This window comes from Glaciecola siphonariae (genome assembly GCF_042652645.1).
Taxonomy (GTDB): Bacteria; Pseudomonadota; Gammaproteobacteria; order Enterobacterales; family Alteromonadaceae; genus Glaciecola; species Glaciecola siphonariae.
In genome coordinates this window covers 1-115,343 of record NZ_JBHSGU010000019.1, presented here as the reverse complement: position 1 = coordinate 115,343, position 115,343 = coordinate 1, and the positions used below count along the sequence as shown (strand labels likewise).

The window sequence follows — 115,343 nt, the reverse complement described above, 5'->3', positions numbered from 1 at the left end:
TCGTATGTATGCGATTGTAAGCAGTTGCGCTATTTTGTACATCATGGTCGTAGTATACAGCGTGCTTCAAGCGGCTCTTTCGGCTACCGAGCAGATCTATAAGTCGACTCGCTTTGCCAAAAAAGCGCCCATTACTGGGTTTATTCAAGTCGGACGCCTGTTGATTACTCTTGCCTTAGTATTTTTAGTAATCTCTGAGCTGCTTGGCAAAAGTCCAATTTATTTATTATCGGGCTTAACGGCCATTGCAGCAGTGCTCTTATTGGTATTTAAAGACACGATTTTAGGCTTTGTAGCAGGGATACAAATCGCGGCAAACCGGATGTTCAATAACGGTGATTGGATCGAAATGCCTCGGTATGACGTAGACGGTGAAATCTTGGAGATTGGGCTTACCGTAGTTAAAGTACAAAACTGGGACAAGACCATTTCTACCCTCCCCTCCTATAGCTTGATAACCGAAGCGGTAAAAAATTGGCGCGGCATGAGTGAATCTGGGGGTCGTCGCATCAAACGCTCAATTCAAATAGACATGCAAAGCTTGGATTTTGCTAACGAAGACGACCTCAAAAAATGGCAAAAAATCGCAATACTGCAACCCTATTTAGAGAGTAAGAAGCTCGCGCTAGAAGAAGACAGCAAAGTGTTAACTGAACGCCAATTAGATATCATTAACGGACGCAAGCTTACCAATATAGGGACATTTAGGGCCTATATTCAAGCCTACCTAACACACCACAAAGATGTACATAAAGGTCTTACGTGTATGGTGCGTCAGCTAAAGCCAACCGACACTGGTCTTCCTTTAGAAATTTATTGCTTTAGTCGCATCCAAGATTGGGTACGTTATGAGGGGGTGCAGGCGGATATATTTGACCATGTGATATCAATGATGCCGGTATTCAACTTAAGAGCATATCAACGTATCACAAACGCTAAGGCCTTCACTACCGCTGATGCGGTGCTCGAAGCAAGCCACGAGCAGCCTTCTAATTCGCAGTAGCCCTTATTGGTAGTAATTATAATCTTGCAACTAATACGGTAGGCTGGTGCTCAGCTAATGGCATAAACCATCAGCAAGGTAATGACGAGACCCGACACTCCCATAAATCCGTATTCGATTCTTTCTTGTAATGCTTCCTGACCAGACTTATCGCTAATGATTGCCATAACGATACAGCTTATGCCCAATACAAACGCAATAAGCAAAAGTGCAAATTTGAAAAGATTAAGTATTTCGAGCATGCTAGACCTTTGTAAGTTAATGTATGTTCAATACGCGCGATATTATGCAACAGCGCCGATAAAATCGCTATGTTAGGAAGGTCTTTTTTAAGTGAATGATGATCTTGGTCAATTTTGCTAACTAATCGCCAAATGTGCCTGTAAGTGCATAAAACTCCGAATCAAAACCTTGCTATAATTTTTAAGCAATTGAAATTAAACGTATTTTAAATTGGCGCACTAGTTGCAACTAGTTGGTATAGCTAAATAGCTAAGAAATTCATTACTCATAATCAAATTGATTTAACAAACTTAATAAGGTTGAAGATATTTGAATACTTGCACAGGAACTTTTCTATGAAACCAGTACGTTTTGCCATACTCAGTTTTACTTTTATATTCTTAAGCCTTACAGCCCACGCTCACAATTTTCAAAACGAAGCCTGTGATGTCAACATCAACGGTGAAATTGTGCTCGCTAACAATCAAATAACCATTACTACCGAAGAAAGTGATGTAGTGCTGCTCACTAAAGCAGGCAGTGCGTCAGTCAATGGAAAAAACCTAAGCTTGAGTGCTGAAGAGAGTGCAAGCGTGAGTAATTACGTGGCCAGTTTAGAGGCTGCAGTGCCGCAAGCCATCGCGCTCGCTGCCAAAGCAATCGAGTTAACAAATACGGCATTGACAGACGTATTTACCGGTCTGTTGGGAGAGGATAGTCAGCTTCCTAAAATGCTTAATGACAAACTCAATGCGCTTCAGCAGAAGCTAGAGAGCCATATCTATCAACAGCCTGAGGCGGTAACATTCAATAGCGCATTTTTTACAGGCAATGAGCAAACACAAAGCGAGTTTGAGAGCGATTTTGATGCTGCCGTTGAAGAAGTCATGAGCACTGCAATGGGCGAACTGCTCGTAAGTTTTGGTCGCAGTATGTTGAGCGGTGGTAGCTCTATGCAGAATTTTGAGGAGAAAATGAGCGCACTCGGAGATACCATTGAAACGACTGTTGAAGAACAATCACAATCTCTTAAAGAAGATGCCTTGGCACTTTGCGAAACACTTGAGCGTGCTGACAAAGAAGAACAAAAGCTTCAACGCATTGATGGATTTAAAGATATTAACTTTCTGACGGTTAAGCCTAATAAAGCATAGGTAGATATGAAAACATGCATAATCGGCCTTGGTTGGCTTGGTGTTCCGTTAGCAAAACATATGCAGCAGCTTGGTCATACAACTAACGGAACGACTCGCAGTACGCAAAAAATAGCAGCACTAGCAAATGAGAATATAACGGCACATGAATTTGATTTATTTGCCGCACCGCCTCAAGCGCAGCTGGCTGAAGGTTTATTTAATGATGCTAACGTCATTATTAATATTGCACCGGGCAGGCGAGACATAGACGCCAGCATATTCACCGAAGCGATGCATACATTGGTCGATTATGTTTTTGCTTGCGGCGCCAAGCATCTCGTTTTTGTGAGCACAACGTCCGTATTCGGCAATCAGCAAGGCTGCCTGAATGAAGATGATACGCCTAATGCTGTTACGCCATCGGGCATCGCTCATCAATCTATCGAACGATATATTGTGAGCAACTATGCTTCTAAGGCAACTATTTTGCGTTTGGCAGGCTTAATCGGTCTCAATCCTGATGGTAGTCTGCGTCATCCTGTAAGTGCACTAGCGCGCAAAAGCAACATTAGGAATGGCCATCATCCTGTCAATCTACTGCATCAGCATGATGCCATTGCCTTCATATCGGCAATCATAAGTGTTAGACCTGAGCGCAAGATACTGCATGCATGTTCTTTGCTGCATCCGAGTCGCCGAGAGTACTACACATGGGCCGGCAAAAAGCTCGGTTTAGGAACGATTGATTTCACCCCACCTGAAGATGACAAGAGCAAGGAGGTAGGCAAGACGATAGACGCAAGCGCGAGTCTAAAAGCACTTAACCTAAGACTATACTACCCCTCTCCTTTTGACATGCTAGACGTTTAAGCGAATAAAGAAAAACCAAAGTATTTAAGCGCTACTGTATTTACAAATATCACGAGCAGAATAACGGGAATAAACGTACCTAATGAAAAGTTGACATAGCGCTCTAAGATACTGCCCTTAAAATGGGGGGCGCCTTGGTCTAGCTCTTCATTAAACTTAATTTTTTTCCAGCGATAAATCACGAACAAACAGATTAATAGGCCGTTCAGAGGCAAAATTGTGTCATAAAACACATCGTAAACAACATCAAAAAACGATTTGCTTGAGCCCGCGTAGGTAACAAAATCTGTGAAAAACGCCACAAAACCAAACGATAGAGCACACATCACAGAAAATACAATTAACAGTACACCACACACTCTTAGCGAGGCTTTACGCTGCATGCCCTTTTCACTCATAAGCGCAGCAACAGGCACCTCAAAAATAGACACTAAAGATGTAATTGCTGCAAAAAACACCAGTAAAAAGAATAAACTCGCCACCGCACTTGCACCAAAATACCCAAGAGAGTTTTGTAGTTCCAAGAAAATTTGCGGAAGGTAGGAGAAGATCATCGAGATAGACGACTCACTTAGCTCATCAGGGTTTACATCTGGATTGAACGAAAAGATAGCGGGCAAAATCATTAAGCCTGCGGTGAATGCAACAGCGGTGTCTGTTAGCGCTACTAGCCTCGCGGACCCTGGTAGGTCTGCTCGCTTATTTATATAACTGCCGTAGGTAATCATAATGCCCATGCCTAGCGACAATGAGAAAAACGCCTGCGAAAGCGCTCCATTTACAACTGATGCATCTATTTTGTCTAGGTCTGGCACTAAGTAATATTCTACGCCAGCCATAGCGTTGTCGCGGGTAAGCACGAATATTACTAAGGCAAGCAGCATGAAGAATAAAGAGGGCATAAGAATTTTAGCGGCTTTTTCAATCCCCTCTTTTACCCCGCCTTGCAAGATGAGATAAACAACGGCGATTACCCCTGCCATGTAGATAAACAAATTATAGCTAGTAATGAAGTTACCGAAGGTATCTGCTTGGGCAAGTACGTCAAGATTTCCGATTACCGATTCAAACAAATAGCCGAATATCCATACCGTGATGACCAAATAAAATACGGCAATCATGAACGGAGTAATAATAGATAACCAACCAGCAAAGCGCCATCCCGCTTGATTATGAGACAAATTGGTGAGCGCACCTAGAGGGTCTTTTTGAGAGGCGCGGCCCACTGTCATTTCGGCTATCATAACAGGTAGGCAAATGAAGAAGACAAACAAAGCGTACATAATTAAAAACGCGCCACCGCCGTTTTTAGCCGCGCCAACTGGAAATCCTACCAGGTTGCCAATACCCACTGCAGAGCCTGCAGCCGCTAAGATAAATCCAAGTTTAGAACCAAACTGCTCCCTTGAATCAGCCATTTTTTGTCCTTTTTAATTATTGTTATTTGCCATCAAATGTTAACAGCCATTAACATAAAAGTCTTTATGCTGATGCACTTAATTTATTTCTTTTATATGGGTAATGAATTAATTACTTGGAATGAATAAAGGGCGCTTAAAAAGCGCCGTATTAATTGAGGCCGGGAAGGTAGAGCCATCATACGAACAAACAAGCGCGTTATTTACCAGTTGATTTTTTGGCCGTCCCAGTCAATGTAATAAGGTGATTGTTCAGGGTCTAGCGCCTGTGTATGGTTCATAAGCTGCTGCGCCGTGAAGGCAGGTGTAAACAGTTTTTCAGGTTTCACATTCGCTTGGAAGGGTTTAGAGAGCTCAGTGTCGACTGTTCCGGGGTGATAGCACACTAAAACGGTTTTTGGACTTCGTCGTTTATATTCAATTGCGGCTGTTTTTACCACCATATTGAGCGCGGCCTTCGAGGCACGATATCCGTACCATCCACCCAAACCATTTTCACTGATGCTGCCAACCCGAGCGCTGAACACAGTAATGGTAGCTCCGTCCTTTTCAACAATGTGTACTGCATGTTTAATCCACATCGCCGGAACGACAGTGTTAACCCGAAAATACTCAGCAAATTGCTCGCCGCTCATATCTTCTGAGCGTTTTTCAGGCTTCAAGGTTTTGCCATCAGAGCTGTGTAAAATACCTGTACAACAAATGATGTGGGTGAAATGAAATTGCCGTTTTTGCTCGTTCACAAAGGCTTTTATCTGCGATTCATCGGTAGAATCTAGCTGAACGTGCCTCTGTTTTGAAGAGGTCTCGGCAACCGCTTGCCTCGACACGGTCACTACATCATCTACTGACGTATCGTCGTTGAGCTGTTTTATTAAAGCTTGTGCGATCCCGCCGCTTGCGCCAATCACAAGTACTTTCGACTGCATATATTCTCCTTTTTTGCTTTGCCTTGGCTCTATAGCGTTGTGTTGATAGTACTTAGGCTTTTCTTCTCAGTACTTTATAGAGTGCCTAATATTTAGTAATTCATATTAAGTAGTTTCTATTTAATACTTAATGCCGCAATTACTCTCACAGCGTTTTTTGCCGGTAAGCCAGTACGAAATGGTATTGCGATGTTTTGCAAAAATCAGGTATGCCCTGTCTGCAAAGAACCGAATCACCGGCCAGCGAAGAGGTGCATACAGCCATTTGTACCCTACTAAACTCCACGCCCTGTGCGTCACATCAAGACCAATCAATAATGTACCGTCGGCCTCCATTCCGTGAATTCTATTATTTAAGGCCTGCCAGTCTAATTGTGGAAAGCGCACTGAAAAATCATCTGCATTGATGTCTTCAAAAGCAAGCTGCCTCGCAGTGTTGCGTTTTTTAAGATGCCGCATTTCAATATCACACAAAGGACACTGGCCATCGTAAAAGATGGTAAACGCCATAAAATGCTCTCTCTTTTTTATTTCGATGCCATTAGTTACGCGAGTTTTAATTTAAAAGATGACTTGAAAACACAATTGAGCGTATACACTTACTAACTATTGTGTAAACGGAGCAAAACAAATGGCAAATGAAACAATTACTCTCGCCGGAGGATGCTTTTGGTGTATCGAATCCGCATTTAATAGCGTGCAGGGCGTGGTAAGTGCCTATTCGGGCTATGCCAACGGACAAACAGACAACCCAAGCTATGAAGCGGTATGCTCTGGCACTACGGGTTATACAGAAGCGGTGCAGGTTACGTTTGATGATGAGGTCATATCTCGGCGCGAAATTTTAGAGATATTTTTTGCCCTTCACGACCCAACGCAGCTGAATCGCCAAGGCAATGATAAGGGCACACAATATCGGGGGGGTATTTATTATGTGTCTGAGGCACAAAAAAACGACGCCTTAGCCATTATCGATGAAATTCGTGAAGCCGCCATATGGCCCGGCGAGATTGTCACCGAAGTCGAACCTTTAGAAAAATATTTCCAAGCAGAGGATTACCATCAAGACTACTTCAGCAATAACCCTCAAAATGTATATTGCAACATGGTAGTAGCCCCTAAACTGGCTAAGTTTAAGGCGACTTTCGCGAAACGCTTGAAAAGCTGATTTACCATGTGATCGGTAGAGAAAATATAAGCGGTGACATCCGTTCGTACTTTTCTCTATCCGCTTCACACTGAACGTTTTTCAAATAGTTTTCTTTCCATGGGTCGTTAATCAGAATCAAGGTATTCCCATCAACCGCTACACCCTCGATTGAAGCGTTATTCATCTGATGATACTCAGCACAGGAACCCGCGTCACTGGGCGCATAAAATACCAAAGGAAGAATGCGTGTTGCTTGTTTTCCTGCTAAGTCAATTAGCCAAAGCTCATTATCATTGCGCGCGGCGGCAATCAAAATACCTTTTGCGCTGTCATTGGGATAATAAATATCCATGCCATTGATGGGGTGATTACCTTCAGCAAAAGTGGGTAAGTTAAGCTTAGCGTCTCTTGCTTTTAAAAAGTCTCTTGGGCTAGAGAAGGTATCGGGCGTTAAATCAACATAAAATATGCGAGGCTGGCCCTTTGCATCTTTTTCAAGGCCAAGATACAAACGATTTTCGCGGTCGATACTCAGCCCCTCAATACCGTCGTTTGGAAAATTCCCTACGTCGTCATCTTGCGAAAACTGCACTGCACGGACGCCGCTAACAATCATCTGCCCATCTCTAAGCATTACCTCTACAATCAAACTTGGGTAATTGGTTGAACCGGTTTGGGCAAACCTTTGCTGACATGCTTTACTCAAGGCACCAGTGCGGGAAGCATCTTCAGTAACCAATATCCATGCATCATATTTAAAGGGATGGGCAACAAGTGCTTCATAATCAGGCTCTCCGGCTAAGTAATCGGCAAAACATGAGTTTTCAACTCGTGGCGCTAATACAAAGGGTCCAAGCTTTTGCGTAACGTGTTTAGTGGTTTTATCGATAAGATGCAGGCGCTGAATTTGACTACTGTGAGCACTTGCATCTGAAACAGTCCACCACCCCTTTTCTGATGCGGTTAGGCCTGAACTCTGTGGATTTAACATGGTATTAGGTTCGCCATCACCTTCTGTAATCCAATGTCCTTTTAGCGCCATGCTGGGCATCATTTCTATTAACATATTTCGAGTGCTGCTTTGTTCGTCGTAAGCCCCAGCAACAGCCGTTTCACCACTAGCCGTTGAGCCTGAGATTGCCGCGCTTTGCATCAGTAATAGGCCAACAAAAACCCATGCATACAAAAGGCGATGCAAGGGCAAATATATTATTCCGGCGACACTATTTTTTATCATTGATTTTACTACCCGACTTTAATCTGGTTTTTCACGTGATATGCTAGGCACATTATACAAAAAATATGGACTTTAGTGACGAAAATGTCGAATCTGACAGTTCCCACACTCATTGCCGGTCCTATGCTGCGCCATGTTGCTTGCGATATCGTAACGGTATGGTTGGTGACATCTACGCCAATGGCGATTCGCTTGCATTTGCACGACTCAAAAGGGCACGGCATTGCGTTAAATGAGAGCGACAGTGAGCACCTTCAATTTTGCGTGGGCCAGCGTTGCTATATCCATCTCATTCGGGCTGTTCCGCAGCACTCTCTCACAGAAGATGCGTTTTACTCATACAATCTAAGCTTTGATGAAAAAACAAAGCCACAAGCAACGGAAAGTCAGGCTTGTTCGTTGAGCTTGAACGAACTATCTCCCTCGCTGTTTAATGAAAACGAGACTAACATTTGTTTTTTTCTTGCACGTTCATTGCGCAATATTGCCCATGGCAGTTGCAGAAAAGCACACTTTCACAAAGCCGATGCGTTGCCGACATTAGATGACTTTATTAAGGTGGATAAAGACACTGGCGGAACCAATAGTAATTATCCAGACTTGCTGCTTCTCACAGGCGATCAAGTGTATGTGGATGATGTCGCCGGCCCAATGCTGCACGCTATTGGTCAGGTCATTGAACACTTAGGCCTGTTCGGGGAAAATTTTGACGCCAGTGTAGTTAAAGATACTGATGAGCTTTTTTCGCATGAACACTCATTTTATGAGCGCGAACTGCTATTTCCTGAAATAAATGCAAATGAAGACCTCACAAAAGTGTTTATAAAGGCGAAGCGCAAACCCGTTTTCACGTCTGTTAATGCGCATAATCATCTAATTGCGTTAAATGAGATTATTGCGCTGTATCTGCTGTCTTGGTCATCGAAGTTATGGCCGCTTATTACACTCGATAAACCGAATCTTGCAGCTCAATACGTGCAGCGATATGCCGATGAGCGAGTGCATATTGAACACTTTGCTGAAGGACTTGAAAAGGTAGAGCGAGTCTTTGCGCATGTCCCTACCTATATGATTTTTGATGACCACGATGTCACTGATGATTGGAATCTCACGCGCGGTTGGGAGGAGCAAGTATATGCCAACCCCTTTTCAAGGCGGATCGTGGGCAATGCACTGAGCGCATACTTTTTATGTCAAGGACTGGGCAACCCTATTGATAAAATCCGCCCCTTAGTGGAAAAAGCGAAGCTGAGCTTTAACGACACATCAAGCACGCATGAATCGTTTATCGACGCTGTATTTGAATTCAGTGAATGGCATTATCATCTCGATACTAGCCCTCCCATACACGTGTTAGATACTCGCACTCAGCGCTGGCGCAGTGAATCAAATAAAAATAAACCTTCTGGACTCATGGACTGGGAGGGCTTATGCGAGCTTCAGCAAAATATTATTGGCAATGACTCTGTTATCATGGTGTCTGCTGCACCTGTATATGGCGTTAAGTTTATTGAAGCAATTCAACGAATTTTCACCACCTTTGGCGGTGCGCTCATGGTTGATGCAGAAAACTGGATGGCGCATCGGGGCACGGCAAGCGTGATGCTTAATATTTTTCGGCATATTAAAACACCGCCTAATTTTATTATTCTTTCAGGCGATGTGCATTATTCTTTTGTTTACGATGTTAGCTTGAGGTTCAGGCGCAATAGCCCGAAGATTTTGCAATTTACGTGTTCAGGATTGCACAATGAGTTTCCCGACGCCCTGCTCACATGGTTCGAGCGTTTCAATCGCTGGCTTTATGGTCATCGCTCACCCCTGAATTGGTTAACAAAACGTCGCAATATGTCGGTCAAGCAACGCCATCCTCAAGGCAGCGAGCGCGATGTAGTAAATGCCTGCAGTTTTGGACTGTTACAGCTCGGTGAAGATGGGCAAGAAACAGCGTGTAAGGTGATCTGTAGTGATGGACGAGAAGTAATCTTTAAGCCCAGTCGTTAATATTTGATATGCAAAAACGACCTTATCAGCAATAGTGAGTTTATGACAGAACATCCCCGCATCGGCATATTTTTTGGCTCCAGCACCTGCTATACCGAAATGGCCGCAGAAAAAATCCAAGCGTGTCTAGAGCAGTCAACGCAATCGAAGGTAGATGTTTTTGACATTAAAGATACGTCGCTCAGTAAGTCTTGCGACTACGATTTTATTTTATACGGTATTTCCACCTGGGATTTTGGCGAGTTACAAGAAGACTGGGAATCAAGCTGGGACGATATTTCCACACTTTCATTAGAAGGCAAGACCGTGGCCTTATTCGGACTCGGTGACCAGGCTGGGTATGCCGATTGGTTTCAGGATGCACTTGGTATGCTACATGACGAAGTCATTGTACTTGGCTGCAACATCGTTGGGTATTGGCCTAATGTAGGCTATGAATTCATTGCTTCCAAAGGCTTGAGCGAGGACGGTGAGTACTTTGTTGGCTTAAGCCTAGACGATGAAAACCAGTTCGACTTAACTGACGAGCGCATTGAGAAGTGGTGTGAACAAATTCTCAGTGAATGGGTACGATAGTTTCCGTCCAAGCCTTATCTTTTGCATAAACATTTTATATTTGGGGCCAGATTTTAATGTTTTTGCAAAAAAATGTTAACGAAAGTGGCTTGATCCCCTATTCATTTTTATACGAATAGATATACTATACAGTCACCAGAGCAACAAGAGCTGTCAAAAAATGAAGAGAAAAAAGCACACAGCGGCGGATGACGACGCACAGATTGACATGACACCGATGCTAGACATCGTGTTTATCATGTTAATATTTTTTATTGTTACTACAACCTTCTCCTCAGAGAAGGGATTGAGTGCGAATCGTCCAAAAGACAATCAAGAGACTAATCAGCCGAGTAAAGCCCTATCTATTCGTATAGACGAAACCGGTCAAATTATGATGGGTGGTCGAATCGTTGATGTTCGCCGAGTGGTAGCAAACACCCAAACCTTTCTCGCCGAAAATGCGACCGACACTGCTGCAATTCAGGCGCATGAAAATACCGAGCACGGCATAGTAGTTGAAGTAATGGACCAAGTAAAATTGGCCGGGATCAACAACGTTTCAGTGCTAGTTAAAAAAGGTAAATAGCTTATTTTTACGAACATTTGCTAATGCATGATTTGTAAACATAAAACTTAAAAAAGCCAGCGACAGCTGGCTTTTTTTATGGGTGCTGCTTGTGAAAACGAGCGCTAAGTAGACTTATGCATAAACCGATAATTAACCTGCATCCTGATTAATAAAACGTTCTTTCAGCGATTACTCTTTTATATTCGTTTTCTTAGTTTCTGCTAATGTAGCTTTTTTATCGCGGAGCAAAATATAAAAGATGCTGCAGAGGTTACTGATGTTGAAGATGGTGCCAAAAATACTTCCCACCATAATCGCGTAAACAAGCCCTAGCGATTCGGCCAAGATAAACCATCGACGTATTTGCACAGCATTTGTGAATACGATTGAGCCAACGGTGAAAATCATCGACGAGGCATATGCAATAATGATAATCCACGGGCTATCGAGTATGGCCCATTCGTAACAAAAAAACGCAATATTCAAAACAACAAACAGGGCGAGTATGCCGTTTGACCGATAATACATGGCTACGAGGTTTCGAATACAAGCTAGCGCGGTTCCGATGCCAGCAGCAAGTGCACCGAGCATAAAGAAGTGAGTGCTAACAGCGGCCAGAGCAATGGCCGAAATGAAGCGATATCGATTAATGTCTTGCTGTCGATAGCCAATAAAATTAAACACTACCGCTATAGCGCCAAAAGCCTCAGCAATAATAATATGAGTATCCAATTAGTCCTCGCGGGGCTAAAAATAAGGAGGCGTATTATGCGTTTTTAGAAGCAGAATACTAGGGCAGAACGCAAATTAAATGCAGCCTAGCTTATTTTCTGACGGGCAAACCATTCATCATAAGAAATACTGTAGGCTTCATCCATACAGTCTGCAGGGTAGGCATATAAACCGAATTTATCGCCTTCTTGATGAGTCAGCACCACTGCAAATTTGGGCATAGTTTTAAGCTCTTTATGCATAGGGTCCCAAATTGGCACTTGATAATTACCAAGGTTAAGCACCGGTACATTCAAACCGTTTATCTTTGCATAATGATCGGCCACTGGGTTTGGAATAACGGCATACACACAATGAAACGGAATATTAACCTGCACGCCGTCCCACCAAAATTTTTCCACTTTTACGCGGTCAAATAATGCCTTAATTGAAGCGGGGAGCGTGTTTTTCATTAACATTACCTAATTGAATTAAATGGTCTCTACCTATATATCCACCGAAAAGGCGCTTAACTTTAGCTTTAAAAAAAAATTGCTTAAAATACCTGCAAACCAATCATCTGATGGGCCACTTGAGCGGGCCTTACGGGGCGGTATTTTTCAAGTGGGCCTTTCATAATTGGCCCTAGTATTTTAAGTACTTTAAGTGCAAAAGCTTCACCCGGACGATGCTCCTTACGCACGCCGTCTAAGAGTGGAGGGCGCACTGCTGCTGCGTTGCTAAGTTGCGGCATAGTTAAAATAGCATTTTCAAGTTCACCCTTCACCCGCAAATAAAAGTTTTTACTTTTGGCATCTGCACCTAAAGAGGATATCCAAACAAAGCTTTTGGCGCGCTGTGCCCGCGCCAGTTGTGCACAAACATGAACAAACTCAAAGTCGACCCTGCGAAACGCTCGCTTACTACCTGCTGATTTAAGCGTAGTGCCAAGACAACAATAAACATGGTCTACACTAAAATAACCTTGATAGTCTTGTAATGCATCGAAATCAATAACCAATGCTTTTATCTTTTGCATCGGATCGTGATAATCCACGTTCGCCAAAGGTGCCCGAACTAAGCACGTAATCGACTCATAGCGCTCATCTTGACATAGCTGATTAACCAGTGCTTTACCCACCAGCCCAGTTGAACCAATTACAATAGCCTGATATTTTTTTTGCATTTGCCCTTCGTTGTCGTTTACAAAAAACACGCTTAACCCTAAGCTATTGTTCAATCGCACAAATATGCGTGCAAGAAGTGACAATAATCGTGGTTTCGCTGTTCAAGTAATTACCAATAAATAAGTATACGGACAGACCGACCAACACGCTCACTCGCATTGCAACTCACAGGGCAAAATTGAATGGTAAGTTTCGCCGATATTCAACAAGCACAAGACCTCATCGCTCCCTACATTAAACGCACGCCAGTTGTGCAGTCGAGTTTATTGAATGCCGCTTTAGGACATGAAATATTCTTCAAGGCGGAATGTATGCAAACCACCGGCGCATTTAAACTCAGAGGCGCGACGCACTTTTTATGTCAGCTAAAAAAGCACGATGCCCTCCCCGAGCATATTGTCGCCAATTCTTCAGGCAATCACGCACAGGCTGTTGCTTACGCAGGCGCCTTGTTTAATGTACCGGTCACGATTTACAGTGCTAACAATATTTCGCCCGTTAAGGCAGCAGCGACTCGCGGCTACGGTGCTACCCTGCTAACCTTTGATACGCGCCTAGAGGCTGACGCAGCAGTGGAACAAGCTAGTAAAGCACACTCTACAGTGTGGATACCGCCCTTTAATCACCCTTACATCATTGCTGGACAAGGCACCGCTGCACTTGAGGCACTAAAACAAAGCGATGATATTGATATGATTGCAACGCCTTGCGGTGGTGGAGGTTTATTAGGCGGCACGCTGGTGGCGGCGCGTGCTATCAATAAGCACATGCAAGTGGTAGGCGCAGAGCCACTGGCCGCTAATGATGCTGCGCAATCGTTAAGAGCAGGTCGCATTATTCCCCTGTCGGGCCCGGCCATCACGCTTGCAGATGGCGCGGCTACTCCGAGCGTGGGTGAGCATACCTTTGAACTTCTTAAATCGATTGATGATTTTTATGAAGTCAGTGAAGACGATATTATTTATTGGACGCAGTGGTTGCAGCATCTGCTTAAACTCCACATAGAGCCAACCTGCGCCATGACCATGCAAGCTGTGGTTAACTGGTTAGCGAAACAAACAAGCAAAAAACGCGTCATGGTAGTGATATCGGGCGGCAACATCAGCCAAGCCAGTATGCAAAAAGTTTGGCAACACGATAGACTGTCCACCTTTCCCAGTCTGTCACTTGCAAAGGAACTTCCACAATGATGATTAATGCCCGTCGTCCTAACGCTGCTACAAGGTTTAAAATCTGTACTGTTATGCGCTTTTTACCCGCTGTTAAATTAAGTGCGTTGGCCAGCCTTTTACTATGTTTCCAAGCCCTTTCGAGCGCTCATTATTTTACCAATGTGAATGGATACACACTGAACAGCAAAGGTGATTTGCTGCGTTTTTCAGAAATATACATAGTAGATGACCGCATTAGTGCAATTGGGAATGACCTTAAACTTGATGAGGGCATTGATGCTATCGACATGCAGCAAGCCGTTATGCTGCCGGGCATTATTGATGCTCATGGTCATATTTTAGGCTTGGGTGAAAATCTTATACAGGTCGATTTGCGAGGTACAAAAAGCGAGGCAGACGCTGTTGCTAGAATTAAAGCCCATGTAAGCAGTAAAGGCGAGCTAGACAATGGTTGGATAATTGGGCGAGGATGGAATCAGGTGCTCTGGCCTGAGCAAAAGTTTCCAAGCAAAGAAAGCCTAGACAGAGCCTTTCCTGATACGCCTGTTATGCTAAGCCGTGTCGATGGTCATGCTGATTGGGTAAATTCAGCCGCACTTAAGCTTGCAGGTATTGATATAAACACACCGTCGCCGGCCGGTGGTGAAATTGTAAAAGACGAACAAGGTCAAGTAAGCGGCCTATTAATCGACAACGCGAGCTATTTGGTAACGTCTGTTATTCCGCCGGCCAATACTGAAGACCTCATTGCAAGACTCAATATAGCAAGTGAACACTTACTTACGCTTGGAATAACCAGTGCCCATGATGCTGGTATTAGCGAACAGGTGAAGGAGCTCTATACAAAGCAAGCAGAAGAACAAGCCTTAGCATTAAGAATTTATGCCATGCTGTCGGCAAGCGATCCGAATATTGAAGACATGCTCAAGGCAGGTCATGTGGCAGATGACCACGGTTTTTTATCCATTCGTAGCGTTAAAGCATATGGCGATGGGGCTTTAGGCTCAAGAGGTGCGGCTTTACTCGCACCATATTCAGATGACCCACATAATTCGGGCCTGTTGGTCACGCCAGAAGAAAATTTGCCTATGCTGTTTAACACCGTTATTGGCGCTAACTTTCAACTTAATTTTCACGCCATTGGTGACAGAGCAAATCGCTTAGCCTTAAAACAGTTTGCACGTAGTTTTGAGACCTTTGAGCAAAATACCCAACGCCATCGCATTGAACATGCACAAGTCATTGCCGTAGATGATATCCCTCTTTTTAAAGAGTATGGCATTATCCCATCAATGCAGCCTACTCATGCAACTAGCGATATGAATATGGCTGAGGATAGAATTGGCAAAGCAAGGCTGAAAGGTGCCTATGCTTGGCAAACTTTTTTAGAGCAAGGTTCACCCATTGCTTTTGGAAGCGATTTTCCAGTGGAATTAGCTAATCCTTTTCATGGTCTTCATGCTGCGGTAACGCGTCAAAATGCAAACAATCAACCTGAGGGTGGATGGATTCAAGCGGAGTCTGTGACGCTGAAACAGGCGTTTAGAGGCTTTACGCTCGATGCCGCCTACGCAGCGTTTCAAGAAAACATGATAGGGTCGCTTGAGGTAGGTAAAAAAGCTGATTTTATTATTGTTGACCGCGACATTTTTGCCATAGACCCGAGCTCAATAAGAGACACAAAGGTTGAGCAAACGTGGGTAAATGGTAAGCGAATGTACTAGGGCCGTGCGCCCTAATAATCGAGTGTCATGAAACTGCAGCCTTCAACAAATGTGACTTCTTTGGGATAGGCGCTGGGCACAAAGCCAAGGTTTTGATAACTGGTAACGGCTGGCAGGTTATCTTTGTACACAAACAAAGAAACGCTGGTGATGTTATGCTGGGCTGCTGCCTTCTCAATCAAAAGATTCACCAAAATGTAAGATAAGCCGCGCCCTCTGTATTGAGGCGCAATAATAAGCCTACCTAAATGGGCTCTGCTTGACCAAATTTGGATTTGACCAAAACCCAATATCTCGGGCGTGTCACCACTAGCATTGATGAGAGTATAACTTTGGTAGTTGCCCACTACTAATGAAGCCTCAAAGCTTGCGGCATCTTCGGGGTAGTCTAACGATGGTCCGGCCCAGCGAACAAATGCCTCCCCCTTTGGTAACCAAGTAAGCAAATGTTCGTAATGAGCCGACATAGAAAAGACAAGTTCGATATTATCAAACTCATCTTGCGTGTTTATTGATACAGTGTTTTTATCCATCTTTCCTCAGTGATGAAGCGCCATGCCCAGCTATCCCATTGCTCAGGTAGACCAGCATCTAATACGGCTTGCTCACTTAGACCTTCTGCTTTTTTCGACTGCACAAAGGCATGGGTCTCTTTAATCATGTTTACAAAGCGCTGTAAGTCGGCTTTATTTGCCAAACTGCCGTGCCCTGGAATGACCTTAGTGTCATCATCGATTTTACTCAACAGGGTCTCGACAGACTGAATATACCCTGAAACAGTTCCGCCCGCACCTAAATCAATATAAGGAAACATGTCTTTAAAGAACAAATCACCGGTGTGTAACACGTCAGGCTGTTCAAACCAGACGGCACTATCGCCATCAGTATGACCATCAGCAAGATGGAAAACATGTATCGTTTCATTGTTTAAATGGAACTTAACGCCGTCTTGATAAGTAACCACCGGCAGCATTGCTTTATTTACATCTTCACCCGAGGCTAAGCGAATACGCACGTTTTCATGTGCAAATATTGTAACGCCTTCATTTTCTGCAAAAAAAGCATTAGAACCGGTGTGGTCGCCATGATAATGAGTGTTGATGACAAAACGTTTTGGCGCGTCGGTCAACTCACTTATCGCGTTGGTGATTTTTTGCGCAAGCGGCGCATATTGATCGTCGATCATAAGCACGCCATCGGCACCGGCCGATACGCCGATATTGCCGCCCGCACCTACTAGCATGTGGACTGAGCCGCCTACGTGCTCACTGCTGATTTGCACATCAGAAAAGCGGTCTTGAGCGACAGTTGCGCTCGAAAGTACCGCCAAAGTAGCCCCTAAAAATAATTTTCTCATCATGTTCCCTTCCTCGTGTTATTAGTGTTTTTACTTAAGTCTTATTCGCTGCTTTTTACTCAACGTCACTTACGTTTTAGCCAACATAGGCAAACCGTGGACGCATAATTCCATTGATGTTTACTTGCTCAAAAAACATCGTCTTTGGTCGCACCCATAAATTGCTAGCTTTACCGCTATCTGATTTATACAGGGGTTTATAGAGAACCAACTCTTCCTCTGTTTCGCTGTGACGAACAATATCAATCAGTTCGTAAAATTGCCCTTTATAGTGCTGATATTTACCCTTCTTAATGCTCATTTTCTGCACTCGAAGAAGTATGTATACGAGGCAGAATATAGCTTGCCACAAAAGCAGACACGCTTGCTGCCGTCGGTTTGCCGTGCTGCCAATCCAAATTCTCAACCGCCGAGCCGGCAATATCCACGTGCGTATATGGCAATGGCAAATGACTGCGTGCATCATGCTTATCGAGACCTGATGCAATGCTCAAATAGGCCATCGGAAACTGATGTCCTCTCACGGTGCTCACCGAAGGCGCATTGTTAGACGACAATACATCGTCTGCTTTAGTCCTTGGTTTTATAAAATCATAGTCTTCACGCCTTACTAACGACTGCTCACTGGGGTCTGACCAAAGATGTCCAGCCTCAATAATGTTTTGACTCACATTTTCTAAAAGCGCTGGTTTATTTTCCATCAAAGCCGTATAGGGACCAAAGGCAACCGCAGCATGACCGGTTAAGGTTGCAAACGAGAATAGTTGCGGCGAAACGCTCATTTGTGCTTGTTCACGCATATGCGACAATATATCGGTCAGTACCATCCTGCCTTCAGCATCGGTGTTACCGACCCGCACTCTTATGCCGGCGTGGGAGGTAATAATTTCATCTGGCACATAAGCATCTGCCCCTATGCTATTACGTACAGCCGCGATACTTGCATACACTCTCAGACCTTTCGGCTTTAACAACTGCACCGCTTTTAAAATACCTGCCACCGCAGCAGCACCGCCTTTATCACGACTCATGCCCGCCATGTGACCGCCCACTTTTAAATCGGCACCTCCGGTGTCGTATGTTATTCCCTTGCCTGCGAGAAAGAGGGTTTGTTCTATCGGCCCCTCACCTTCGTAGGTCAAGTTAATCACTCTAGGATGATGACGGGATACATCTAACGATGCTCTTGCGACAGCGTATAAACATGGATATTCAGCGCGCATTGCCTCGATATCATCAATAATTTCGACTTTTACCTGACTGTCTGCAAAAGTGTCTTGGCAATACGAGGCAAAGCCAATAGGCGCCATTCGCTCTGGCTCAGTGCCGCATAGGTCTCGCGTTAGGCGTTTGGCCTCCTCCATGGCGCGCAGCATCATCACATCTGAATCTTTTAATCCATATAGGCCAACAGACTGCACTGGCTCTATATCGTCCTCATTGAGCGCTTGGCGGGCCTCTAGCGGTTGCCAAAGCTGCTGACACATACCCAAATAAACATTTTCCAAAGCATAACGGTACTGCGCATCATGCAATAGGTTTTCCTCATCAAGCTCAAGCACCACAAGTGGATTCAGCGCATCAATATGGACAAGCTGTTTTGCGATAGCCTTACCTATATCAAAAAAGCGCCGAACATCGTCATAGTCTCTATCAAGCTCGCCGCTCGGAACAAACAAACACCTGCCTCCGGGTAATGTATCAGCGGGCATCAAAACAGGCTCAATACCCACACGCGGATCGTATTGTTTTACGTCGAGTAATATTGGCGTGAGCGCTGGAAAGACTTTACTGCTCAAAGACTGACCAATAATTATGCTCAGGTCGTGTTGTGTATCTGATGCTTGAATTGCTTTAACAGCAATGGGTAAGGGAAATGCCATACTTCTCCTGCAATGAAACGCGCTTTTCGCTAAGTATAGCGGGATACGAATAAGTCACCAATAAAGTACAAAAAAGATAGCATGACCGATTTATTCCCAGTCAAAGGCCATTTGTGCCTGCTCCTGTGCAGGGGGGCGTAAACCTACTTGTAAGCCTAATAACCTTACTTGCTTACCAACGCCGCGCTTAAGCGCCTCATGTAACAAATCGAGCAAAACGTTCGCATCTATTGTGTGATGTTTAATTTCTTTAGTCGTTTGCTGAAAGTCATGGAACTTTACTTTTACACCAATTTTATCAATGCCTCGGCTAGTCAGATACTTTTCAGCTCTTCGCGTTAGTTCCGGCAATAATTTATCAAGTAAATAACTAGCAAGCTCATCTTCGCTGACCTGATTGGTATTGAAGGTGCGTTCAACACCCACCGACTTTCGAATGCGCGAGGTCTCTACGGCACGCGGGTCGTTGCCTTGACATTTTTGCCAGAGTGAGCGACCAAATTTACCAAACTTATCCACCAGCTCGCTTTCAGGTAATGCCTTTATATCGGCACCGGTCAGTAGCCCTAGCTGCTGAAGTTTCTCAAAGGTCACTTTGCCCACGCCGGGTATTTTATTAAGCGGTAGCGCTTCAATAAACGCATCAAGTTCATCGGGAGTGACCACGTACTGGCCGTTTGGCTTGTTGAGATCAGACGCGACTTTCGCAACAAACTTAATCGGCGCAACGCCTGCTGACGCTGTGAGATTCAGCTCCTGTTCAATGGTACGTCGAATATCTTGCGCAATAAGGGTTGCAGAGCCCTTGAAGAGCTCACAGTGGGTAACGTCTAAAAAAGCTTCATCTAATGAAAGAGGTTCAATGAGCTCAGTATAACGCGAGAATATCTCTCTAATATGCTGACTCACCTGCTGGTACACCTGCATCCGCCCGGGTACTATAATCAGCTTAGGGCATTTTCTAAGTGCTAATGCAGCCGGCATGGCGCTGCGTACACCAAACTCTCTAGCAATATAATTGCACGTCGTTAAAACGCCTCTATTCGCTGTTTTACCGCCTACAGCGACTGGAAACCCTGCTAATTCGGGCTTATCTCTAATTTCTACAGATACATAAAATGCATCCATGTCGACATGAATGATTTTACGCATACGCCCTATTTGACGAGTGTAAACAAGTTCATAAGTGGCTCCGGTTTATGAGCAACAAACCCTTGATAATAGTCCACTCCCATATTGTTAATAATGTTTAAGGCTGCCTCTGATTCAACGCACTCAGCAATCACCTTAATTTGTTTTGCTCGAGCTATACCGCTAATAGATTCGACCATTTTTCGACTGATCTCATCATTTTCTATATCTCTTACAAACATCCCGTCAATTTTCACAAAATCTACTGGCAGTTGTTTGAGATACTCATAAGATGATGTGCCTGTGCCAAAATCATCTAAGGAAAACAAACAGCCGGTTTCGTTCAATTCAAGCATAAAGCGATGAGTGGCACCAATATTAGAAATGGCAGATGTTTCGGTAATTTCAAAACAGATGCGGCTTGGCTGCACTTTGTGTTGCAAGAGTAAGTCGCGAATCAATTCTACGGCATTACTCTTGATAATAAACTCACCCGACAAATTAATAGATACTATTATATTTTCAGGGAGAGAGGATATCGCCTTGAAGGTATTTTTAAGCACCCATTTATCAATTTCAGTAATCAGATGAAAACGCTCCGCCACGGGAATAAAGTGTCCGGGTGGTTTTATCTTGCCGCTCTCATCCTGCAAGCGCAGCAAAACCTCAATCTTCTGTAGCTTACTGTCATTATTGGCGCAAATATGTTGGAAATACAGAATGAACTGGTTGTCTTCAATGGCTTGATGAATCAGCGGGATAATCTTCATCTGCTGCTGAGTTTTATCGATATAGTCTTTACTGTAGTTGTATATAGAGACTTCACCGCCACCTTTTCGCTTACTTTCAAAACACGTTCGTTCCGCAATACTTAGGAGGTGTGATACTGAATCGATGCCCTCGTCGATTTCAACCACGGCCATACTAATGGAATGTTTAAACACCTCTTCGTTCCATTCAAACCTATGGTTCTCAATATTGTCCTTTATCAAGTGCGCTCTTTTAATTGCATCGTCTAAATTCAAACTTTGCGATAAGACAGCAAACTCATCGCCGCCCATACGTGCGCAAATACTGGCAAATTCGAAACCTCCCCGCAACAGCTCTGCTATTTGTCGCAACAACTCATCACCGGCAACATGCCCACAGGTATCATTGATGATTTTAAATTGGTCTAGGTCGATGTAATACAAGAACGACCTGGCATCAGCATCGCTCTGCGTTTCCATTACCACCTTAAGCTCCTGCTCCATGGAATTACGATTAAACATTCGCGTCACAAAATCGTAATTCGACAAATAGCTGATTTTGTCTTGCAGGCGACGGCGTTCGTCAATTTCTATGCGCAAGTTTTTATTGACCGTTACCAACTCCAAAGTGCGTTCCTGCACTTTCATTTCCAAGCTTTCATTCACACTCTCGAGCAAGAGGTTGGCCTTATCTAGGGATTTTACTAGTTGGCTTAACCTGATGTGAGTGCTCACTCTGGCCAGTAGTTCTTCTGAACGTACGGGTTTGACAATATAATCGACACCGCCTACAGCGAATGCCTCTGATACATCTTTAACACTGCCGGTCAAAAATAAAACAGGGACTTGTTCGAGTCGGGTGTCTTGTTTTATTTTACGGCAGACCTCAATGCCAGATTGCCCCGGCATGTTGATGTCCAAAATGATTAAGTCAGGGATGTTCTGCGCTAAAACCTCCAAGGCTTTTTCACCTGAGTTAGCCACCAAAAGTTTAGCCCCATGGGGCTGCAAATAACCGGCAACCGCATGAATATTTGTAGGGTCGTCATCGACGGCTAAAATAGTGCGGGTATTTAAAATTTTATCTATCATTTTGACGAACCTAAAATAGTAGTGAAGCTAGAATAATCAAAGTGTTCGAGTGCATCAATCATGTTTTTAAGTTGAAGGTCGTCAGGTTTATTTGATGCGATGGTTTTTAGTTCATTTAGCAGCGCAAATGGCACCAGCTCATTATTATTGGTATAAGCCTCAATATCCAACAGAATATCTGACTGCGAGCGCTTCGTGTCTTGTTCGCTGGCATTTTGCACAGAGCGTATGTTTACTTCTAACATTGCTTTTGCATCATGGACAGACGAAGACAACAAGTAGTCAATTTGCGCTAAATCAGCGTCGTTGCTAACGCCATCCTCTAGGCGTTTTTCAATCTCTATACAGGCAGAAAACAGCTTAACAAAGCCCAAATTACCGCTTCCCCCCTTAAGCGTATGTATGTCTTGGCGCAGTTGCGTATCAGGCGCATTGGCCGCTTCGATTTTGTTGTTTGCCTCATTGTTTGCAAAGCTGAAATGCTCATACTGCTTGATGTAAAGCGCTAAACTTTTCACATAAAAGTCAGGCTGTGCCGCTAAGCTCGGAGGATTTTCATCCCAGTTCATCGTTAATAAAGGCGCCTGTGGCATGTTAATTCCCATCTGCATCGTTTGATCTGCCTTTTGCTGTGCTCCGGCCGTATCGTCTGAGCGCATGGTATATCCGGTAAGGTGGGCCGGGCATTGCGCAAACCCTTCTATCAGTGCCTTTTTCAAGGTACCGGTATCAATGGGTTTGGGCACATGATCATTCATGCCTGCCTCTAGACATTTCTCTCTGTCGCCTTTTAGGGCATTTGCGGTCATGGCAATGATAGGAATGTTTGAATAACGCTCAGAGGCTGCCGCAGAGCGAATCTTGCGGGTGGCTGAGTAGCCGTCTAACACCGGCATCTGACAATCCATGAGCACGAGCGTGAAAGGCTGGTCATCAGGACTGTTAAGCAGCGTATCAATGGCTTGCTGACCGTCTTCGGCTAAACTATAACGCAGTGAAAATTGCTGCATTAAGCCCTCTGCAACCATTCGATTTACGGCATTATCTTCAACAATGAGTATTCGATGATAATCGGGCCACGTGTCTTCTTTTGCAGGTAATTTAGCACTTAAGCCCACTAAGCTCTGTTCAGTGATAGCATGAGAGCGCTTTGACTGCGGGTCGTTGCCCGCAACTAATTTGATTGTATTGAACAGGTCAATCGTCGAAACCGGTTTAAGCAAACAGCCATCTAAACCCATTTCATTAAGTTCGCTACTGCTTACATTAAACGACATAGAGCTTAACATGAGGATTTTTATGTGGTCGGTGTCAGGCCTCTGCCGAAGTGTTCTGGTAAGCGCTAATCCGTCCATAACGGGCATATTCATATCGGTGATAACTAAGTCAAACGCTCGCTCAGTGTGCTCAATTTCAAAAAGCGCCGACTTAGCGCTTATGGCGCTGTGACTAGAGATGCCCATTTTTGCTAACTGATTGCTCAAGATATCCAAATTTGTCTGGTTATCGTCCACTATTAACACATGCCAATTACTTAAGTCTAAATCAGGCAGCTTTTGAGGTTTTAACGAGCTTGGCATACAGCGCACTGAGAATTCAAAACAGCTGCCCTGGCCGAGTTCGCTAGACACGCTAATACTCCCGCCCATTAATTCGCAAAGACGCTTCGAAATAGCCAACCCCAAACCACTACCGCCGTAAACGCGCGTGGTTGATGAGTCAACCTGCGAAAACGATTCAAAGAGGCCCTTAAGCTTTTCAGACGGGATCCCAATGCCCGAATCAGACACCGCGCAGGTGAGCTTTATCGACCCGTCGCTGTCGAGCTGCGTTTCTGCCCGCAAAACAACCTGACCTTCTGCCGTGAACTTAATCGCGTTGTTTAGCAGATTAGTCACAATTTGACGCAGTCTCATCGGGTCGCCAATCAACATGGCATGCTCAATTTTAGTCACATCAACTAGTAGCTCTAAGCTCTTCTCTTCGGCTTTAATGGCCAGCGCTTTAGCAGCATCCTCTAGCTGCTGAATGGGACTGAAATCTAACTGTTCCAGCTCCATTTTTCCGGCTTCCACACGCGAAAAATCAAGGATATCGTTGATGATCCCCAAAAGACTGGCGGCACTAGTTTTCGCTACGTTTAACTTATTCGATTGGTCGGCGGTAAGCGAACTTGCGAGCACTAAATCGAGCATGCCCAATACGCCGTTCATTGGCGTTCTAATTTCATGGGACATACGCGCTAGAAATTCGCTCTTAGCTTTATTAGCAGCTTGCGCATCAATCGATGCTTGAATCAGCCTGTCTTCGTTTTTACGCTGTGCAGTAATATCTCTCGATATGCCTAAGATACCCGGCGCTTTTTTATCCGCGAATGGAAGCAAAGACTTTTTGGTCTCAAATACACGGTTAGTGCCATCCTCGTGATTACCGACTCTCTCCATCACCAAAGGCTTGCCGCTGCGCAACACTTCATCATCGGTTTGTGAGAAGATATCTTGGTCTTGCTGATGCGTAATCTCCTTGTCGGTGCGGCCAATGACTTCTTCGGGCGCTTTATCAAAAATATCAAAAAATGCATGATTACCCTTGATGTATCGCTTCTCGTTATCTTTACAGAAAATAGGGTCTGGGATGGCATCAAACAAACCTTGCAAGACGGCTTGTTCGTCTCGTAATTCTTGCATAGCTCGCTCTAACTGTGCCGTTCGCTCTTTAACTTGGTCTTCTAAGGTACGAGCAGCTTGACTTAATTTGCGATTCGCACGACTTAATTTGCTAAATAAAAAAGCGGCTAAAATTAAAACAACTGACAAACAAGCCAATAACAGTATGATAATGACCGTTCGAGCACTGTAATAGCTCGATAGCGCTTCCTCTAGGTCGATTTCAGTCGTGATCCCCATGTTAAGGGCGTCAGACCATCTCCATGCGCCAATAACAGTAACGCCGCGATAATCTCTATATCCTTGCGTATTTTTAGCACTTTGTCCTGCTATGGCTGAGCGCGCCATTAACGTTAACCTGTCCATCGCTCTTTCGGCGTCGGTGTTATAAATAAGATTAACACCTGGGTCATAAAGACGAATATTCATGATGGCTGACTGCGCAGGTTCAATCAGTGAAATTTTTTCTAAAGTGGAGTTGAAGCGCGAGTCTGTGCTCATTATTCCTTTACGGTCAAACAGGTAGGTTTCACCTGACTCACCGATGCGTCCTAAAAGCGCAATATCCGACAACTCCTGATGCGCAAAATAAATGCCTGCCAATACGGCAAGCACTTCACCGTTTACGCGAACAGGCGCGGTAATAAGAAGGATAGATCTTTGCGCGGTATTGTGGTGTTGAAGTTTAATTGGAGGAATGAGTGTGGTCGTGCTTAGTGCCCGCGTAAAGGCCTGATCATGCTCTTGTCTAATATTAAAGTCTTGCGGGATAAGTTGCTCGTCTGTTGAAACAATTACCTGCCCTTGAGCAGACAGCACAAGAAATCCTTGGTTATTTTTAATGCCTTGAAGTAACACAAGTTCGTCTTTGATGCGAGACATCACCTCTGAGCCTGATTGATAGGAGGAAGAACTCTGTTGACGATTAACATGCTCAGCGATAATGCTGCTGTTAAGTCGAGCAAAACTGTCACTGAGGGAGATTTGCGTGAGCGCACTTTGCTGACGCCCTACCCACTGCAGTACCGCATTTTCGGTAGTATCAAGAACAACTTCAAGAGAGTCACCATAATCGCTTAGCACTTGCTGTTTAACTTGTTTTAAGGCAAAAGCAGTAGCGAACATGGCCAAAACAATAAAGACAATAACAAGTACAAAAACAGTGATAAATGAAGTAGAGCCTATCTGCGAAGGTCTCGCTGCATTTGTGGTGTGGAGCATCGCGTATCCGATGACAATAAAATCAATAACTTAATGTAGCTTTTCTTTGAACAAAAGTTAAGCAAGTCTTGTAAATTTATGCGCGTAACCAAGCCTTCGCTTACCAAAGGCGGTTTAAAGAAAGGGGCTGTATAAACACTAAAGACTAAGTTCTGACGAAGATATGTAGGACAAAACCATGCGCTTAATACGTGACCTACAGCAGGATTAGTCTGAAAACGTCAAAATCATCGAGGATTTAACCGAGCGCCCAAGGATGGGTCCACAGCGTTTTTCAGACTAAGTTTTTCTTTTTCGTCACGTACTCAAGCCATCGTGCTGACCCGACCCACCAACTTCATGGAAACATAAGCTAGCTAAATGATTTGATTGTCTTTCCATTCCTTTAGCTTTTGCTCACGCAGAGCTTCTTTTTCAAGACGGGCCTTTTTTCGGTCGCAGGGTTCTGGGCAATCGCAGGCTTTTGAAACACCCAGCGCACCTAATCCTCCGCAAGAGCCAGAAATGGTTTTCTTCTGAAAAATATAACCAACGCCCATTGCTAAAACCATTAGCAAGAAAAAGCCAAATGCCAGTATAAATGTGCTCACAAAAACCTCTTATTTAAAAATATCACTCAAATGCTCAAAATGCCTTACTGCACCACTTTTACATGGCGTTCAAAAGCAGTAGACCGGTATTCAACAAATTCATCACCTTCTTTAGTAATAAATAGTGCCGATATGCCCGCACGCTCGGCAAGGGCTCTTCCCTCTTCTGCTCCCATAACAATAAGCGCCGTAGCCAAGCCATCGGCCTCAATACACGTAGGCGCAATCACACTCACCGCTACTAAGTTATGCTGAATGGGGTAGGCAGTTTTTGGGTCAATGAGGTGCGAAAATCTTACGCCTGCTTCCTCAAAATAATTACGATAGTCACCAGATGACGCTATTGCGTTATCGCCAATAGAGAGTATACGCTGAATTGCTCGCTCGCTCGTAATCGGTTTTTCTATGGCAACTAGCCAGTCTTGCTGCCCTGGCTTTTTGCCGGCAACGCGCATTTCACCGCCTATTTCTACTAAATAGTCAGCTATCCCTTTATCGCTAAGAATCGACGCTAATTCGTCCACTGCGTAACCTTTCGCAATGGTAGATAAATCAATATACACCTTGTGGTGTGCTTTGATTATCTTACCGCCATCGAGCACAAATTTGTCTGTGCCCACAAATGGCTCAAGTTCACTTATTTGCTCAGGCCTTGGTACAGTTTCTGGCTTTTGGTCAGGTCCAAAACCCCAAAGGTTTACCAGTGGGCCTACGGTTATATCAAGCGCACCGTTGCTCATATTACCTATGCGAAGCGCCTCGTTAATGACACGCTGGGTTTCATCACTTATGGGAAAAGGTTCGTTGGCTATCGCTTGGTTCAAAAGCGATAGTTCTGAATCGGGTATGTAAGTAGACATTAGCTGATTAATTTCAATTAGTCGTTGGTCCAATTCAGCTTGCAAAGCTTGAACATCAACATTCTGCGACTGCTCCGACAAATAGAATTTCACATTGTAGGTGGTTCCCATTGTTTTGCCGTTTAGGGCATATGCATGGTCAAGTGGCTCACTACAACTACTAATAAATAAAAGCGTCAGGATGATAAATACACCTGATATATATTTTGATGGTTGACGCATCACTAGATTCAATCTCCTGATTTGTTAATACACCTGAATTAGTTCTCACCAATAACAAGTGAACAATCGTGCGTGAGCATTAATAAAGACAAAAAAGGGGCGCGATGCCCCTTTTATTAATATCAGTCAATTAGAAAAAATTAACCACCGAAATCATCAAGCATGATGTTTTCGTCTTCAACACCCATATCTTTTAGCATGTTGATGACCGCTGCGTTCATCATAGGTGGTCCACACATATAGAACTCGCAGTCTTCTGGCGCTGGGTGATCCTTCAAATAGTTTTCAAGCAACACATTGTGAATGAAGCCTGTATAACCATCCCAGTTATCTTCTGGTTGAGGGTCCGATAGGGCCACGTACCAATTGAAGTTTTCGTTCTCTTCTTGAAGCATATCGAAATCTTCGACATAAAACATTTCGCGTAAAGAACGAGCACCATACCAAAAGGTAATTTTACGATCGGTTTTAATGCGACGAAGTTGGTCAAAAATGTGCGAACGCATAGGCGCCATTCCGGCACCGCCGCCCACAAATACCATTTCGGCATCAGTGTCTTTTGCAAAGAATTCACCAAATGGCCCAGAAATCGTAACCTTATCGCCCTTAGTTAAAGACCATATAAACGATGACATTTTACCTGCCGGCAGGCTAAGGTTATTAGGCGGCGGCGTAGCAATACGCACGTTCAACATAATAATGCCTTCTTCTTCAGGGTAGTTTGCCATGGAGTAAGCTCGAATGGTTTCTTCGTCAACCTTTGACTCAACATCAAAAAATCCGAAACGCTCCCAATCTGGACGATATTCTTCTGGGATCTCAAAATCTTTATACTTAACATGATGCGGCGGCGCTTCAATCTGAATATAACCACCTGCACGGAACGGCACACTCTCGCCGTCAGGAATTTGAAGCTTAAGCTCTTTAATGAAGGTTGCTTCATTGTTATTTGAAATAACTTCGCAATCCCATTTTTTGATGCCGAATACTTCTTCTGGTAGCTCAATTTTCATGTCTTGCTTAATCGCAACCTGACACGACAAACGGCACCCTTCTTTTGCTTCACGTTTGGTGATGTGATCAAGCTCGGTTGGAAGAATCTCACCGCCGCCTTCTTTGATGTCTACGCGGCACTGACCGCAAGAACCACCACCACCACAAGCAGATGATACAAAAATGCCTGATTCGGCTAACGCGCCCAGTAACTTACCGCCGGGTGCGGCAGTAATAACCTTGTCTGGATCATCATTAATCATTATTTGTACGTCGCCACTGGCAACGAGCTTTGACTTGGCAAAGGTGATTATTAACACCAGCACCAATACAATCGCTATAAACATCCCTACGCCGAGATATATCTCTATCTGATTCATTTATATGCTCCTAATCACTTTACAGTGAAATACCTACGAACGACTGGAAACCTAACGCCATTAAGCCTGCAATCATAAATACCGAACCTAGTCCACGTATGCCGTCGGGCATATCTGCATACTTCAGTTTTTCACGAACCGCCGCTAATAATACAATAGCCAGAGCCCAACCCATACCAGAGCCAACACCATAAACAATACCTTCTGTAACGGTATATTCACGCTGCACGGCAAAGGCAACGCCACCAAAAATGGCGCAGTTCACAGTAATCAAAGGTAAAAATATACCCAATGCGTTATACAAAGCAGGAAAGAACTTATCCAAGGTCATTTCTAAGATTTGCACTAGCGCAGCAATTACGCCTATAAACGTTAGAAAGTTCAAGAAGCTCAAATCAGCATCTGGAAAGCCGGCCCAAGCTAAAGCGCCTGGCGCAAGCACATTTGTGTATATGATTTGGTTAACAGGTACCGATATACCCAGCACAACGATAACCGCAACACCTAAGCCCATTGAGGTTTTTACTTTTTTAGATACTGCCAAAAAGGTGCACATACCTAAGAATAATGAAAGCGCCATGTTCTCGATAAAAATGGCTTTTATTGCAAGTGATAAATAATGTTCCATTGCGATTATTCCTTAGGCTCTACTTGCTCTGGGCGTACGGTACGGATTGCCCAAATCATTAAACCAATTAAGATAAACGAGCTAAACGGTAAAATTAGCAAGCCGTTACCTTGATACCAACCACCGTTTTGGACCAAAGGCAGAATTTCAAAGCCTAAAATGGTGCCAAAGCCAAACAGCTCTTTTACAGTACCAATAACAATCAGGATAAACGCATAACCCATGCCGTTGCCAATCCCGTCTAGGAAACTCATCAATGGAGGAGACTTCATTGCATAAGCTTCTGCACGGCCCATCACGATACAGTTGGTGATGATTAAGCCAACAAATACCGACAGCTGCTTCGATATCTCATAAGAATAAGCTTTCAGTATCTGGTCAACCACAATAACCAAAGACGCAATAATCGTCATTTGGATAATTATGCGAACGCTAGATGGGATCTGATTGCGTATCATTGAAATAAACAGGTTAGAAAACGCGAGTACCGAAATAACGGCCATCGACATTACTAATGCAGTCTCGAGTTTAGTGGTAATTGCAAGCGCTGAACAAATGCCCAACACGTGCAGAGCGATAGGGTTACTATCGACTATCGGCCCGAAGAGGGCTTTTTTCATTTCTTTAGTATCAGCCATGTTCGTGCCTTATGAAGATTTCCAAGATTGACGTTTTAGGTAAGTGCCAAAGCCATTCTCACCCGCCCAGTATTGCAAAGTATTTTCAACACCGTTGCTCGTTAGCGTTGCGCCAGACAATGCATCAACTGCATACTGATTGCCGTCGCCAACGTTTTTATCCACGCTGATAGCGACTTCGCCGTCTTTAAACAACTGCTTACCGTCCCACTTTTCTTGCCATGCTGGGTTTTGAATTTCAGCGCCCAGCCCGGGTGTTTCCTTGTGCTGATAATAAATCAATTCGCGTATTGTTTGCCCGTCATCATCGATGGCCAAAAGACCATACATCAAATCCCAAAGGCCAGAGCCATGCACAGGTAGAATAATGCGAGTTACTTTGCCCGACTCATCCTTCACATGATAAACGCTAGCGATACTAGAGCGATTCAAAAAGCCTACATTGCTGCCCTCAACCTTGACTGAAAACTCAGGTTGCTTTGCCGCTTTGTACATATCAAAGTCAGGTGATGGTTTTTCCACATATTGACCGTTTGATAAGTCAACAAATTTTTCTTCCACTCGCTTGTCATATATTTTTGCAATCTCTTCTTTTGACGAGGCATTGCCTAGCAAACCTGCAGCGTTAAGTATGTTAGATTTTTTATCTAATGCGGCATTTGTTTCTTGCAAGGAGCGTAAGCCAACAGCAGAACCAGCCACAACAATAGAGCACACCAAACAGACAGCAATAACAACAAGTAATGTTTTGCCTAAAGTTTCTTTCTTAGCCGACACGTGCAATCCTCCGCTTGATATTGCTCTGGGCAACGAAATAATCGAATAAAGGCGCCCATAAGTTTGCGAATAATATAGCTAGCATGATGCCTTCTGGGAACGCCGGGTTTAGTACCCGAATTAACACCGTCATCAAGCCAATAAAGAAGCCGTACATCCATTTACCTTGATTGGTAAAAGAGGCGGAGACCGGGTCGGTAGCCATGAAAAACATACCAAAAGCCAATCCACCAATGACCATGTGCCAGTAAAAAGGCATCGCCATGATTGAACTAGGGTCGGTCGCAAACAAGTTGAGCAAAGTGGCAAAAAATGCAACGCCTAAGCCCACACCAGCAACAATACGCCAGCTAGCAATCCCTAAATAAATAATGAATAAACCACCTAACATGATCATCAATGTCGACACTTCACCCACAGAGCCTGGGATATTGCCTAAGAAAGAATTCATGAATAAAGTCATGTCGCTGTAGTCCATTTGACCATTAGCAGCATTACTTAACCATGTTGCGCCTGAGTAGCCATCGGCCATTGAAGCCGCAACCCACGGTTGGTCACCTGATATTTGAGCAGGATACGCAAAGTATAAGAAGGCTCTGCCAGATAAGGCAGGATTTAAGAAATTACGGCCTGTACCGCCAAAAATTTCTTTCGCGATAACGATACCGAAGGTGATACCCAAGGCAACTTGCCATAGCGGAATCGTTGCAGGCAGTGTTAGCGAGAACAGTACTGAGGTTACGAAGAACCCTTCGTTTATCTCGTGTTTACGCACAGAGGCGAACAAGACTTCCCAAAAACCACCTACGATAAACGTAGTTGCATAAATCGGTACAAAAAAGCATGCGCCGTAAAAGAGCATACTAAACCAACCGGAATCAGCAGTAAGCGTACCACCAAGAGCGGTAAACAAACCTGCTTGCCAACCGTCGTAGAGCGCCCCGCCTGCTTGAATCGCGTACGATGCTTGTAAACCTACGTTGTACATACCGTAGAACATCGCAGGGAAGGTAGCCATCCATACCATGATCATGATGCGCTTAAGGTCAATACTATCCTTAACGTGCGTGCTCGCCTTGTTTACTTTGCCAGGCGTATAAAAGATGGTTGCTGCTGCTTCGTAAAGCGCATAGAACTTTTCGTATTTACCACCTGTTTCAAAATCAGGCTCGATTTTTTCTAAATATGCTTTTAAACCCATGACTTAACCCTCAGCTTCAATTATGGTTAAACAGTCACGCAAAATAGGACCGTAGTCGTATTTGCCTGGACATACATAAGTACACAAGGCCAAATCTTCTTCATCTAGCTCCAATGCACCCATGGTTTGTGCGCTATCGGTATCACCCGATATGATATCGCGCAGCAGTAATGTTGGAATAACGTCTAATGGCATGATGCGTTCATAGTTGCCAATGGGTACCATTGAGCGGTCTGAACCATTAGTTGTAGAAGTCATATCAAATTTCTTTTTACCCGCTAGGTGACCTAGATAGGCACGCGTCACAGAGTGTTGATTTGAGCCGGGCATAATCCAGCCAAAAAACTTCTTCTCGGAGTCTTCTTTAATCAGCGAAACCTGATTGTGATAACGGCCTAAATACGCATGGGGACCTGATGCTTTGGTGCCGTTTAGCACTGAACCGGATATTACGCGCACCGGATCATTCGATAATTGACCTTCAATAAGCTCATTAACGCTTGCGCCAACTTGCGTTCGAACAATCTTCGGTGACTTCGCCATTGGACCAGCAATAGACACAACTTTAGTTTGGTCGAGCTGTCCGCTTTGAAAGGTTGAACCGATTGAAATTACGTCTTGGTAATTTACATACCATACGCGTTTTTTCTGACCAACGGGGTCAAGGAAATGAATGTGCGTACCTGCCAAACCCGCTGGATGCGGCCCAGCAAATTCGTTTACCTCTACACGCTCACCTTGGGCTGGGATATCGGCACCAGGCGCTTTGTTGACGTAAATTTTACCTTCGGTCAGTTTTGCAAGTACTTTCAAACCAAATGCAAATTCTTCTTTGCGTTCAGCCAACACGATTTGCGGGTCGACCGCTAAAGGGTTGGTATCGATTGCAGTTACGAAAATTGAATGCGGAGTGCTTTCAACCGCGGGTACCTTGCTGTAAGGGCGCGTGCGAAGGGTTGTCCAAAGAGCCGAATCAATCATGGCATCAACAATAGCTTGGCGGTCAGCACTTGCTAGGCCAGCATCATCGAATTTTGGAAACTCTATCGCTTCATCGCCTTTTACGCTTATCACAACAGATTGTAATACACGTTTAGCGCCACGATTTACTTCAACAACTTCACCCGCTGCTGGCGCAACAAACTTAACGCCCGGATTCTTCTTGTCTTCAAACAGCATTTGACCCTTTTTCACCACATCGCCCACTTGGACGTGCATAGTGGGTCGCATACCAATATATTCCTCACCAAGGATAGCCACTTTAGAAGCACTTATCGTATCAACGATAGTTTGCTCGGGCTCTCCTTTGATGGGAAGGTCTAGACCTTTCTTTATCTTTATCATATGCAATTGACTACTCTTAATTTAGAAACCAATTTAAATGTGCCTGTTTTTATTACTTTTTTGCAGTTCAAACAAGCAAGTTTGAATTACTTCCTATTCGCCTATGTATCATAAAACACACGTGACTAATTATTCGAAAAAGCGTTTGCTTTTAGCGAATCCCTTGGTAACTCATTATTATTATTATGTTTTTTTGCAAGCGGTATTGATATCTAACCATCTAATTGTGCATTAGAAGCATGTACCAACCCTGAATGGCGGCGATTTTAGCATTAACTGCCCTAAAAAGGCTATGGCAATTATACCAAAAGCGTATTTAATCAAGCAAAGTCGTGCAAAAATAATTCCACCAAAGATGTCAGCTAAACGCTGGCCTTTGGTGGATATTTTCAGACGTTTTCGCGACTGCGTGAACGCACTAAGTCCATTTCACCATAGGGTCAACATCGGCCTCATAATCAACACCTTGAATGTCAAAGCCAAATAAGTTCAAAAAATCTTTGTGATATCCTGCATAATCAGACAATTCGTGGAAGTTATTTTGGTCAATTTGATCCCACAATGCTTTGATTTTGGCCTGCGTAGCATCGTTCGTCTCGACGGTGTCCATGCGATAGCGGTTCATCTCATCGGTCGGTGGATTTTCGGTAAACAGACGCTCATTGAACAGGCCAGCAATTTGTTCAATACACCCCTGATGCGAGCCTTCTTCTTTCATTACTTTATAAATCAAAGAAATGTACAGAGGCATTACAGGAATTGCTGAACTCGCCTGCGTCACAAGCGCCTTTAACGAGGATACGTTTGCTTGCACCGATATGTTTTTGAGATTATTGATAATTGAGTTAGCTGCTCTGTCTAAATCTTCTTTTGCCAGTCCTATCGTGGCCTGACCGTAAATAGGCCATGTTAGTTCTTTGCCAATATACGTATACGCCGTAGTTTTGCAGCCTTTACTTAGAACATCAGCCTTTGCCAGTTGAAACAACCAACGCTCCCAATCCTCTCCGCCCATCACTTTGACCGTTTGTGCTATTTCATCGTCATTAGCTGGCTCTAAAGTGACCTCATGTACCAAGTCTTTATCGGTGTCGTAGGTTTTAGTGGTGTATGACTGGCCAACTGGTTTAAGCGTGGATTTGAACACTTCGCCGGTGTCAGGGTCGGTTCTGCGTGGTGAGGCGAGGCTATATATCACAAGGTCAATCTTGCCCATGTCTTGTTTAATTTTGTCAATGCACGCTTGCTTTACTTCATCAGAAAACGCATCGCCATTTATACTTTGAGCATACAGTCCTTTAGCTTGTGCCTTTTGATGAAATGCTGCGGTATTGTAGAAACCGGCCGTCCCCGTTTTACGCTCAGTAGGTTCTTTTTCAAAGCATACGCCTAGGGTGTTCGCTCCATAGCCAAAAGCAGCGGTAATACGCGATGCTAGGCCATAGCCTGTACTGCATCCAATTACCAAAACGTTTTTGGGTCCATCTTGGGTAAAATCTTGCGCCTGAATATATTGGATTTGATTCTCAACGCTTTGTGCACAGCCCACAGGGTGGGCGTTTGTGCAAATGAAGCCTCTTACTTTTGGCTTAATAATCATGCTTGCTCCTTTTTACAAACGAAGGCTTTTATACTTCGTTTATTGCAATGTAAAACGTACGCTTAATACGAGTTTGAGTTCCCGAAGGCTAAGGGCGCGAATTCTATAGTGATGCGCGCCATAAACAAATCAGTCCAGCTGACAGCAAACTTTAGTCTCTATTGTTGTAATAAGCCTGCTCCGACAGAGCATGATAACGTTTTACATTTTGGTAAAACGCATCGTAAGACGAATATATTTTGTCAAAACTCGCATCTTCTGCACGTTTTTCCGCGATAACCTCTGCGGTGGCCGCCTTTAGTGCAGCTAAAACATCGTCAGGCAGGGGTCGAACATCAATGCCGTGATCGTTGATAAGTTGTTGAAGGGCCGTATGATTTTTTGCGGTATATTCATCTAGCATGTCTTGATTCACAGCTTTCGTCGCCACTTCAACAATTTTCTGCAAGTCGGCGGGCAGTTCATTAAATGCCTCGGCATTAACAATAAACTCCAAACTCGTACCCGGCTCATGCCAGCCACTGTGGTAGTAATATGGGGCAGCTTTGTGCAGACCAAATGATAAATCATTATACGGTCCCACCCACTCGGTCGCGTCTATTGCACCGGTTTGTAGTGAGGTAAACAATTCTCCACCTGTGAGGGTAACCGGTAAACCTCCAACCTTTTTGAATACTTCCCCGCCAAGTCCAGGAATACGCATTTTAAGGCCTTGAAAATCTGCCATAGAATTTATTTCTTTTTTAAACCAACCCGCCATTTGCACGCCTGTGCTACCCCCTACAAATGGAATAACGCCAAAGGGTTCGTATAGTTCACGCCATAATTCCATCCCTCCCCCGTAATGGAGCCATGCATTCATTTCCGTTACGTTCATACCAAATGGAATAGCTGAAAAAATTGGCGCTGCGGGGATTTTTCCCTTCCAGTAATATGCACCTGCATGCCCCATTTCAGCGCTGCCACCAGACACTGCATTAAACACCTCAAAGCCCGGCACTAGCTCTCCGGCGCCATATACAGTTACCTGTAAGCGACCGCCAGACATCTCATTCACATATGTTGCAAAGGTTTCTGGCGCTCGGCCTAAACCAGGGAAGTTTTTAGGCCAAGAAGTCACTAACTTCCACTTATATGTTTTAGCCGGCTTCACTTCCCCATCTGATTGAGTATTGTCGCCGCCGGAACATGCTTGTAAAAACATTAGAGCAATCACGCTCATCATGGTGAGGAACTTTTTCATAACTTTCCTTATTTATAAATGGTATGTGGTAGCCACGTGACAATCTGTGGCCATACAGCAAGCGCGACGAGCACTCCCAGTTGGATCAAAATAAACGGGATAACGCCTTTGTATATTTGCTCAGTACGCACTAAATCGCTTGCAACACCGCGCAAATAGAATAACGCAAAACCAAAAGGCGGCGTTAAAAACGAAGTTTGTAAGTTAACCGCAATCATTATGCCCAACCAAATAGGGTCGACACCCATCATGATTAAAATCGGTGCGACGATGGGCACCACTACAAACGTAATTTCAATAAAATCTAAAATAAAGCCCAGTAGAAACATCACCACCATCACCAGCAGCATTGCCGTAAACACACCGCCCGGAAGTGAGGTGAAAAATTCTTTTAGCAGCGTTTCGCCGCCAAAGCCTCTAAATACCAACGAAAATATAGAAGCGCCAATAAGAATCAGAAACACCATACAGGTGACTTTTGTAGTTTCTTGCACAACATAATTGATATTTGCACTGTTAAGCTGGCGTTTTATGCCTGCCAATAATAGCGCGCCAACCGCCCCTACCCCAGCAGCCTCGGTAGGCGTGGCAAATCCAAATAATATTGACCCCAAGACCGCAACGATGAGCAGCAGAGGTGGCAGCAGTGCCAAAAGAAGTGAGCCTAATGACGCGTGCTCGTTTTTCTGACCCTCGCTAGGTACCTGCGAGGGAGAAAAACGACTTACCCCCCACAAATAAAGCAAATAGCACACGACTAAGATCAGGCCGGGTATAATTGCCCCAACAAATAAGTCCCCCACCGACACACTCTCTGGCGAAAAGATCCCCATATCAAGCTGCGCTTTTTGGTAGGCGCTCGATAAAACATCTCCGAGAAGCACTAACGCAATAGAAGGCGGGATGATTTGACCAAGCGTGCCGGTTGCACAAATGGTTCCGGTTGCAAGCTCGGGCGAATATCCGCGTTTTAACATGGTAGGCAAAGATAATAAACCCATTGTCACCACCGTCGCGCCCACTATTCCAGTGCTGGCAGCAAGCAACATGCCTACCAAAATAACCGATACGCCCAAACCGCTACGAAAGCGCCCCAGCACCGACGACATCGCAACCAATAAGTCCTCTGCAATTTTTGAACGCTCGAGCACAACACCCATAAAAACGAATAGGGGCACTGCAATCAGCGTGGTATTGCTGACAATGCCAAATAGGCGCGACGGAGCCGTTAGCAAATAATTGGCATCAAACACGCCCAATAATGCGCCAATGCCAGCAAAAATTAATGAAACCCCGGCTAAAGTGAGCGCCACCGGATATCCCAACAACAATGTTGCGCATACCGCGGCAAATAGCACTAAAGATAACCACTCCATTAATCGTGCTCCCCACGCAAAAGCTTCAGGCTTTGTTGGGCAATATCAGAAATAGCCTGTAGGGCCATAGAAACCGCGAACACCAAAAGAAAAGATTTTAGAATATAGACGAAGGGCAAGCCGCCTGGCTCGCGGCTTCCCTCAAATAAGCGCCACGACTCCAGTACGTATTGATAGCATATAATGCCAATGTATAAACTCACTGGAAGCATGAATACCAAACTGCCAAAAAGATTAACCTGTGCTTTTTTTCGCTCAGAGAAACGACGATAAAAAACATCTACTCGCACATGCCCATTATGTTGAAAGGTAAACGCGCTGCCGAGCAAAAAAACTGCCGCATGTAGGTACATCACAGATTCTTGCATCGCAATCCAACCCACGTTGAATCCGTAGCGCAGTACTACTATCGCAAACATCACTAGCGCCATTGCGAAAGTCGCATAACTCACCGTTTTACCTAGGGCAGAATTGATAGAATCGATGACCTTGCAGGTTTTTTCGAGCATGACTGATATGTTGTTTTTATTTGCGTTTAATATGCTGGGTATTGTGACACAAGTTACTTATAACTCAAATGCTTGAATGCTGCTCCGCGTAGCAAAACGCACACGATGTAGGATGACCAACACAATTGGCCTGCTAGTGATTATTGATTAGAAATCCGCCAGAGCATTCGCGCTTCGTTTCATTTACACATCTTGGGCATAAAAAAACCGCTGCATGCAAGGCATGAGGCGGTTTTTAAATTCGTTACGTGTTTTTAAAGCTCGAATGCTGTCATCGGGTTTTCTACCCTTTTTAGCGCCTGAAATCAGTCCCAAAGAAAAGGCTTAAGACCTAGGCTCGAGCATAAAAAGCCTTTACGCGATGATGTCTAGCAGCTCAACATCAAACACTAAGGTAGAGTATGGGCCAATCGCACCGCCTGCTCCCTGCTCACCATAAGCAAGGTCATGTGGCACGTACAAACGCCATTTATCGCCTACATTCATAATCTGTAAGGCTTCGGTCCAGCCTTTTATAACGCCACCAACAGGGAACTCGGCAGGCTGACCGCGGTCGTAACTGCTGTCGAATACTGAGCCGTCTAATAAGGTACCGTGATAATGCACGCGCACGGTTGAGTCTGCGGTGGGCGACTTGTCTGCATCGGCCTTATTAATCACTTCATACTGCAAGCCAGAGGCAGTTACGTTTACTTCATCTCGCTTTGCATTGTCGGCCAAAAACAACTCGCCTTGCTCAACGACTGCTGCAAATTTTTCTTGTTTGGCGGCCTGCAAACGCTGATGAATCTCATTAAACGCTACGCGCAGTTCATCGTTGTTAACTGCCGGCTCTGCGCGATTAAAACCATCTGCAAGGCCTTTTGCAACGGTATCTAGCGATAAACCGTCGAAAGGGTTTGAGGCAAGCTGCTCACCCATTTGATAACCAATGCCATAGCTAGCCTGTTGCTCTACACCCGTAATTTTATCAGACACAATTTCTCCAAGTCATATATTTAAAGGCGCAAAGGCTATCATAAGCCCACCGAGTTTTACACCTTAGGCGTAAATTAGACCTCAACGCGCTCAAGGTGTTTATCTGATGAAAGTCGCATCAAAAGTTTTCAATAAATAAACATAATAGTTTATTCGATTTGAGGCATGGACTTCGATGATGCTTGTGCGTATGTTTATGCTTAGGAAATAGCTTTACGGAGAGTACCGTCTGTATGAATCAAGCGAATGACGCAAAAGATGCTTTGGCCTCACAGCTAAAAGAAACAATTAAATATTTAGGCGCCACATTGGGCGAGACCATTGAGGCCGAGCTTGGCAGCGATTGGCTTGCTCGCATTGAACAGGTGCGCCACGATGGCCGACACTCTTCTCGCGGTGAGCAGCAAAGCACCGAGCGCCTCGCGCACACCATTTCGAGCCTAGATAACCAATCTTTGCTGACTATTGGCAGAGCTTTTGCGCAATTTTTGAATCTAGCCAACATTGCCGAGCAAGAATTTAACAGTAAGGCACAAGAAGATCAGTCTTTGTCGCAATACTTTACCGACCTGTTGAACGCACAAAACCAAAGCGCCAAAAAAGAAGATATCCTGCGCGCTATTGAAACGCTCGATATTGACATGGTGCTTACAGCACACCCAACAGAGGTCACGCGGCGCACGCTTATTCACAAGCACAGAGCGCTAGCTTCGCAGTTGCAGCTTTTGCATAATCCCAATTTGACCTCTGTTGAACAGCGCAAAGTCAAAGCCCGTATCGGCGATTTAATAGCACAGGCATGGCACACAGAAGAAATACGCTCCGTGCGCCCCACCCCCGTAGATGAGGCCCGATGGGGATACTCGGTGATTGAAAGCTCTTTGTGGGAAGCAGTACCGGATTTTCTTCGTGACCTTGATGACCTGCTACAAACAAAATTTGACAGCCAACTGCCTCTAGATGCAAAGCCTGTGCAGTTTAGCTCGTGGATGGGCGGTGACAGAGACGGCAACCCTTTTGTTACATCCAGCGTAACCCAAGAAGTTTTACTGCGTGCGAGACGTCGTGCAGCCAAGCTATTTTTACAAGATTTAAATGAGCTTTATGTTGAGCTGTCGATGAACGCATGCAATCAAAGCGTTCGTGAATTGGTCGGTGATGTCAAAGAGCCTTACCGTGCTTTATTAAAACCCTTGGTGAAAAAGTTAGAAAAAACACGCGAAGGCCGAGTGCCGTATAAACAATGGCTACAAAGCAACGATGAACTATTAAACCCGCTCATACTTTGCTACCAGTCACTGTTAGAATGTGGGATGCAGGTAATCGCCAATGGCGCGCTGCTCAATACCATCCGCCGTGCGCATGCCTTTGGTATTCACTTACTCAAACTTGATATTAGACAAGACTCTCAGCGTCATGCCGACGTCTTTAGTGAACTCACTCGGTATTTGGGTTTAGGTGACTATAATCAGTGGTCAGAAGAAGACAAACAAGCTTTTTTACTGAGAGAATTAGGTTCAAGACGACCTTTAATTCCTAAAAACTGGACGCCATCTGAAGAGGTAAAAGAAGTACTTGATACCTGCAGAGTGATTGCAAAACATGGCCGCGCAGGCTTTGGTATATACATTATATCAATGGCCAGCGAACCATCAGATGTGCTTGCTGTGCAATTACTACTGAAAGAAAGTGGCGTTGATTGGCCGATGCCTGTGGCCCCTTTATTTGAAACCTTGGACGATTTGAACAACTCGCCCGATGTCATGAACGCCTTATTGAGCATTGATTGGTACCGTGGTTATATCAACGGACGTCAATATGTAATGATTGGGTATTCTGACTCAGCTAAAGACGCAGGCTCTCTAGCCGCTGGCTGGGCGCAGTACAGCTCGCAAGAGGCTTTGGTCAAAATCGCTGAAAAACAAAACATTACGCTTACGCTCTTTCATGGGCGCGGCGGCACGATTGGCCGCGGCGGCCTGCCAGCAAAAGCCGCTATCCATTCACAGCCTCCCGGTTCATTAGCAGGCGGCTTTAGGGTGACGGAACAAGGTGAAACCATTCGCTACAAATTTGGTATGCCGCAGTTGGCCAAGCGCAGTTTGTCTTTATATGCATCGGCAGTGGTTGAAGCAATTACCTCTCCACCGCCAGAGCCAAAGCAAAGGTGGCGAGAGTTAATCACGCAGATGGCCGAACTGGGTTGTGAAAACTACCGCAAGACCGTGCGCTACGACGAGGAATTTGTGCCTTATTTCAGGGTTGCAACGCCGGAACAAGAGCTTGGTAAGCTTCCTCTTGGTAGCCGTCCTGCTAAGCGAAAACCGTCAGGTGGTATCGAGAGTCTGCGCGCTATTCCTTGGATTTTTGCATGGGCACAAACACGATTGGTATTGCCATCATGGCTAGGCGTTATGCGCGCTATTGAAGCGGTGAACACAGAAGATAACCAAGCCGATGTTCAGCAAATGATTGAACAATGGCCTTTCTTCGCCTCGCGTTTGTCTATGTTAGACATGGTATTTAAAAAAGCCGACCCGGCTATTAGTGAAGCCTATGATAAACGCCTTGTTCCTGACAAGCTCGCCCACTTTGGTAAAGCCTTGCGCGAGGAATTGACCCAAAGTATGCAGTCGCTGCTCAGCATTACAGGACACGAGCACATGATGGAAGATGATCCCCTTGGAAGAGATTCAATGAATATCAGGGCGGGGTATCTACAGCCTCTGCATTACTTGCAAATTGAGCTTTTAGACCGCGTACGTAAGGCAGAAAGCGCGGGGCAAGAGGGTGAAGACGTGCAAACCCTGGAGCGAGCTATGATGGTGGCTATTACCGGGATTGCTGTCGGTATCCGAAACACCGGTTAAGAGGCCATGAAGAAAACCGTTAGTATTGGTCTTGTGAATCCAAAATCCGCCACTAATGTGGCGGTTATTTTGCGTGCAGCAGGCTGCTATGGGGTATCCTCGGTGTTTTATACCGGAGAGCGCTTTGCCAGAGCGAAAGAGTTCAATCAAGACACTAAGGGCATGCGCCACAAAATACCAACTATCGCCGTCAGTGATTTACTTGAAATGACGCCAATTGGCGCAGTACCCATTGCAATTGAGCTGTGCGAAGATGCACACCCCCTCCCTGCATTTGAGCATCCTGATAATGCTTATTATATTTTTGGTCCAGAAGATGGGTCTATACCCAAGCACATTGTTGAGGGGTGTACACACAAAATATACATTCCCACCTTCACCAGCATGAACTTAGCAGCAACGGCCAATGTTGTATTATATGACCGCCTTGCAAAAAGTGACTATCCTCATTCACGCGACTTTATTCGAAGCAGCCGAGACACAAACAATAACCTTTAAGTCTTCGACACAAAAAAAGCGCAACACTCTCGCATTACGCTTTTTGTCTGGTGCTTATACGCTTTATAATAAAGCGTTTTCTGACAACGCCAAGCTACAGTGGCAGTTTAGGCATTTACAAAATCAACGCCTAACTTGATATCGCCACGAAGGCCTTCAAGCATGTCATTTTTCGCTTTTTCTTCAAAGGCGCTTAACTCGCCATAAGGTAGTATTTCTTCTACCCCATTTTTACCCAATCTAACTGGGTGTGCAAAAAATGCAGCGTCATCAGAACCATCAACTTGAACGTAGGTGTACTCAGTGACGTCTTCGCCCTGCATTGCTTTTACTAAAGATAAACAGAAACGCGCTGCTGCTTGACCCATAGATAAGGTTGCACTGCCGCCGCCGGCTTTTGCTTCAACTACCTCAGTTCCCGCATTTTGAATACGCGTGGTTAGGCTTGCAACTTCTTCATCGCTAAAGCTAACGCCCTCTACTTGAGACAATAGCGGCAGGATGGTTGTGCCGGAGTGACCACCAATAACAGGTACGTGCACGTCAGATGTGCTCTTGCCCTTGAGCTCTGCAACAAAGGTTTCAGAACGAATAACGTCTAGCGTAGTAACGCCAAAGAGCTTGTTTTTGTCGTAAACACCTTTCGCTTTTAGGGTTTCTGCGGCAATGGCAACGGTTGTGTTAACTGGATTTGTAATCACACCGATGCATGCTTTAGGGCAGTTATCTGCACAGGCTTCGATAAGATTTTTAACGATGCCAGCGTTGATGTTAAACAAGTCCGAGCGGTCCATACCCGGTTTTCTTGGTACGCCTGCTGGGATCAACACGATATCACAGCCGCTTAAGGCATCTGCTAGGTCATCTTTACCAAAACCTTTTACCGCCACATCAGTAGGGATATGACTCAAATCTACAGCAACACCAGGGACGACGGGTGCAACGTCATACAAAGATAATTCAGAACCTGCTGGTAACTGAGTTTTAAGTAATAATGACAGTGCCTGTCCAATACCACCGGCTGCGCCGAGTACGGCTACTTTCATGTTCAATCTCCTAGTTGAGGGTATTAAATTCGAGCGTGAGAATAATCTATATAGGGCTATATCTCAATGACACAATAGTCTGATAGAGATAAATATCAAAATTAATCGACCTTCTGTTGGCAAGATAAATTGATAAAGCCACCGGCATATTGCACAATACTGAGCCTTATTGAGCTGTTTGCATATTGAGAGAAAGCGCTGCATGACTTCAAACAAACAAGACGCATTGGTTAAAGCGTTCAAAGAGCTTTTGACCACTGAAAGTTATGGCTCTCAGGGCGAAATTGTAAACGCACTTAAAACCTTGGGCTTTGACAATATCAGTCAGTCTAAGGTTTCTCGTATGTTAAGCAAATTTGGCGCGGTTAGAACGCGCGATGCCCGCGGTGATATGGTCTACTGCTTACCACCTGAGCTTGGAATGCCTACCGCCAAAAGCCCACTGAAACAGCTTGTGCTAGATATTGTGCATAACAACGTTATGGTGATTATTCGCACTAGCCCTGGCGCAGCGCAACTGATTGCTAGATTGCTCGATTCCCTTAGTCATACAGATGGTGTACTCGGAACGATTGCCGGTGATGACACCATCTTTATCGCGCCCGCAAACATCGAAAAAATTGAAGAGTTACGCCAGCGCGTTCAAGACCTCTTTGACAGCGTATAAGTCACTTGCTCTTAACAAGTACTTCGTATTGCACATTTGCTCATGGGTTTGGTGTTTATAGGGCGTGTTTGTAATTCATATAAGAAAGTCGTTGTAGTGATTCGATTTGGTAAATAAATGTTTTGACCGAATCGGCGCTACGAATTTTTCAGCGACAAACTCATCTCATACACTTGTTTTTTGTTCACGTCATAATGCTTCGCTACCACTGCCGCAGCTTGTTTAGGTGGCATCAATGGCAATAAATCGCTTAAAAGCGCGCTCGCACCCTCGGGTATGCCCTCAATCTGCTGACTTTTACAATACAGCAAAAGGACAAACTCGCCTTTTGCGTGAGCAGGGTCTTTGGCCAAATAGTCGAGCAAATCGTCAACACTGCCGGCGACAAAGGTTTCAAAGCTTTTGGTGAGTTCTTTGGCAAGCACATATTCAGTGTGCTCGCTCAAATTCGCCTTACATACCTTAAGCGTATCGGCAATTCGCCGTGGCGCTTCATAAAACACCGCTGTATGACCCATGCCGGCAGCGGCGAGTAATTTTTCGGCTTTCGCTTGTTGCTTAACGGGCAAAAATCCGAAAAAAGTAAAGGTATCTGTTGGCAGGCCAGATGCACTTAATGCAGTGGTGAGCGCACATGGACCTGGAAGCGCGATAACCTGCAGACCTTCGTTGCGGCAGCTATTAACCAAAGAGTAGCCAGGGTCGCTTATCAGGGGTGTACCTGCATCGGATATAAGTGCAATCGACATCCCTTCATTGAGTTTGTTGATAAGCAAGCCTGTGCGCTGTTGCTCATTGTGGGTGTGCATGCTTATGGTACGCGTTGCAATTTGATAGTGTCCCAGCAGTCTCGAGGAGTGTCTGGTATCTTCTGCCGCGATTAAATCTACCTTTGATAAAACCTCAAGCGCTCTGGCGGAGATATCAGATAAGTTTCCGATAGGGGTTGGAACAATATATAAACAACCGGGCAGCGACATATTTTTACTCATTAACGCAATGATATGATAACAAAGCTGACATTCTACATGACCTTTGGTATAGAATCTGTGGAACGCACTAGAAATATAAATTTAGCTGGATAGACTGTCTATCATTGTCTCCTTGTTAGTCAACTAAGTGTTAGTCAAATAAGTGTTAGCCAAATAAGTGTTTGGCAAATATGTGTTAGGAGAATAAGTGTGAGGCAAATAAGCGTTGGGCAAATAAGGAATACTGTGAATATTCATCGACTCATTGGGCTTTTCATAATCGTTACGCTGCTTTGTGCCTGTGCGGGTTCATCTCAACCCGAGCGCTTAACAAAGCTTCCTGAGCCTGTTTCAAAGCAGCCGGAGTCTTCGCCTAAGTCGGCGATTGAACGTATTAGCGAGCGCTTTGAGCGCTCTGGGGATGTTGTTGCGCTTGAAAAAGAGCTTGTTGATATGGCGCAAGCATTTCAAACACAAAACAACTGTACCTCAGCGCAAGTCGTGATTGCTCATGCGAGCGGACTACTGCAAGAGCAGACGTTGAAGCAGCAATCTAATATCATTATGGCTGAGTGTGCTGTTTTACAGGCCACCTCTTCTTTAAGCGACCTTGAGATAATTAAGCTTTTAGAAAATACACTGGGCTCAACAAATGTCGTGCTAGACAATCCATGGACCTCACGTGAGCGCGTCCTATTTGCCTACTTACAAGGCTTAGAGACTCGTTACGATGAAGCGCTCAATGCGCTTATGCAATCTGATGTTGAGCTATCACCGCTTGCAAGCATGCAAGACCAATGGGTATTTTATTGGCTCGCCAATTTATCCTTTGATGCGCGAATGGATTTAATTGAAAGCTATCCAAGACTTTTCAAATATCAAAAATTACTCAGCGTAATTGAACAGGCCGATATCAACGACATACAGCGACAGCAAAAGCTCAAAAATCTGATTGCAAACGCCAATACCAACTCTGAATTCAGGCAATTACCCGCCCAAGTCATTCGTTTTTTAAATTTGCCGGTCAACCCTAAACAAAATATTGCGGTTTTGCTGCCCCTGTCGGGACGTTTATCAAGTCAAGGAGAGGCCATCAAACAAGGCATTATTGCCGGCTATTACGATAAACTCATGCCTAAAACCGCTAGCGCCGATGAGACGATGGTAGACCGTTTTGGCGCTGCCGCACAAAGTTCGCTGCACTTCATAGACACGGGCTCTCAGAACGAACTACTTAGTAGCGTTAACACCGAAACATTGGCCCCCTATTCGGTGGTGATTGGCCCTCTATTGAAATCGCATATTGACGCAGTCTCACGTTTCGCTGCACCACACAGTCTGAAGATATTTTTAAATCAGAGTGAAACTGACGCAACAAACATCCCCCTGGGGGAAGACATAGAGGCAAGTATACCTGCTCAGTATTTCGCACTATCGCCTGAACAGGAAGCAACACAACTTGCCGAATATATATTTGAACAGGGGATTGCCCATCCGGTGATCATTCACGAAAACGCTGGAGTAAGCGAGCGTATGGCACTTGCTTTTTTAAGTGCGTGGAATGCCAAGCCTGACGCACAAACCACCAAACAGCCGAGTCAAGTCAGCTATTCAGACAACACATCAATGCGCGTGGGGATAACATCTGCACTGGACGTATTGCAAAGCCAACAGCGCATCAATCAATTATCGAGGCTCACTCCTGAGCAGGTCTATAGCGTGACTCGTAATAGGCGCGATGTTGATGCCTTTGTGGTTTTTGCTCGACCAAATGAACTCGAGTTAATAAACCCAATCATCGAAAGCAGCATGAGCTTATTTAGCGGCCAACAAACGCCGGTTTTCGCGACCTCTCTTAGCTACAATCATAAGCAAAATAAGAACACCTTACGTGACCTCAGAAACCTTGTGTTTTTAGACATGCCCTTTGTACTCCCTCAAGGTCGAGAAAGTAGCCTAGCGAACACGGTTGACACCCTGTTTAATGAGCCATCGAGCACTTATTTGAGACTTTTTGCGTTTGGTTACGACGCGATTAGCCTAACGCAACAGCTTGGCAAGTTATCAAGCTTTGATCAGTTAAAGATAGACGGGCTCACCGGCGCACTATCGCTCAATCAAGAGCAGCACATCCAGCGACAGCTCAGTACGCTAGCTATCGACGCCGGAGACTAGATGGCCATAAAGCAATGGATTGCAAGTGAAACAGGTTCTATTGCAGAGCAACGAGCCAAAGAGCATTTAATAGCGCAAGGGCTTGAGTTTGTTGCACAAAATTTTCGTGTAAAAAGTGGTGAAATAGATCTTATTTTCAAAGACATGCAACAATGGGTGTTTGTTGAAGTCAAATATCGTGCAAGTGACTCACATGGTCATGCGGCCGAAATGTTTACGCCCTCAAAGAGACGTAAATTGGAGCGGGCAATCATGTGCTATTTGCATGGACTTGATTTAAACTGCCATCACACCAGCATGAGAATCGACCTAGTCGCCATCGACGGCGATGCAATCAACTGGATAAAAAACGTGTAAGCAGCAACAGGAGCAAGACTTTACATGCTTGAGAATATTAAAAAAAGTTTTACCGAAAGCATTCAAACAAAAATTGCAGCCGCTGAAGAATTACCTGAATCTATCGAAAAAGCGGCGACCATGATGATCAATGCCCTAATCGGTGGACATAAAATTTTAACGTGCGGCAATGGTGGCTCAGCAGGAGATGCGCAACATTTTTCTTCTGAGTTGTTAAACCGCTATGAACGCGATCGTCCGCCTCTACCTGCCATCGCGCTTACCACCGACAGCTCTACTATTACCTCTATTGCCAACGATTTTTCATACGACGAGGTCTTTTCAAAGCAGGTAAAAGCACTTGGCAATCCTGGCGATATACTGCTTGCCATATCTACAAGCGGTAATTCAGCAAATGTAATTAACGCCATGCAGGCAGCTCTGACAAAAGACATGACGATTGTTGCTATCACCGGTAAGGATGGCGGCGAAATGGCCGGATTAATTGGTGAAAACGATGTCGAAATACGAGTACCTTCATCAAGAACTGCACGCATTCAAGAAGTACATTTGTTGGTCATCCACAACTTGTGTGAATGCATCGACAATACCCTTTTCCCCATTACTGACTCAGAGGACTAAGGCGATGCTTCGAGTATTGCTCATATTGTTAATTGCAGCCCAAATGAGTGGTTGCGTATCGGTTGTCGCTGTTGGCGCTGCGGGCACAGCGGCTGTTTCGGCGAGTGACCGTCGTACTGTGGGTACGCAAATCGACGATAAAACAACAGAAGCGCGTGTTAACGCAGCCATAAACGATATACCGAACTTAGATGAGAATGCAGCAATAAGCGTTCATGTATACAACGGACAGGTATTATTGACCGGGCAAGCTAACCAACAAACTCTTATTGATGCAGCCTCTCAGGCTGCGTCACAAGTCGCTCATGTAGACAAAGTACACAATCAGGTAAGGCTGGGTAAGCCAATACCGGCGACGGCGACAATGAATGACATATGGCTTGGCACTAAAATACGTACATTGATGACGGCAAATGAAGATGTGCCGCTGCTCAAGCTCGACTTAATTGTTGAAGATAGCGAAGTGTTTATTATGGGAAGACTTACAAAGCAAGAAGCTAGGGCGGCGGTGGAAATAGCCCGCAATGTTCAGGGAGTGGTTAAGGTAGTACGGGTAATGGAATTACTCGACTAAGGGCTATTTTACAACCCGTAAGCTTGCTTTCTTGCTGCTAGCTTTAGCGGTTTTTTTAGCCTCTTCTGAACCGCTTTTAGCTTGTTCATCTGACTCGTCTGCTTGGGCAAGCAACTCAGGTGTAAACACTGTGCCTGCGCCGTTTTCTTTTGCATATATAGCGGTAACTGCTCTGCAAGGAAAGCGAACGACCATAGGTTGTCCGCTAAACCGTGCCTGAAATGACACTTGGTCAATATCCATAAAAAAGTTAGCACACGCGCTAGGCGAGACGTTAAGTACGATCTGCCCGTCTCGAACAAAGTCTTGAGGCACCTCAACGTCTTGCGTGTTTGCATCAATTACCATGTAGGGGGTTAAGCCATTGTCGATTATCCAATCGTAAAAGGCTTTAAGTAAATATGGCTGATTAGATGTCATATTCTGCATAGCTACATCCCCCTGTGTTAACCGTTAGCAAGTTTGCTATAAAGGGTTATGGATTTCACGCTCTTGGTCGGTCAATGACGCTTTAAAAGAGCCACGCTCAAATATACGCTTCATATATGCATTTACTTCGCGCGAGCCTGCGCCGCTTAGCGAAATATCCAAGGCCGGCAAACGCCACAGTAAAGGCGCTAGGTAACAATCGACTAAACTAAATTCTTCGCTCATAAAAAACGGCGTTTCAGAAAATACTGGGGCAAGGCTTAAAATGGCTTCTTTAAGCTCATTACGCGCTTCATCTGCGCCCTCTTCTTTTCTAAATATACGTCCCGCTAAGCTATACCAATCTTGTTCTATTCTATGCATCATCAAGCGGCTGGTGCCGCGCGATACCGGATACACAGGCATAAGAGGTGGATGCGGGAAGCGCTCATCTAAGTACTCCATAATAATATGAGACTTATAAAGCACTAAATCGCGGTCAACTAAGGTAGGCACAGTCCCGTATGGATTTAATTCGAGGAGTTCTTCATTTAGCTGGGTTGGATCGGTAAAAATAATCTCTACGCCCACGCCCTTCTCAGCTAATACGATACGCACCTGGTGGCTGTAAATATCGATATTGTCTGAAAACAAGGTCATGATAGAACGTTTGTTTGTGGCTACTGCCATTAAAACCTCCGGGTTCTTTGCATCAAAGAATTGAACTTAAAACAAGCTTACGCATAAAAAGGGGCATTACGCCCCTTTAAAAAATGACTCGCGATTATAGTGTATTACTTCAGTCCCCGCCAGTACTCTTTCTTCAGAAGGTAGGCTAAAACAAAGAAGATAAGGATGAATACTAGGACTTTTTTACCAATAGATTCTGACTTAAGTCGCGTCGGTTCACCTGTATACTCCAAGAAGTTTACTAGGTCGCGAATAGCCTCGTCATATTCGTCATCTGACAATTTACCGTTGCCCGGCGTGACGATATCGAATACTTCGGTTTTTTGCATCGAGCCGTCAACCATCTTCTCTCGATATACCTTGGTAGGCGTACCTTGAAGAGGTTCGAGCACATGCGGCATACCTACGTTAGGGAATACCAAGTTGTTCACACCAAATGTTTTACTCTCGTCTACGTAAAAAGTGCGTAAATAAGTATAAATCCATTCAGGACTGCGAACACGAGCAACCAAAGTAAGGTCCGGTGGCGGCGCACCAAACCATGTTGCAGCATCTTCGGCCGGCATAGGCGTTGTGATGTAGTCAGACACCTTCTCACCCGTAAATTGCAAGTACTGCTGACCAAGGTCCTCAGGTATTCCCAAGTCATTGAAGGTGCGCTGATAGCGCTGGTATTGCATTTGGTGGCAACCCAAGCAATAGTTCATAAAGATTTTGGCACCATTTTGTAGCGATGCCTTATCAGTTAAGTCTATGTTCGGATCGTCAAGCGGATGATTAGAGCCCGCCGCAAAAGAGATACCCGGAACAAGTAGTAATAATGCTATCCATTTTCTCATTTAGGGATCCTCGTCGGAACAGGCTTAGTTTTTTCACTCTTCGAGTAAATAAACAGAAGTATAAAGAAGCCAAAATACATAACTGTTGCGATTTGAGACGCAGTAATCTTCCAGTTTTCCTGTGGTGTTCCGCCAAGGTAGCCTAAGAACACAAACACGGCTGCAAACACAAGCAAGTTTACTTTATGCAGTCCGCTTCTGTAGCGCCATGAGCGCACGTTGCTGCGATCAAACCAAGGCATTGCGAACAAGAATGCAATAGCGGCGAACATCGTCAATACACCAAAGAGCTTGTCGGGCACCGCTTTTAAAATGGCATAAAAAGGAGTGAAATACCAAACGGGGAAGATGTGCTCTGGTGTTTTCAATGGATTGGCAATCTCAAAGTTTGGATGCTCCAAGAATTTACCGTCCATTTCAGGGGCAAAGAACAAGATATAGCAAAATGCGAATAAAAATACCGCAAAGGCTACTAAGTCTTTGAGCACTATGTGCGGGAAGAATGGCACTACGTCGTCGGCAATGTCGTACTTGTCGGTGTAGTACTCATGGATTTTAAACTTCGTTTTTTCGCTTTCTGGCAGGCTGCCTTTTTTGTGCTTGATGTTGACGCCATCTGGGTTGTTAGAGCCCACTTCATGTAGCGCAACAATGTGCAAGAAAACCAGAATTACGATAACTAGCGGCAGCGCAATCACGTGCAGTGCAAAGAAGCGGTTAAGCGTAGCGCCCGATATTACGTAGTCGCCTTGAATCCACTCAACGAGGTCAGGACCAATAACAGGGATAGCCGAGAATAAGGACACGATAACCTGCGCGCCCCAATAGCTCATTTGTCCCCAAGGTAATACATAACCCATGAAAGCTTCAGCCATTAGCGCGAGGTAAATAAGCATTCCAAACACCCATAATAACTCACGGGGCTTTTGATATGAGCCATACATCATGCCACGGAACATATGCAAATATACCACAACGAAGAAGGCAGAAGCCCCCGTACTATGCATATAGCGTATTAGCCAGCCGTAATCGACTTCGCGCATAATATACTCAACCGAGGCAAACGCTCGCTCAGCCGACGGTTCAAAGTTCATCGTTAACCAGATACCTGTGATAATCTGATTAACTAGTACAATAGTGGCTAAAAAGCCAAATGCATACCACATGTTCATATTGCGTGGTGCAGGATATTGAATCGCGTGCATGTTCGCCACGCGCATCATTGGTATGCGTTGTTCAATCCAATTTAGAAAGCCGTTCATTATGCAGCCCCCTCGTCAGAACCAATTAAGATGGTGTTATCGTCAACAAAATAATAAGGCGGAACGACTAAGTTCAAGCCGGCTGGAACGTTCTTGAATACGCGACCTGCCATATCAAATTTCGAACCGTGACACGGGCAGAAAAAGCCGTTTTCGATACTTTCCTCATATTCAGTAAAGGCACCTTCGGCCAAAAACTGAGGAGAGCACCCTAGGTGAGTACAAATGCCCACCAATACGAGATATTCTTCTTTGATTGAGCGATATACATTTTGCGCATAGCTCGGCTGTTGCTCGGTATCAGAACCAGGGTCTTTTAGTTTGTCATCATGACCATCTAAAGCTGCCAGCACTTCTGGCGTTCTGCGCACAACCCAAACCGGCTTGCTTCGCCACATTACGCGAATCAACTGGCCTTCTTGAATACCACTGATATCTACTTCAACATCAGCACCTGCAGCCTTTGCTCTCGCGCTCGGTTGCCATGATGCAATAAAGGGCACCGCGGCACCTGCTACACCTACTGCGCCCACGACAGATGTCGCGACAGTTAGGAATTTCCGACGCCCATTATTAGGCGGGGTAGCGGGTGTTTGCGCTGAGTCATTGGCATCGATTGATACATCGCTCATCAACTGTTCTCCGGGGGTTAGACAGGTATTAAAACCTGCTATTCAGTCAGTTATTCAGGTTATATCGGCAAAATTAAACAAAACCACAACTTTGCGTTTTCAACCTTACTCACTTAAAGCTAAAAATTTTCACCGCGTATGGTAAAAGAAAACACTTAGTAAACACAAGGAATTACTGGCAAAAAAGCTATGTTCTTGTGCTTTGTAGTCAACTATTTTGCACAGCCCCAGTGATTTTACCATCAGACTTAAGTCCTTAGGTTTTCTTTAGGCTAATTTAGAAGGTGATAAGCGCGCTATATTTGCGTCGGCGATTGCTCAGGACCCTCGTGAGATGTGTTTACTAACACCAATATCAAAACAAACATACACAGTACGATATTAAACAAAGGAATTTGCAGGTCGCTTGGCATCGCGTATATCACCGACACCGCAGGTATCCACACGATCCAAGTGCTAATAAGTGTGGCTGGGAGTTGCTCGGTGATAATGGTGCGGTCAACACTGCGAAGCCATTCACGAACCTTGAAGTGCTTTTCTTTGAACAAAAGACATACAGTTAGAAATGGCGAAGCAATGAAGACGGTAAATACAAATTGGTCAAATAGTACTTTTTTTGCAATGGTGCCGATGTCGTTCCCTTCGCCAAATAACACCCCCTGAAAGGTATAGAAGCGGTCAATCATCCACCCCATAAAGGCCCATAACATGCAGTAAAAAACGAGTTGAGCAAGTGGTTTAAACGTGATTTGCTTAAGCAACAACATCAATAAATACGGCAATAAACCACCAAAAAGAGACGTTGATACTACGGCATACAGCACGCCGTAATTATTTTTAAGATTCGCCAGCGCTTCAAAATAGGGCTTTGCGACGGGTAGATAAAAATAGCTTAAGCCCAGCCCAAAAGCGATCAGCTGTAAATAAATAGCAGGCTTTATATTTTGCTTAAATGCAAACTTGATTTTGTTTAATAAAAGAGAGGCCACGTTTTTGCCGTGCGACGGAGTCTGTATGATATTAGAACCCGATTAGCGTCATGATCCAAGATAAGACCCAAAAATCGTAAGCTCAAAACCATATTTTCGAGCATATCGCTTTGGCAGTAGAGAAACAAAAAACCCCGCAAAAGCGGGGTTTTTTAACAATACAAAAAGTATTAACGTTTTGAGAACTGTGGACGCTTACGCGCTTTGTGTAGACCCACTTTCTTACGCTCAACTTTACGCGCATCACGAGTAACAAACCCTGCTTTACGAAGGGCAGGACGAAGTGCTTCGTCGTACTCCATGAGTGCACGAGTGATACCGTGGCGAATTGCGCCAGCTTGTCCTGAAATACCACCGCCAGAAACAGTGATGTAGAGGTCAAACTTATCAGTCATTTCAACTAGCTCTAACGGTTGCTTAACAATCATTTGAGCTGTTTCGCGACCAAAGAACACGTCTAATGGACGCTTGTTAACTACGATGTTACCGCTGCCTGGACGAAGGAAAACGCGAGCGGTAGAGCTTTTTCGACGGCCTGTGCCGTAATATTGTGTATCTGCCATGTTGCTCGCTCCTTATATATCCAATGCTTGAGGTTGCTGTGCTTGATGCGTGTGCTCTGGTCCAACGAAGACTTTCATCTTACGGAACATTGCACGGCCGAGAGGACCCTTAGGTAACATACCTTTAACTGCCTTCTCTAACACCATCTCAGGCTTCTTTTCGATCATTTTTTCAAATGTCGCTTCTTTCAAGCCGCCAGGGTAACCAGTGTGTGAGTAATAGATTTTGCCCTTGGCTTTATTGCCAGTTACAGTAATCTTCTCAGCATTCACAACTACGATGTAGTCACCAGTGTCCACGTGTGGTGTGTACTCTGGCTTGTGCTTACCACGCAGTCTTAGTGCGATTTCTGCCGCTAAGCGACCTAACGTTTTGTCTGCGGCGTCAACCACATACCAGTCGCGCTGTACGCTTTCCGGCTTTGCAACAAAAGTTTTCATTAATATTCACCCAAAATATAAAAAACAAAAATAAAGTATATGTATATCAATCATTTGACCCCTTCGAGCCGATTGATCTTCCACCGTCCCAACGGTGGGTGTAACTGGGCAGGTCGCGAATTATACAGACTCTGACGAAAAAACGAAGTCTTTTATATACTTAATTTGTAATTAAGCTCCGCTCTGGGTATTGGGTATTGGCTACTTTTTACTCTTTACCTCAAGCCAAATACGCTCGAGCGTGTCGATGTCGGCGAGTTTCATATTAATATTTCTTTGTTCCGCTATCGCTTTTACGGCGCCAAAACGTTGATTAAACTTTTGATTTGCAAGTTGTAGCGCATGCTCTGCTGGCACATCTAAATGCCGGGCAAGGTTCACCACCGCAAACAGTAAATCGCCCAGCTCCTCGATGACCTGCGCTTTGGTTTGATGCGCTACGGCTTCTTTGACCTCGTCGAGTTCTTCCAAGACTTTGGCAAAAACAGGCTGTACGTCAGGCCAATCAAAGCCAAGAGCCTTGGCATCGAGCTGTATTTGTTGTGCCGCGCTGAGCTGACTCTTCGCGTTACCTACAGACTCCTTAAAATCTAAGCCATCGACTTTGGTGCTTGTCATTTTATAGCCTCTTGATATTCGCTCTCGCGCTTAATGACGCTTGATGTCCAGCACGCCTTTGATATTTCGAAGACGAACAATAAGCTTACTCAAGACCGAGGCATTTGGCACTTCAACACTTAATTTGATAAGCGCCGTACCGTCTTTTTTGTTTGATATGCTATTGACCCCCAAAAGCGCAATTTTCTCATTCGACAGCTCGGTGGTCATATCGCGCAATATGCCATTGCGGTCAATGCTTTGCACATCGAGCGTTGTAGAAAAGGCGGTAGCATTGTTAAACGCCCAAGTGACCTCTATTTCTCGCTCTGGGTGGCTTTTTAATAAATTTTCAAGCTGGGGGCACCCGTCTTTATGCACGCTTACTCCCTTGCCTAAAGTTATATACCCAACAATGTCGTCTCCTGCCACCGGCTGACAACATTTTGCTAGCGTACTCAGTAAATTCCCAACGCCTTCGGCAATGATAGGCTGATTAGATTTCTTTGCCCGTGGTTTGACGGTTTTAGGTAGCTGTGATTCATCGGGCGGCGGCGCGTGCTTTTGTATAAGTGCATTGACCACCGCCATCACTCGCACATCGCCCGTACCGATGGCTGCATATAAATCATCTGCTGTTTTTACATTGTATTTATCCAGCAGATCATTCGCGCATTTAAGCGCTATGTTGACCTTATTAAGCTCGCGCTCTAAAAGCTCTTTCCCCGCTTCGCAGTTTTTGTCTTTATCTTGCTTTTTAAAATACGAATGCACCGTGGCCCGCGCCCGAGCAGTATGAACATAGCCTAAGCCTGGATGCATCCAATCGCGCGAGGGCGTTGCATTTTTACTCGTAAGTACGCTGACTTGGTCACCGGTTTGCAGCTTGTAGGTAAATGGCACAATGCGACCATTTATTTTTGCGCCGGTACATCTATGACCAATGTTGCTATGAATATAATAGGCAAAATCTAGCGGAGTCGCACCTTGCGGGAGGTCTATTACATCGCCTTTCGGTGTGAACACATACACACGGTCTTCAAATACTTGGCTTCTGAATTCTTCAACCAAATTACCCGATTCGGCCATTTCTTCTTGCCACTGCAATATCTTACGCAGCCAGTTCACACGTTCATCAGCACTTGCCTGCTTGGTGCTGCTTCCTTCTTTGTACTTCCAATGCGCGGCAACGCCGAGCTCAGCATCTTGATGCATTTTCTGGGTTCGAATTTGAATCTCAATCGACTTGCCTTGCGGCCCAACCACCACCGTATGAATGCTTTGGTACCCGTTTTGTTTAGGCGTTGCAATATAGTCATCAAATTCATTGGGAATATGTCTAAATTGCGCGTGCACCGTGCCTAAAGCGGCATAGCAATCTTGCAAGCGCTCGGCAATAATACGTAGCGCTCTTATATCGAATAGCTGCTCGAAATCGAGCTGTTTTTTCTGCATTTTTTTATAAATGCTGTAAATATGCTTAGGCCGCCCAATCACCTCGGCCTTGATGTTTTCTTTATCTAAGGTTTGCTGAAGATGAGTAACAAAATCGCTGATATAGCGCTCGCGGTCGCTACGCTTTTCTTTTAGCATGCTGGCAACGCGCTTATAGGTTTGCGGATGTAAATAACGAAACGAAAGGTCCTCTAGTTCCCATTTCAGTTGACCGATACCCAAGCGATTCGCCAAAGGCGCATAAATAGTGGCGCACTCGCGGGCAACAATTACCCGCGTTTCTTCATCTTTATCTTTGACTTGATGCAGCGTACAGATGCGTTCTGCCATTTTGATCACAACTGCGCGAACATCTTCAACCATCGTAAGGAGCATATTACGCAAATTCTCGACTTGTCCTGCATCAGAGGGATTGCGCGACTGCAAAGTACGTATTGCATCCATTTTACGCACACCTAATACCAGCTCGGCAATAGGTTTGCCAAACTTTGCTTCAATCGCAGGAGCGTCTAATTGATGAATATCGCAGTAGGGATAAACCAAAGCGGCCTGAAGGGTTTCGTCGTCCATATGCAGGTCGTGCAAAATTTCGACCATTTCCTGACCTATCAATAAGATGTCGGGCTGGTCTGATACGCGCTTTAGCTTTTCTTTGGTGCTATCTGATACCGGCAAGGCCTCGAGCCACTGCTCAAAGGGTGGTCGGGTCGACTGATGTACACTGCGGATAGAGACCATGCTTATAATCCTTCAGGAACGTTCCAACAGTGCCATCGTTTCGAGATGCTGTGTAAACGGGAACATATCAAGAGCCTTAATATACTTTACGGTGTAGCTTTGCTTTAGAATCTTTAAATCTCGCGCTAAGGTATCTGGATTGCACGATACATAAACTATTCGCCCCACCTGGCTGTGGTTTAACTTTTCACACAACGCTTGTGCGCCATCTCTCGCTGGGTCGAGTAAAACCGCATCTGTTGACTTAATATCAAGCGCGTCGAGCGCTATCTTATCACTTAAATTAGCCTGCTTAAATTGCGCATGCGCTGCACTATTTATTGCTGCATTACTGCGAGCTTGGGCCACCATGCTTTCACTGACTTCATACCCTACTATTGCTCGATGATGTTTAGCTAATGCTACGGTAAAGTTCCCCATACCGCAGAAAAAATCGTGTATGAGTGCGCCCTGTATGTCGTCAAACCATTCGATGACTTGCGTTAACATGAGTGTGTTTACCGACGCATTGACCTGAATAAAATGCTCAGGGGCTATGTTGAGCTTTACGTCTTGATAGTCTGATATGGCAAGACTAGCTGATTGCTCACCATAATCGGTAATTAATTTGTGTTTATATCGGCACATTATTCTTATTTGCAAACGCTCAGCTAAGGCTTGCAGCGGCAATAAGTCTGTAGCAAGCACTGACTTGGCCATATTAATAAGGACTATCACGCCATCTAAGCTGCGGGTTAGTTCCAGATGTCCAAGCTTTTGCACAAACGGCAGTGCCCGGAGCGCGGGAAGAAGTAATGTCAAGACACGCTGTAAATCGTGGTGTAAAACAGGGCAGTTTTCTATATCTACCACCTGATTAGACTGCGCCTTGCGGTAACCCATTTTTATATTTTGCTTATCTCGCGCGTCTATGGCTAATCGCACCTTACGCCGATATCCCATAGCTTGCCGCTGCTGTGAATAATCGATAGTCGATAAAATCGGAGCTTGCCACGCTTGCTCACTCACCCCCGCCATCTTGTATAAAAACCGCTTGAGTGAATCTTCTTTATAATAAAGGCCATGCTCTGCAGAGAGTGTTTGTAACTGACATCCTCCGCAGCTTTCATAAACATCGCAGAAGGGCTTTACTCGCTGTTCACTTGCCTGCTGTATGCTTATCACCTTAGCATGCTGCACGTTTTTGCCGAACGACTGCATTTGCATCGTGACTGTCTCGTTTGCCAACGCTCCAGCTACTATAGTGATAGGGCGCGTCGACAGCACTAAGGCCTGACCGTGATGGTCCATTGTGTCGACATGCACATCTTTAAACACTTGATTTGATGACGCTTGTGAGCGTTCTGATGGTTGTGCATCACTGCTCGGTAATGTAGCGCTTTGTATAGATTGGTTTTGCGATTGGTTTTGCGTCTGGTTTTGCGGCAAACGGTTCTGTGAAGGGGCTTTTTCTTTATTTATGGCCACTCGTTTCGCGCCACGCGTTTTACGGCGCGGTGAATGCTTAGAGCGAGGTTTTGCTTTGAAAAATTGCACCATTGTCAGAAAGTCCCTGAAGTACTTTGATTTAGCTGCGCTTCAATAATCACAAAGGCCGTCGCATAATCTTGTTCATCTGCGATGCTGATGTGCAAGCTGCTCACTTGATGCTCCCTACACCAAAGCTCAAAAGCGCCAAGCGCACGTAATATGGGCTTTCCTAATTCATCATGTATGACTTCGATATGCTGCCACGATATACCGTGCCCTATGCCGGTTCCGATAGCCTTCACCGCTGCCTCTTTGCTGGCGAACTTCTTGGCTAAATAACGCGCCTGCATGGAACAGTCTGTAAATTCTTGCCATTCGAACTCGGTGAGCACACGCTTGGCAAGCGCATCTCCCTTGCTTAAGGCTTTTTCAATGCGTTTAATATCAACAATATCAGTACCAATACCCAAAATCATGATTGGCCTAAGGAGCAGATGTGCGCGTCAATATTGCTTGCGTGCGCGCTTCTTGCATGAGCATGCGCATATCTTTCACTGCTTTTTCAAGGCCGTCAAAGGCCGCACGGGCTATTATTGCATGACCAATGTTAAGCTCAATAAGCTCTGTGATGGCCGCAACTGGCTTAACATTATGATAATGAAGTCCATGGCCAGCATTCACTTTTAACCCTAAACGATGCGCGTACTCAATGCCCACTTTTAGCTTCTCCAACTCAGCGGCGGCTGTATGCTCATTGCGTGCTTCGGCGTACTGTCCGGTATGAATTTCAATATACGGGGCACCAGCCTCAAGCGCTGCCTCAATTTGTACTTCATCGGCATCAATAAATAGCGACGCTTGTGTGCTTTGCTCAGACAACTGCTGGCAGGCGTCTTTCATTCGCGCAAGATTGCCAGCAACGTCTAAACCGCCTTCTGTGGTTAACTCTTCGCGTTTTTCAGGCACCAAACAACAAAATTCAGGCAACACTTTAGCAGCAATGGCCAGCATTTCATCGGTAACCGCCATTTCAAGATTCAGTCGGGTGTTAATGGTTTGCTTGAGCAAAAACACGTCTTGATCTTTGATATGTCGTCGATCTTCACGTAAATGCACGGTAATACCGTCGGCCCCTGCGCGCTCTGCAATGTCTGCGGCATGCACCGGGCATGGGTAATGTGTGCCTCTGGCATTGCGCAGTGTGGCGATGTGGTCAATATTAACGCCAAGTAAAATATCTTGCATATAACGGCCCTTGATAGATTTGCTTATGAGTATAGTACCAAACTTACCGGCAATTCGATTGCTAGCGCTTGATAAAAAGTTCGCGAGATTTAAGCGGCTTGTCACCAATGATAGGCAATAAGGCCTGCCGGCAAATATACTTTGCCGCTTTGCGGGCGCCAGATTCATAGCGTTTATGAGCAATAGCAATGAGGTCTTGCCCGAGGAGCGCAAATGGCTGCTGTGCAGGGCAAGCAACAAAGCCTTGTTCAGCAATAAAGGTGTAATGGCCCTCAGGATGAATGGCTTCACCCGTATCCGCACTATATTCAAAATCGGGCAGGTAACCGAGCTCTTGCAGCAACATCAGTTCAAAATCTCTCAGAATCGGCTCTACGTCGGGTCCGTTATTTGTGTTTGATATGTCTGCTTGGGTGCTCGCACTCTGTAAATGCAGCAAAGACTGTTGATATTGTTCAAACAGTAAGCTCATCGGCTCAGTCTCAGGCACGGCGCGAATGAGCAGTTCGTTCAAATAAAACGCACTGTAAAGACAGTTTCCATCAAGCTTTAACGGGCTATGTAGCGCCTCTGCCAGGCCTAGATTTTTTAATTGACTGCGTCCACTTAATTCAAACGACAGCAATTGCAAAGGCTGTATCAGGCTCTTTCTGTCTGATTTACCGGCTCCTCTGGCGCCCTTTACCACTGCACTGATACGACCATATTGGCGGGTAAAAAAATCCACCAACATGCTCGTTTCTCGATACGGGCGGCGATGAATAACATAGCCACTGGCCTGCAGTCTGCTCATAGCTAGGCAGAGCCAGTTTGGGCATTCAAAGGCAGAATTGGCTTGTGCTTATCTCGCCGATGCACTAGCGTACAGCCTCAATACCAGAAACTAGCAGCTGCACATTTATTTGCCCACGAAACTCATTAATATCCAAGCGATAGGCAAGGTGTACTCGATTCACTTCCAGATTTGGCCAACGTTCAAGATCAACATTAAAGGCAATCGCGTCAAACACCTGATCATCTTTTTGCACAACCATTTTAAGGTGTTTTTCTCCCACTATGCGCTGGTTAATCAATGTGAAATCATCATCAAATAAAGGCTCTTCAAACTGCTGCCCCCATGGTATCGACATTTTCAAAATTTCAGCTGTTTGCAATACCATTTCATCACATGCGAGGGCACCATCAGATAGCATGGTGTGGGCATTTGGTAAGTGAGCACTCACGCGCTCTACTTCCTCTTCAAATGCTTGTTTGAAGGCAGGTAATTTAGATTTATCAAGACTTAGTCCGGCGGCCATAGCGTGGCCACCGAACTTTGCAATGAGCCCCGGATTCTGGGTGTGAATTCGCTCGAGCACATCACGAATATGCACACCAGGAATGGAGCGGGCAGAACCTTTTAAGGCATGCTCGTTTTCATTGGCAAAGGCTATTGTGGGTTTGTAATGCTTTTCTTTTATCCGGCCTGCTAAAATACCCACGACGCCTTGGTGATATTCTTCATCATATAAAATGATGCCGGCAGGCATGCTGTTCTTGTCATCTTCGAACGCAGCGAGTGCGGTTTCAGCCAAATTCTGCATGCCTTGTTCAATGGTGCGGCGCTCGCGGTTAAGAGCATCGAGCTGGGCAGCTATTTTATAGGCCTGTTCATTGTCGTTAGTGAGGAGGCAGTGGATCCCTACGCTCATATCCTGCAGCCGTCCAGCCGCATTTAGCCTAGGCCCTAATACAAAGCCTAAATCAGTAGATGCTATGCGCCGTGGGTCCCGGCCGCCTATATCCAATAAGGCCAATATACCTGGGCGGGTCTTTCGTGCACGAATGCGTCCTATCCCCTGCTGCACTAAAATACGATTGTTGTGATCAAGCGCAACCACGTCAGCAACCGTACCAAGCGCGACGATGTCGAGATATTTGGCCAAGTTAGGGGCACAAAGGCCCTTTGCACTAAAATACTCGCTTTGCTCCAACCTAGCTTTTACCGCAGACATGACGTAAAACGCGACGCCCACCCCTGCGATATTTTTAGACGCAAATTCACAGCCCGGCTGATTAGGGTTCACGATAGCAGAGGCATCAGGCAAGTGACTGCCCGCCAAGTGATGGTCAGTCACTACTACCTTGATACCTAGGCTATTAGCGAGGGCAACGCCATCTACACTGGAAATACCGTTATCTACGGTAACAATTACATTGGCGCCCTGCTCGTGTGCCATATTGACCACGGGCGGCGTGAGGCCATAACCAAAATCAAAGCGGTTTGGTACAATAAATTGCGCATTTGAGTGGCCGAAGTCACGCAAACATAGCATGCATAAAGCCGTGCTGGTGGCTCCGTCTGCATCAAAGTCTCCCACAATACAAATGTTGTGACTTTCTTCAATGGCGCTGGCAATGATGTCAGCAGCACGGTCAATATCTTTAAGCGCACGGTAGTGCAACAAGTGCGCGGCCTTAGTGCTAATTTCGGCGGCATCTTTGAGTCCGCGTTGGCGCAGTATTTTATCTAGTATAGGGGGTAGAGAATCATCCAGAGGTTCTGATGAGCTTGGGCTTCGATGTTTAATCAGCACGGCTAGGTTCGTCTTCTTATCAAGATACAGTAAATGACTTCTCGTGCGTTGCAACAAACAACGAACGAGAGTATGGAATGCCATTAGGTTACCGCATTTTAACGGTTTAACGAAGCACAAGCGCACAATCTCCCAAAATGGACGTAGTGCAGTGAAAACTTTACACGCCCAAAACAACTCATTTTTGGAACTCCATTTTTACTTGTTAGAAATCAATTACTTAAACTTTGATTACAGTTGGCTTAACTTGTGCTTTACTGGTGGGTGAGATTCTTTCGACATTCAGGTCGATTATTATGAACAGCATAGGACGTATTCATGAACAAATTAAAGCCACTGGGCATTACGTATTTATCAATACTGGTAACCTACCTCATTGCCGACTTCATCTGGCTAGGCATCATCGCAAAAGCCGACTATAGCAACAGCATTGGTCATCTGATGCGCGACTCATACCCCATGTGGCCTTGGATTGCCTTTTATCTCATTTACAGCGCGTGTATTTTGCGCCTAGCCATATTCAATGGCGCCAAACCCACCTTTGCGAGGGTGTTCGCAAATGCATTTATTTTAGGATTGGCAAGTTATGGCGCATATAATTTAACCAACTACGCTATTTTGGCAGACTGGCCGTTATCCATCACATTCAAAGATTGGATATGGGGCACTAGTATTACGACAGCGTCGGCCTTGGTGGGCTTCTTTGCACTATCGTTCGCCACCCGCAGGCTCGAAAAAGCGCAAAGTGCCGTCTAATAAATAACCATGCCGCTAGCTCACCGCTTGCGGCTTTTCATTTATTTCAGTCAGTTGTACGTTTGGCATAAACGAATGGGCCGATGACTCAGCAACGTCAAGCTGATAGCGTTCGGGAATGTCACCTTTTAAAAAGCTCCCCGACTCTACCATCGGAAAAACTTGGTCGTAGCGTTTCACTTGCTCTTGGCTCACGCGCCGAAAAATATGTGTACGGTTAACTTCATGCGGAGAGCGAATACCCGCCGATGTTAGAATATCCACCGCAGCGTGCACTGTCTTTTGCTGGAAGTTAAACACCCGCTCATATTTGTCTTCTGGTACCAGCCCCTTAGATAGCTTGGGGTCTTGCGTTGCAACGCCTGTCGGGCATCGATTTGTGTTGCAACTAAGAGATTGCACGCAGCCGAGGGCTAGCATCATCCCGCGAGCGCTGTTGCAGATATCCGCGCCAATGGCTAAGTTTTTTACCAAATGAAAACCGGAAATAATCTTGCCGCTTGCAATCAGTTTTATCTCATCGCGTAAGCCAAAACCTCTGAGCGCATCGTCAACAAAAGCCAAAGCCTCACGCAGCGGTGAGCCAATTGAATTTGTATATTCTAAGGGCGCAGCTCCGGTGCCTCCCTCACCGCCATCTACGGTAATAAAATCCGGACCGTCGTCTAATTGTTTCATCGCCTTACATATGGCCATAAACTCACTCTTTCGACCAATCGCGAGTTTAAAGCCAATGGGCTTACCACCAGATAGCTTGCGTAAGCTCTGAATAAACTCAATCAGCTCAAGGGGGCTAGAAAATGCGCTATGAAAAGGCGGAGAATCGACTTCGACACCCGGCTCAACACCCCGTATTTCAGCGATTTCTATGGTGTTCTTACTGGCTGGCAAAATACCGCCATGGCCCGGTTTAGCGCCTTGAGAAAGTTTAATTTCAATCATTTTAACCTGCGGATCGCGAGCGGCTTTTTCAAAGGCAGCGGCGTCGAACTTACCGTCACTCGTTCTGCAGCCAAAGTAGCCGGTACCTACTTGCCACACCAAATCTGCGCCATGTTCGCGGTGATACGGGCTAATACCGCCCTCGCCAGTGTTGTGATAAAACTCACCAAGCTTCGCGCCTTTGTTTAAAGCAAGTAGCGCATTTTGACTAAGTGAGCCAAAACTCATAGCTGAGATATTGAGAATATTTGCTTCGTAAGGTTGCGTGCAGTGCCGAGACCCAATCTTGACTCTCGGTTTGCAGTTTACGTCGTTAAAATGCAGTGCAGATATTGAATGTCCTATCCACTCATAACCGGTTTTGTAGGTATCTACGCGCGTTCCAAAGGGGACGGTTTCTCGATTATTTTTAGCGCGCTGATACACAATATTCCGAAACATTCGATTAATAGGTGAACCGCCAGTTTCAGACTCAATTAAATACTGTTGTGCAAAAGGACGGATTTCTTCCATCAACCAACGCCCCCTTGCAAGCACGGGGTAATTGCGCCATAGAGCATGACGCGTTTGTTTCATATCGTGGATAACTAGCGCTAAGAGCGCAAGGGTGAATATACCAAGCCAGAGCAAGGGGCTATGAAAATAGGCAGCTATAAGCACCAAAGCGTTTAAACATATTGTCACCATTAAAATGGGAAATGCCATTTAGTTATCTTCCTTTTTAAGTGGCTACCTTGCTTTGATACGTAACTGAACAATAGCTGAACATGCACTAAACATGTAAGCAAACATACCAAAGGCCTATAAACTTTAAGTATAGGGCGCGTAGCCTTTTAAATGTGATATTTTGAGTATAATACTGCCTGTTGATACCAGCGCGTAAAAACTAAATCTTAAAATGTGACCCTAACCATAGCACAACATCTAGAAGTCTGAACTGCATCGCTAGGCTCAGCTTGTATTTACCTAAGTACACATGGTGAGGTCGCTCGCAACTGACCGCATTGAGCAATTCGCTTGTACTGACCGCTTTAGTATTCATCCTCTACTTTTCAGCTTTTACTATTCAGCCTGTACTATTCAGCTTTTAGAGAGCAGTTAAAGCTCATTAATACGATAACGCCGGTATGGTCCGGCAGGTTTTCTATGCTTAGTTTTCCGCCATGAAAGCTCACTATCATGTCAGCAATAAATAAACCTAAGCCCAAATGAGACGTTTGATTAGCGTTATTGCTACGCACTGATATCATCGATTCGAGCAGCTGGTGTTTCATATTGTCGGGCAGCAGAGGGCCTTTGTTTGTTACCGATAGCGCCAGCTTTTTATCTTTCTCAAATATTCTGATCACAATGGGCTGCCCAGATTCACTGAACTCCAAGGCGTTCATCATGACTTTATCGAGCATTTGTGCAAACAGCTCGGGAGAGCCACTTATCGTTGCCGTAGGCAAATTATTGTCAAACTGAATTTGATGCTCCGGATATGCCATTGCGTAACCATCGACGCAACCGGCCACTACCTCGGCGGGTTTAAAAACCTCTTTGTCGGTGCGCTTTATGGCCTCCTCTAAACGGGTTGCTTCGCTCATGCTGTTTAAAATTTTACTCAAACGCGATATCCCTTGCTTTGCACGCTCAACATAAACATGACGGTCTTGTGCATCAGGGTCTAACAATAAATTATCAAGGGAAGAATTAACTATCGCAACCGGCGTTCGCAGCTCATGCGACAGCCGTGAGGCCATGTTTTCAAGATAATGATTGTATTGAGATAACTTGTTTAACACTTGCTCAAAACTGCGCGACAAGTCGCCAATCTCATCGCCTGATGCAGAAGCGGGAATACGGCCAACAATTTTACCATTTACATCGATGGCAGCTTCGGTATTGTCTCTAAGTCTTCTAATACGGCTCGATATGCGACTGGCAATTAAAAACAATGAAACAATGCCTAACAACATCACCGCCAAAATGAAGTTAAACTGTTTTTCAAGCGCTTGATTACGTAAAGTGCGAATACCGTTGGTGGTTTGCTCCACCACCACTGCTCCCATGACCTCCCCGTCAATAAAGATTGGATGTGCTGCTGATAAGATCACAGCTTTATTGTCTGGGCTCAGGCGCCACAGCGTATCCGGCTGACCGGTAAGCGCATTTGCAATGTCTTTTCCTTTAAGTGCAAACGCGTCTTGTAGTTCATCCACAAATTCGCTCGGCGGCCTAGTCAGTATTTTATAGTATAAGGGCAACAGCAATTGCTGCTCTATGGATTGCCAAATAGAGCTTTGCTCTACAAGACTTGTGTTTTGCGAGCGCCGAGCATTAATTGAAGTATCGGCCACCCCATCACTCTGTTGTATATCGCCCGAGCGAGCGAGTACGCGCATGTGATTGTCGACCACCCATACTCTGGCATTTGAATACTGTAGGCCTTTTATTATTCGCTCGATATCGGGAGACGGGACCAACACTGTACCGAGCTCTTGTGAGCGCGAGGGATTGGCGCTGCCGATGATATATTTTATCTGTCTGCTGCGCGCATCATCTACGTCAGCAATCGCAAAGGCAATTGAGCTACCTAGCATCTCAAGCGGAAATCTTATTTCTAACTCGTAGCCAAAACTTACTTCCCGCCACTGCCCTTGAATTCTCGTTTCTAGACGAAGTGGCGTAAAGGTTGTTGCATCATCGTCTAACAAAAATGCGTTCACCCAGCCTTCTTGATAAGGTGCTATCACATAACGTTTAAATGCGCCTGTGTTATCAATCAGCGCAATCTGCACAAAATCATTGCGGTCTATGCGCAAACTGTTTTGAGGGCGATACAGCACCGCATCGTCGGTAACGCTGAACATCGCATATAAAAAATTATCGTACTGGCCTACCATATGGGTAAAATGCAGGCTGTCGCGGTTATACACGGTGCTTTGCTCGATTAAATTATTGGCACCATAGTCGATGGTAAGCTCTCGGTAGTCTTGCCAATCCTGCAGTTTACCGTCTAGCTGTATAGGATAGCGAATACGATGTGCGTAAAGGTCTTTGCCCGGCTGTACATTTGATAAAAACGCAGACTGATTGTCGAATAATGCTGGGCGCTCGTGCAGCGCTGTGGCAACCGCGCGAGCAGTGCCCACTAAGGTTTGCTCCTGACCAATGCGCAGATACGTTTCGAGCTCCCATACAAACTGGTAGCCTAAATAAGGAATTACGAACAAAAACGAGGAAAATAAAAGCAGTTTTGTTCTTAAGCCTATCGCCCAGCGTTTGCTCATTGAGACTTCCACCGATAGCCCATACCGTAGACCGTTTCAATTCGGTCAAAGCTAGGGTCAAGTTCAACAAACTTTTTTCGCACGCGTTTAATGTGCGAGGTAATAGTGGTGTCATCTACCACCATTTTTGATTCATCCATCAACTGCTGACGACTCTTCACATGGCCGGCATATTTGGCAATTGCATGAAGCATCCAAAATTCAGTGACGGTTAGCTCTACCGGTATACCATCCCACGCCACGGTCATCCGCTTAGCATCCATGGTCAGCTTTCCATTTTGCACGATATCGGCGGCAAGTTGTGGCTCACCGAGCAGATCGTTGCGGCGGAACAAGGCAGCGATACGTGCTAATAAATGCGGTAGGCTGATATCTTTAGTCAGATAATCATCTGCCCCCATACGCAAACCACATATGGTGTCGTAGTCGTTGTCTCGCGCGGTAAAAAATATGATGGGCAAGGTTTTTGACAAGCCCCGTAGTTGCTGACACAACGCAAAACCACCGTCTATCTCACCTTGCAGCCCAATGTCAATTATGGCGAGGTCGGGCAATTTTTGCGAAAAAGCCCGTTCTGCCTGAGGACGAGTATCGTAGGCAGCTACTTCATACCCCTGTTTTGAGAGGGCCGATATGTAGTTTTCTCGCAGCGCTAGGTCATCTTCTACTAATGCAATCGTTTTTGGCATTTATTGGGGCTTCTTTTAACTGAGTAAAGTTGTGTTATCACGCATGTGCAAAGTAATAAGCCCAACTATATCGAAATTTTGTGCAAAGCAAAGTCTCACACTGCAATTTCCATTTTTTCGCCACAATTGACCTTCACATTGCCATGATTGCTGCCGCGAATTGCCATTTTCTTTGTGTTTAATGAAATGGAAGACAAACAAGTCTCATTTATTTCCCACTCTTTGATGAGAGCAACACTAAGGAATCATTATGAAAAAATCTATTATAGCTGGCACCATCGCCCTTTTATTAATTAACGCTCATCAGGTACAAGCAGACGATGCAGCCAGTGCCGCCGGTGCAAAAGCACAAAGCACTTCTGAGCTTCGCCAGGGCCAACCTGACAGTAAAGTGCGCTACGAGCTAATTGGCTTGGGTTCAGGTGCATTTGCGGGTGCACTCGTTGGCGGTCCAATAGGCGGTGTAATAGGCGGTCTGTTTGGCATTTTTATGGCAAATGATGTTAATAATGACAACGCTATTGAGCATCAACAGCACACCGTTGAACAACTCAACTACCAAGTCTCAGCGCAAGAACAAGCCTTTACAGATTTACAGCAACAGTACGCCCGTCTCGAACAATCGCAAATGGTGCAACTTGCCAGTATCGACACCAAAGTCGCCACAGAATGGATGCGCGACCTACCCACGCTCGAATCTAATGTACAGTTTAAAACAGCCTCCTTTGCCATCGAAGATGCATTCAAAGGTCAATTACGCAGCTTAGCTGGCTTGCTCAATCAATATCCAAACTTAAGCGTTCAAATAAATGGATACGCCGATGCTAGAGGGGATTCTCAATACAATCGAATATTGTCACAGCAGCGTGCGGAGTCGGTAAAAGACTTTTTAGTGCAGCAAAAAGTCAAGCCTCAACAAATTTTGACGCAAGGCCAAGGAGAGCTAAATACGTCCTCAACCACTGACGCGGCAGCGGTGGCGGTGAATTCTGTGGAATCTCTGTTTTTCGACCGCAGAGCGTCGCTGAAGCTTGTTAGCGATGCGCCGTCAATGACCGCAGCTAATTAAGGCTTGCTGTGTTAACGCTGCACAATAATTGAAAACACGCGCGCTCGCGGTCAAGCATGCACAGTTTAGGCAACTGAATGTTTGGCCTCTAGCGCAGGTGTTTAGCAATCACTCATCATTAAAATCTAAGGACTTAACCGTGATTCATCTTCAAAAGCTCTTCATTGTAGGGCTAGCCGTTGGCTGCGTTGCACTCTTAAATCTGGCCATGGATGTTGGCAGTGCGCCCTTAACGCAAACCCGGTTTGAGACCGCTCAGACAGCCGATACTCAGAGAAGCAACACTCAAAGAAACAATAAAAGCAATGGTATAGACGCGCTCATTAATACAGGTGATGCCGTTTCCCATACGCACATTTACCAGCAAATAAGTACGCAAAACATCTACGAAACAAAAGCCTCTGGCATGTACTTTCATTTGAACGATGAGCACAAGGCTAACAAACATATACCTTTAGCTATGGTAACAAGCGATTTTGATGTGCGCGTAACCGGCAACATTGTACGCACCCGCGTCTCGCAGCGTTTTAAAAACGATAGCGAAAACTGGGAAGATGCCACTTATGTATTCCCCTTGCCAGAAGATGCCGCGCTCGATGCTATGCTCATGCAAATTGGTGAGCGTAAAATTAAAGGGACTATCCAAGAAAAACAGGCCGCACAAAAGGCGTTTCAGCAAGCTAAAAATGAGGGTAAAAGCGCAAGCCTAGTGTCGCAAGTTAGGCCGAATATGTTCACCAACAATATCGCCAACATTGCACCGAAAACCGACATTGTCGTCAGCATTGAATATCAACAAACCCTGCGCCTCAATGATGCACGATATGAACTGCGCATTCCAAGTGCCATCAGGCCTCGATACACACCGAAAAACGCTCAGTCAAATACCGATATGGCTACCCGCACGCTACTTGGAGCACCTGAAATCTCGGTTGATATATTGATTGATATGGGAAGCGAGATTGGTGAGATAAAAAGTGAGCATCATGCTTTTAAAACACTACAAAGCGAGGGCGGCACCGCGGCGAGAGTAAGCTTAGATAAGCAAATGCGCAATGAGCCATCTGCGCTCACTCCTGGCCTTTTACAAGACAGCAGTAAAGACTTTGTGGTGCATTGGCAGCTGGCCGCTAAGACTAAACCGCGCGCTGTGCATTACATAGAAAACATTGACATAGAAAACATTGACATAGAAACCATTGGCATCGAGAACATTGATAGAGAAAACATGAGCGCAAGTCCCTCAGGCGAACAGAGTAAGCAGCCAAACATCAAAGCTGGTGAAGCTTATCAGTATGGTCTTATTCAAATTGTCCCACCGTCGCAGGATATGGCGCAGGTGCAGCGTGATCTTACTTTTATTCTCGATACATCTGGGTCGATGGTAGGTGATGCGATTGAACAGGCAAAGGCCGCATTGGTGCTTGGCATAGACGAGCTCTCTGCCACCGACCGCTTTAACATTATTCAATTTAATAGTATGGCCAAGCACTTGTGGCCACAAAGTCAGGTGGCAAGTGAATCCAATAAGGAAAAAGCAAAGCGCTACATAGCTAAGCTACAAGCCAGTGGAGGAACTGAAATTGCCGATGCGCTCTCGCTCGCCTTTGACCTAGCTGATGCGAATGATAAGGCGAGTGTTAAGCCTAGTAATAAGTTAACTGAAAAAGCGAGCGAAGCCATTGGGCAAATCATATTTATCACCGACGGTAGCGTATCAAATGAGGCGCAATTGCTCGGTCTTATCCGTAGCAAACTAGGCACTCAGCGCCTTTTTACAATAGGCATTGGCAGCGCCCCCAACACATATTTTATGAGTGAGGCCGCAATTGCTGGACGAGGCACCTACACCTTAATTGGGGACATCTCACAAGTCAGAAGTAAAATGACGACTTTGCTAAACAAAATTAAACGCCCAGCTCTGAGCGACATCGAACTCATTGTTAACAATATCGCCCCCGATGACCTCAAAGTCTTTCCATCGGTGATACCAGATGTTTACGCAGGAGAGCCCATTACACTGTCGTATCGCATACCGGCGCAGCACAACAACGATAAGGCGGTCAGCTTTGCACTGAAAGCAAAATGGTTTGCGCTCGACGGCACACAAAAGAGTCGACCTATGATGTGGCAAAGTCAGCTAATTGCGCAAAATGCCGCAGATGCAAAAGCAGGTACAAAAGAAGCGCGCAATGATTTTGGCATTGCGAAGCAGTGGGCCTACCAAAGTATTTTGCAACTCAACCGTAACTTGCACAACACTGCCGCCGAAGGTGAAGACTATTTGGCTATGCAGCAGTTCACCAAACAAGCCATTACCGAGCTTGCCCTTAAGCACCAATTGGTGTCAGAACACACTAGCCTCATAGCCATTGATGAACAGCAGCACCGCCCGTCAAAAGAATATCTGGCCATGATGAGAGAAAAACAGAAGCACATCGACACTTTAAGCGATAAAAAATGGCATGTAAGCGCTCAGCAACTGCCACAAACGAGCACCTTTTCTCGCTTGCACCTTCTCGTGGGTGGCGTGCTTTGCATCATATCTGCACTGTGCTTTGTGCTTGTTTTTAGACGATGAGGCGTGGCGAGTGTGTTGGGCGAGTATGTTAGATGAGCATGTTGAACGATATGACTATGACTGACCAAGTGATAACGCGACGTAAATTAATACATGCAATGAAGCTTGCCACTTTGCTGGTATTTTTAAGCGGCATCGGCTTTATCGCCAACGGTACTTACACCATACTAAAAGCTGAACTTGCGCAAGTACTGATGCATAAAGCGTGGATGAAAGGATTATACCAAGGGCATGCACAAGCACCTTGGTCATGGGCCGACACTAAAGTCATTGGTAAAATACGGTATTTAGAAGACGAGTATTTTATTTTATCGGGTGAAAGCGGACGCAACCTAGCCTTTGGCCCTGCCTTGATGTCGGCAAGTGCACCGCTTGATAAACAAGGAAACTCCGTTATTGCAGGGCATCGCGATACGCACTTTAGTGCATTAAAGCACTTAAAAACAGGTGACATAATCGAGCTTGAATATATTCAGTCAGACCTTGCGCATAGCGCAAAGCGCCAATATGAGGTTTTGCAAACCATGGTGCTTGAGCAAGATAGAATGGACGTGCTCAACGGCAGTGATCATGCTCTGCTAACACTCATCACCTGCTATCCGTTTGATTCAGTGCTCGCCAACCCAAAAAATCGCTACGTAATACGGGCAGCTGCAATATATCAGTAGCTAAAATAGGAATAGTCACAATAGGGCTAGCAATAAATAACGCCGGACAAATCTATGTTTGACCGGCGTTTATTTGCTATTTATTGCGCTTTTAGCCTTATAAGCTCTTGGCGCATGCTAAAGTGTGTGGCTTATTAGCCTGCCGCTTGCTCTAGCGCCATTTGAAGGGCCTTAGCTGGTTGATAGCCGGGTACAACTGAACCATCTGGCAAGACGATATTCGGCGTTCCATTTACACCAATCTGTTTGCCAAAATTATATTGTTCCGCTACCGCGTTCTCACATGTCGCGCTTGCAACCTGCTCACCGGCTTTGGCTTTAGTGATAGCGTCTTGCGGGTTTTTAGAACACCATATCGACACTGCATCTTGATAAACACCGCTGTTAATGCCAGCTCTTGGGAAGGCGAGGTAACGCACTGTAATGCCAAGTTCATTTAGCTGATCCATTTCATTATGTAGTTTACGGCAGTAACCACATGTTGCATCAGTAAAGACATTGACTACGTATTTCTCATTTTTCGCTTTAAACTCAATCGCGGAATCTTTGAATTTATCGATACCGTCAAGGCGCATTTGTTTCAGTGAGTTCTCAGTTACGTCCACAACGCCGTTTTCAACATTGTATACGCGGGCCTGCAAAAAGTAATTGCCGTCTTCGCTGGCATAAAAAAGCCCGCGTTCGGTATATAGCTCAAGTAAGCCAGGTACAGCAGAGTCAGCGATGGTGTCGATGCGAAGCTGTAGTTTTTCGCTCAAGCTTTGAGCAAGAGCGTCTTTGTTTACGTCGCTCGCCTGTGCAGCGGCTTGTGAGCCCATACCAAGCAGTAAAACAAAAGTACTCAACAAAGCAGTCAAGCGGCGTAAAGAGTTAAATTGCGTCATGTAAAATTTCCAAAATGAGACATTCATATAGGTCTAGACCGAGCGAATGCCATGTTAATTTCAAATTAATGCGTGATTATACGCAAAAGTATACGTCCAAAGACGCTATTTTGATGAAAAAGTTTTATCTTTTGCAACACTTTAAAGGCTTACTGTGCACGCGATTGCACTTTCACGGGTAATTTATCCTCTTGGGTGATGCTCTTTAACCAGCGTTTCTAAGCGCGCTGTGGCAACGTGCGTGTAAATTTGTGTGGTCGACAAATCGCTATGCCCTAGCAACATTTGCACAACGCGCAAATCAGCGCCGTGATTGAGCAAGTGTGTTGCAAACGCATGGCGCAGCGTGTGAGGCGATAACTGCGAACGAATGCCCGCAAGGTTTGCATAGTATTTAATGCGATGCCAAAAGGTTTGCCGAGTCATAGTTAGGCCACGTTTACTCGGAAATACAGTATTAGTCGGGCGTTTCATAAGGTCAGGCCGCGCGTTTTTCAAATAAGCACCTAAGCATTCAAGCGCGCTTTCCCCCATCGGCACGAGCCGCTCTTTACCGCCTTTGCCGGTCACTCTTATTACCCCTTGCAACATGCCGAGTTCGTGCATTTGCAAATTTACCAACTCACTTACGCGGATGCCAGTTGCATATAGCAGCTCTAACATTGCCTTATCGCGCATTTGCACCGGGTCGCTCTCAATGGGTGCAGATAGCAGGGCGTCAACCTGCCCCTCTGATAGCGTGCTGGGTAGGTAGCTTGGTAGCTTTGGATTACTGACATCGTCAATCGGATTGACCGAGCAGGTCTTAAGCACTATCTGATAGCGGTAAAACGCCCGTGCGCTGCTTAGAAATCTGGCGGTTGAGCGTTGAGACAAACCTTTGGCTAATCTAAATTGCAAATATTCGTTTATATGCGCAGATTCTGCGTACAGTAAGGAAGGTAGCGCTTGAGACTGCAAAAATATCGCAAATTTGCTTAAGTCAGTTTTATACGCGCTTGCTGTATTCTGGCTAAGCCCCTTTTCAAGCCACAGCATATTCACAAACGATTCAATTAAATCGCGATTAAGCGACGAAAGTTGTATTTTTGCAGACTTGTGCGTTTCGCTTTGCGCTGTCACCATAGCGTTATCTGCTCGCTTACTGAATACTCGGACATGATCCCCCTAGCCAAAGAAATTGCACAATCGATTTTATCTGGGTTTAATCGCCACTATCACACTTTTTTGTATTTCACTCAAGGCGCACCAGCGCGCTTTGAACAAGCTGACTGGCAAGGCGTACAAGAAAGCTCGGCGCTGCGCATTCAATCATACGATGCAAAAGTAAACGAAGCGGTAACTTTGCTGAAAAATCGCTTTGGTATTAAAACCCTCGATGAACACATTTGGCATTGGGTAAAAGACGCTTACATCGGACTCCTTGAAAATCATCCTCAGCCGGAGCTTGCAGAGAGCTTTTTTAATTCGCTGTTTTGTCGAATGTTCGACCGCCGTTATTATTTAAATGCCAATATATTCGTAAAAACTAACGTTGACCCTCAGCGCTTTGAAGCCTTTACAGATTGCACTTGTCACCGTTTATCTGATGAGCCGCACAAGAACCACGCTGTATTTTCGCAAATATTGGCGCACTTACCGCTGAGCCTTCCGATAAAACAAAATACGGGCATGCTCAATAAAATGCACAGCTCACTCGTTGCACAAATTCCCAGCAGCTTAGACGACGCGAAGCTTACCCTGCTAACACCCTTGTTTTATCGCAACAAAGCAGCCTATGCAGTAGGCCGTTTAGAAACCAGTGACGGGCGTTGTTACCCATTTGTTCTGCCTGTTTTAAACACCGAACGGCAGTCTCTTTATATTGATGCGCTCATAGCAAATGAAAAAGAAACCGCCGTTATTTTTGGTTTTGCACGCGCTTATTTTATGGTCGACACGCAATATCCTGGCGCTATTGTGCATTTTTTAAAATCAATTCTGCCCTCAAAAACTGCCTCAGAGCTGTACACATGCATCGGCTTACAGAAGCATGGAAAGACCCTCTTTTACAGAGATTTTTTAGAGCATCTTTCTCATACCAACGATGATTTCATTGTGGCTCCGGGCATAAAAGGCATGGTAATGACAGTGTTTACCCTGCCAAGCTACCCCTTTGTGTTTAAGCTTATAAAAGACAAATTCGCACCGCAAAAAGAGATGACCCATGCCACGGTTCGCCAAAAATATCAGTTAGTAAAGCAACATGACCGCGTAGGGCGCATGGCAGATACTTTGGAGTTTTCATGGGTAGCCTTTCCAAAAGACCGATTTTCAGATGAACTTATTGACGAATTAAAGCACACGGTTGCCAGTCAGTTTCGCATAGAGGGCGACATGCTCTTACTTAAACACGTGTATATTGAGCGCAGAATGACGCCGCTCAACTTGTACTTAGACAACGCGACCTGTGAGCAGCAAAGCATATCCGCCATTAATGAATACGGTCTTGCGATTAAACAAATCGCAGCAGCGAATATTTTTCCGGGTGATATGTTGTTTAAGAACTTTGGCGTAACGCGTCACGGGCGAGTAATATTTTATGATTACGATGAGATTTGCTATTTAACCGAGTGTAATTTTAGACATATTCCCGCGCCTCGCTACCCCGAAGATGAAATGGCAAGCGAACCCTGGTATTCGGTGTCACCTAATGACATTTTTCCTGAGGAATTTGCGTCTTTTTTACTGTGCGACCCAACCACAAGAAAACACTTCAAGGCGCTTCACCCAGAACTTCTCGATGCAGAATTCTGGCGCTCTAAGCAAGCGAACATTGTGCAAGGCTTGTTTGAGGATGTGTTTCCTTACAGCGAAGAAAAGCGCTTTTAAATACCGCGTTTTTCTTTAATAAGCTCATAAGCACCTTGAATTTCTTGTGCCCGAGTATTTGCCATTTCAAGGGCTTGCTCCGGCAAGCCTTTTGCCGCTAGCTTATCTGGATGGTGTTGCGACATCAGTTTTTTATAAGCGCGCTTTATCGCCTTGTCGTCTTCACTCTCACTGACCCCTAATATTTTATACGCATCAGCAAGGGCCGTTTGGGCGCTGTAGCTTTGGTGAAAACCTTGTTGACCACCTTGGCTGCGCTGATGAAAACCGCTACCTCTGCGAAAGCGTTGACCTGCTTCAAAGGTGGCAATTAAAAACTGTAGGTCTTGGGCATTAAAACCCAAACTGGCAGCAACGGTTTGCAACACGCGCATTTCTCCGCTAGTAACACGCCCGTCTGCACACGCTGCTGCGATTAATATTTGCAAAAAGACCTGTAAAATATCGCGGCGACCATGCGCATATTGCTTAAACGATTCAAGCATTTTAGCAAGCGGAAAGTCGCGCTCCTTTCCCTCTCTAAATGCTTGCTGCGCCTCTTTTCGCACATCGCCATGCAGCTTCATATCATCCATTAAGCGAGAGGCTACTTTAATTTCTTCTGGGGTAACTTGTCCGTCTGCTTTGCATATATGGCCTAGCGTTGAGAACAAAGCATGAAAAAACACGGCTTGTTTTTGGATATTTTCTTTTGAGCTAAAAAAGCGTGCGAAACCGCCCTGACGAGAGAAGTCTCTGGCGTAATTCACATCAAACATGTGACCCACAATTAAGCCTAAGATCGCGCCTGGCAACTTAAAGATTGCCATACCGATTATGGCGCCAATAATCTTACCCCAATAATTCATAATGCCTTTTATGTTTATGCGTTGCTCAAAATGCCGTAATCGGCGATATAGTCTTAACCACAATGTTAAAGGGTTTTACACAAAAAGTATCTTTATTCGCGCTTTTTCGTTGTTTTTGTGATTTAAACTTGGGTTTTCTGCCATTACCCTTTAAAATTCGTCGGCTCTACGGTTAAAGAGCAAATCCGATTATTTACGTCCCTACTCGCAAGCATGAAGCCTGAATGAAAATAGCAAATGCGGCGCTGATGGTGCTATTACTAGCGCCCAGTGCAAATTTGTACGCCCAATTGACGTGCGAAATACAGACCTTTGATTTTGTCCCTCCCAAAATCGCTGACGGCACCATTGAAGTGAGGTCTAACGCTGCCCAAATTATAAAGGACGAAATCGCGGTATTTGAAGGTAACGTAACCATTACTACCGCCGAATCTATTATCAAAGCTAATTCTGCAAACGTGCGCGAAAACGGTCAGCGAATACAAGCAAGCGGCGATGTGACCTATACCGACGAGCTGTTGAAAGTCGAAAGTCTAGGGATTGAAGCAAACGCTGATATTGAGCTTTTGCAACTGCAGTCCTCTGAATATCAGATTAAGGGCATTAATGGACGCGGTGGCGCTGATTTGCTGTCTATTTCTCGCGAGCGCGGTGTCATGTTAGAAGACGTGTCTTTTACAACCTGCCCAAAAGGTGGTGAAGATTGGAAAATACAGGCATCTGAAATCTCGATTAAAAAAGGCCGCCCGTTTGGAGAGGCAAAACATACGCGATTTTATGTTGGCGGCGTGCCGGTTTTCTATTTGCCCTATTTTGCCTTCCCCATCACCACAGGGCGTCAAACCGGATTTTTATTTCCAAAAATTGGCAGTTCAAGCAGCACCGGCATTGAGTATGAGCAGCCATTTTATTGGAATATTGCCCCTAACTTAGACACTACAATCGCTACGCGATATATGACCAATCGCGGGCTACAGCTTAAAAATGAATGGCGATACCTAAGCGAGCAGCATCAGGGCGAGCTTCAACTCGAATACTTAGCAAACGATACCGATACTGAGAGCGGAGACGCCAGATACTTCTATCGCTTTAAACACAAAGGTAAACTCAGCGATAATTGGTCGATTACCGCAGACATCAGCGACATCAGTGATAATAACTATATCGTAGATTTAAGGTCTGATTACTACAATCAAGCCGACACCCATTTATATCGGCAGGCGGGCTTAAGTTATTTTACCGAGAATTTAGATTTCAGCATGTTTGTGCGCGATTTTACGATCATCGGAAACTTTAATGATAACTACAGAGCACTGCCAGAGGCAAAGCTGTCTTATTCTAGCGATATAAACTCATGGCTAGACTTTGATTTAAGATCTGAGTTGGCCTATTTTGACAATCGCTTAGATAATCGTCCAGACGCACTGCGGGTACACGTTGAGCCAAGCCTGAGCATTCCGTATCAGCGCGCATGGGGAGAGTTGCTCGCCGAAGTCAGCATTTTACATACCTATTACGACCAAGACCTTGAGGGCGTCGGCAGCACTGTTTTAGAAGAAACAGTTGAAAGAACCCTCGGGCAGGCGCGCTTATATGGCTCCTTGATTTTTGAGCGCGAACAAAAAGTGGGTAACGATAATTACTTGGTGACCTTTGAGCCTAAAGCGCAGTACTTATACACTAGTTTCCAAGAGCAGTTTAATATTGGACGTTACGACACCACGGCATTATTAACCACGTTTTCAAACTTATTCAGAGGACAAGAGTTTACTGGTCTAGACCGCATCAATGACAATAATCAGTTTACAGTTGGCGCAACTGCACGCATTATTGATAACAACAATCGCGAAGTGCTCTCGGCCAGCATCGGTCAGATTCTTTATCTAGAAGATGCAAAACTACAAGCAAGTCAGAGGCTAGATAATCGGTCTGCTATTGCCGCAGAGTTCGACTGGCGCGTTAATAGAAATTGGTTTTTACATACCGATGTACAGGTGGGCACCGATACCAATAAGGTTGAGCGCAGCAGCTTTTCAACCGAATACCGTTTAGCTGAAAACAAGTTGATTCAGGTGAATCATCGCTACATTCGCGAACTTTCTAACGAAAAAATTGACCAATTTGGTATCTCTGCAAGTTGGCCCATTAATGACAATTGGCATTGGGTGGGACGATATTACAGAGATTTCGAACGCTCCCGCACCACCGAAAGCTTTATGGGAATAGAGTATGAAAGCTGCTGTTGGGCACTGCGACTGACAGTACAAAGACACCTAGCTACACGATTTAACAATGATGGTGTGCGCGATATAGATGATTTTGACTCCGGAATTGCGTTACAATTTGTATTTAAAGGCATGGGTAGCCAAACCAACAAAGTAGATATGTTGCGTCAGGGCTTATTTGGTTACCGCCAACCCTTTGTTTTAAATTAATTTAAGGCTTTTGACCTTATTACTTTGAGAATTTATGAAAAAAGTATTAGTAAATATCAGTGTCGCGAGCATGTTTTGCATGCTTGCTTTTTTAAGCCACAGCAAGCAGCTGTTAGATAAAGTATCGGTCATTGTTGACCAAGGCGTTATCCTTGAAAGCGAGATTGTGGAACTTGTTGACCGAGTCAAAGCCAATGCTATGACTAACGGCCAAGCACTTCCTTCTGACAGGGCTTTGCGCACGCAAGCGATTGAGCGCCTTATTTTAGAAAATTTGCAGTCGCAAATGGCTGAGCGTATGGGCATACAAATTAGCGATCCCCAGCTTGACCAAACCATTGAGAACATCGCGCAGAGTGAAGGAATGACCGTTCCGCAATTTAGACAGGTCATTACCGCCGATGGCATCGCATACGAAAGCTATCGCGAATCTATCAGAAAAGAATTAATAATGGGTGAAGTGCGCCGCGCGAACGTTAGGCGTCGCGTTTATATTACCCCACAAGAAATCAACACGCTTGTGGAACTGCTCAATCAACAGGGCGACGCACAAGCAGAGTATCGTTTAGGCCATATTTTGATTGGTTTACCGAATAACGCGACAGAGGCTGAAATTACCGACGCCCGTGAGCGCGCCGACAAAGTACTTGAGTTACTTAACAACGGTTCTGACTTTCAAAAGATTGCAATTGCGTCTTCGTCAGGTTCGGAAGCACTCGACGGCGGAGACATGGGATGGATGAATATCAACTCTATGCCCACCTTGTTTGCTGAAGCGGTTGAAGCTAAGCCTAAAGACGAGCTTATTGGTCCAATTCGGTCGGGCGCTGGTTTTCATATCCTAAAAATTGTTGATACTCGTGGGGTAGAAGTGGTGCAAATTGAAGAGGTTAATGCTCGCCACATTCTTATCAAACCGTCGATCATTTTAAGTGATACAAAAGCAGAGCAAATGCTGCTTGAGTTTAGGTCTCAACTGATTGAAGGCGAAGCCGATTTTGCCGACCTCGCTAAAGAGCATTCAGAAGACCCAGGCTCTGCTCTTCGCGGCGGTGAGCTTGGTTGGAACGATCCGAATATTTATGTACCTGCATTTAAAGAAGCGCTTGCGCCCCTAGAAAAAGACGAATACAGCATGCCAATACGCTCACAGCATGGATGGCACCTGATCCAATTAATTGACCGACGTGTTGATGACGCGACTGAGCGTCGAAAAGAAGAGCGCGCTTATCAGCTTATTTTTAATCGAAAATTTCAAGAAGAAACCGATGCTTGGATGCGTGAAATGCGAGACGAAGCATATATTGAAGTTATCGATGCGTAAGGTAAATACGCAATGAGCCAACCTACCAGAATAGCCGTCACGCCCGGTGAACCAGCCGGTATTGGTCCGGATTTGATGATAAAGCTGGCCAAGCATGAATGGGACGCGCAGCTAGTTATTTTTGCCGACCGCGAAATGATGGCCCAGCGAGCAGTAGCACTTGGGGTTGATTTAGAAATTATTCCTTATGATAGTGAGCTGAAAATAACGCCACAGCCCGGCCAGATGGTTGTGCATCACATTCCTACTAACGTGCCGGTAGTTGCAGGTAAGCTTGACAGCGGCAATGGTCAGTATGTTGTAGAAACACTACGCCAAGCCTGCGAAGAAAACATGCTAGGGAATTTTGACGCTGTGGTCACAGGGCCTGTGCACAAAGGAATTATCAATAAAGCGGGTGTTTCATTTAGCGGGCACACTGAATATTTTGCGCAGCAGTCGAACACCGCAGATGTTGTTATGATGCTAGCCACCGACGGATTGCGGGTTTGCTTGGCAACTACCCATATCCCCCTTGCCTATGTTTCTAAAGCCATTACGCCAGAGCGTATTGAAAAAGTCATTCGCATTATGAACACCGATTTGAAGTTAAAATTCGGTATTGCAGAACCGACCATCTATGTATGCGGCTTAAACCCGCATGCAGGCGAAGACGGACATTTAGGCACAGAAGAAATACAAGTTATTACGCCTACTTTAGACATGCTTCGCTCACAAGGTTTAAAGTTAGTTGGCCCCTTACCCGCTGATACGATTTTTCAGCCAAAATACTTAGATAAAGCCGACGCGGTATTAGCGATGTACCACGACCAGGGCTTACCTGTGCTTAAATTTAAAGGATTTGGGAATTCGGTTAATATCACTTTGGGTTTACCGTTTATCCGCACCTCAGTAGACCATGGTACGGCGGCTGATTTGGCCGGTTCGGGCGACGTAGACTGCGGCAGCATGAAGCGCGCTGTCAATAAAGCAATTAAACTTGCGAAGAAAAAACAGTGAGCAAAACCCATTTAGGTCATACCGCTCGGAAGCGTTTTGGGCAAAATTTCTTATTCGATGAGTATGTCATCGATCAAATCGTGACAGCGATTGGCCCTGAATCAAAACAAAACTTAGTTGAAATAGGTCCCGGCCTTGGGGCATTAACCGAGCCTGTGGCCGACATAGTCGACATGCTTACCGTGATTGAACTCGACCGCGATTTGGCCAAACGATTACGCGAGCATCCGTTTATTCAAAGCAAGCTGAACGTCATTGAGCAGGATGCGCTCAAGTTTGATTTTGCTAGTCTGGCATCAGACGCGCCCATGCGCGTATTTGGTAACTTACCGTATAATATCTCAACGCCGTTGATGTTCCATTTATTTAGTTTTTCACAGCATATTGAAGACATGCACTTTATGCTGCAATTGGAAGTGGTTAAACGCTTATGTGCCAGCCATAACGACAGTCTGTATGGTAAATTATCGGTAATGGCGCGCTACTACTGTGAAGCAACGCCCGTTGTAATGGTACCGCCGAGTGCCTTTAAGCCGCCGCCAAAAGTAGACTCAGCCGTGGTAAGGCTAGTGCCGCACAAGCAGCCTCCGGTAGATTTACACAGCGTCACTAGCCTTGAAAAAGTCGTTGGCAACGCGTTTAATCAACGTCGTAAAACCATTCGTAACAGCTTGAAAAACCTGATTGATGAAGCTAGCCTTAACGCTCTAGATATTGATGCAGAACGCAGAGCGCAAACCCTTTCTCTCGCTGAATTTGCATTGATTGCTAATCACGTATTTGAGACTAAGGGTGATACTCCTGATGAGTGAATCCATACACATTTCGGTTGAAACTAAATACATCGGCCAGCAAGAGAGAGCATCTAATGATCTTGTGCATGTATTTAGCTATACGGTGAATATCACCAACTTAAGCGATCGTGCCATGACCCTTCGCTCTCGCTATTGGCTGATTACTAACGGCGACGGTGAAAAGGTAGAAGTCAGCGGCGAAGGCGTGGTTGGCGAACAACCCACAATCGCCCCTCAACAAAGCTTTCAGTATACCAGCGCATCACTATTAAAAACTCAGGTAGGCAGCATGCAGGGCTACTACGACTTCGAACAAGCCGATATGTCGACGTATCGTGCGCATATTCCCGTATTTAGACTTGCAGTGCCCAACGCGCTCCACTGAGAATATGAAGAACTTCGTAGTTGGCGATATACAAGGTTGCTATAAAGCACTGAGGCAAGTTCTTAAAAAAGCAAAATTTGACCCAAGTACGGATAAACTTTGGGCGGTAGGCGATTTGGTTGCTCGCGGCCCAGACTCCCTTTCAACGTTAGCATACTGCCAAGATTTGGGCCCCCACTTTGACACTGTATTAGGCAATCACGATTTGCATCTTATTGCTATCGCCTATGGACTGCGGCAAGCAAAGCCTCAAGATAAGCTGCAAAAGCTAATCAAGCATAAAGACTTTAGCAAAACCATAGACTGGCTTAAAAGCAAACCCTTGGCCGCCAAGCCTGCCCCAAAGACGCTTGTCACGCATGCGGGGCTTTATCCCGCGTGGTCAATTAAGAAGGCGCTCACGCTATCTAATGAAATAAGCGACATCCTTCAAAGTGAGCGCGCTGGCACTTTTTTAAGCCACATGTACGGAAACGTCCCTGACATTTGGGACGAGCAATTACAGGGCAATGACCGACATCGTTTTATTGTGAATGCATTTACCCGCATGCGCTATCTGCGCCGCGACCTTTCCCTTGAGTTTGAAAGCAAATCTCATCCCAGCAGTGCTCCGAAAGACATTGCCCCTTGGTTCATGTTTGATAATACGAACATAACTGAAAAACACACCCTTTTGTTTGGCCATTGGGCCGCTTTGTTAGGAAAACTCCCTAAAAAATACCCATGCAAAGCACAAATTCATGCACTTGATAGCGGCTATGTGTGGGGAAATAGTCTGTCTGTCTTTTGTATTGAGTCGCGAAAAACATTTCAACATCACGCTTAAGTTCTGCCGTATCTTTCCGATATTTATCTAAAGCCTTTTTGCAACATTTACGTGTTTCCACAGGAGCCAACATGAAAATAACGGTAGCAATGCGCGTCATTGGCGGGTTTGCAATCATCACACTTTTATTACTAATACTTGGATTTTCATCCATGTCTAGCTTATATAAAGTAGGTGATGCATCAGACGAAGTGAGTAGCTTGGCCCTGCCAACAGTCGCCGGAACCTCAAACTTAAAAGTAGCCTTTGTTAACATGGGACGTCTTGCTTTTGAGGGTTTTGTTGGCAAAGACGAACAAAACGCGCTAGACAAGCGTAACGAGTTTGACGCGAGTAAGGCACGATTCGATACCACCTTGCAAACATTAAGCGATGTTGTGAAAAACGATGAAAACTTGCGTTCATCTGTGGCTAATTTGAACCTGATGTATGAGTCGTATGTGGAAACCTCAGACGCCATGTTTGACTCTCACCTAACCTCAATAAAACTTAAACAGCGCATTGAAGATATGATTGCTCAGCTCGAAGAAAACGCCGATGACGCTTCTTCGCTGTTGCTAGATTTTACCGATTTAGACGAAATTCAAGACTCCGAAGCCTTGTCAGATGCAGCGACCTTAGCCAATACGGTTGAATCAAATATGCTTGCCTTGTTAAGCGTAGCAACTGATTACGCAAAAACAGAATCGCTCCAGCGCGCTGATATTCGCAGTAAGGAAGTGACGGTTGTTCTTGATCAAACCAAAGCAAAATTTGCTGACATGGTAAACGCAGCAAATGGTGAAGATGATTCAGGCACAATTGATGAGGTTGGTGACTTGCTCGCTCAAATTTCTGATTCACTTGAATCTGGCACAGGATTGCTGGTTACTAAGATTAATGAGCTAGAGCAGATAGCGGCTGCAGACGTGGCGCTAAGAGCAGCAGATGATAAAATTTCTGAGGCCATTGTAGAGCTCAACACGCTCAATGAGATGGCAGATGCAAAAGCACTTAAAATTAAAACGAGCGTTGAAAGCCAAGTATCAACAAGCACCATGACGATTATTGGTGTTGTGTTGCTCTCTTTCGCGATTGCAGGCGGCGTTGGCTACATGACCGTTATTGCCATCACTAAACCGCTCGACCGCGTTAATCAATTGCTTAAAATTGCCGCTTCGGGTGATTTAACCCACAAGTTAGATGACTCATCGGGCGACGAATTTGGCACGCTAGCAAAAAATTGCAATAACTTAATTGGCAATCTAAAAGAACTTATCAACGCAATTAACCAGCGCGCAGATCAGTTGGCTGCGGCATCTGGCGAAACGTCTACTATTACCCTACAAACTACCGCCTCAATAGAAGATCAGAAATCACAAATATCACAAATCGCGGCTGCGACAACCGAAATGCATACTACATCGGAACTTGTCTCGAAAAGTGCGCACGACACGCTGCTTGAGATAAAACACGCGGATGCAGAGGCCGAGAAAGTTAAACGCATATCAGCCGAAAACAAAGATACTATTCAGGTATTAGCAAACGAAGTTCAGCAGGCGGCAGAGGTGATTAACAAGCTTCATCAAGACAGTGCCAGTATTGGCGGTATCTTAGACGTTATTCGCGGCGTTGCCGACCAAACTAATCTGCTCGCATTAAACGCTGCCATTGAGGCCGCTCGGGCCGGTGAGCAAGGAAGAGGCTTTGCGGTGGTTGCTGATGAGGTGCGTACCCTAGCGAGCCGCACTCAGCAGTCTACACAAGAAATTAACTCAATGATTGAAGTGCTCCAAGCTGGCGCTGAAAAAGCGGTATCGGTTATGAATCAGGGCAAAGAGCAAACTAACGCTTGTGTGGCTCAAACCGAAAAAGCTGGTGAAGCTTTGAACATGATCACAGATGCGGTGCACAGAGCATACGAAGTAAGTACTCGCATTGAAACGGCTGCCCGCGAGCAGCACACGGTGTCATCGCAAATCAGTGAACGCTTAGAGAACATTGTGGGCATTGCTGAACATACCACCATTGGTGCCAAACAAACCGCTGAATCCAGTTCAGAGGTTGCTAAGCTCGCAGAAGAACTACAATCGTCTATTAGTCAGTTCAGAGTGTAAGTTTCACTTAGTTCCCTTACAGCGGATAAATACAAAAGGGCGCGATTACAGGTCAGTAATCGCGCCCTTTTTAGTTTTTAGCTTTTAGTTTTTACGGTTGAGTTTTAACTACGCAATGCTTCACTGAGCCTTACTCTTCAAAGAGCGCCGCGTGAAGCACTTTAACCACATCTTCACTGGCGTGATTATCTACCACAAACGATAAATTATGCACGTTTGCGCCAAAACAAATCATGCGTAAGTTAAAATCAGCAACCGCAGCAAAAATCTTCGACGACACGCCTGCAGCACTGTGCATATTGTTGCCGACAACCGTTACGGCATCGAAATCTCGCTCAACCTTTACTTCACAGATACTGCTAAGTTCTAGCAAAGTATCTTTGTTCATTTTTTCTGAAATACTGTTTGGTGGATTATCGAGCGTGAAGGACACCGCAATTTCCGACGTTGTGATCAAATCAACACTGAGTTTATGCTTGGCGATAATGTCGAATACTCTGGCCAAAAAGCCCTGAGCGTACATCATTTTGGGCGTTTTCACGGTCACTAGCACCAAGTCTTTACGACGCGTGATTGCCCTGAAAGCCGGCTCATGCTCACAGTCGCGGACTATCCACGTACCGCCCTTTTCAGGCTCTTTACTAGAACCAACAAACACTTTTATGTTTTGACGAAGCGCAGGCTCCATGGTGGCTGGGTGCAGTACCTTCGCACCAAAAGTCGCCATCTCGGCGGCTTCTTCGAAGCTAAGTTCAGGTAAAGGCCTAGCTTTATCGGTAATGCGCGGATCGGTGGTGTATACACCAATCACGTCTGTCCAAATTTCACAGGTTTCAGCACCTAAAGCTTCGGCGAGCAAAGCTGCTGTAAAATCAGAACCGCCGCGGCCTAGGGTGGTAGTTTTGCCCGATTCATCAGCGCCAACAAAACCTTGGGTCACCACGATTGCATCATCTAGCTCAGGGCGTAAAAGCTGCTGCGAGAGTTGCCCGATAACCTCTATGTCAGGAGTAGCCTCAGTATAGCGATTATCCGTGCGCAGTACTTTGCGCACATCAAAGTTAATGGCGTTGTGACCTTGCTCTCTTATTACTGCTGATACCAGAAGCGATGACATGCGCTCCCCCATCGACAGCAGTGAGTCTTTTAAATCATCTCGAAAGTTAATTTCTTCATGGCGAGCATACGATTCAAGCTCATCTAGAAGAGCAAAGAGTTTATCTTCCACTTCACTGGGCTTTTTAAGCTCATTTAAAATAGCGTATTCAATCTTGCGAATATTGTCGATTATCTCAGCAATCTGCTCTGAGGTTAGCGCCGTATTCGCAAGCAATACCAAGAAATTTGTCACGCCGGCCGCTGCGCTTACCACCACTACTTTTGTATTGGCGTTGCCTACAACAATGCGGGCGCAGTTACTTATGGCCTGATAATTTGCCACGCTTGTGCCGCCAAACTTAGCGACATTAAGACCTGTATGCATGAAAAGTCCTTATCTGTTTATTTGATATAAGAAGGTAGTTTTACGGTATCGCCTACCGCGAGGCTGTTATTTGCAAACCAGCCTTGGTTCATTTCCAGCGCGTACAGCACCGGTACAGAACTCTTTACTGACGTTAAATCATGGGGCTGGAGCGCCTTGATGTCGACAATGGTACCGAATGCATTGATATAGGCTAAATCCAGAGGAATGTAGGTATTTTTCATCCAAATGCTCGCTATGCGCACCCGGTCAAATTTAAACAACATACCGCAGTCAGTGCACATCTCTTTTCGGAACATTAACCCTAGCGCGCGAGAATTCGGGTCGTTTGCAAACTCCACTTCAATTTCAACACCGTTAGAAAAGATTAAGGGCACAAGAGCAAGCTCGCTATTTGCCGCAGTCGATGACACATTTGAATCTTGCGCTATTACACTGCTAGGCGCCACGCAAAAGAACGCTAGCATAGCGGCAAATACAAAGGTAAGGAGTGAAGAAGAAAAAGGCTGCATGCAGGTGACTTTTAATGTGGAAACAGTGAGCAAAGAGTAATCGCCGAGCAGAAAAAGCGCAAACAAAAAACCCGCTAAAAAGCGGGTTTTTCAATTATATTTGAGCATAAGTCATATCGACTCATGCCCTTAGCCTCAACTCCGAAACTAAAGAAAAGAGACTAAGCCACGTTCAAGGTAGGAATGATGTTAGCTTTTGCTTCATCTTCTGCTTTCTTAAACGATTCAATACGGTCAAAGTTCAAATAACGGAATACTTCGCCGCTCATAGACTCAATCTTACCGGCATACTCCATATACTCTTCTGCCGTTGGGATTTTACCCACTATCGCGCCAACTGCCGCCATTTCAGCTGAACATAAATACACATTGGCACCATCCCCTAAACGGTTCGGGAAGTTACGCGTTGAGGTAGACAATACCGTCGCCCCAGCTAAAACGCGCGCTTGGTTACCCATACATAGCGAACATCCCGGCATTTCAGTGCGCACACCAGCGCGTCCGTAAATATTGTAATAACCCTCTTCCATTAAAACGGCTTTATCCATTTTAGTAGGTGGAGACATCCATAAACGGGTAGGCAATGTACCGTTGAACTGCTCAAGCAATTTACCCGCCGCTCTAAAGTGACCGATGTTAGTCATACATGAACCAATAAATACTTCGTCCACTTTATCACCGGCAACCTCTGACAGCGTTTTAGCATCATCTGGGTCGTTCGGGCAGCATAAAATAGGCTCTTTGATTTCGTCTAAGTCAATTTCGATTGTTTCAACGTATTCTGCATTCTCGTCAGCTTCCATCAGTGACGGATTAGCTAACCAATCTTCCATCTTTTGAGCGCGGCGCTCAAGCGTACGTGGGTCGCCGTAACCTTCGTTAATCATCCAACGGAGCATAGTAATGTTCGATGTGAGATACTCGGCAACCGAGGCCTCTGAAAGCTTAATGGTGCAACCTGCAGCAGAGCGTTCGGCCGACGCATCAGATAACTCAAAGGCTTGCTCGATGGTTAAATCGTCTAGGCCTTCAATCTCTAGGATGCGACCAGAAAACGCATTGATTTTACCCTTCTTAGCTACCGTAAGCAGACCTTGCTTAATAGCATAAAGCGGAATGGCATGTACCAAATCGCGAAGCGTAATACCTGGCTGCATTTTACCTTTAAATCTAACTAGTACCGACTCAGGCATATCAAGCGGCATAACACCCGTTGCAGCAGCAAAAGCCACCAAACCAGAACCCGCAGGGAATGAAATACCCATCGGGAAGCGTGTATGAGAGTCTCCACCGGTTCCTACCGTGTCTGGCAACAACATACGGTTTAACCAAGAGTGGATAATACCGTCACCAGGGCGAAGCGATACACCGCCACGATTCATAATAAAGTCAGGTAATGTATGCTGAGTATCAATATCAACAGGCTTAGGGTAAGCGGCCGTATGACAAAATGACTGCATGGTTAAATCCGCAGTGAAACCTAGGCAAGCTAAATCTTTGAGCTCGTCTCGGGTCATTGGCCCGGTGGTGTCTTGGGAGCCCACAGTCGTCATTTTTGGCTCACAATAAGTGCCTGGCAATATGCCTTCAACACCACAGGCTTTACCCACCATTTTTTGTGCCAGTGTAAAGCCTTTGGCCTTAGATGTGGGCAGTTCAGGCTTACGGAACAAATCAGCAGGACCCAAACCTAAAGACTCACGCGCCTTGTCGGTTAAGCCACGACCGATGATTAAGTTAATGCGGCCACCGGCACGCACTTCGTCAAGCAATACTTTTGATTTATAGCTATATTCAGCGATAACGTCGCCGCTTTCAGCGTTTTTAATGACGCCCTCAAAAGGATAAATCTCAATTACATCGCCCATTTCCATATTGTCTACGTCGGCTTCAAACACTAATGCGCCTGCGTCTTCCATGGTGTTAAAGAAAATTGGGGCAACTTTAGAGCCAATACAAATACCGCCGCCACGTTTATTTGGCACACCTGGCAAGTCTTCACCAAAGAACCACAGCACTGAGTTAGTTGCAGACTTTCTCGACGAGCCTGTTCCCACTACATCGCCAACAAAGGCAACGGGATGTCCCTTGGCTTTTATTGCATCGATTTGTGCTAATGGGCCAACTTCGCCATGCTTTTCAGGCTCAAGACCGTCGCGAGTCATCTTATACATCGCTTTAGCGTGAAGCGGAATATCAGGGCGCGACCATGCATCTGGTGCAGGCGAAAGGTCGTCGGTATTGGTTTCGCCAGTCACTTTAAATACGCTACAGGTGATTTTTTCTGGCATATCATCGCGTGAGGTAAACCACTCGCCGTCTGCCCAAGAGTGCATGACTTCGGTGGCATACTTATTACCGGCTTTGTGTTTTTCTTCCACATCGTGGAAAGCGTCGAACATAAGCAAGGTGTGCTTTAGCTCTTCTGCCGCTAGCTCTGCTAGTTTGTCGTCGTCAAGCAAGCCAACAAGTGTTTCGATGTTATAGCCACCGTGCATATTACCGAGTAGCTGCACCGCTGCGTCAGATGAAATCAAATCACAGCTTTCTTCACCCTTAGCAAGCGCGCTTAAAAATCCCGCTTTTACATAAGCGGCTTCGTCAACACCAGGCGGTACTCGCTCGGAAATAAGTTCGAGTAAGAAGTCCTCTTCACCGGCAGGTGGGTTTTTCAGTAATTCAACCAAACCAGCAACTTGTTCTGGATTTAGTGGTTTAGGGGGAATGCCCTCGGCCGCGCGTTCGGCGACATGCTTACGATATTCTTCTAACACGATAGAGTCCTCTAATATAAATAAGCCAGAAATGGCTTGGCGTTGACTTGATACGGCGGGGATTATACCCACTTGCTCAACAAAAATGAATGATAAAGCATGAATTGCCAATTATAGCCGATATTCACGCGGTTAATTGAAAACTAATTGTTAATGCATTTCATCAATACATTAGTCGTAATTGCGCATCGTGCACGCTTATTGCCATAGCTCGCTTAAAGCCCCTACTTGTGAAAACGAACCGCTATTGTTCTAATGCGGCAGGCGCTTTAACATCATCAGGCTCGCAGCCTCACCGTCACTTAGCACCCAAATATTGCCTTGCGCATCTGTTTCTATGTCTCTCAAACGCGAGTTAGCTTGTGCGAGCAGCACCAAATCGCCTTTTGCATTATTTAAGGTTTGACCGTTAAAGTTAACTGCATATATTTGCTTAAACTTGAGTGACGTTAGCAATAAATATTCGCTTAATTCTGCAAGCTTGTTTCCTCGGTAAAAAATCATGCCCGAAGGTGCGATAGATGGCGTCCAATTTAAAGCCGGTTGTCGCATGTTCGGATATTCTGTGAACGGAGATATTGTTGCACCAATATAGTCTTTCCCTTGCGTAATTACCGGCCAACCATAATTAGCACCCGACTCAATAATGTTAATTTCATCGCCCCCAGCCGGTCCATGTTCATGTGACACAATGATATCGCTATTAGGCTCTGAGCCCTTCGACACTAGCAGCCCCTGCGGATTTCGATGCCCGAGAGAGTACACATAAGCCGCCGACCCGCCCTGCTCATAAAATGGATTGCTGCTTAGCGCATGGCCCTGGTCACTCATTCTGAGGACTTTACCAAGCTGATTGTTTATCACTTGTGCCTGCTCACGATAATCAAAGCCATCTCCAGTGGTCACTAAAAGTTCATTGTTTGATGTAAACGCCATGCGAGCGCCATAATGCACAGGCGTATCTTTTTTATTCGCGACTTCAAAAACAGTTTCTACTTGCCCCACCGATACTTTTTTCTCCGGTACCTGTCCGACCGGTAAATGGTCGGCAGGAGTTTGTTCATGACTTGCAGGCTCGGTTGTTTCGTTTGAGAGTTTAAAGCGCACTATTTTGAGGGCATTAGCGTTATCAGTTCCGGCTGAGTAAGAAAGGTAAACCCATCCGTTTGTGCTGTAGTCAGGGTGAAAGGCAATATCAAGCAAGCCACCCTGCCCGCCCGTGAGTAAATCATTAGGCGTAAATGACAGGCGCGTTGCTTTTAAGAGCAAGGCATCTGCAGGTGAAGCTGTGTTTATGTTTTCGATGGCTTTTTCAGACACATCCACAATACTTATGTCGCCTTCTCTATGGCTAATCCAAAGCTTTGAGTCGGGTGCATGGGCAACGGCCCAAGACTGCGGGAGCCCTTCTAACATGGGCACGAGTTCGTAACCTTGTGAGATGGATACTGAAGAGGAAGATAACGCTGGAGCGCAAAAAAGCGATATAACAAAGCCTAAAAATATAGCGGCAACAGTGCTACGTGCGCTGATGAATGCTTTGTTGCACCGTTTACATAAAGCTTGGTTTAGCATAGAGGTTTCTCACTATTACCCTTAGTTTGTTGAATGGCAATTTTACCCGCGGTAACGCACTCTCTTAAAGGCCCTGTGCTAGCATCCGTTTCGCTAAAGACTGCGTTACTCGCTTGACAATGTAAGTGCTCATGACCTAACTTGCAAACACTTGCAGTCAATCATTAAGGATTGGTCTTACCATGATTTGGTTACTACGTATCGTGTGCGTAATTATAGCGTCAAGCATTGGCTTTCTATTTGCTAGTATATTGCACACACAGGCAGTATTGGCAAAGCTTAGCGACATCGAGATAAAGATTACGTTTGCACAACGTATACAGACCACTTGGCAAGATATGCTTGGCCTAGCGCCAACGTACGGGCTCATTATTTTAGTCGCACTTACGATTGCGTTTTCAGTAAGCGGCTTGCTTCGAAAAAAGTGGAACATTGCACCTAAATTCATTTACCCGCTCGCGGGAGGTATTGCATTTCTTACCATGTTGCTTGCTATGCAGCCTATTTTAAACGTAACACTTCTGGCTGGTGCTCGCGGAATAAGTGGGCTATTAATGCAAGTATGCGCAGGCCTTATTGCCGGAATATGTTTTGCGCACCTTATCGAAAGAGCCAACAAAAGTAAGCACGCGTAATCGCTATCTATCAGCAATTACGATTGTAGAAGTTGATCCACTGTTGTAAATTTTGTGTTAAAACCACAGGATATTATTACAGGACATACTATGGCCAACTCAGCGCTCATTCCCAATCACATCAGCAGCTTAGCAGACTACATTGAAGAAACGTTTACAAAGTATGCCGAAAGGCCAGCGTATAGAGCGCTTGGCCAAGAAAAAACCTTCGCCGAAATGGACGCATTGTCGGGTAAATTTGCCTCATGGTTACAGCATCATACCGATTTAAAACCTGGCGACCGTATCGCGATACAACTGCCTAATTTAATTCAGCACCCTATTGCCGTATACGGTGCGTTGCGCGCGGGCCTTGTGGTCGTTAATACTAATCCACTCTATACCGAACGCGAAATGCAGCATCAATTTAATGACTCAGGCGCAAAAGCGTTGGTCATTTTAGCCGACCTGCTGCCCAAATTTGAAAATATAAAAAGCGACACTGGGATTAACACGGTCATTGTCACAAGTGCAGCGCAACTGCTGACAAATGCGCCTGTTGAGCATCCAGAATATGTGTGCTACGCCACAATATTTGACCAAGCTCAATCTTTGAACTTGCAAGAGAGACCCACTACAGATTTACAAGATACCTGTATTTTGCAATATACCGGAGGGACCACTGGGGTGTCGAAAGGTGCTGAGTTAAGCCACCAAAACGTGCTTGCTAACAGCATACAAACCCTCGAACGACTTGGTCAATCATTTCGAGAGGGCGAAGAAATCGTGATATGCCCTCTGCCGCTTTATCATATCTACGCCTTTACCGTGTGCATGATGACCTTTTTTGCAAAAGGGGCCAAAGTACATTTGATACCCAATCCACGCGATATGAACGCCTTCGTTGCCGACCTCGAAGGACAAGCTTTTACCGCCTTTGCTGGTATTAATACCTTGTTTATGGGCTTGTGTGCGCATCCTAAGTTTGCACAACTCGATTTTAGCGCCTTACGATTAACCATGTCGGGCGGAACGGCCCTCACCCGCTCAGCCGCTAGCTTATGGCAAAACACAACGGGCTGCTCTGTGACTGAAGGATATGGCTTGTCTGAAACTGCTCCTGTAGTCGCGTTTAATCAGCCCGGGAAAGAGCAAATGGGAACGGTCGGCCCGGCCGTTATTGAGACAGACATAAAACTACTCGACGTTAACGACCAAGCGGTAGCAGACGGCAAAGAAGGTCAGATTGCGGTTAAAGGACCACAAGTGATGAAAGGTTACTGGCAGCGCCCCGATGAGACCGACAAGGTGATGACATCAGACGGTTATTTTAAAACCGGAGACGTAGGACTCAAAACCTCAGACGGTTGCATAAAAATTGTTGATAGACTCAAAGACATGATTATTGTATCTGGCTTTAATGTATACCCAAATGAGGTGGAAGACGTACTAACGCAGCATCCTGCGGTACTTGAGGCTGCTGTGGTGGGCAAGCCCGATGACGACACCCAAGAGCGAGTCTGTGCTTACGTTACAGTTAACGAAAATTTCAATCTCGAGGATGTAATAGCGCACTGCAAATCACAGCTCACTGGATACAAAGTACCCAAAGAAATAAACGTAATTGACGAGCTACCTAAATCAACGGTAGGTAAAATTTTGCGCCGCGAGCTCAGAAATTAGCAAAAAGGATACATACATCCAGTGTTTCATATAAAAGTTGAGAGAATGATCAACAAGCCCATTCAAGAAGTGTTTGATGCCCTTAGCGATCATGAAAATTACAGCGCATTTAAGGGCGTGGACGCCTCGCGTTTGTTAGAGCAAGGCAGCAGTGAAAAGAACGGACTTGGGGCACTGCGGGAGATTGTAGCGGGAAAGTCGGTGTTGCATGAGCGCATAGTTGCCTTTGAACCGCCCCATACGCTCGCTTATCTCATTGAATTCAGTAAGCCCTTACCCTATCAGCATGAGTTTGGGCGCATTACGTTAAGTGAAGTCGACGGGAAAACACGAGCGCAGTGGGAATCTAGAGGTCATATTGGGATCCCCATTTTGGGCACATACTATTTTGATAAACAAATCCAAAAGTTTGGTGCTCGAGCCTTCGGCAGTATTTTAAAAACGATTGATATGCGATAATCAACGCCTGCCAAGGATTACACGATTATCAGTGCTTAGAACCTATGACCGCTTTACAGGCCTTTATTGATTTTTCAATCACCGTTATTGGGCCTGTGCTCTTGCTTATTGCGATTGGTTACGGTTTTTATCGCCAAGACTTACTTGACGACAGCTTTGTAGAAAAAGCTTCTCGACTTATATTTAATTATGCCCTGCCTGCACTGCTTTTTGTAAATATCAGCGCAAGCGATATAAGCGCGTTAACCGACCCAAAAACGATTGCTATCGGTATATCTGGGACGCTTATCGTGTTCCTTTTTTATATTGTATGGGTTTGCTTCTACGTGCCAAGGCGCGAAGACCGCGGCGTAATTGTCCAAGGCGCATTTCGCTCCAACATGGGAATCATCGGTTTAGCATATTGTGCCAATGCATATGGCACTGAGGGGCTTGCCTATGCTTCCATCTATTTAGGCGCATTGACTATTTTATACAACGTACTCTCGGTCGCTGTCTTGAACATCTTTCAAGGCTCCACATTCAGTAAAACGCGCATCGTTAAAGGTATTTTGAGCAATCCTATTATTTTAAGTATTGTGGCGGGAGTACTTGTTTCATACTTTAGCTTACCCACCCCAACATTTATAACTAACAGCCTCGGTTACTTTGCGCAGCTTACCCTTCCCCTTGCGCTGCTTTGCACCGGGGCCTCTTTACGCTTTAAAAGCCTTGGAAAAGAATGGCAATGGGTTTTGCTAGCCTGTATTGGCAAATGCTTTTTGTACCCAATCGTTTTACTTAGCTTAGCGCTTACCTTTGATATTAGCGGGCTGTCGTTAGGAGTAGTGTTTTTAATGGCCATGAGTCCAACCGCGGCAGCTAGCTATGTTATGGTTAGGAAGATTGGCGGCAATCATCAGTTAGCCGCGCAGATTATTGCTATGTCGACGATAGCCTCTCTGCCTATCACCATTGTTGGTTATTATATCATGCTTCGCTTTACCGACATCGTCTAAAGCAGGCTATTCATCCACACCAGCATCCATTAGCCGAGCGCCGCCACGAGCATCTTAGCAGCAATACATCCTAACACCACCCATAAAACCGGCAATTTGAAGCGCATCAAACATGCAAACGCTAATGCTGCGATGGCTAAGTCGCTAGCTGAACGTATGGCATGAACAAATATCGGGTCGTAAAGCGCGGCCGCTAATAATCCTACGACCGCAGCGTTAGCGCCGCTAAGCGCCGAACGAAAAGTTTGATATCGATTCAATGTTTTCCAATAAGGCAGCAATGCAAGCACCAATAAAAAACCCGGCAAAAATATAAACATACTGGCTATAGCAGCGCTTGCAAGCGCACCATCAAGAGATGCTTTAGCTAATTGCTCTGACCCGCCCTCTAAAAACCCGAGATACGCGGCAAACGAAAACATCGGACCGGGCACTGCTTGGGTTGCGCCATAACCAGCTAAAAAGTCGGCTTGCGATATCGAACCAGTTGCAACAGCTATCTGCTCAAGCAGCGGCAGCACCACATGACCGCCGCCAAAAACAAGCGCGCCAGCACGATAATAGTCATTGGCTAAGGTCGATATAAATGGCAATGCTACAAATAAGCCCGCAAAGAGCAGCACCCAGCAAACGCTCAAACCATGACTTGGCTTATTTGTAAGTAAAGGATTTAAGTGCTCTTCGGATGTTTTTTCAGGACCCGTGCTAGTGGGTGATGATGAAACGCTGCCAGACCATTTATATGGTAGAGCATTCAACACTGCGTTTACAAAAGCACCCAGCGCTATTACAGCAAGTTGCATCAGTGCGCTTTGCATAAGCAACACAGCAATAAACGTAAAGAGTGAAATGGCATATGTTGGTGCGCTCGAACAAAACGTCTTTCCCATCCCCAAAACGCCTTGCAACACCACCGCAAAGGCTAAAATTGCAAGTCCACCTAAAGCGGCTTGTCCATAATTTGAGTCAAATAAATACAGGTAGTGCGCAAACACGATGAGTAAGATGACCGATGGCAAGGTAAATGCCAAAAACGCAACTATACCGCCAGCAATGCCTCCTTGCTTAACCCCGATGCCAAAGCCGACTTGGCTGCTCGCCGGTCCTGGCAAACTCTGACATAGCGCAACTAAACTGGCATATTCTTGCTCTGTTAACCACGCTAGTTTCTGGACAAAGGTGGTGCGGAAATACATCAGATGTGCGATGGGGCCGCCAAATGACGTGCAACCCAGCTTGAGAAATGTCCAAAAAATCGTTAAATGCATGCGTGCTTATAAAAATCGTTTTGTGGGATGTGGATTTTGCGCCAGTATGAACCCTACATCATGCCCTGACAAATCTGCTTGTTTGCCTGTATGAGCAGGTATTTATCAAATTTCCGCTCACCGGCCGTAAGGCTAAGCTCTATGGTCTCAGACTGTTCCAAGGCCTTAGCCAAAAGAGGCGATGTACACAAATAGGCTAGGGCTTCGGCACGATAAGATGCCAGCTCCCCAGTTAAGCCACCCGCGTTGACCGTTAGCTCCATGAGTCCATCGTTGTATCGATAGGTAATAAGCAGCGCATTGACATTTGGCTCGGCAAACATTTCGTTGCGAATTTCCTGCGCAAGCGCCTGATAGCTTGCACTGCTAGAAAAGTTGTAGATGAGCAAAGCTACTATCGCAATAATAAGCGGAAAGGCTAGTTTTAATAGATATAGCTTACGCTCTCGCTTTTGCTCTGTGCTTTTTGCCATAAATACTGCCTTGATTATTCTTAAGAAATTAAGCTACAGCATGCGTTGATAACCATAGCATCAGTACATCTTTTTATGTGATATCGACAGTAAAGTTCAAAAATATCGCTTTCCAGTGAGCGATATAAAGGCAGCAAACAGCCCTACCGCTGCATATACGACCTCAAAGGCACCTACGGTGTCCCACATATCATTCATGGCGGTTTTTATCAGCATTGCGGTTAGAATTAAAGAGGGTAAAGAAAGTAGACCTATGATAATGCGGACTTTGGTGGAAAGGGTTTTGGGCGTTTTAGGCTGAGCTGTTTTAGGTGACTGTGTTTTAGGTGACTGTGTTTTAGGTGACTGTGTTTTATGCGTCATAATTTTTGAGCCCTATGCTGACTGCTCAAGTGTCCAAACTGCAAATTCATTGCCGCTTGGCTCAATAAAGTGAAAACGACGGCCGCCTGGGAACGAAAATATATCGGTCGAAATAAGCCCTCCTGCGGACTTTACCGTTTCCAAGCTAGCTTCAAGATCATCTGTCTTTAACACCAACAAAGCAGAGCCCGTTGCTGCCTTTGCTTGCAACTCAGACTTATAAAATCCGCCGTCTAGTCCCTGATCTGAAAAAGCTGTGTAATCGCTTCCATAATCGGTAAATGTCCAAGCAAAAGCGGTCTCAAAGAAACGCTTTGTTGCGCTTATATTACTCGCAGGAAATTCTACGTAATTCAGTTTTAGATGCCGCATTCAATAGCTCCTTACATTTAATATTTCACTAAATAGCTATGCACTCTCTTCATTTTTCGGTATGTCTTTTCGTAATAGCAACACCAACAAAAACACAAGTCCAAAAGGCGGGAAAAAGCCACATAAAAAACCACAAAAAGATACCAATACTGGCGACTTACTCTTCCGTCGCCCGAGAAAATACCCTACGACCGCGAAAAAAATGGCCAGTACGATGGCGATCTGGCCAAAGAGCGTTGCATTAATATTCATGTGTTATTTCCAAGTGGCTTGCGTTTATTATTAGTTAAAAGTTGCTATTTGCTAGAAGGATTAACCGTACTTTGCATTCAACCAAGTTTTGAGTTTTATTGCGCAAAACATAATTGCATAAACAAGCACAAACTGACCAGTTAAAATCATTAAAAGCTTAGGAATTAAATCAATTTCTTCAGAAAACAAGGGATGCCAAAAATACACCAATGACAAATTACCGGGAAACAATATTACGCCATAGCCAAATATTGGCCCGCCCCAGTAATCATAAAAATTCCAACTTAACGTAAAGGTAACCAACGCTAAGAGCGTTGCAATTAATGCAGAATAAAGGGCGAGCCTCATACAATTAGAAAACTTCATGCTGCCTCGATTAATTATGGCCTATCTGCTCGATAGGAATGTTTATTCGAAGATAGGGCGAAAGAAACTACGCTCATAGCTTACGATACAACGCGTTTGTTTTGCATAATCGAATGCAGCGATGCACTGCTCGTCGCTCATTGAACGCGTTCGATACACCTCATATGACGCTAAGTCAGCAAATGAGAAAAGCGCTAAAGCAATATTATTTGCCCCCTCGGCGGGCATAAAGTAACCATGATGTGTACCGCCATACTTATTTACCAGAGGGATCCAAAGCTTTGCATAGTGTTCAAATTCGCCCAACTTGTGCGGGTCTACTACATACTTTAAATAGCAAGTAATCAATCACCTTCTCCAATCTAGGAACTAAAATATTTTATGGTAGCAGGTAATGCTCTGCGCATCTGCCGCTTTTATTGTGGCTTGCAGTGACTTTCTGGCGGCACTTACAAATTCCGATTTATTCATCTTGCTTGCAGTAACTGAATGTCACTACTTCTTTATAAGTTGAATTTCTTTAAACAGCAAACCACAGCTTATTGCATATACAGGAATGAGTGACGCAAAGGTATAAAGGTACGAAAATTCACTTCCCCCTAACGCCATTAAGCACCCTAAAGCCGGCATACTAAAACCTATAAAATAATATGCTGTGCTCTTATATAGCCAACCATAGGGAATAAAATGAGAACCAAATAGCACTGCGAAAACAAAAGGAAACCAATCAGGATTGAGTTGCAACACCATTATCAGCACAGGCCAATATAAAAATTGAGCTAAGGCCAGAATAGCGCCTAAATCTGACAGCGGCGGCAATTTAGCAAATGGATTAACATCGAATATTTTTGAGATGAAAAATGCTATTGGAAACGTACTGCCGGTTGCCACTATCCCCCAAATGAGAGCCTGCCGCTGTGGCAAAAAAAGCACGAATAACGTAAGCAGGGTAATTACAAGCAAGCCTGCCAGCGGAAATCCAATTCCCTTTTTAGTAAAGCGTATCAATTCATCTCTATTATCCATAACTTTTCCTTAAGGTGGCCTGTAGTCTTAACGCCGAACTGTGTTCTTCCTTAAATGTAACAGCCTGCAGTACAAGGCTAACGATTTAGCAGAGTAAAGCATGGCCTTGGGAATGCAAGCAACACAGCGCCAGTAGGTGATGTGCGCCAGTGGCTTGTTATGCTCGCCCTTCAATGAGACCTTGAATGACAGAAACTGCACGCTGGCCAAGATGAGCAGGACAACCCCAGTAATCAAAAATTCCTCCACGATTTGAATTTTGACCGCACGTGACAAACACCCCAGTGCCCAATTCCTTTTTTAGCAGAGAAGCTAACCAGCCAACAAAGCCGCTATTGTCTGATGCATTGTCGAAGTGAAATGAAAAGATAGTGAATAATTCATTTGAACCATTAGTTGATGGGACTAATTGGCTCCAAGCGTCATTGTCTCTTATCAATGCAAGGGCATTACCATCCATTCTCTGTGTTAGTTCGGCAGATGTAAATTCTTCAAAGCAATACGTGCCAGCATAGACTCTAAAATCAGCCTCCTTGATAACATTTCTGAGGCGGATATCGGTTTCTTTTTCCGTTTCTATACTGACTTGAACCATTAAATTTCCTTCCTAATGAGTGTTTAACACGAATCTGAGCACTCGCTCATCGCTGTCGTTTTCACCTACCGACGAATGTAATACAGCACCAGAAGATGCAATAAGCGTTTTAGAAGCCTCATTGCTTTGATAACAATGAATATGAATATCAGAGATACCCATCGCTTGCGCTTTTTTTATCGTAAGCGCTAAAAGACGCTTCCCAATGCCTTTTCCCCTAAAACTAGGCCTAACACCAAGACCAATGTGACCGCCAGCGTGCCAGAGCGATTTGTTTAACATATGTCGTAGATGCGAACAGCCGATAATTTCTTCGTTTTCCACGAGCCAAAACGTTGTATTAGGCACCAAAGAACTGGGTAGATTCTTACCGTATGAATAATCAGTTAACAGTTGAACAAAAGCAGGAAAATCCGAAAAGTCCAAATCCATTGGGTACGGATAGCGTTCTTCACTCCCCAATTCTTTGATGTAATCTCTGTAGCTGCTTTCTAACTTTACTGATGGCTGTATGAGCATAGGAGTTCCTGATAAGCACCTAAGCTAGCGAGCACGAACATGATGCGATGATTGGCAAAGCCACGCATTGCGTTCGTGTCTAGGCACATTAAATGAGTAAGTTAAGCACTTTTTATGCAAGCTGTTCATTCGAAGAGAACCTGACTTTTGGCCCATTAAATTGATTGAATAGTTGTTCATGTGCTGTTTTACTAAAAGTATCGTTTCGGCTTTCGTACTGCCTTATCCAAGTAATTAACATGTTTAAATTAGCATCTTGAGCTTCTTTTGATTCGTATTTATGAGGCTCCCACTGCCTTGATTTTGCGTTTTCAACACAATGCTCGATTGGAAGACAAAGGTAGATAACCTTTGTTGCCTTTTTCAAAACAAATTCTAACAAATCCGAATAACAGCCTTCGATTATCCAGTTTTCGTTGTTATCCGTAAAATAATTAATAGCTTCACGTGATTTTGCAAGCGTACAACGAACAGGTGGTGACACTGGCTCCCAAGCTAGAGTATCTAGGTCGAGGTGTGCAAGCGCACTTTCCCGAGACAATTTGGCTGCCAGCGTGGATTTACCGGAACCTGAGTTACCAAAAATAACAATTCTTATCATTAATTTCCTTGAGGTATATAAGGCTAAACTGACGGGCAACCCGAAAAACTAAAACACAAAAATATAATCAAATATAGTCTCATTTGATTCGCCTTTTCCATAAGCACCTAAGGTCTCGTTAGGTGCAATGCCCACTATGAGTTTGGTCTTTCTTGAATAGCATAATGCAAGTCGCAGCTATAGCAGGATAGATTCCAAAAACTTAGCTTTTCGTAGATGTCTAAACTGCCAGAGCAAACTGGACATATCTCACCTTCGAAAGTGCTAGGCAGGCTAGTTCTAGCTTGCTTAGAAAACAACCCCAAAAAAGACCAAATATTATCGTCGATTGCTATTTCTAGGTCATCTTTTAACTCTTCGCAAAACTGGATAAAAACTAATTCGTCATGAGACTTCTTTTTTTCAGGGTCTTTTACACGTAAGGCAATTGCATTCAGAATTTCTTGGTAACGTTCTGGCCACCTTTCTTTATCAATAGTCTGTTTGCAGTCCATTAGCTCTTCAATTGTGTAGGTCGAAAAATCAGGTTTTCCCAACGTTTCCTCCTTGTTGCTAGCACTTTGTTAAGCGGTAAAAATTTCTTGGCCAAAAATAGCGAGGAAAAAGTTCAAGCCGAGCGTTTTGCATCCGTTCTATAGGCGTTTGTTATACGTAACTTGCACTTACTGAATTTCTTGATGCCAGTTCACCTTTTGATAAATTGATTTTTGACTAAAATTAGTATGACCTGTAGTTGACCCAACATAGTAATACATTCCACCTGAGAAGCCTGCACTGCCAACCGAAGTAAGTTGTGAAGGTAGCGCTGCCACCGCATCTTTAGAATTCAGAAATACATGATTTTCGGGATAAGCGTTTGTAAGAGAAGGATCTGATAACGATTGAATAACCTGATTTATGATACGACTTGAGATGGCTTTGTGAGTTTGGCCTTTTGCCCAGCCCAATGTTTTACCAGTAAATATATTTAGTTCATCGCTGTGACCGGCATAAAACACCTCATCTAGAATAATTTCACCGTTTGCTTCTAAACACCAGTCAACGATTACAAAACTTGCGTAACTAGCATTTGTAATTACTTGTGAATAACGGTGAATTTTAGCATGTACTTTAGCTTTTTTTGATACGTTTGACGTATTTTTGTTTAGAGTATTAAAGATTGATTGCTGAATAGTATTTTTGTCAGCTGTATCAAAGCTACCCCAGTTAAAAGCCCCATACGATTCATTGTCAGCCGTTTTTTCATCAATAATTATCGAAACAGAATTTACATTAGCGCTAAATGCAGGAGCGTTCGTTAACAATGGAAACTCATTTTTACTTGCGGTACCAGTAACTCCACAACCAGCTAAGATAAGTGATAAAAATAAAAATAGTAGATATTTCACACATTCTCCTTGTTTACTTATGACACCTCAAAGAGCGCTGATCACGGTCTTTGCGAACGTCCGTCTTGATTGACTTGTTATCCTTCACTGCCAATCTACGCGCGGCTCTTTTTTTGACTCAGCACAGTCTTTCAAGTACAAATTTATAAGGTTCTGATAGGGTATTCCATTTTTCTCAGACAACTTCTTAAAGTAGCCAATCACATCTTGATCTAGCCTAATTGTAATTTGCTTCTTAGTCTTTTTAACATATGGGTTAGGGATTGAATTAGAAAAGTCATAATGTTCACGCACGAGGAATCTCCTTGTAGAGTTTACGTTCACGTTTGTCTGCTTTACGGGCTGAGATAAGTCTTATCACACCACCCTTATCACGATAACAATGACAAACAATCAATAAACGATTAGCAATGCTCTCGCCTAATATAATGAAACGCTCCTCTCCGTGTGAGCTATCGGGATCAGGAATTAACCTCGCTAAAACATCAGAAAAAACAGTCTTAGCTTCATCAAAACTAACCCCGTGTGTCTTAGAGTTTGCGATAGCTTTCTCTGCATCCCAATAAAAATCATAATTGTCCATAACTACAGTGTAGTTATGTCTTAGGTTGAAATCAACCTCTGGAAGAATAACGTGAAGCTAAGGGCCGATTACATGGTGCTAGGCAACGCCGCTCCATATAATTGTCCCCTTGAGCGCCTGTTAGGCATTTTCCACTAATGGCCAATAGACGGTAAGTACGGCAAATACTACCAGCAAAAGCGACAAAGCAAACCCGACAACCGATAGGCGTACCGACAATTTATTAAAAGATAAAGACTCTTTAAACGTCGTTGTGAACGAAATGGCAAAAAGAACTAAATACACTATTGCGAGAAATGGCCAGAACCGAAAAGTAGGCAATACCCACGCCAACCACAAAGGAAATTGCGTTTCAAAGTTTAGGAAAATTTCTTCAAAACTGAGCAGAAAGATATACAAGCCATAGCCTACCAGCCCTATTGAAGCTCCGGCAGATATTAAAAGTGTGTTCGCGTTTTTATTAAAACTTTCCATGTTTCCTCCAATGCCTTACACCGGCCCATGCGGCACATGATTTGTTGTGCAATTTATAATAATGTAACGTAGCGAAATGCAAATTGCACAACAAATTGTGTGTCCGAAGTCCTGCCAGCGACTGCCATCGGGCCTTCGTTAGGCATCATTCTCCCTTCGATGTATCCAAGACAATATTATAAATGCAAGCCCACATAGTGCCGCACCATAAATATATGCGTTGGAAATAATGCTATTGAATTGATAAAGCTCGTGGTCTGAGAGGTTAAAATGCAAACCGCTATGAATAACCAAAAAGACAGCAACGATTAGCCTAAACCTTTCTCTGATTTTTAGTATTTTATGGTGACCGAAATAGAAAAATGCGAAAAAAAGAGGTAAGTGCAATGCAATAAAAATGCTGCTTGCCGCCGCATCTGGAAGCACGCGAAGATGAAATAATAGACGCCACTCCATATTTAAAACGGCATCTAATTCGTGCGTGAATAATGCAGCGAGTCCCAAATAGTAAAGAATCGTTTTCATGATGCCTTACACCGCGTTAAGCGGCGAAAACCGCTTTTTATTTTTGTCCGCTTCAACACTCTGTTATACGTACATTTACATCTGATTTTAGCCAATACAACCTGTCCGAAGGAGCGACAGCGACTGGCTTCAGTGTTTTGTTAGGTTGACGTGCCAATCACCACTCCCCCTAAAACAGCCCCTGTAAAATACAACATAAGTTGTACTAGGTCACTTCTCATGATTGAAAGATGATGTTTAATGAACATCTTTGTATCAGAAAATAGTGATGATGCAGGGTACTCTAGACGCCGCTTAAATGAGGTAGCACTCAAAACGAAAATAAACATCGACAAGAAAAAATAGACCAAGATTAATATAGTCATATGTAGTTGAGTAAACATTTGCTCGTTTGTTTCAGACACTTCAAAACTGTCGGACAAAACAACTAGTACGCCCATCGGTATCCCTGACAGAAATGCGGTCAATTTTGTTTGTTCAATCATCTGAGCTAGTAAACCTAACGCAAAGCTAACGGGCACAAATGCAGCGCTATAATGCCGGAGGCGCGCTGCGTTTGTGTCCCAGTGACCGAAGGGAGCGAGTTAAGCGCCTAAGATGCCAAATAGACATAAGATACCTATAAACATTTCAAACAAAACGCCTGCAAAATTTTTGTGACTATAGTAGCCAAATATTAATGTACCAGCCCGTACTATTGCAGCCCCGATCCAACCTACACCTAGTGCAATAAATGCAACATCTTGTTGGCTATATAAAGCGTATGCTGCGATTCCGACGAAAAAGCCACCATAAGTAGCTCTAATTTCCGAATTACCCAATTTTCCATCCCCCTTGATAGAAACAAATTTCTCGGTAGTCGAAGGGGAAAAAATGGCCAATGAGCCTAATAGCATAGAAATAGCGGCTCCGACCTGCTGCAAATAATCCATAAAATGCTAAATCCCTATGGCGTATAACGAGACTGTAGAATTTATCCAGCCCCACCTTAATTATCCATATCACCAGTCTATATCTAAATTGTGGCGATTAAAACCTTGAACGCTAGATCTGATCGTGATCTAATTATGGTCATTCGTAATGAAATAATGCGATGCCAAACTTCAAACCCGATTTATCTTGTCAGTCTGCATTCATCCCCGTTGATTTCAGCGAACAAATCATTCCAGGCACCTTTGAATACGCGCTCAACCACATTGTGAATCATCATTTAGACTTGCGACCTTTCGATTCGCTTTATAGCAATGAGCACAAAGGGGCCGCCGCGTATTCACCAGCTGTTATGCTTAAAATCATTTTGTTTGCCTATGCCCACGGTATGATTTCTAGCTTGCGTATTGCCAAAGCCTGCCAAACTAATATCACACTCATGGCGCTCAGTGGCGATACTCAACCGCACTTTACGTCCATCGCCAATTTCGTCGCTAACATGCACACTCAAATCGAACCGCTATTCACTCAAGTGCTGATGATTTGCGAGCAACAGCAATTAATCGGCCACCATATGTTTGCGATTGATGGCTGCAAAATTTCGTCAAATGCTAGTAAGGAGCACAGCGGCACGCATGATGAACTTGCCCGTAAAGCGATACGCCTTCGCCGTGCTAGCCAACGAATACTGGCGCATCATATTGCCCAAGATGTAAAAGGAGAGGAGTTACCCGCAAGAGAAGCTAAGCACAAACAAACTTTAGATGACACCGCGCAGCGCATTGAAGCCTTTTTAGACAATGACGCTAATCATGAGCGTCTGGCCACCAATAAAAAACCGATTAAAAGTAATATCACCGATAACGACAGTGCGAAGATGTTGACCAACAAAGGAACCATTCAAGGTTACAACGGTGTGGCCATCAGTGACGATAAGCATCAAATCATTGTCCAAGCAAAAGCATGGGGTGCGGTGAATGAGCAGCAAACACTGCAACCAGCCATCAAACAACTTCAGCAGCAGCTTAGTCACATTGGCAAGGATGACAGCCTCCTACAGGCTAAATTCTCAGCTGACAGCGGCTTTCATAGCAAAGATAATCTGACATACTTAGCTGAGCAAGGCATTGATAGTTACATCGCTGATACCGGGTTTCGCTCGCGTAATCCGCTGTTTCAAAACAGCCAGACTTACCATGCGTATCAAACCACTAAACGTAGAAAACGAGGGTATGACAAGCCTAAACTCTTTAGCCGCGGAGACTTTCACTTTAATCGGCAAGCATTAATGTGCGTCTGCCTCGCCGGAAATGTCATGTGGCTCACTTCTAGAAAGCCTCACACCAATAACGACCAACGCTATCTTACCTTCCATGGGTATTTAAAAGACTGTCGCACTTGCCCGGTGCAATCACAATGCATGCGCAACCCACCCAAAGAGCGCGGACGGCAAGTCACCTTTCCTGCTTTGGGTAAACCAACCAAGGCCGCTTCACTTATTCAAATCATGAAAGACAAAATGGATAGCAAACAAGGCCGGCGAGAATACAGCAAACGATTAGGCTGTATTGAGCCAGTGTTTGCCAACATCACGAAACAAAAGAAGATGGACTACTTTACCTTGCGAGGCCAGACCAAGGTCAATGCGCAATGGCTAATGTTCTGTTTAGTGCATAATATTGAAAAGCTTAGAGGGCATGTGCTGTGAGGGGTAAACACGCCCTCGTTTGACGACACATCTCTTCATTAAACCTATATATGAATACTCACTAACGCATTCAAATGAATACCACCCTTGAACTCAAGATATGACATGCTAAAACCATGTTATTTCCAATAACAAACAACGACCAGAAACGTCATAATATTAGGCTAGAAAATGATTAATTCTACAGTCTCAACGCCTGAATAAGCGGTGGGCGCGCGCTCTTCGCAAACATCCGTCTTCAAAATTTTTGTTAGGCTGCATTTAAATCTAGTCGTTGAACTGTATTCAAATCTAAGCGCTGTTTCGCTAGCCATAATTGTCTTGCATACTTAACCAACTTTCTGGTGTTCTTCCGAGTGTTTTAGATAATCTTAAAGCCATTTCTGGACTTATTGCACTCTTACCTTTGACTATTCGGCTCAAAGTTGAAGCAGCTACGCCGAGATGAGTTGCTAGAGTTCGGCAACTAATACCAAAAGGCTCTAGATAGACCGATTCTATAAATTCACCAGGGTGTGGTGGGTTATACATGTTCATTAGTAATAATCCTCATAATTAAGAATGTAAGCATTACCGACCTTGAACTCAAATGTTACTCTCCAATTTTCATTCACAGATATAGACCAAATATTGGAACGCTCACCTTTCAATCTATGCAAAGAAAAGCCGGCAATATTGACATCGTCAATTTCATTAGCAGTATCTATAGTAGCAAGTTGCATGCGAAGCTTTTTTGCATGATGAGTTTGAATGCCTGCTGTTTTACCTTTTTCGTAAAACAACTTGAGGCCTTTATGCTTAAATGATTTGATCATGAATTTATTGTAGCGTGGTGCGCAACACAAAACAACCTAGTGCGGCCTAACGCCACACTATGCGGCGCACGATTTGTTGAGTAATATGCAAAAATGTAGCGAAGCAAAATGCAAATTGCTCAACAAATTGTGTGTCCTAGGGAGCGCTTGCGACCGACATAAGTGTTTTGTTAGGTGCATGATCATTCATAGTGCATTCGAGTGTTTAAAAATATAATCCCTAAGTTCTTTGGATAGATTAAACCATTCACCTCTAATCTTATCTTTCTCAAAATGAGACTGAATTTGTGTTTCACGCTTTCGAGCAAGTGCACTGTATTGAATTCGGTCAAGCTCGTTTTTCCCGGATTCTTTTCTAATATCAATAAGTCCAATAACTTTTAGATCGTGATGATTTGAAGTTTGAAGTGCTAACCTTCGCTTTTCAACATGTTCAATCGTGCTGCCGATCTTCACTGCGGATTCTTCACCCGCTTGAATAAAATAAACGTAACCAGTCAGGTAATAGTCAGAGCCCACAAAGCACCTAACAACTTACATAACCGGCGTTGGCCGCTCTTGCCAACGTCCGGTTTATGTTTTTGTTATATTTGCACATCGAAGAGCATCTCCAAAATAGCCAAAAAAATGAGTATTGATACGAACGTAAAGACTGGAACTCTGTATTTCCTAAAAGTTCGCGCATCACCTGCAGGCGTCAATATATGCAACAACTTAGTAATAGGTCTAATTTCCTTATTCTGCAAAGCGCCATCAATATAAATCTTATGAAACTTCCAATCTAGAAAATGACCTCCAAAACCTCTGACATCTTCGCTTAGGTCTGTTTTTGCTTTCTCAATTTCAATTTCGTTTACCCGCATCACTCTAGTAACAGATAGGACAAAATAATTTTCTGCTTCACGTTTAATCTTCATTTCAGCGTATTCAACCCTCTCATGAAGTCTGGAGAAAGCGCTTTTCATCAATGTCTGCGAAGAAAACTTAAATCTAAAAACGATCGACTCTTTAATAGCTTCCTCTGATTTTTTCATTCAAAATATCAACTATCGCTCAAGAAAATATAACACCAAATTAAGCGGCGCTGCCCGCTCTTGGCAGTGTCCGCTTTAATTTTCTTGTATGGCTTAACACCGTTCTTCATAAATCCTCATATTAGTTAAGTGCCCTTTCCCATTCAATGAATCACCATCTTTAAGGTCAATTTCGATACTTCTACCCATTTTAAGTTCAGCCCAGAAATCATCGTGAACACAAACCAAGTTTAAAATATCAATTTTCCAAGCTTTAACAATCTCTTGCTTATTAGCTCTTTCAAAGTCTACTTTGGATAAGTCGCTTCCATCTGAATAGGAAAAAAACAACTTTATTGAATTATCACCTACTTGCATTCTGGTGTAAGTAACATTATCTAGCAATGGGTCGAAAAAATTTCTCAACGCCTCATCGTAGGCATCTCGTTTCCATTGAGGATAATTACCAAAAAGAGATACGAAAAAAAAGAACCAATGAAAATGAAAAGTGTTACCCAAGCTCCCTTGGCATCCCAAAACGTCAAAAATTTAAATACCATTTTATCAGAACGACTAACTTTCATACAAAATGTCCGAAGGAGCGACAGCGACTGCCAATATGCGTTTGTATGGCAGCTTTACCCTCATGGCCTCTCGAACAACCATCTACTTTTTTGTATTCTTACGAGCCTACCGCCATCAAACTCAAGATAAATTGTGTTTACCCAATCTGCTGGCATTTTTATATCCCACCTCGACGTTACCTCAAAAGGAAGCTCCAAGTAGTTGAGCTGAGAAATTGGGGTTATGTGTTCGGCGTATCTGCTAGCAGTATATCTCGTAAGATCTGTATTTTGAAAAAGCTCAAGTAATTCGTGCTCTTCAGATTGCTTGAGCCAGGACGTGCGCAGGAAATAATTTCTTTGGTTGTAACTAGCGAGTACAACGTCAAAAGCCTCATGTTTTGACATTCCAATACTGAATCCGTAAGCCTCTCCCTCGAAAACTCTATTATCGCCCTCTATAAAAGGGACGCCCCTCATGAAAACGTAGACAAATGTGCCAAACGCAAAAACTAGAACCATGAATAGTAAAAAAATGACTTTAAAAAGCTGACTCACGCAATCTAGTACTCCGGCTGCCTAACACTTTGCATAAGCGGTTTTGAGCGCTCTTGCCAAAATCCGCTTTATGCTTCTGTTAACTATCTGGCTAATCACTACCACCGCCATCACCGCTGAAAGAAGATGAGTTGCCTGTTGCTGCACTGGAATGTTCACCTGTTGGAGATAAACTCCCATCCAGACTCTGGCAAGTATTATCGCTGTTCGAGTTGACTGCATAAACAAGAATTGCGCCGAGAATTGGTATTAGCCACACAATCGATGTCTGACTCAATTTTTGAAATTGATTTAAATCATCTCGCTTTAAGCAAAAAACGGATACCGCGATATTTACGGCAATCAAGAATAGCGCACCTACGTAAACGTAATAGTCCATTATTTACCTCTTAGCATAGTTAACACACCAAATAACCGGTGCGCCCTTTATTATTACGAAATGTGCAAACGTTTATGCGCATCCGGTTTATTTGATTTGTTAGGTGCCATAAATACTATCTCATACATAAAATTTCTTCTGTTTTATAAGAACCGTCTTTTTGGAGAAAAGATAGTTCAAAGACATTGCCGCAGACACTCTCACTTTCCAAACTTTTACAGTAGAAGAAATCACCACTCTCGTACTTGTACCAGCCCTTAGTATCATCTTTATATTTTGACTCTAGGTTCTCTGGCAACTCGGCAACTTTCATTAGCTGTGATAAATCGGTTTCGCATGGACCAGTTGCAGATTTACAGCCAGATAAAAGCACAAAAAGAAAAATGAGTTGAAGTAATCTCATGGCACTTGACAACTTACATAAGCGGTCATTTACCGCTCTTGTAAATGGTCCGTCTTCATGTTTTTGTTAGCTTCCCCAGCCTCTAATCTCTCGGCTAACCAGACCTTAATGATTGATTGGCGAGTAACACCAATTCTTGAGGCTTCCCTGTCAAGAGATTTGACCATCCAGCTAGGAAAATCTACATTTACACGTTTAAGCGGTTGATTGGGTCGACGCAAAGTAGATAAATCTAAGTCATCTATAATGTCGTCTTTATTGTCGTCAAACTTCTTGTCGAATTCACTAGCTTTCATAAAGCGCCACCTCTGCCTTTCTTGAGCGTCGCACCGAAATAATGCGTATCACTTCATTACGATACGTTATCACTGCGGTCCAAAATTTGTCATCAATAAGACCAACAACGATATATCTCGGTTCCTTAACAAACTGCACCTTCACTTCAATGTGATAATCGTCCATCCATAGCTTTTGAGCATCCTCAAAATCGATACCGTGCTTTGATAAGTTGGATATACTTTTCTGTTCATCATATTCAAAACTCTTCATAGGTATAAAATTTATACCTATTTTGATAAAGCAGCAAGATAAATTTGAAGGGAAGCTAACACCGCATTAAGCGGCAAAAATTGCTCTTTATTTTTGTTCGCTTGAATGCTTTGTTATGTACCGCCCTCAAAATAACAACTCTACAAAAGTGCCAATATTAGCGATAAACAATCCGACAATTAGTCCATAGCCAAAAGCTCTATATACACGGTCATTGGCTTTTTGCCCTTCGATTTCCGCCACCATTTTATCAACGGAACCTCGTGTTTCAGTAAATTGACTGAGTTTATACTTAGTTTCTCCGTTTAATGGGACGCAGTACTGTTTGTGGTTTTTAAAGAATCTTCGTATGTCTGATTGACTGTAACCTGTTTCTAAGGCAAGCGTAATCACGCCTATACCTTCTTTACCGGAAGATTCCAACGCTTCAAAAACTGTTCGTGCATCAATGCTCATTTAAACTTCCTGTGTTTAACTTTTCTTGAGGTATATACCACCCGCTTAAGCGGTAAAAATTGCTCTTTGTTTTTATCCGCTTGAAGCGTTTGATACTCATTGAGCCTCCTCCTAATTAGCATAAACAGAGTTTATCCTAATAAGCGACCAAACCAACGGAGAAAACTCAATGAATTTCTATACTAATACACATCCCTACTATTGTGGAATCGATTTACACACGCGCTTGCTCTATGTCTGCATTATTGACAATGAAAACAATGTGTTAGTGCATGAGAAAATAAGTGATTCACCCGAAAAGCTATTAACGCTACTACAACCTTATCTTGGAGCGGTAGTAGTAGGTGTTGAATGCATGCACTGTTGGTATTGGGTATCGGATTTTTGCGAACAGCACAACATTGACTTTATTCTCGGCCATGCACTTTACATGAAAGCCATTCATGCAGGTAAAACTAAAAACGATAGAATCGATGCGCTGAAAATCGCTAAACTCATGCGCGGAGGTAACTTCCCTCTTGCTCATGCTTATCCCAAAGAGCATCGTTCTATCAGAGATGCATTAAGAAGACGCACCCACATCATGCGCATGAGTGCTCAACTCAAGGCTCATGTGTCCAGCACCGTTAGCCAGTATAATCTGCCTGCGCCTGAAACACGATTAAACCTCCAAAACTCACCTGCCAGACAACAAATGCACCACTTCTTTCCTGATGAGGCTGTGCAAAAGAGTATGGACTTAAATCTCAACATCATCGATACCATGGTGCATGAAATTTATAAAATCGAGCATTACGTGAAGCTCAAAGCGCAATATCACAAGGGAAGCGACTTCCATATTCTAAAGTCCTTTCCTGGCATTGGTAAAATACTTGCGCTGACTATCTTGTATGAAGTAGGTGATATACAACGCTTCGGTCGCGTTCAGCAATTTGCATCTTACGCACGACTGGTTAAATGCAAAGCAGAGTCGGCCGGTAAAACCTACGGTACTCAGGGCAACAAAATAGGCAATGCGCATTTGAAATGGGCATTCAGCGAAGCCGCCGTTCTGTATTTAAAAGGCAACGATAAAGCCAAGCGTTACCTTGAAACTCTCCAAAAACGAATGAGCAAAGCTAAAGCACTGTCAGCTTTAGCGCACAAAATAGGCCGCTGTGTTTATTTTATGCTAAAAAACCAACAGGTATTTAATGAAGACAAGTTTTTAAACGGGTAAGTCGCGCAATGGCATGAGCTTCATCGTCTAACTGGGAAATGGCGAGTATCTTGTTATCGCACATCAATCTGCCTTTAGCAGCTTCGATAACTATACCAAACACGCCTTAACCACATGCGTTTGATTAGACATGCCATTGTCGCGCAACATACCTTTTTATCAGATTTTGCTTACACCTTTACTGAGCCTCGCTCTAACTGGAACTTTAGCAGCCAACACGTTTTGAATAGGACAGAGAAAGGTTAACCGATGAATGTCTAGTGCCGTTGCCCATCAGAAGGACCTGAAAAGTGCAACATTAAGAGCCTTTATATGTGTTTGACGTAAGCAACCTGCTTAATATCGACCATGACAGACGAAGTAAACAAACCTGATACTAGGAATCAGATTGATCTTCAAAAAGTGATCAAAGGACATTCTTTGGTTATTGACAGGCTGGGGGCTCATATGTGTTATGCGCTCGGTTTCAGAATTATTAACGACAAGCATTAGACAGCTCCGGTTTAACTAATTTTATGGCCTTTAAAGGCAGGCTGTCGGTCCAAGCAGCTTCAAATGTACTTAAAATTTCTAAAGATATTTCGCAATATTGTGGATAATTTTTTAACTCGTAAATTATTGCAGCCGCATTTTCCGAGGTGACACCTTCCTTTGAAAACTTAGAAATTAAGAAGTGATAGTTTTCGAATTCTAGTTGCTTTTTATAAGTGTTTTCCACTGAAACGTATTCGAAGGCCGAAAAAGCAATTGTGAACAACGGAGCCATAGCCGTAACAAAAGCAATAACCTTGAAGTAATCGAATCTTCCTGTTGTGTTTTCTTCCATGAAATGGATTTCCTTTTAAGTCTTGGATTTATAAAAAATGTAGAGCGCATAACGCAAAGCTAACGGGCAATAACACTGCGGTAAAGTGCGTAGCACTGCAGTGTTATTGTCCCAGTGACCGAAGGGAACGAGTTAAGCGCCTCGTTATAAGTCACGGCTGATACCACCTAAGAGGTTTAGTACTCTCTCTTTTTACGACACCTTTTGCTTCCAAATCCAATTGTACAGTTTTAGCCCACCACCCAGATGTTTTGCCCTCTGGAAAAATATCCTGCGACAGTAGTGGTTTGATTTGGTCTTGGATTTCTTTCTGAGTTAATCCTGGGGATGAGTTTGGCAGCAATTTTAAGAAGGCAACCTTCATCTCATTGTACTTTACAGCATCGACATTTGTCGTTTTGCCTGGCGTATTGATGTTTTCAACTTCTACTTTATTTTTAGAGTTCATAACTCGAAACTTCCTGGCTTATAACGCAAAGCTAACGGGCAATAACTCTGCGGTAGAGTGCGTAGCACCGCAGTGTTATTGTCCCAGTGACCGAAGGGAACGAGTTAAGCGCCTTGTTAG

The 115,343-nt window shown here is 44.6% G+C and carries 118 protein-coding genes and 1 pseudogene (1 of these 119 running past the window's edge); 34 read left to right on the top strand and 85 right to left on the bottom strand.

Going from position 1 to position 115,343, the window contains the following annotated elements; translation table 11 throughout:
* A protein-coding gene (locus ACFO4O_RS16210) for a mechanosensitive ion channel family protein (protein WP_382410423.1) crosses the window boundary here: on the top strand, positions 1-1,003 show its 3' portion. It extends 323 nt beyond the left edge of the window; the window shows 1,003 of its 1,326 coding nt (coding positions 324-1,326); the start codon falls outside the window, past its left edge; it ends in the stop codon at positions 1,001-1,003.
* A gap of 50 nt (positions 1,004-1,053) precedes the next feature.
* Here the strand turns inward: ACFO4O_RS16210 and ACFO4O_RS16205 are convergent, their stop codons facing one another.
* Complete coding sequence (locus tag ACFO4O_RS16205; protein ID WP_382410421.1) at positions 1,054-1,245, bottom strand: hypothetical protein; 192 nt, start codon at positions 1,243-1,245, stop codon at positions 1,054-1,056.
* 336 nt (positions 1,246-1,581) lie between these two features.
* On the opposite strand from ACFO4O_RS16205, the gene ACFO4O_RS16200 reads away from it, so the two are divergent.
* On the top strand, positions 1,582-2,379 hold the full coding sequence (locus tag ACFO4O_RS16200; protein WP_382410419.1) for a DUF2884 family protein: 798 nt from the start codon (positions 1,582-1,584) through the stop codon (positions 2,377-2,379).
* 6 nt (positions 2,380-2,385) lie between these two features.
* Positions 2,386-3,231, top strand: coding sequence for an NAD-dependent epimerase/dehydratase family protein (locus ACFO4O_RS16195; protein WP_382410417.1), 846 nt, complete (start codon positions 2,386-2,388; stop codon positions 3,229-3,231).
* On the opposite strand, the gene ACFO4O_RS16190 is transcribed toward ACFO4O_RS16195, so the two are convergent.
* From ACFO4O_RS16190 to ACFO4O_RS16180, 3 genes are all read right to left on the bottom strand, one after another.
* On the bottom strand, positions 3,228-4,649 hold the full coding sequence (locus ACFO4O_RS16190; RefSeq protein ID WP_382410415.1) for a sodium-dependent transporter: 1,422 nt from the start codon (positions 4,647-4,649) through the stop codon (positions 3,228-3,230). The genes ACFO4O_RS16195 and ACFO4O_RS16190 overlap by 4 nt on opposite strands.
* A 203-nt stretch (positions 4,650-4,852) precedes the next feature.
* Positions 4,853-5,578, bottom strand: a complete 726-nt coding sequence (locus ACFO4O_RS16185) for an SDR family NAD(P)-dependent oxidoreductase (RefSeq protein WP_382410413.1) — start codon at positions 5,576-5,578, stop codon at positions 4,853-4,855.
* Between the two features lie 120 nt (positions 5,579-5,698).
* Positions 5,699-6,088, bottom strand: coding sequence for a thiol-disulfide oxidoreductase DCC family protein (locus ACFO4O_RS16180; protein WP_382410411.1), 390 nt, complete (start codon positions 6,086-6,088; stop codon positions 5,699-5,701).
* Between the two features lie 121 nt (positions 6,089-6,209).
* On the opposite strand from ACFO4O_RS16180, the gene msrA reads away from it, so the two are divergent.
* A complete protein-coding gene (gene msrA, locus ACFO4O_RS16175; RefSeq protein WP_382410409.1) occupies positions 6,210-6,746 on the top strand; it encodes a peptide-methionine (S)-S-oxide reductase MsrA in 537 nt (178 codons plus the stop codon).
* Position 6,747: 1 nt separating this feature from the next.
* On the opposite strand, the gene ACFO4O_RS16170 is transcribed toward msrA, so the two are convergent.
* On the bottom strand, positions 6,748-7,965 hold the full coding sequence (locus ACFO4O_RS16170; protein WP_382410407.1) for a hypothetical protein: 1,218 nt from the start codon (positions 7,963-7,965) through the stop codon (positions 6,748-6,750).
* Positions 7,966-8,049: 84 nt separating this feature from the next.
* On the opposite strand from ACFO4O_RS16170, the gene ACFO4O_RS16165 reads away from it, so the two are divergent.
* The 3 genes from ACFO4O_RS16165 (at position 8,050) to ACFO4O_RS16155 (ending at position 11,113) form a co-directional block, all read left to right on the top strand.
* Entirely contained in the window at positions 8,050-9,969 is a 1,920-nt protein-coding gene (locus tag ACFO4O_RS16165) for an alkaline phosphatase D family protein (RefSeq protein WP_382410405.1), read from the top strand.
* Between the two features lie 42 nt (positions 9,970-10,011).
* Positions 10,012-10,545, top strand: a complete 534-nt coding sequence (fldB, locus tag ACFO4O_RS16160; RefSeq protein WP_382410403.1) for a flavodoxin FldB — start codon at positions 10,012-10,014, stop codon at positions 10,543-10,545.
* A 160-nt stretch (positions 10,546-10,705) separates the two neighbouring features.
* Entirely contained in the window at positions 10,706-11,113 is a 408-nt protein-coding gene (locus ACFO4O_RS16155) for an ExbD/TolR family protein (RefSeq protein WP_382410401.1), read from the top strand.
* A gap of 171 nt (positions 11,114-11,284) precedes the next feature.
* On the opposite strand, the gene ACFO4O_RS16150 is transcribed toward ACFO4O_RS16155, so the two are convergent.
* The 3 genes from ACFO4O_RS16150 to ACFO4O_RS16140 form a co-directional block, all read right to left on the bottom strand.
* Positions 11,285-11,827: a YgjV family protein gene (locus tag ACFO4O_RS16150; RefSeq protein ID WP_382410399.1), complete on the bottom strand. Its 543-nt coding sequence runs from the start codon at positions 11,825-11,827 to the stop codon at positions 11,285-11,287.
* 86 nt (positions 11,828-11,913) lie between these two features.
* Entirely contained in the window at positions 11,914-12,279 is a 366-nt protein-coding gene (locus tag ACFO4O_RS16145; protein WP_382410397.1) for a hypothetical protein, read from the bottom strand.
* 83 nt (positions 12,280-12,362) lie between these two features.
* Complete coding sequence (locus tag ACFO4O_RS16140; RefSeq protein ID WP_382410466.1) at positions 12,363-12,992, bottom strand: NAD(P)H-binding protein; 630 nt, start codon at positions 12,990-12,992, stop codon at positions 12,363-12,365.
* Between the two features lie 183 nt (positions 12,993-13,175).
* On the opposite strand from ACFO4O_RS16140, the gene ACFO4O_RS16135 reads away from it, so the two are divergent.
* Complete coding sequence (locus tag ACFO4O_RS16135) at positions 13,176-14,183, top strand: serine/threonine dehydratase (RefSeq protein WP_382410395.1); 1,008 nt, start codon at positions 13,176-13,178, stop codon at positions 14,181-14,183.
* Between the two features lie 53 nt (positions 14,184-14,236).
* Positions 14,237-15,889, top strand: a complete 1,653-nt coding sequence (locus ACFO4O_RS16130) for an amidohydrolase (RefSeq protein ID WP_382410464.1) — start codon at positions 14,237-14,239, stop codon at positions 15,887-15,889.
* Between the two features lie 11 nt (positions 15,890-15,900).
* Here ACFO4O_RS16130 and ACFO4O_RS16125 read toward each other — a convergent pair whose 3' ends face one another.
* The 20 genes from ACFO4O_RS16125 to ACFO4O_RS16030 form a co-directional block, all read right to left on the bottom strand.
* Entirely contained in the window at positions 15,901-16,422 is a 522-nt protein-coding gene (locus ACFO4O_RS16125) for a GNAT family N-acetyltransferase (RefSeq protein WP_382410393.1), read from the bottom strand.
* On the bottom strand, positions 16,398-17,249 hold the full coding sequence (locus tag ACFO4O_RS16120) for an MBL fold metallo-hydrolase (protein WP_382410391.1): 852 nt from the start codon (positions 17,247-17,249) through the stop codon (positions 16,398-16,400). The genes ACFO4O_RS16125 and ACFO4O_RS16120 overlap by 25 nt, the downstream gene beginning before the upstream one ends.
* 73 nt (positions 17,250-17,322) lie before the next feature.
* Complete coding sequence (locus ACFO4O_RS16115; protein WP_382410389.1) at positions 17,323-17,547, bottom strand: DUF1653 domain-containing protein; 225 nt, start codon at positions 17,545-17,547, stop codon at positions 17,323-17,325.
* Positions 17,537-19,129: a M17 family metallopeptidase gene (locus ACFO4O_RS16110; RefSeq protein ID WP_382410387.1), complete on the bottom strand. Its 1,593-nt coding sequence runs from the start codon at positions 19,127-19,129 to the stop codon at positions 17,537-17,539. The genes ACFO4O_RS16115 and ACFO4O_RS16110 overlap by 11 nt, the downstream gene beginning before the upstream one ends.
* Before the next feature lie 90 nt (positions 19,130-19,219).
* Positions 19,220-20,281 (bottom strand): DNA polymerase IV, encoded by a 1,062-nt coding sequence (dinB, locus tag ACFO4O_RS16105; RefSeq protein WP_382410385.1) that lies wholly within the window; start codon positions 20,279-20,281, stop codon positions 19,220-19,222.
* A 5-nt stretch (positions 20,282-20,286) separates the two neighbouring features.
* On the bottom strand, positions 20,287-22,101 hold the full coding sequence (locus ACFO4O_RS16100; protein WP_382410383.1) for a two-component system response regulator: 1,815 nt from the start codon (positions 22,099-22,101) through the stop codon (positions 20,287-20,289).
* A complete protein-coding gene (locus ACFO4O_RS16095) occupies positions 22,098-25,988 on the bottom strand; it encodes a response regulator (protein ID WP_382410381.1) in 3,891 nt (1,296 codons plus the stop codon). Before ACFO4O_RS16095 ends, ACFO4O_RS16100 begins: the two co-directional genes overlap by 4 nt.
* 356 nt (positions 25,989-26,344) lie before the next feature.
* Positions 26,345-26,578, bottom strand: a complete 234-nt coding sequence (nqrM, locus tag ACFO4O_RS16090; protein WP_382410379.1) for a (Na+)-NQR maturation NqrM — start codon at positions 26,576-26,578, stop codon at positions 26,345-26,347.
* Between the two features lie 44 nt (positions 26,579-26,622).
* Positions 26,623-27,660, bottom strand: coding sequence for an FAD:protein FMN transferase (locus ACFO4O_RS16085; RefSeq protein WP_382410377.1), 1,038 nt, complete (start codon positions 27,658-27,660; stop codon positions 26,623-26,625).
* A 140-nt stretch (positions 27,661-27,800) separates the two neighbouring features.
* Complete coding sequence (gene nqrF / locus ACFO4O_RS16080) at positions 27,801-29,033, bottom strand: NADH:ubiquinone reductase (Na(+)-transporting) subunit F (protein WP_382410375.1); 1,233 nt, start codon at positions 29,031-29,033, stop codon at positions 27,801-27,803.
* 19 nt (positions 29,034-29,052) lie between these two features.
* On the bottom strand, positions 29,053-29,661 hold the full coding sequence (gene nqrE, locus ACFO4O_RS16075; RefSeq protein WP_382410373.1) for an NADH:ubiquinone reductase (Na(+)-transporting) subunit E: 609 nt from the start codon (positions 29,659-29,661) through the stop codon (positions 29,053-29,055).
* Positions 29,662-29,666: 5 nt separating this feature from the next.
* Entirely contained in the window at positions 29,667-30,299 is a 633-nt protein-coding gene (locus tag ACFO4O_RS16070) for an NADH:ubiquinone reductase (Na(+)-transporting) subunit D (protein ID WP_382410372.1), read from the bottom strand.
* A gap of 9 nt (positions 30,300-30,308) precedes the next feature.
* On the bottom strand, positions 30,309-31,076 hold the full coding sequence (locus tag ACFO4O_RS16065; RefSeq protein ID WP_382410370.1) for a Na(+)-translocating NADH-quinone reductase subunit C: 768 nt from the start codon (positions 31,074-31,076) through the stop codon (positions 30,309-30,311).
* Positions 31,066-32,277: an NADH:ubiquinone reductase (Na(+)-transporting) subunit B gene (locus ACFO4O_RS16060; protein ID WP_382410368.1), complete on the bottom strand. Its 1,212-nt coding sequence runs from the start codon at positions 32,275-32,277 to the stop codon at positions 31,066-31,068. The genes ACFO4O_RS16065 and ACFO4O_RS16060 overlap by 11 nt, the downstream gene beginning before the upstream one ends.
* A gap of 3 nt (positions 32,278-32,280) precedes the next feature.
* On the bottom strand, positions 32,281-33,621 hold the full coding sequence (locus ACFO4O_RS16055) for a Na(+)-translocating NADH-quinone reductase subunit A (RefSeq protein ID WP_382410366.1): 1,341 nt from the start codon (positions 33,619-33,621) through the stop codon (positions 32,281-32,283).
* Between the two features lie 418 nt (positions 33,622-34,039).
* Positions 34,040-35,221, bottom strand: coding sequence for an enoyl-ACP reductase FabV (gene fabV / locus ACFO4O_RS16050; protein ID WP_382410364.1), 1,182 nt, complete (start codon positions 35,219-35,221; stop codon positions 34,040-34,042).
* 151 nt (positions 35,222-35,372) lie between these two features.
* Entirely contained in the window at positions 35,373-36,464 is a 1,092-nt protein-coding gene (locus tag ACFO4O_RS16045) for a TRAP transporter substrate-binding protein (RefSeq protein ID WP_382410362.1), read from the bottom strand.
* Between the two features lie 8 nt (positions 36,465-36,472).
* Positions 36,473-37,840: a TRAP transporter large permease gene (locus ACFO4O_RS16040; RefSeq protein WP_382410360.1), complete on the bottom strand. Its 1,368-nt coding sequence runs from the start codon at positions 37,838-37,840 to the stop codon at positions 36,473-36,475.
* Positions 37,840-38,349 carry a TRAP transporter small permease subunit gene (locus tag ACFO4O_RS16035; RefSeq protein ID WP_382410358.1) on the bottom strand — a complete coding sequence of 170 codons (510 nt, stop codon included), beginning with the start codon at positions 38,347-38,349 and terminating at the stop codon, positions 37,840-37,842. Before ACFO4O_RS16035 ends, ACFO4O_RS16040 begins: the two co-directional genes overlap by 1 nt.
* A gap of 354 nt (positions 38,350-38,703) precedes the next feature.
* The gene (locus ACFO4O_RS16030; RefSeq protein WP_382410356.1) at positions 38,704-39,327 is read right to left on the bottom strand and encodes an FKBP-type peptidyl-prolyl cis-trans isomerase; all 624 of its coding nucleotides are present in this window, start codon (positions 39,325-39,327) and stop codon (positions 38,704-38,706) included.
* Positions 39,328-39,560: 233 nt separating this feature from the next.
* Between ACFO4O_RS16030 and ppc the strand changes: the two genes are divergently transcribed.
* Together ppc and ACFO4O_RS16020 are read left to right on the top strand one after the other, a co-directional pair.
* Positions 39,561-42,197: a phosphoenolpyruvate carboxylase gene (gene ppc, locus ACFO4O_RS16025; RefSeq protein ID WP_382410354.1), complete on the top strand. Its 2,637-nt coding sequence runs from the start codon at positions 39,561-39,563 to the stop codon at positions 42,195-42,197.
* A gap of 6 nt (positions 42,198-42,203) precedes the next feature.
* On the top strand, positions 42,204-42,695 hold the full coding sequence (locus ACFO4O_RS16020) for an RNA methyltransferase (RefSeq protein ID WP_382410352.1): 492 nt from the start codon (positions 42,204-42,206) through the stop codon (positions 42,693-42,695).
* 107 nt (positions 42,696-42,802) lie between these two features.
* On the opposite strand, the gene mdh is transcribed toward ACFO4O_RS16020, so the two are convergent.
* The gene (gene mdh, locus ACFO4O_RS16015) at positions 42,803-43,741 is read right to left on the bottom strand and encodes a malate dehydrogenase (protein WP_382410350.1); all 939 of its coding nucleotides are present in this window, start codon (positions 43,739-43,741) and stop codon (positions 42,803-42,805) included.
* Between the two features lie 202 nt (positions 43,742-43,943).
* Between mdh and argR the strand changes: the two genes are divergently transcribed.
* Complete coding sequence (gene argR, locus ACFO4O_RS16010; protein WP_382410348.1) at positions 43,944-44,408, top strand: transcriptional regulator ArgR; 465 nt, start codon at positions 43,944-43,946, stop codon at positions 44,406-44,408.
* 137 nt (positions 44,409-44,545) lie between these two features.
* Here the strand turns inward: argR and rsmI are convergent, their stop codons facing one another.
* Positions 44,546-45,388 (bottom strand): 16S rRNA (cytidine(1402)-2'-O)-methyltransferase, encoded by an 843-nt coding sequence (gene rsmI / locus ACFO4O_RS16005; RefSeq protein WP_382410346.1) that lies wholly within the window; start codon positions 45,386-45,388, stop codon positions 44,546-44,548.
* Between the two features lie 237 nt (positions 45,389-45,625).
* On the opposite strand from rsmI, the gene ACFO4O_RS16000 reads away from it, so the two are divergent.
* From ACFO4O_RS16000 to ACFO4O_RS15985, 4 genes are read left to right on the top strand one after another with little or no spacing between them, the layout of a single operon-like run.
* The gene (locus ACFO4O_RS16000) at positions 45,626-47,554 is read left to right on the top strand and encodes a penicillin-binding protein activator (protein ID WP_382410344.1); all 1,929 of its coding nucleotides are present in this window, start codon (positions 45,626-45,628) and stop codon (positions 47,552-47,554) included.
* A complete protein-coding gene (locus ACFO4O_RS15995; RefSeq protein ID WP_382410342.1) occupies positions 47,555-47,911 on the top strand; it encodes a YraN family protein in 357 nt (118 codons plus the stop codon). It begins immediately after the preceding gene.
* Between the two features lie 24 nt (positions 47,912-47,935).
* The gene (locus ACFO4O_RS15990; RefSeq protein ID WP_382410340.1) at positions 47,936-48,532 is read left to right on the top strand and encodes a phosphoheptose isomerase; all 597 of its coding nucleotides are present in this window, start codon (positions 47,936-47,938) and stop codon (positions 48,530-48,532) included.
* A gap of 4 nt (positions 48,533-48,536) precedes the next feature.
* A complete protein-coding gene (locus ACFO4O_RS15985) occupies positions 48,537-49,106 on the top strand; it encodes a BON domain-containing protein (RefSeq protein ID WP_382410338.1) in 570 nt (189 codons plus the stop codon).
* A gap of 3 nt (positions 49,107-49,109) precedes the next feature.
* Here the strand turns inward: ACFO4O_RS15985 and ACFO4O_RS15980 are convergent, their stop codons facing one another.
* From ACFO4O_RS15980 to recJ, 15 genes are all read right to left on the bottom strand, one after another.
* Positions 49,110-49,535 (bottom strand): ClpXP protease specificity-enhancing factor, encoded by a 426-nt coding sequence (locus ACFO4O_RS15980; RefSeq protein ID WP_382410336.1) that lies wholly within the window; start codon positions 49,533-49,535, stop codon positions 49,110-49,112.
* A 36-nt stretch (positions 49,536-49,571) separates the two neighbouring features.
* Entirely contained in the window at positions 49,572-50,204 is a 633-nt protein-coding gene (gene sspA / locus ACFO4O_RS15975) for a stringent starvation protein SspA (RefSeq protein ID WP_382410334.1), read from the bottom strand.
* Between the two features lie 104 nt (positions 50,205-50,308).
* Positions 50,309-51,043: a cytochrome c1 gene (locus ACFO4O_RS15970; RefSeq protein ID WP_382410332.1), complete on the bottom strand. Its 735-nt coding sequence runs from the start codon at positions 51,041-51,043 to the stop codon at positions 50,309-50,311.
* The gene (locus ACFO4O_RS15965) at positions 51,040-52,305 is read right to left on the bottom strand and encodes a cytochrome b (RefSeq protein WP_382410330.1); all 1,266 of its coding nucleotides are present in this window, start codon (positions 52,303-52,305) and stop codon (positions 51,040-51,042) included. Before ACFO4O_RS15965 ends, ACFO4O_RS15970 begins: the two co-directional genes overlap by 4 nt.
* Entirely contained in the window at positions 52,305-52,937 is a 633-nt protein-coding gene (gene petA, locus ACFO4O_RS15960) for a ubiquinol-cytochrome c reductase iron-sulfur subunit (RefSeq protein ID WP_382410328.1), read from the bottom strand. The genes ACFO4O_RS15965 and petA overlap by 1 nt, the downstream gene beginning before the upstream one ends.
* 296 nt (positions 52,938-53,233) lie before the next feature.
* Positions 53,234-53,926, bottom strand: a complete 693-nt coding sequence (locus tag ACFO4O_RS15955) for a hypothetical protein (protein ID WP_382410326.1) — start codon at positions 53,924-53,926, stop codon at positions 53,234-53,236.
* A gap of 170 nt (positions 53,927-54,096) precedes the next feature.
* Positions 54,097-54,489 carry a 30S ribosomal protein S9 gene (gene rpsI, locus ACFO4O_RS15950; protein ID WP_382410324.1) on the bottom strand — a complete coding sequence of 131 codons (393 nt, stop codon included), beginning with the start codon at positions 54,487-54,489 and terminating at the stop codon, positions 54,097-54,099.
* 12 nt (positions 54,490-54,501) lie between these two features.
* Positions 54,502-54,930 (bottom strand): 50S ribosomal protein L13, encoded by a 429-nt coding sequence (rplM, locus tag ACFO4O_RS15945; protein ID WP_382410322.1) that lies wholly within the window; start codon positions 54,928-54,930, stop codon positions 54,502-54,504.
* 201 nt (positions 54,931-55,131) lie between these two features.
* Positions 55,132-55,548, bottom strand: coding sequence for a MazG nucleotide pyrophosphohydrolase domain-containing protein (locus ACFO4O_RS15940; protein ID WP_382410321.1), 417 nt, complete (start codon positions 55,546-55,548; stop codon positions 55,132-55,134).
* A 30-nt stretch (positions 55,549-55,578) separates the two neighbouring features.
* Positions 55,579-57,720, bottom strand: a complete 2,142-nt coding sequence (relA, locus tag ACFO4O_RS15935; RefSeq protein WP_382410319.1) for a GTP diphosphokinase — start codon at positions 57,718-57,720, stop codon at positions 55,579-55,581.
* A 12-nt stretch (positions 57,721-57,732) separates the two neighbouring features.
* Positions 57,733-59,259 carry a 23S rRNA (uracil(1939)-C(5))-methyltransferase RlmD gene (rlmD, locus tag ACFO4O_RS15930; protein WP_382410317.1) on the bottom strand — a complete coding sequence of 509 codons (1,527 nt, stop codon included), beginning with the start codon at positions 59,257-59,259 and terminating at the stop codon, positions 57,733-57,735.
* A 2-nt stretch (positions 59,260-59,261) separates the two neighbouring features.
* Positions 59,262-59,669 carry a holo-ACP synthase gene (acpS, locus tag ACFO4O_RS15925; RefSeq protein WP_382410462.1) on the bottom strand — a complete coding sequence of 136 codons (408 nt, stop codon included), beginning with the start codon at positions 59,667-59,669 and terminating at the stop codon, positions 59,262-59,264.
* Positions 59,670-59,673: 4 nt separating this feature from the next.
* A complete protein-coding gene (gene pdxJ / locus ACFO4O_RS15920) occupies positions 59,674-60,435 on the bottom strand; it encodes a pyridoxine 5'-phosphate synthase (RefSeq protein WP_382410315.1) in 762 nt (253 codons plus the stop codon).
* 61 nt (positions 60,436-60,496) lie between these two features.
* On the bottom strand, positions 60,497-61,228 hold the full coding sequence (gene recO / locus ACFO4O_RS15915) for a DNA repair protein RecO (protein ID WP_382410313.1): 732 nt from the start codon (positions 61,226-61,228) through the stop codon (positions 60,497-60,499).
* A 64-nt stretch (positions 61,229-61,292) separates the two neighbouring features.
* Entirely contained in the window at positions 61,293-63,011 is a 1,719-nt protein-coding gene (recJ, locus tag ACFO4O_RS15910; protein WP_382410311.1) for a single-stranded-DNA-specific exonuclease RecJ, read from the bottom strand.
* A 318-nt stretch (positions 63,012-63,329) separates the two neighbouring features.
* Here recJ and ACFO4O_RS15905 point away from each other — a divergent pair, with 318 nt between their 5' ends.
* On the top strand, positions 63,330-63,767 hold the full coding sequence (locus ACFO4O_RS15905; protein WP_382410309.1) for a DUF2177 family protein: 438 nt from the start codon (positions 63,330-63,332) through the stop codon (positions 63,765-63,767).
* 15 nt (positions 63,768-63,782) lie between these two features.
* On the opposite strand, the gene ACFO4O_RS15900 is transcribed toward ACFO4O_RS15905, so the two are convergent.
* The 3 genes from ACFO4O_RS15900 to pdsR all read right to left on the bottom strand — a co-directional run bounded on the left by ACFO4O_RS15900 (position 63,783) and on the right by pdsR (position 68,673).
* Entirely contained in the window at positions 63,783-65,414 is a 1,632-nt protein-coding gene (locus tag ACFO4O_RS15900) for an FMN-binding glutamate synthase family protein (RefSeq protein WP_382410307.1), read from the bottom strand.
* 371 nt (positions 65,415-65,785) lie between these two features.
* A complete protein-coding gene (gene pdsS / locus ACFO4O_RS15895; protein ID WP_382410305.1) occupies positions 65,786-67,984 on the bottom strand; it encodes a proteobacterial dedicated sortase system histidine kinase in 2,199 nt (732 codons plus the stop codon).
* Positions 67,981-68,673 carry a proteobacterial dedicated sortase system response regulator gene (gene pdsR, locus ACFO4O_RS15890; RefSeq protein ID WP_382410303.1) on the bottom strand — a complete coding sequence of 231 codons (693 nt, stop codon included), beginning with the start codon at positions 68,671-68,673 and terminating at the stop codon, positions 67,981-67,983. Before pdsR ends, pdsS begins: the two co-directional genes overlap by 4 nt.
* A gap of 250 nt (positions 68,674-68,923) precedes the next feature.
* On the opposite strand from pdsR, the gene pdsO reads away from it, so the two are divergent.
* The 3 genes from pdsO to ACFO4O_RS15875 all read left to right on the top strand — a co-directional run bounded on the left by pdsO (position 68,924) and on the right by ACFO4O_RS15875 (position 72,991).
* The gene (gene pdsO / locus ACFO4O_RS15885) at positions 68,924-69,742 is read left to right on the top strand and encodes a sortase-associated OmpA-like protein PdsO (RefSeq protein WP_382410301.1); all 819 of its coding nucleotides are present in this window, start codon (positions 68,924-68,926) and stop codon (positions 69,740-69,742) included.
* Positions 69,743-69,881: 139 nt separating this feature from the next.
* Complete coding sequence (locus ACFO4O_RS15880; RefSeq protein ID WP_382410299.1) at positions 69,882-72,323, top strand: VIT domain-containing protein; 2,442 nt, start codon at positions 69,882-69,884, stop codon at positions 72,321-72,323.
* A gap of 32 nt (positions 72,324-72,355) precedes the next feature.
* Entirely contained in the window at positions 72,356-72,991 is a 636-nt protein-coding gene (locus ACFO4O_RS15875; RefSeq protein WP_382410297.1) for a class GN sortase, read from the top strand.
* A gap of 134 nt (positions 72,992-73,125) precedes the next feature.
* On the opposite strand, the gene dsbC is transcribed toward ACFO4O_RS15875, so the two are convergent.
* Together dsbC and xerD are read right to left on the bottom strand one after the other, a co-directional pair.
* Positions 73,126-73,875: a bifunctional protein-disulfide isomerase/oxidoreductase DsbC gene (gene dsbC / locus ACFO4O_RS15870; protein ID WP_382410295.1), complete on the bottom strand. Its 750-nt coding sequence runs from the start codon at positions 73,873-73,875 to the stop codon at positions 73,126-73,128.
* A 183-nt stretch (positions 73,876-74,058) separates the two neighbouring features.
* Complete coding sequence (gene xerD, locus ACFO4O_RS15865; RefSeq protein ID WP_382410293.1) at positions 74,059-75,000, bottom strand: site-specific tyrosine recombinase XerD; 942 nt, start codon at positions 74,998-75,000, stop codon at positions 74,059-74,061.
* Between the two features lie 33 nt (positions 75,001-75,033).
* Between xerD and aceK the strand changes: the two genes are divergently transcribed.
* Positions 75,034-76,746: a bifunctional isocitrate dehydrogenase kinase/phosphatase gene (gene aceK / locus ACFO4O_RS15860; RefSeq protein ID WP_382410291.1), complete on the top strand. Its 1,713-nt coding sequence runs from the start codon at positions 75,034-75,036 to the stop codon at positions 76,744-76,746.
* On the opposite strand, the gene djlA is transcribed toward aceK, so the two are convergent.
* On the bottom strand, positions 76,743-77,594 hold the full coding sequence (gene djlA / locus ACFO4O_RS15855) for a co-chaperone DjlA (RefSeq protein WP_382410289.1): 852 nt from the start codon (positions 77,592-77,594) through the stop codon (positions 76,743-76,745). The genes aceK and djlA overlap by 4 nt on opposite strands.
* A gap of 224 nt (positions 77,595-77,818) precedes the next feature.
* Between djlA and ACFO4O_RS15850 the strand changes: the two genes are divergently transcribed.
* The 7 genes from ACFO4O_RS15850 (at position 77,819) to ACFO4O_RS15820 (ending at position 86,453) form a co-directional block, all read left to right on the top strand.
* A complete protein-coding gene (locus ACFO4O_RS15850) occupies positions 77,819-80,029 on the top strand; it encodes an LPS-assembly protein LptD (RefSeq protein ID WP_382410287.1) in 2,211 nt (736 codons plus the stop codon).
* A gap of 34 nt (positions 80,030-80,063) precedes the next feature.
* Positions 80,064-81,353 (top strand): peptidylprolyl isomerase SurA, encoded by a 1,290-nt coding sequence (gene surA, locus ACFO4O_RS15845; RefSeq protein ID WP_382410285.1) that lies wholly within the window; start codon positions 80,064-80,066, stop codon positions 81,351-81,353.
* A gap of 12 nt (positions 81,354-81,365) precedes the next feature.
* Positions 81,366-82,352 carry a 4-hydroxythreonine-4-phosphate dehydrogenase PdxA gene (pdxA, locus tag ACFO4O_RS15840; protein ID WP_382410283.1) on the top strand — a complete coding sequence of 329 codons (987 nt, stop codon included), beginning with the start codon at positions 81,366-81,368 and terminating at the stop codon, positions 82,350-82,352.
* The gene (rsmA, locus tag ACFO4O_RS15835; protein ID WP_382410281.1) at positions 82,349-83,164 is read left to right on the top strand and encodes a 16S rRNA (adenine(1518)-N(6)/adenine(1519)-N(6))-dimethyltransferase RsmA; all 816 of its coding nucleotides are present in this window, start codon (positions 82,349-82,351) and stop codon (positions 83,162-83,164) included. Before pdxA ends, rsmA begins: the two co-directional genes overlap by 4 nt.
* Positions 83,157-83,531 carry a Co2+/Mg2+ efflux protein ApaG gene (apaG, locus tag ACFO4O_RS15830; RefSeq protein ID WP_382410279.1) on the top strand — a complete coding sequence of 125 codons (375 nt, stop codon included), beginning with the start codon at positions 83,157-83,159 and terminating at the stop codon, positions 83,529-83,531. The genes rsmA and apaG overlap by 8 nt, the downstream gene beginning before the upstream one ends.
* Before the next feature lie 4 nt (positions 83,532-83,535).
* Positions 83,536-84,357 carry a symmetrical bis(5'-nucleosyl)-tetraphosphatase gene (locus ACFO4O_RS15825; protein ID WP_382410277.1) on the top strand — a complete coding sequence of 274 codons (822 nt, stop codon included), beginning with the start codon at positions 83,536-83,538 and terminating at the stop codon, positions 84,355-84,357.
* A gap of 71 nt (positions 84,358-84,428) precedes the next feature.
* Positions 84,429-86,453, top strand: a complete 2,025-nt coding sequence (locus tag ACFO4O_RS15820) for a methyl-accepting chemotaxis protein (protein ID WP_382410275.1) — start codon at positions 84,429-84,431, stop codon at positions 86,451-86,453.
* A gap of 130 nt (positions 86,454-86,583) precedes the next feature.
* Here the strand turns inward: ACFO4O_RS15820 and lysC are convergent, their stop codons facing one another.
* From lysC to ACFO4O_RS15800, 4 genes are all read right to left on the bottom strand, one after another.
* Complete coding sequence (gene lysC / locus ACFO4O_RS15815; protein ID WP_382410273.1) at positions 86,584-87,936, bottom strand: lysine-sensitive aspartokinase 3; 1,353 nt, start codon at positions 87,934-87,936, stop codon at positions 86,584-86,586.
* 17 nt (positions 87,937-87,953) lie between these two features.
* Positions 87,954-88,448 carry a DUF192 domain-containing protein gene (locus tag ACFO4O_RS15810; RefSeq protein WP_382410271.1) on the bottom strand — a complete coding sequence of 165 codons (495 nt, stop codon included), beginning with the start codon at positions 88,446-88,448 and terminating at the stop codon, positions 87,954-87,956.
* 161 nt (positions 88,449-88,609) lie between these two features.
* A complete protein-coding gene (gene acnB, locus ACFO4O_RS15805; RefSeq protein ID WP_382410460.1) occupies positions 88,610-91,222 on the bottom strand; it encodes a bifunctional aconitate hydratase 2/2-methylisocitrate dehydratase in 2,613 nt (870 codons plus the stop codon).
* A 252-nt stretch (positions 91,223-91,474) separates the two neighbouring features.
* The gene (locus ACFO4O_RS15800) at positions 91,475-92,638 is read right to left on the bottom strand and encodes a PQQ-dependent sugar dehydrogenase (RefSeq protein WP_382410458.1); all 1,164 of its coding nucleotides are present in this window, start codon (positions 92,636-92,638) and stop codon (positions 91,475-91,477) included.
* A 341-nt stretch (positions 92,639-92,979) separates the two neighbouring features.
* Here ACFO4O_RS15800 and ACFO4O_RS15795 point away from each other — a divergent pair, with 341 nt between their 5' ends.
* The 4 genes from ACFO4O_RS15795 to ACFO4O_RS15780 all read left to right on the top strand — a co-directional run bounded on the left by ACFO4O_RS15795 (position 92,980) and on the right by ACFO4O_RS15780 (position 96,551).
* Entirely contained in the window at positions 92,980-93,432 is a 453-nt protein-coding gene (locus ACFO4O_RS15795; RefSeq protein WP_382410269.1) for a hypothetical protein, read from the top strand.
* Between the two features lie 90 nt (positions 93,433-93,522).
* Positions 93,523-95,094, top strand: a complete 1,572-nt coding sequence (locus tag ACFO4O_RS15790) for an AMP-binding protein (RefSeq protein ID WP_382410267.1) — start codon at positions 93,523-93,525, stop codon at positions 95,092-95,094.
* Between the two features lie 21 nt (positions 95,095-95,115).
* Entirely contained in the window at positions 95,116-95,553 is a 438-nt protein-coding gene (locus tag ACFO4O_RS15785) for an SRPBCC family protein (RefSeq protein WP_382410265.1), read from the top strand.
* Positions 95,554-95,597: 44 nt separating this feature from the next.
* Complete coding sequence (locus ACFO4O_RS15780; protein WP_382410263.1) at positions 95,598-96,551, top strand: AEC family transporter; 954 nt, start codon at positions 95,598-95,600, stop codon at positions 96,549-96,551.
* A gap of 29 nt (positions 96,552-96,580) precedes the next feature.
* On the opposite strand, the gene chrA is transcribed toward ACFO4O_RS15780, so the two are convergent.
* The 18 genes from chrA to ACFO4O_RS15690 form a co-directional block, all read right to left on the bottom strand.
* Entirely contained in the window at positions 96,581-97,819 is a 1,239-nt protein-coding gene (gene chrA / locus ACFO4O_RS15775) for a chromate efflux transporter (protein WP_382410261.1), read from the bottom strand.
* A 53-nt stretch (positions 97,820-97,872) separates the two neighbouring features.
* On the bottom strand, positions 97,873-98,292 hold the full coding sequence (locus ACFO4O_RS15770) for a hypothetical protein (protein WP_382410259.1): 420 nt from the start codon (positions 98,290-98,292) through the stop codon (positions 97,873-97,875).
* A 96-nt stretch (positions 98,293-98,388) separates the two neighbouring features.
* Positions 98,389-98,655, bottom strand: a complete 267-nt coding sequence (locus ACFO4O_RS15765) for a hypothetical protein (protein WP_382410258.1) — start codon at positions 98,653-98,655, stop codon at positions 98,389-98,391.
* Positions 98,656-98,667: 12 nt separating this feature from the next.
* Positions 98,668-99,027 (bottom strand): VOC family protein, encoded by a 360-nt coding sequence (locus tag ACFO4O_RS15760; RefSeq protein ID WP_382410256.1) that lies wholly within the window; start codon positions 99,025-99,027, stop codon positions 98,668-98,670.
* A 36-nt stretch (positions 99,028-99,063) separates the two neighbouring features.
* On the bottom strand, positions 99,064-99,279 hold the full coding sequence (locus ACFO4O_RS15755) for a hypothetical protein (RefSeq protein WP_382410254.1): 216 nt from the start codon (positions 99,277-99,279) through the stop codon (positions 99,064-99,066).
* 60 nt (positions 99,280-99,339) lie between these two features.
* Positions 99,340-99,645 carry a hypothetical protein gene (locus ACFO4O_RS15750; RefSeq protein ID WP_382410252.1) on the bottom strand — a complete coding sequence of 102 codons (306 nt, stop codon included), beginning with the start codon at positions 99,643-99,645 and terminating at the stop codon, positions 99,340-99,342.
* 42 nt (positions 99,646-99,687) lie between these two features.
* Positions 99,688-99,993 (bottom strand): NIPSNAP family protein, encoded by a 306-nt coding sequence (locus ACFO4O_RS15745; RefSeq protein ID WP_382410250.1) that lies wholly within the window; start codon positions 99,991-99,993, stop codon positions 99,688-99,690.
* A gap of 147 nt (positions 99,994-100,140) precedes the next feature.
* The gene (locus ACFO4O_RS15740) at positions 100,141-100,671 is read right to left on the bottom strand and encodes a DUF7010 family protein (protein ID WP_382410248.1); all 531 of its coding nucleotides are present in this window, start codon (positions 100,669-100,671) and stop codon (positions 100,141-100,143) included.
* 157 nt (positions 100,672-100,828) lie between these two features.
* Positions 100,829-101,266, bottom strand: coding sequence for a DUF6196 family protein (locus tag ACFO4O_RS15735; protein ID WP_382410246.1), 438 nt, complete (start codon positions 101,264-101,266; stop codon positions 100,829-100,831).
* Positions 101,267-101,278: 12 nt separating this feature from the next.
* Positions 101,279-101,785, bottom strand: a complete 507-nt coding sequence (locus ACFO4O_RS15730; RefSeq protein WP_382410244.1) for a GNAT family N-acetyltransferase — start codon at positions 101,783-101,785, stop codon at positions 101,279-101,281.
* Positions 101,786-101,897: 112 nt separating this feature from the next.
* Complete coding sequence (locus ACFO4O_RS15725) at positions 101,898-102,386, bottom strand: AAA family ATPase (RefSeq protein WP_382410242.1); 489 nt, start codon at positions 102,384-102,386, stop codon at positions 101,898-101,900.
* A gap of 134 nt (positions 102,387-102,520) precedes the next feature.
* Positions 102,521-102,922 carry a hypothetical protein gene (locus ACFO4O_RS15720; protein WP_382410240.1) on the bottom strand — a complete coding sequence of 134 codons (402 nt, stop codon included), beginning with the start codon at positions 102,920-102,922 and terminating at the stop codon, positions 102,521-102,523.
* A 126-nt stretch (positions 102,923-103,048) separates the two neighbouring features.
* Positions 103,049-103,774 (bottom strand): hypothetical protein, encoded by a 726-nt coding sequence (locus ACFO4O_RS15715; protein WP_382410238.1) that lies wholly within the window; start codon positions 103,772-103,774, stop codon positions 103,049-103,051.
* Between the two features lie 84 nt (positions 103,775-103,858).
* Positions 103,859-104,068, bottom strand: coding sequence for a BrnA antitoxin family protein (locus tag ACFO4O_RS15710; RefSeq protein ID WP_382410236.1), 210 nt, complete (start codon positions 104,066-104,068; stop codon positions 103,859-103,861).
* Complete coding sequence (locus tag ACFO4O_RS15705; RefSeq protein WP_382410234.1) at positions 104,061-104,357, bottom strand: BrnT family toxin; 297 nt, start codon at positions 104,355-104,357, stop codon at positions 104,061-104,063. The genes ACFO4O_RS15710 and ACFO4O_RS15705 overlap by 8 nt, the downstream gene beginning before the upstream one ends.
* A 120-nt stretch (positions 104,358-104,477) precedes the next feature.
* The gene (locus ACFO4O_RS15700; protein ID WP_382410232.1) at positions 104,478-104,831 is read right to left on the bottom strand and encodes a hypothetical protein; all 354 of its coding nucleotides are present in this window, start codon (positions 104,829-104,831) and stop codon (positions 104,478-104,480) included.
* A gap of 138 nt (positions 104,832-104,969) precedes the next feature.
* Complete coding sequence (locus ACFO4O_RS15695; RefSeq protein ID WP_382410230.1) at positions 104,970-105,356, bottom strand: DUF6713 family protein; 387 nt, start codon at positions 105,354-105,356, stop codon at positions 104,970-104,972.
* A gap of 584 nt (positions 105,357-105,940) precedes the next feature.
* Complete coding sequence (locus ACFO4O_RS15690; protein ID WP_382410228.1) at positions 105,941-106,288, bottom strand: hypothetical protein; 348 nt, start codon at positions 106,286-106,288, stop codon at positions 105,941-105,943.
* A 161-nt stretch (positions 106,289-106,449) separates the two neighbouring features.
* On the opposite strand from ACFO4O_RS15690, the gene ACFO4O_RS15685 reads away from it, so the two are divergent.
* Positions 106,450-107,994, top strand: coding sequence for a transposase (locus ACFO4O_RS15685; protein WP_382410226.1), 1,545 nt, complete (start codon positions 106,450-106,452; stop codon positions 107,992-107,994).
* A gap of 250 nt (positions 107,995-108,244) precedes the next feature.
* On the opposite strand, the pseudogene ACFO4O_RS15680 reads toward ACFO4O_RS15685, so the two are convergent.
* From ACFO4O_RS15680 to ACFO4O_RS15635, 10 genes and pseudogenes are all read right to left on the bottom strand, one after another.
* Positions 108,245-108,531: pseudogene (locus ACFO4O_RS15680) on the bottom strand (HigA family addiction module antitoxin).
* Positions 108,531-108,809 carry a type II toxin-antitoxin system RelE/ParE family toxin gene (locus tag ACFO4O_RS15675; RefSeq protein ID WP_382410224.1) on the bottom strand — a complete coding sequence of 93 codons (279 nt, stop codon included), beginning with the start codon at positions 108,807-108,809 and terminating at the stop codon, positions 108,531-108,533. The pseudogene ACFO4O_RS15680 and the gene ACFO4O_RS15675 overlap by 1 nt, the downstream one beginning before the upstream one ends.
* Positions 108,810-108,995: 186 nt before the next feature.
* Positions 108,996-109,328: a GIY-YIG nuclease family protein gene (locus ACFO4O_RS15670; protein ID WP_382410222.1), complete on the bottom strand. Its 333-nt coding sequence runs from the start codon at positions 109,326-109,328 to the stop codon at positions 108,996-108,998.
* A gap of 65 nt (positions 109,329-109,393) precedes the next feature.
* Positions 109,394-109,843: a hypothetical protein gene (locus tag ACFO4O_RS15665; protein WP_382410220.1), complete on the bottom strand. Its 450-nt coding sequence runs from the start codon at positions 109,841-109,843 to the stop codon at positions 109,394-109,396.
* A 93-nt stretch (positions 109,844-109,936) separates the two neighbouring features.
* Complete coding sequence (locus ACFO4O_RS15660) at positions 109,937-110,341, bottom strand: hypothetical protein (RefSeq protein WP_382410218.1); 405 nt, start codon at positions 110,339-110,341, stop codon at positions 109,937-109,939.
* Between the two features lie 693 nt (positions 110,342-111,034).
* Positions 111,035-111,322, bottom strand: a complete 288-nt coding sequence (locus ACFO4O_RS15655) for a hypothetical protein (RefSeq protein WP_382410216.1) — start codon at positions 111,320-111,322, stop codon at positions 111,035-111,037.
* A 115-nt stretch (positions 111,323-111,437) separates the two neighbouring features.
* Entirely contained in the window at positions 111,438-111,725 is a 288-nt protein-coding gene (locus ACFO4O_RS15650) for a hypothetical protein (protein ID WP_382410214.1), read from the bottom strand.
* 29 nt (positions 111,726-111,754) lie between these two features.
* On the bottom strand, positions 111,755-112,021 hold the full coding sequence (brnA, locus tag ACFO4O_RS15645; protein ID WP_382410212.1) for a type II toxin-antitoxin system BrnA family antitoxin: 267 nt from the start codon (positions 112,019-112,021) through the stop codon (positions 111,755-111,757).
* Complete coding sequence (locus ACFO4O_RS15640; protein WP_382410210.1) at positions 112,011-112,274, bottom strand: BrnT family toxin; 264 nt, start codon at positions 112,272-112,274, stop codon at positions 112,011-112,013. Before ACFO4O_RS15640 ends, brnA begins: the two co-directional genes overlap by 11 nt.
* A gap of 126 nt (positions 112,275-112,400) precedes the next feature.
* Positions 112,401-112,730, bottom strand: a complete 330-nt coding sequence (locus ACFO4O_RS15635) for a hypothetical protein (RefSeq protein WP_382410208.1) — start codon at positions 112,728-112,730, stop codon at positions 112,401-112,403.
* Positions 112,731-112,899: 169 nt separating this feature from the next.
* On the opposite strand from ACFO4O_RS15635, the gene ACFO4O_RS15630 reads away from it, so the two are divergent.
* A complete protein-coding gene (locus tag ACFO4O_RS15630; protein WP_382410207.1) occupies positions 112,900-113,949 on the top strand; it encodes an IS110 family RNA-guided transposase in 1,050 nt (349 codons plus the stop codon).
* Between the two features lie 475 nt (positions 113,950-114,424).
* Here ACFO4O_RS15630 and ACFO4O_RS15625 read toward each other — a convergent pair whose 3' ends face one another.
* Together ACFO4O_RS15625 and ACFO4O_RS15620 are read right to left on the bottom strand one after the other, a co-directional pair.
* On the bottom strand, positions 114,425-114,775 hold the full coding sequence (locus ACFO4O_RS15625) for a hypothetical protein (protein ID WP_382410205.1): 351 nt from the start codon (positions 114,773-114,775) through the stop codon (positions 114,425-114,427).
* Between the two features lie 151 nt (positions 114,776-114,926).
* A complete protein-coding gene (locus ACFO4O_RS15620; protein ID WP_382410203.1) occupies positions 114,927-115,223 on the bottom strand; it encodes a DUF6958 family protein in 297 nt (98 codons plus the stop codon).
* Positions 115,224-115,343 lie beyond the last annotated feature (120 nt).

What these genes read in the sequence shown, in the direction of transcription:
- ACFO4O_RS16205 (WP_382410421.1), bottom strand. Translation starts at nt 1,245, where the DNA reads ATGCTCGAAATACTTAATCTTTTCAAATTTGCACTTTTGCTTATTGCG.
- ACFO4O_RS16200 (WP_382410419.1), top strand. Translation starts at nt 1,582, where the DNA reads ATGAAACCAGTACGTTTTGCCATACTCAGTTTTACTTTTATATTCTTA.
- ACFO4O_RS16195 (WP_382410417.1), top strand. Translation starts at nt 2,386, where the DNA reads ATGAAAACATGCATAATCGGCCTTGGTTGGCTTGGTGTTCCGTTAGCA.
- ACFO4O_RS16190 (WP_382410415.1), bottom strand. Translation starts at nt 4,649, where the DNA reads ATGGCTGATTCAAGGGAGCAGTTTGGTTCTAAACTTGGATTTATCTTA.
- ACFO4O_RS16185 (WP_382410413.1), bottom strand. Translation starts at nt 5,578, where the DNA reads ATGCAGTCGAAAGTACTTGTGATTGGCGCAAGCGGCGGGATCGCACAA.
- ACFO4O_RS16180 (WP_382410411.1), bottom strand. Translation starts at nt 6,088, where the DNA reads ATGGCGTTTACCATCTTTTACGATGGCCAGTGTCCTTTGTGTGATATT.
- msrA (WP_382410409.1), top strand. Translation starts at nt 6,210, where the DNA reads ATGGCAAATGAAACAATTACTCTCGCCGGAGGATGCTTTTGGTGTATC.
- ACFO4O_RS16170 (WP_382410407.1), bottom strand. Translation starts at nt 7,965, where the DNA reads ATGATAAAAAATAGTGTCGCCGGAATAATATATTTGCCCTTGCATCGC.
- ACFO4O_RS16165 (WP_382410405.1), top strand. Translation starts at nt 8,050, where the DNA reads ATGTCGAATCTGACAGTTCCCACACTCATTGCCGGTCCTATGCTGCGC.
- fldB (WP_382410403.1), top strand. Translation starts at nt 10,012, where the DNA reads ATGACAGAACATCCCCGCATCGGCATATTTTTTGGCTCCAGCACCTGC.
- ACFO4O_RS16155 (WP_382410401.1), top strand. Translation starts at nt 10,706, where the DNA reads ATGAAGAGAAAAAAGCACACAGCGGCGGATGACGACGCACAGATTGAC.
- ACFO4O_RS16145 (WP_382410397.1), bottom strand. Translation starts at nt 12,279, where the DNA reads ATGAAAAACACGCTCCCCGCTTCAATTAAGGCATTATTTGACCGCGTA.
- ACFO4O_RS16140 (WP_382410466.1), bottom strand. Translation starts at nt 12,992, where the DNA reads ATGCAAAAAAAATATCAGGCTATTGTAATTGGTTCAACTGGGCTGGTG.
- ACFO4O_RS16135 (WP_382410395.1), top strand. Translation starts at nt 13,176, where the DNA reads ATGGTAAGTTTCGCCGATATTCAACAAGCACAAGACCTCATCGCTCCC.
- ACFO4O_RS16130 (WP_382410464.1), top strand. Translation starts at nt 14,237, where the DNA reads ATGCGCTTTTTACCCGCTGTTAAATTAAGTGCGTTGGCCAGCCTTTTA.
- ACFO4O_RS16125 (WP_382410393.1), bottom strand. Translation starts at nt 16,422, where the DNA reads ATGGATAAAAACACTGTATCAATAAACACGCAAGATGAGTTTGATAAT.
- ACFO4O_RS16120 (WP_382410391.1), bottom strand. Translation starts at nt 17,249, where the DNA reads ATGATGAGAAAATTATTTTTAGGGGCTACTTTGGCGGTACTTTCGAGC.
- ACFO4O_RS16115 (WP_382410389.1), bottom strand. Translation starts at nt 17,547, where the DNA reads ATGAGCATTAAGAAGGGTAAATATCAGCACTATAAAGGGCAATTTTAC.
- ACFO4O_RS16110 (WP_382410387.1), bottom strand. Translation starts at nt 19,129, where the DNA reads ATGGCATTTCCCTTACCCATTGCTGTTAAAGCAATTCAAGCATCAGAT.
- dinB (WP_382410385.1), bottom strand. Translation starts at nt 20,281, where the DNA reads ATGCGTAAAATCATTCATGTCGACATGGATGCATTTTATGTATCTGTA.
- ACFO4O_RS16100 (WP_382410383.1), bottom strand. Translation starts at nt 22,101, where the DNA reads ATGATAGATAAAATTTTAAATACCCGCACTATTTTAGCCGTCGATGAC.
- ACFO4O_RS16095 (WP_382410381.1), bottom strand. Translation starts at nt 25,988, where the DNA reads ATGCTCCACACCACAAATGCAGCGAGACCTTCGCAGATAGGCTCTACT.
- ACFO4O_RS16085 (WP_382410377.1), bottom strand. Translation starts at nt 27,660, where the DNA reads ATGCGTCAACCATCAAAATATATATCAGGTGTATTTATCATCCTGACG.
- nqrF (WP_382410375.1), bottom strand. Translation starts at nt 29,033, where the DNA reads ATGAATCAGATAGAGATATATCTCGGCGTAGGGATGTTTATAGCGATT.
- nqrE (WP_382410373.1), bottom strand. Translation starts at nt 29,661, where the DNA reads ATGGAACATTATTTATCACTTGCAATAAAAGCCATTTTTATCGAGAAC.
- ACFO4O_RS16070 (WP_382410372.1), bottom strand. Translation starts at nt 30,299, where the DNA reads ATGGCTGATACTAAAGAAATGAAAAAAGCCCTCTTCGGGCCGATAGTC.
- ACFO4O_RS16060 (WP_382410368.1), bottom strand. Translation starts at nt 32,277, where the DNA reads ATGGGTTTAAAAGCATATTTAGAAAAAATCGAGCCTGATTTTGAAACA.
- ACFO4O_RS16055 (WP_382410366.1), bottom strand. Translation starts at nt 33,621, where the DNA reads ATGATAAAGATAAAGAAAGGTCTAGACCTTCCCATCAAAGGAGAGCCC.
- fabV (WP_382410364.1), bottom strand. Translation starts at nt 35,221, where the DNA reads ATGATTATTAAGCCAAAAGTAAGAGGCTTCATTTGCACAAACGCCCAC.
- ACFO4O_RS16045 (WP_382410362.1), bottom strand. Translation starts at nt 36,464, where the DNA reads ATGAAAAAGTTCCTCACCATGATGAGCGTGATTGCTCTAATGTTTTTA.
- ACFO4O_RS16040 (WP_382410360.1), bottom strand. Translation starts at nt 37,840, where the DNA reads ATGGAGTGGTTATCTTTAGTGCTATTTGCCGCGGTATGCGCAACATTG.
- ACFO4O_RS16035 (WP_382410358.1), bottom strand. Translation starts at nt 38,349, where the DNA reads ATGCTCGAAAAAACCTGCAAGGTCATCGATTCTATCAATTCTGCCCTA.
- ppc (WP_382410354.1), top strand. Translation starts at nt 39,561, where the DNA reads ATGAATCAAGCGAATGACGCAAAAGATGCTTTGGCCTCACAGCTAAAA.
- ACFO4O_RS16020 (WP_382410352.1), top strand. Translation starts at nt 42,204, where the DNA reads ATGAAGAAAACCGTTAGTATTGGTCTTGTGAATCCAAAATCCGCCACT.
- mdh (WP_382410350.1), bottom strand. Translation starts at nt 43,741, where the DNA reads ATGAAAGTAGCCGTACTCGGCGCAGCCGGTGGTATTGGACAGGCACTG.
- argR (WP_382410348.1), top strand. Translation starts at nt 43,944, where the DNA reads ATGACTTCAAACAAACAAGACGCATTGGTTAAAGCGTTCAAAGAGCTT.
- rsmI (WP_382410346.1), bottom strand. Translation starts at nt 45,388, where the DNA reads ATGTCGCTGCCCGGTTGTTTATATATTGTTCCAACCCCTATCGGAAAC.
- ACFO4O_RS15995 (WP_382410342.1), top strand. Translation starts at nt 47,555, where the DNA reads ATGGCCATAAAGCAATGGATTGCAAGTGAAACAGGTTCTATTGCAGAG.
- ACFO4O_RS15990 (WP_382410340.1), top strand. Translation starts at nt 47,936, where the DNA reads ATGCTTGAGAATATTAAAAAAAGTTTTACCGAAAGCATTCAAACAAAA.
- ACFO4O_RS15985 (WP_382410338.1), top strand. Translation starts at nt 48,537, where the DNA reads ATGCTTCGAGTATTGCTCATATTGTTAATTGCAGCCCAAATGAGTGGT.
- ACFO4O_RS15980 (WP_382410336.1), bottom strand. Translation starts at nt 49,535, where the DNA reads ATGCAGAATATGACATCTAATCAGCCATATTTACTTAAAGCCTTTTAC.
- sspA (WP_382410334.1), bottom strand. Translation starts at nt 50,204, where the DNA reads ATGGCAGTAGCCACAAACAAACGTTCTATCATGACCTTGTTTTCAGAC.
- ACFO4O_RS15970 (WP_382410332.1), bottom strand. Translation starts at nt 51,043, where the DNA reads ATGAGAAAATGGATAGCATTATTACTACTTGTTCCGGGTATCTCTTTT.
- ACFO4O_RS15965 (WP_382410330.1), bottom strand. Translation starts at nt 52,305, where the DNA reads ATGAACGGCTTTCTAAATTGGATTGAACAACGCATACCAATGATGCGC.
- petA (WP_382410328.1), bottom strand. Translation starts at nt 52,937, where the DNA reads ATGAGCGATGTATCAATCGATGCCAATGACTCAGCGCAAACACCCGCT.
- rpsI (WP_382410324.1), bottom strand. Translation starts at nt 54,489, where the DNA reads ATGGCAGATACACAATATTACGGCACAGGCCGTCGAAAAAGCTCTACC.
- rplM (WP_382410322.1), bottom strand. Translation starts at nt 54,930, where the DNA reads ATGAAAACTTTTGTTGCAAAGCCGGAAAGCGTACAGCGCGACTGGTAT.
- ACFO4O_RS15940 (WP_382410321.1), bottom strand. Translation starts at nt 55,548, where the DNA reads ATGACAAGCACCAAAGTCGATGGCTTAGATTTTAAGGAGTCTGTAGGT.
- relA (WP_382410319.1), bottom strand. Translation starts at nt 57,720, where the DNA reads ATGGTCTCTATCCGCAGTGTACATCAGTCGACCCGACCACCCTTTGAG.
- rlmD (WP_382410317.1), bottom strand. Translation starts at nt 59,259, where the DNA reads ATGGTGCAATTTTTCAAAGCAAAACCTCGCTCTAAGCATTCACCGCGC.
- pdxJ (WP_382410315.1), bottom strand. Translation starts at nt 60,435, where the DNA reads ATGCAAGATATTTTACTTGGCGTTAATATTGACCACATCGCCACACTG.
- recO (WP_382410313.1), bottom strand. Translation starts at nt 61,228, where the DNA reads ATGAGCAGACTGCAGGCCAGTGGCTATGTTATTCATCGCCGCCCGTAT.
- ACFO4O_RS15905 (WP_382410309.1), top strand. Translation starts at nt 63,330, where the DNA reads ATGAACAAATTAAAGCCACTGGGCATTACGTATTTATCAATACTGGTA.
- ACFO4O_RS15900 (WP_382410307.1), bottom strand. Translation starts at nt 65,414, where the DNA reads ATGGCATTTCCCATTTTAATGGTGACAATATGTTTAAACGCTTTGGTG.
- pdsS (WP_382410305.1), bottom strand. Translation starts at nt 67,984, where the DNA reads ATGAGCAAACGCTGGGCGATAGGCTTAAGAACAAAACTGCTTTTATTT.
- pdsR (WP_382410303.1), bottom strand. Translation starts at nt 68,673, where the DNA reads ATGCCAAAAACGATTGCATTAGTAGAAGATGACCTAGCGCTGCGAGAA.
- pdsO (WP_382410301.1), top strand. Translation starts at nt 68,924, where the DNA reads ATGAAAAAATCTATTATAGCTGGCACCATCGCCCTTTTATTAATTAAC.
- ACFO4O_RS15875 (WP_382410297.1), top strand. Translation starts at nt 72,356, where the DNA reads ATGAGCATGTTGAACGATATGACTATGACTGACCAAGTGATAACGCGA.
- dsbC (WP_382410295.1), bottom strand. Translation starts at nt 73,875, where the DNA reads ATGACGCAATTTAACTCTTTACGCCGCTTGACTGCTTTGTTGAGTACT.
- xerD (WP_382410293.1), bottom strand. Translation starts at nt 75,000, where the DNA reads ATGGTGACAGCGCAAAGCGAAACGCACAAGTCTGCAAAAATACAACTT.
- aceK (WP_382410291.1), top strand. Translation starts at nt 75,034, where the DNA reads ATGATCCCCCTAGCCAAAGAAATTGCACAATCGATTTTATCTGGGTTT.
- djlA (WP_382410289.1), bottom strand. Translation starts at nt 77,594, where the DNA reads ATGAATTATTGGGGTAAGATTATTGGCGCCATAATCGGTATGGCAATC.
- ACFO4O_RS15850 (WP_382410287.1), top strand. Translation starts at nt 77,819, where the DNA reads ATGAAAATAGCAAATGCGGCGCTGATGGTGCTATTACTAGCGCCCAGT.
- surA (WP_382410285.1), top strand. Translation starts at nt 80,064, where the DNA reads ATGAAAAAAGTATTAGTAAATATCAGTGTCGCGAGCATGTTTTGCATG.
- pdxA (WP_382410283.1), top strand. Translation starts at nt 81,366, where the DNA reads ATGAGCCAACCTACCAGAATAGCCGTCACGCCCGGTGAACCAGCCGGT.
- apaG (WP_382410279.1), top strand. Translation starts at nt 83,157, where the DNA reads ATGAGTGAATCCATACACATTTCGGTTGAAACTAAATACATCGGCCAG.
- ACFO4O_RS15825 (WP_382410277.1), top strand. Translation starts at nt 83,536, where the DNA reads ATGAAGAACTTCGTAGTTGGCGATATACAAGGTTGCTATAAAGCACTG.
- ACFO4O_RS15820 (WP_382410275.1), top strand. Translation starts at nt 84,429, where the DNA reads ATGAAAATAACGGTAGCAATGCGCGTCATTGGCGGGTTTGCAATCATC.
- lysC (WP_382410273.1), bottom strand. Translation starts at nt 87,936, where the DNA reads ATGCATACAGGTCTTAATGTCGCTAAGTTTGGCGGCACAAGCGTGGCA.
- ACFO4O_RS15810 (WP_382410271.1), bottom strand. Translation starts at nt 88,448, where the DNA reads ATGCAGCCTTTTTCTTCTTCACTCCTTACCTTTGTATTTGCCGCTATG.
- ACFO4O_RS15800 (WP_382410458.1), bottom strand. Translation starts at nt 92,638, where the DNA reads ATGTTAGAAGGGCTCCCGCAGTCTTGGGCCGTTGCCCATGCACCCGAC.
- ACFO4O_RS15795 (WP_382410269.1), top strand. Translation starts at nt 92,980, where the DNA reads ATGATTTGGTTACTACGTATCGTGTGCGTAATTATAGCGTCAAGCATT.
- ACFO4O_RS15790 (WP_382410267.1), top strand. Translation starts at nt 93,523, where the DNA reads ATGGCCAACTCAGCGCTCATTCCCAATCACATCAGCAGCTTAGCAGAC.
- ACFO4O_RS15780 (WP_382410263.1), top strand. Translation starts at nt 95,598, where the DNA reads ATGACCGCTTTACAGGCCTTTATTGATTTTTCAATCACCGTTATTGGG.
- chrA (WP_382410261.1), bottom strand. Translation starts at nt 97,819, where the DNA reads ATGCATTTAACGATTTTTTGGACATTTCTCAAGCTGGGTTGCACGTCA.
- ACFO4O_RS15770 (WP_382410259.1), bottom strand. Translation starts at nt 98,292, where the DNA reads ATGGCAAAAAGCACAGAGCAAAAGCGAGAGCGTAAGCTATATCTATTA.
- ACFO4O_RS15765 (WP_382410258.1), bottom strand. Translation starts at nt 98,655, where the DNA reads ATGACGCATAAAACACAGTCACCTAAAACACAGTCACCTAAAACACAG.
- ACFO4O_RS15760 (WP_382410256.1), bottom strand. Translation starts at nt 99,027, where the DNA reads ATGCGGCATCTAAAACTGAATTACGTAGAATTTCCTGCGAGTAATATA.
- ACFO4O_RS15755 (WP_382410254.1), bottom strand. Translation starts at nt 99,279, where the DNA reads ATGAATATTAATGCAACGCTCTTTGGCCAGATCGCCATCGTACTGGCC.
- ACFO4O_RS15750 (WP_382410252.1), bottom strand. Translation starts at nt 99,645, where the DNA reads ATGAAGTTTTCTAATTGTATGAGGCTCGCCCTTTATTCTGCATTAATT.
- ACFO4O_RS15740 (WP_382410248.1), bottom strand. Translation starts at nt 100,671, where the DNA reads ATGGATAATAGAGATGAATTGATACGCTTTACTAAAAAGGGAATTGGA.
- ACFO4O_RS15735 (WP_382410246.1), bottom strand. Translation starts at nt 101,266, where the DNA reads ATGGTTCAAGTCAGTATAGAAACGGAAAAAGAAACCGATATCCGCCTC.
- ACFO4O_RS15730 (WP_382410244.1), bottom strand. Translation starts at nt 101,785, where the DNA reads ATGCTCATACAGCCATCAGTAAAGTTAGAAAGCAGCTACAGAGATTAC.
- ACFO4O_RS15725 (WP_382410242.1), bottom strand. Translation starts at nt 102,386, where the DNA reads ATGATAAGAATTGTTATTTTTGGTAACTCAGGTTCCGGTAAATCCACG.
- ACFO4O_RS15705 (WP_382410234.1), bottom strand. Translation starts at nt 104,357, where the DNA reads ATGGACAATTATGATTTTTATTGGGATGCAGAGAAAGCTATCGCAAAC.
- ACFO4O_RS15700 (WP_382410232.1), bottom strand. Translation starts at nt 104,831, where the DNA reads ATGGAAAGTTTTAATAAAAACGCGAACACACTTTTAATATCTGCCGGA.
- ACFO4O_RS15695 (WP_382410230.1), bottom strand. Translation starts at nt 105,356, where the DNA reads ATGAAAACGATTCTTTACTATTTGGGACTCGCTGCATTATTCACGCAC.
- ACFO4O_RS15690 (WP_382410228.1), bottom strand. Translation starts at nt 106,288, where the DNA reads ATGGATTATTTGCAGCAGGTCGGAGCCGCTATTTCTATGCTATTAGGC.
- ACFO4O_RS15685 (WP_382410226.1), top strand. Translation starts at nt 106,450, where the DNA reads ATGCCAAACTTCAAACCCGATTTATCTTGTCAGTCTGCATTCATCCCC.
- ACFO4O_RS15675 (WP_382410224.1), bottom strand. Translation starts at nt 108,809, where the DNA reads ATGATCAAATCATTTAAGCATAAAGGCCTCAAGTTGTTTTACGAAAAA.
- ACFO4O_RS15665 (WP_382410220.1), bottom strand. Translation starts at nt 109,843, where the DNA reads ATGAAAAAATCAGAGGAAGCTATTAAAGAGTCGATCGTTTTTAGATTT.
- ACFO4O_RS15655 (WP_382410216.1), bottom strand. Translation starts at nt 111,322, where the DNA reads ATGGACTATTACGTTTACGTAGGTGCGCTATTCTTGATTGCCGTAAAT.
- ACFO4O_RS15650 (WP_382410214.1), bottom strand. Translation starts at nt 111,725, where the DNA reads ATGAGATTACTTCAACTCATTTTTCTTTTTGTGCTTTTATCTGGCTGT.
- brnA (WP_382410212.1), bottom strand. Translation starts at nt 112,021, where the DNA reads ATGAAAGCTAGTGAATTCGACAAGAAGTTTGACGACAATAAAGACGAC.
- ACFO4O_RS15640 (WP_382410210.1), bottom strand. Translation starts at nt 112,274, where the DNA reads ATGAAGAGTTTTGAATATGATGAACAGAAAAGTATATCCAACTTATCA.
- ACFO4O_RS15635 (WP_382410208.1), bottom strand. Translation starts at nt 112,730, where the DNA reads ATGAGCATTGATGCACGAACAGTTTTTGAAGCGTTGGAATCTTCCGGT.
- ACFO4O_RS15630 (WP_382410207.1), top strand. Translation starts at nt 112,900, where the DNA reads ATGAATTTCTATACTAATACACATCCCTACTATTGTGGAATCGATTTA.
- ACFO4O_RS15625 (WP_382410205.1), bottom strand. Translation starts at nt 114,775, where the DNA reads ATGGAAGAAAACACAACAGGAAGATTCGATTACTTCAAGGTTATTGCT.
- ACFO4O_RS15620 (WP_382410203.1), bottom strand. Translation starts at nt 115,223, where the DNA reads ATGAACTCTAAAAATAAAGTAGAAGTTGAAAACATCAATACGCCAGGC.